Consider the following 115,343-nt stretch of genomic DNA (forward strand, 5'->3'; position numbering starts at 1 on the left):
GCGCCGCCTGCGCCGCCCGCGCCCACGGTAATGTTCAGCCCCGCTGACAGATTCACGGCAGGCCAACACGCCCACATCACGCCACCGGCGCCGCCGCCGCCGCCGCCATGCCGAGCCGTGCCAGAGGCTCCCGCCAGACCGGCCCCGCCCCCGCCGCCTGCGCCGACGCAGACCGCCTCAACCCAGCGCGCCCACGACGGCGGCGTCCAGCTTCCAGAGGTCGTCAATACCGTCGTCTCGCGCCGCGTCGCGCCCTGGCTGAACCAGGCGCGACCGGTGTGCCGGTCAACCCTCAGCGCCTCATGCCAGGCCCCGCCGTCGGGACTGACCTTCAGCCGCAGGTCGTCGTCGCCGACCAGACCCAGCTCGGCCCGCCCGCCCCAGCCGCTCTGGAACAGCAGGGACAGGACGTCGCCCGCCGCCTGTTTGTTGAAGGTGAAGCGCAGATCGCCGTCGCCGCCGCTCTCGCTCTCCAGCGCGGTCCACAGCGCCTTGTTGGCCCGCACGGCGACGACGTTCGTCGCGTCCGCCGTGGCGTTCACGCCCAGGCGGGTGATCTGCTGGATCTCCTGCGGCAGGCCGAAGGACAGGGGCGTCCAGACGCCTTCGCGGCGGACCAGCATCTCCTCGCTATCCAGCACCACGGCCAGCAGGCCGTCCGGCGCCGGAACCGGCAGCCAGCCGCTCCGCTCATGTCGCAGCAGACTGCCCGCCGGGAAGGCCGCCCACTCATCGCCCGTCGCTTCTTCCGGCAGGATGTAGAGCGCCCCCTCGGCCGGATCGACGGGCTGATCGCTGACCGTGCGGCTGACCACGGCGGTTTGGATCAGGGCGTCCAGACGGGTCAGGGCCTCGTTCAGGGTCACGTGTTTCTGCAGCTGTCCCGCCGCCAGATAAGGCAGGCCCAGCCGCGCGCTGGCGTCGTCGTTCATGGCGGTCTCCAAAGGTTGAGACCGCAGTCTGCTCAGGCGACGAGCACCGGCGCGTCGATCCGCTCCAACCTGCGCCAAAGCCGGGAATTTTCAGGGATTGGCGGCGTCGAACGCGCTATCGACACGCGCCGCGCCAGCGCATTCGGCCGCATGAGGCCACGCTCGACAGGCCCGGCGCCGGCGCGCTAACCGACGCTTCCGCCCATTTTCACCAAAGGTCGCAGCATGACCCTGACCCAGGCCCTGATGCGGCTGGCCGCCCTGGCCCTGCTGGCGCCCTCCGGCCTTGTCGCCGTCTCGGCCCTCAGCCGCATCGGCCACCGCCTGCCTGACCTGCTGACCCAGTTCACCGCGCCCGCCCTGGTCGCGACCGTCGTGCTGTGCGGCCTCTTCCTGCTGCTTCGTCTGTGGGACATGGCGGCGCTGGGCGCGGGCGTGGCGGGACTGCTGCTTCTGGCCGTCTGGCCACAATGGGCGCCTGAAAGGGGTCGCGCGGCAGGGACAGAAACCCTGACCATCTATTCCGCCAATCTGTGGGCCCGAAATCAGGATGTGGCGGCCATCGCCCGCTCCATCGAACAGGCCGACGCCGATGTGGTCATGCTGATCGAGCTGGGCGACGCCCCGGCCGCGCAACTGGACACGATCCTGCGCGCCTATCCGCACCGGGTCAGCACTCCGCGCAAGGACCGGCCCAGCGGCGCCGCTCGTTCGGTGATCGCCTCGCGCCTGCCGCTCCATCGGGTGCGCGACGCCGACGGTCAGGGCCTGGCCGCCCTGGTCGCCCAGGCCGAGACGTCGCTGGGGCCGGTCAGCCTGATCGCCGTCCACATGACGCGGCCCTGGCCCTTCCAGCACCCCTACGGCCAGATCAGTCAGGCGCAGCGGCTGGCCGGACTGCGCGCCGGGCTGGAGGGTCCGGTCGTCGTGGCGGGCGACTTCAACAGCGTCTCCAGCGGCCGCATCGGCCGTCAGATCAAGAGCGAAACCGGCCTGATCCCCGCCCCCGCGCGGCCCGGCACCTGGCCCTCGGCCCTGCCCGCCTTCCTCGGCATCACCATCGACCACGTCTGGCGCTCGCCCGATCTGGCGCTGGTCGGGCGACGACTGGGCCAGAAGACGGGCTCAGACCACCGCCCGGTGATCGTGCGCCTCAGCCGGGCCGAACCATAAGGGCCTTCAGCCGCGCCTCGTGTCCGTGGTCGGGGAAGTCGTCGGCGATCCAGCCGTCTTCAAAGGCCTTGAGCAGCCGCCCCGTCTCCGGCCCCGGCTGCAAGCCCAGCCGCGCCAGATCCTTGCCTCCGACCGGCAGCTTCGGCGGCGTCCAAGCCGCCGCCAGCGCCAGCAGACGCTGCGCCACCCCGGCGTCCGCGCCCGACGCCCAGGCGCGATAAAGCCGATCCTCCACCGCCTGACGCCCGGCGTGCCAGATAGCGGCGCGCGTCTCGGCCTCGCTCATCGCCGGGTCGATCCGTTCCGCGACGGCCTCGCCCAGCCGGTCCCGCTGGGCGTTCGACAGCCGAAGCTTCAGCGCCGCCGCGCGCACGGCCTCCGCTTCATCCGGCAACAGCGCCGACAGGCGCAGCACCGGGTCCGCGCTGATCCCGACCATCGCCTCGAACAGCGTCAGACTTTCCGGCTGCGGCGCCACCCGCCCCAGCACGCCCGCCTGATCCATCAAACGCACCGCCGCGCGCGGATCAGGCGCGGCCAGCAATTTGAGCAGCTCTTTCGACACCCGCTCGGCCGACAGCTGCTCCACGCCCTCGGCCAAGGCCGCGCAGGCTTCCACCGCCGCGGCATCCGGCGCGCCGCGCCCATACCAGGCGAAGAAACGATAGAAGCGCAGGATGCGCAGGTAGTCCTCGCGGATGCGCTGTTCCGGCTCGCCGACAAAGACGATCCGTCCGGCCAGGGCGTCCTCATACCCCGCGCCGGTCGGGTCGAGGATCAACCCGTCCGCATCGGCATAGAGGGCGTTCAGGCGGAAATCCCGCCGCGCCGCATCCTCGGCCCAGTCGTCGGTGAATGCGACCGTGGCGCGCCGCCCGTCGGTCGACACATCCCGGCGCAGGGTGGTGATCTCGAACGGCTGGCGTTCCGATATCGCCGTCACCGTGCCGTGCTCCATGCCGGTCGGCACGCTCTTCAGGCCCGCCGCCCTCAGCGCCTTCACCACCGCCTCGGGCGTCAGGACAGTGGCGATATCCACGTCGTCAATAGGCGCGCCCAGCACGGCGTTGCGCACGCAGCCGCCGACGAAGCGGGCGCAATCCGCCCCGCCCGCCGCCGCCAGTGCCGCCATCACCGCCTGTGTCGCGCTGGCCGTCAGCCAGTCCTGGCTCTCAAGGACACGGCTCATTCGACGCTCTCGGTCGCATCGGCCTCGGCGGCCTGCTGCGGCGCAGCTTCTTCGCCGTACAGCCGGTTGAACAGCCCCTTCAGAATGCCCGCCGTCGCGCCCCAGATGTAGCGCTCGCGATAGGGCATGGCCCAGAACCAGCGGCGCGGCCCGTTCTCCTGATCATAATAGTCGCGTCGATGGTTCACCGGGTCCATCAGGAAGTCCCATGGCGCCTCGAACACCTCGGCCACCTCGGCGGGCGACGGGGTGACGACCGGCGGCGCCGTCAGCCAGCCCACCACCGGCGTCACCAAAAAACCGGTGCCCGTCTCATAGGGATCGCCCAGCCCCAGAGGTTGGACCACGGCGGGGTCCAGCGCGATCTCCTCCCACGCCTCGCGCAGAGCGGCGTCCAGCGCCGTCTCGCCAGGATCCAGCCGCCCGCCCGCAAAGGCGATCTGCCCCGTATGGCTGGCCAGACTGTCGGACCGGCGGGTCAAAAGGACGCTGGGACCATCCTCACGCCCGATGATGGGAATCAGCACCGCCGCGGGTCTCAACTTGGCCTTCGGGCGGCTGTAGTCGGGGTTCAGGTCATAGTCGGACCGCACCGCCACACGCTCCGGCGACCATGCGGACACAGGATCCAGCCGCTGTTGCAGGCGCGCCTTCAAGCTGTTGCACGTCAAAGCCCCGCCCCTTCCGGCCCCAGCGGAAACGTCACCCCGCCTGACCGCACGGCCAGACGTCCGTCCGCCTCCTGCGCCCGTTCGACCAGCTCATAGAAGACCGGCCGCGCAATCCGCGCCCACAGGTCGCCCCGCACATGGACGCGCGGCGCAGGCTCGCCGGTCGCCGGGTCGGTCTCGACGACGATGGCGTGGTCGGGCCCGGCGACAGCTTCATCGCCCTGATCCGTGGTGAAGACCAGGGCGTCGTCCTCCGCACGCACCGCCACGGCGCGGAACGGCAGATCCTCGACCGTGATCTTCAGCTTCTCGACCGGCGTGACCAGATGATAGCCGTCCGGGTCTTTCCTCAGCACCGTCGAGAACAGCCTCACCAGCTCCGCCCGCCCGATGGGCGAGCCTTCATGCATCCACACGCCGTCGGCGCGGATCAGGATGTCGATCTCGCCGCAATGTTCGGGATGCCACAGATGCACGGGCGGCAGACCTCGGCCCGGCGCTTGTCGCGCAGCCTCGGCCACGCCTGTCAGACCCGAGGATGTCGGTGGGTTCGTCATATCCGAACTATGGGATGCGTCGCCTCGCAAAGGAAGGCTGCGCCCGGCTCAAGCGTCGGGTCGAACCGCTCCGAACGGCGCCGCTGCGGTGAAGGGCAGCCACATCACCCGCCGCTGATCCACCGGCCCCGGCAGCACGGCGTCCGGCGCAGGCACGAACCCGAAACGCGAGAAATAGGGCGGATCGCCGACCAGCAGGACGCCGTCCAGCCCCAGCGCCTTCGCCTCTGCGATACAGGCCCGCACCAGTTCGCCGCCCAGTCCGGTGCTGCGGCTGGCCCTGTCCACGGCGATGGGGCCCAGAAAGACCGACCGCGCCTCGCCTGTCAGGATCGACCACAGCCGCACCGACCCGATCAGACGCTCACCTTCATACAGACAGAACCCAGCCGCCAGCGGCGACCGCTCGCGCAGACGCTCGGCCGTCTTGGCGAAGCGACCGGGGCCGAAGGCGGCGATGACCAGGGCGTCGACCGCGGCGGCGTCCTCGGGCGTTTCACGCACGATTCCGCCTACGAAATGCGGGTCGTTTTCAGGGGCGGAGGCAGGCGCGGCGTTCATGCGCGGCCCGTAGTCCCCCTCGCCCCTCGAATCAATCGCGATTTCGCGACATCAGCCCAGTTTGGAGAAGTCCGGCGCCCGTTTCTGGCTGAAGGCCATGAAAGCCTCCATCGCCTCGGGGCTGCGCATCTGCGCGCCGAAGGCCTGGGCTTCCAGCTGCATCACGGCCCACAGCGCCTCGGCGTCGCGCATCAGGGCCTTGGTCTTGCGGATGGAGTTGGGCGCGCGCGCCGCCAGCTTGGCCGCCAGATCCGCCGCCGTCGCCTCGACCTGATCGGCCGGAACCGCGCGGTTGGCCAGACCCCAGGCCAGGGCCGTCCTGCCGTCGATCGCCTCGCCCAGGGCGAACAGTTCAAACGCCCGCTGATGGCCGAGAACGCGCGGCAGCAGCAGCGACGACGCCGCCTCCGGCGCCAGCGCCAGATTGACGAAGGGCACGGACAGCAGGGCGTCCTCGGCCACCACCACCATGTCGCAGTGCAGCAGCAGCGTCAGCCCGATGCCCACCGCCCGGCCGCGCACCGCCGCGACGGCGGGCTTATCCAGGTCCGCCAGCGCCTTCAGAAAGCGAAACACCCCCATCTCGACCAGGTCGCCGGGCGTCTGGCCCAGGGCGATGAAGTCGGCGATGTCGTTGCCCGCCGAGAAAGAATCCCCTTCGCTGCGGAACAGGATGACGCGCACGGCGTCGTCGGCCTTCGCCTGCTCCGTCGCGTCGGCCAGGGCCGCATACATGGCCTGGGTGATCGCGTTCTTCTTGTCCGCGCGGTCGAAGACGACCGTCAGGACGCCGCCTTCCAGATGGGTCCGGATATGTTCGCTCATTGGCCTGTCTCCAAAAGGCTCCACCAGTCCACGCCGCCTTCCTCCCGCGCGCGGCGGGCCCGTCCCTGGCGTTCAAGATAGTTGAGGTGCGCCAGCGCCTCGCCGGTCGCCATTCCCAGCACCGCGTCGCCGACCGGGCGGGCGAACAGGGCGCCGAACACGTCCACGGCGCGGCACGGCGTGCGCAGCGTCTTCTCCAACCGTTTCAGCGCCACCTCATGCCCGCGCATCAGCGCCTCCAGCCGCAAGGTCACGCCGTAGAACGGCTCCCCATGCGACGGCAGCACCAGCAGATCGCCCGGCAGCCGCTCCTTCAGCGCCGCCAGCGACCGCAGCCAGTCGCCCAGCGGATCGGCCTGCGGCTCCGTCGGCCAGATCGAGATGTTGGAGGAAATGCGCGGCAGTATCTGATCGCCCGCGATGAAGACGCCGTCCTTCTCGCGCCACAGACAGACGTGTTCGGGGCTGTGCCCCTCGCCGACCATCACGCGCCAATCATCGCCGCCGACGCTCAGGACATCGCCGTCCTGCACCCGACGATAGTCGCGCGGAAAATCCTGAACCATGCGGCCGAAGCCGCCGTAGCCGTCGCGCCAGCGCGCCAGCTGTTCATCCGACCAGCCCGCCGCACGATAGAAGGCCTCGGCCCCCGCCGGCGGTCCCAGAGTCTCGTCGCCGATCAGCATCCGCGCCGTCACATACTCCGTCCGTGACATCAGGAGCGGCGCGTCGAACCGTTCGCACAACCAACCCGCCAAGCCGATGTGATCCGGGTGCATGTGGGTGCAGATGACGCGCGTGACCGACCGCCCGCCCAGCACGCCCGCCAGCGCCTTGGCCCAGCCTTCGCGCGATACATCCGTCGCCAGTCCGGCGTCGACGACGGCCCAGCCCTCGCCGTCTTCGATGGCGTAGAGGTTGATGTGGTTCAGCGCCATCGGCAGCGGCAGCCGCAACCACAGCACGCCGGGCGCAACCGCTATGGCTTCGCCCGTGAGGGGTTCCGCCGGGAACGGGTAGGTCAGGCCGCGCTCCGAGCGAGAGCGAGACAAGGTGTCTCCGTCCGCCAAGGTCCGTCTCCAATCAAAACTGTCATGCAGGTTAAGCGGATCACGATGCGATCGTCCAGCGCCAAGGACGCACTTGCGCTTGACCGCAACGAAAGACGCCGCCAAGGCTTCATCTTCCCAAAGATGAGGCCAGGAGCAGTTTTGTGACCTTCACCCCCCGCAGCCGCAAGGTCGGCGTGGCCGCCGCCCTGGCGCTCATGACCCTCACGCCTTCTCTCGCTCACGCACAAACCTTTACCCAGACCACACCCGGCGAAGCCGCGCCGCTTGGCCCTGGCGGCAACGAGCAGGATCCTCTGAATGACCAGCGCGCCGGCGAACGCTCGCCAACGGGCCGCCTGGCGCGTCGTCAACGTCAGCCCCGCGCCCCTCAGCCGCCCAGCGCCGAGGAAATTCAGGCCGCCGCCCAAGGCGTGCTGACCGCCACCAACACCAACTGTCAGATCACCGAATCTGTCCTGCTGGGCCAGTCAGCGAACAAGGAGGCGCTGTATGAAGTCGCCTGCGCGTCCGGTCCCGGCTACCTGCTGCTAACCTCGACGCCGCCCCAGGCCACAGACTGCATGGTGCTGGCTTATTCGGCCGAACAGGCCCGCGCGCGTGATCCGGAAGCCGATGTCGGCTCGCAGTGCAGCCTGCCCGCCAACAACAACACCATGGCCGTCATCACCGCCTTCGCCAAGGAGGCGGGCCTCGCCTGCACCGTCGACGAAGGCTCGATCATCGGAGCCAAGCCTGGCGGCGCCGTCGTCTATGAAGTCGGCTGCGCCGGCGTCGAAGGCGCCCAGATCAACAAGGCCGCCTCGGGTTGGGAAGTCGCGTCCTGCATGGAGTTGGTCTCGGCCAACGCCTCGTGCCGCTTCACCACGCCGGCCGAGCAGGTCGCCACGCTGAAGGGCTGGCTGGCTGGTTCCGAAGCCGCCGCCTGCGACATCAGCCAGGCCCGCTACATGGGCAAGAACGCCAACGGCTCCTTCTATGAAGCCGCCTGCAACGGCGCCGACGGCGTCATCGTCCGCTTCGACACGGCCAAGGCCGTGCAGCAGGTCTACCCCTGCGCCACCGCCCAGCAGATCGGCGGCGGCTGCAAGCTGACGACCACGGCTCCGGCCGCCGCGCCGAACAGCTGATCCTCAGTTCAGGCTGAAAATCAGACGCCGCCGGAGCGATCCGGCGGCGTCTTTGTTTTGCGCCGCCCTCTTCCCGAACGCAGCGGCTCACCTTAGCCTTGCGTCCCATGCGCATCGCCACCTGGAACGTGAACTCGGTCAACGCCCGCCTGCCCACGGTGCTGGAGTGGATTCAGGCCGCCAACCCCGACGTCGCCTGCTTCCAGGAGATCAAGTGCGTGGACGAGAAGTTCCCGCGCGAGGCCTTCGAAGACCTGGGCTACAACGTCGAGACGCACGGCCAGAAGAGCTACAACGGCGTCGCCCTGCTGTCGAAATACCCGCTGTCGGACGTGCGGCGCGGCCTGCCCGGCGACGACGGCGACGAACAGGCCCGCTATCTGGAGGCCCTGATCGAGGCCCCCCGCCCGATCCGCGTCGCCTCCATCTACCTGCCCAACGGCAATCCGCTCGGCACGGAAAAGTTCGCCTATAAGCTGGCCTGGTTCCAACGGCTTCAGAACCACGCACGCGAACTGCTGGCTCTGGAAGAGCCGCTGGCCCTGTGCGGCGACTACAACGTCATCCCCGAGGCCGAGGACGCCAAGAACCCCGCCGCCTGGGCCGAAGACGCCCTGTTCCAGCCGGAAAGCCGCGAGGCCTTCCGCGCGCTGAAATGGCTGGGCCTGGCCGATTCCCACGAACTGGGCCGTGAGCCCGCCGGAACCTTCACCTTCTGGGACTATCAGGCTGGCGCCTGGCAGAGGAACCACGGCATCCGCATAGACTTCGCCCTGCTGTCGCCTCACGCCGCCGATCGCTTCCGCGCCATCGAAACGCACCGCGAGGCCCGCGACATGGACAAGCCCAGCGATCACGTTCCCGTCGTGGTCGATCTGGACCTGGAGGCCTGATCCATGGGCGAGACGTTCAGGGCCATTCTGCTGATCGCCCTGATCGCCGCCTTCCTGACCACCGGCGTCCTGCTGTTTTCCTGGTGGATGGAGTCCGAGCGGCGACTGCGGCGGGCGATGAAGAAGGCGCTGGGCGCCCCGGCCGACACCCTGGCCCTGTCCGCCCATGAAGGCCGCGCCGCCGGACTGGACCTTGAAGGCGGCCAGTTGGCGGTCCTGTGGAATCGCGGCGCGATGGGCCTCGTCTACGCCTTCGAGGAAGTGCTGGGGGCCGAGATCATCGTCGACGGCCACGTCGTCGCCCGCGTCCTGCGCGGCCAGCACCGCAAGGAGATCGACCTCGACGCGCCCGACGCCGAACTGGTCGTGCTGCGCTTGATCTTCAGCGATCCGCACAACGCCGAGTTCGAGCTGGCCCTGTGGAACGGATCGCGCACCGCCCCCGCCTCCGAGGCCGAGACCGCCACCGGAACCCGCTCTCCGGGGGAGGGCCTGCGACTGGGGCGCCGCTGGTTGTCGCACGTCGAAGCCTTGATGCAACGCTGATCGCCCTTCACGGCTTGAGTCAGGGCGGCTAGAAGCCCCCGTTCCTGTTCTTCGCTTCTTTCTTCAGGAGCCCCCGTGGCCCGCCTTTTCGACGCCTACATCATCGCCAACTGGACCGCCGCCGAGGGCAAGAAGCTGGGCGAGCAGACCCTGTGGGTCGGCGTCGCCAAGCGCGACGTGCGCTTCCGCCTGTACGCCGAGACGCACAACGTCGCCACGCGCGCCGAGGGCGAGAAGCTGATCGCCGACCTGCTGACCGAGCACCGCAAGCGCGGCGACCGCGTGCTGGTGGGCTTCGACTTCGATTTCGGCTTCCCGGCCGGAACCGCCGCGCGGCTGAAGCTGGACGGCCGTCCGTGGGACGCCATGGGCAAATTCCTGGCCGCCAACATCGTCGACAAGGCCGATAATTCGAACAACCGCTATCAGGTCGCGGCCAAGATGAACCGCCTGATGACGGACGAACCCTGGCCGTTCTGGGGCGCGCCCGCCAGCCAGGCTCAGCGCTGGCTGACCACGACCAAGCCCCCGGAAGGCGCCGGCGCCGACATCCCCGAGTTCCGCGCCACCGAACTGGCCGCGCGCAAGGACAAGCTGCCGCCCAAGAGCGTCTGGCAGATGCACGGCGCGGGCGCCATCGGCGGCCTGACGCTGGTCGGCGTGCCCATGCTGCGCCGCCTGCTGGATGCGCTGGGCGCCTCGGCCGCCGTCTGGCCCTTCGGCACCGGCTGGCGCGAACTGACTGAGGCCGACATCGAGCCGCTGTCGGCCGTCATCGTCGAAGTCTGGCCCCTGATGTTCGAGGCCAAGCGCGGCGTCAGCGCCGAAGGCGTTAAAGAATACAAGACCCAGGCCCAGGTCCGCGCCGCCGCCGAAGCCTTCGCCCGCATGGACGACGCGGGGGATCTGCAGAAGGCGTTCGCACCGCCTGCAAGTGCTGACGACGCGCTGATCGCCCAGGTTGAGGGCGAAGAAGGCTGGATTCTGGGAGTCTGATCTTTTCCTTCCCCCCTTGAGGGAGAAGATGGGCGCCGGAGGCGCTCGAATGAGGGGTGTCAGCGCATCGGTCGTGAAAGCCGTGCTGACGCCCGATCATCGAATTTCGAGAAGACGGATTCGACACCCCTCATCCGTCAGGCTCCGCCTGGCAGCTTCTCCCTCAAGGGGGGAAGGAAGAGGTCAGCCGATCAGCACCCGCGCCGCCGCCCGCGCTTCATCGGTGATCTCGGCGCCGGACAGCATCCGCGCGATCTCTTCCTGACGCGGGCCTTCCTCCAGAACGTCGATGGAGGTCCGCGTATGGCCCTCCACGTCCGCCTTGCGGACCTTCCAGTGAGCGTGGCCGCGCGCTGCGACCTGCGGGCTGTGGGTCACGACCAGCACCTGCGCCCCGCGCGACAGGCGTTGCAGGCGCCCGCCGACGGCCTCGGCCACGGCGCCGCCGACGCCCTGATCCACCTCGTCGAAGATCATGACCGGCTGGCGCTGGTCCTCGCGGCTGGCCAGCGCCGCCTTCATCGCCAGCGCGAAACGCGCCAGCTCCCCGCCCGACGCCACCGTGTCCAGTGGCCCGAAGGCGGTTCCAGCGTTGGTCGCCACCTCGAACCGCACCGTCTCGACGCCCAGCGGACCGCGACGCCCTTCGACCGGCTCCAGCGTCACGCGGAAGCGGGCGCGCTCCAGCTTCAACGGGCCAAGTTCGTCCATGACGGCGGCGACCAGCCGGTCCCCCGCCGCCTCGCGCGCCGAGGTCAGCAGCATGGCCGCCACGTCATAGGCTTCCATCGCCACGGCGACGTCGCGGCGGGCCTTGGTCAGCGCCTCTTCGCCGTCCTCGATCAGGCGCAGCTGTTCGCGCAGACGCAGTCGTAGCCCCGGCAACGCGTCAACCGTCGTGTTCAGCTTACGGGCGGCGGCGCGCAGGGCGAACAGCCGCTCCTCCGCCTTGTCCAGGCGGCCCGGCTCGAAATCGAAGGCGTCCGCCGCGGCGTCGACACAGGCCACCGCTTCGGTCGCCTCGACCAGGGCGCGGTCCACCGCCTCGGCGGCCAGAGCCAGTTTGACGATGATGGGGTTATCGCCCTCTGCGCCCGCCTGCACCGCCCGCTGGCGCGCATGCTCCACCGCGCGCAGGGCCGAGGCCAGGCGCTGGCTCAGCTTGTCGCCGCCCAGCAGATTGCGCGCATCGGCCAGATCGGCCACCGCCTTCTCCGCCGCGCCCAGGATGGCGCGTTCGCCCGCCAGTTCCGTCTCTTCGTCCGGCTTGGGATCCAGAGCGTCTAGATCGGCCAGATTCTGCGCGATTTCCTCGGCCTTGGCCGCCGCTTCGGCGGCCGAGGCTTCCAGATCATCCAGATGGGCCTGCGCCGCCTTCAGACGCTCGGCCGCCCCCGCTACGCCCGCCAATTGCGGATGCAGCCCGCCGTAGTTGTCCAGCAGCGCCCGGTGCGTCTTCCAGTCCAGCAGGCCGACGGTTTCATGCTGGCCGTGCACCTCGACCAGCAGGGCGCCGATCTCGCGCAGGGCCGTCACCCCGGCGGGCTGATCGTTGACATAGGCGCGGCTGCGGCCGTCGGCCGACACGACGCGACGCAGGATCAGCTCTTCGCCCGGCGCGACCTCGAAGCCGCGTTCGGACAACAGGGCGATCAGCGCCTCATCATCAGGCGCGGTGAAGACGGCCGTGGCCGAGGCCTGCTTGGCGCCGTTCCGCACCAGTCCGGCGTCGGAACGCGCGCCCAGCGCCAGACCCAGCGCGTCGAGGATGATGGACTTGCCCGCCCCCGTCTCGCCGGTCAGCACGGTCAGACCGTCCTCGACCTCCAGGTCAAGGGCGTCGACGAGGACGACGTCGCGGATCGAGAGGGTGGTTAGCATGGGCGATCTGATTCGATGTTTCGCCGCATCCTAGCCGGAAACAGAACAGGAACGCAGCGCCTTAATCACGCCGCGTCACTGCCCTGCGACCGGATCAGGCGCCGCCGGGGATCAGGCGTTGCAGCCAGGATTCGCGCTTGCCTTCAGGCTGAACCGTCGGGTTCTCGCCGCGCTCGCGCAGCAGGGCGAAGGCCTCGGCGTACCAGGGGCTGCCCGGATAGTTGTGGCCCAGGACGGCGGCGTTGCGGGTCGCCTCCTCCGTCAGACCCAGGCTCAGATTGACCTCAACCAGACGATAAAGGGCCTCAGGCGTGTGCGAGGTGCGCTGGAAGTCGGGGTTGTTGATGACGGCCTTGTAGCGGTTCAACGCGCCCAGCGGCTGGTTGGCGCGCTGGTAATAACGGCCGACGGTCATTTCTTTGCCGGCCAGCTGGTCGTTGACCATGTCGATCTTGACCCGCGCATCGGTGGCGTAGGACGAACCGGGATAGCGACGCACCACATCTCGCAGACCCGCCAGGGCGGCCTCGGCGTAGCCCTGGTCCCGGCCCACGTCGACGATCTGCTCGAAGTTGCAGACAGCCTTCATGTAGAAGGCGTAGCTGGCCGACGGATTGCCGGGGAACAAGGCGATGAAGCGGTCAGCCGCCGCGATCGCGTCCTGATAGTTGTTGTTCTGATAATAGGCGTAGACCTGCATCAGGATCGCCCGACGCGCCCATTCCGAATAGGGGTGCTGACGCTCCACCTCCTGGAAGTAGTCGACGGCGTCCATCCAGCGCTTGGATTGCAGGCGCTGATAGCCAGTGTTGTAGAGGGCTTCGACCGGACGCTCCTCATAGGCCAGCTTCTGGCGCGGTTTGTTGCCGGCGCAGGCGGAAAGCGACAGGGCCGCGACGGCGACCGTCAACAGGGTCAGGCCGGTACGAGACTTCGAAGCGAGCAAGGGCGACCTCATCAAGATGCCTTCGGGACGCGGACACGCGACACGCGCCCTCGTTAGCAGGATGCGTCCTCTATAACAGCGCCCGCGCCCAAGCCAATCGGCTGAAATCGAAGATCCGACCGGAACACGGCTGGACGCCGCACCGTTCGCCGCCTAGAGAGCGCGTCCAGAAACGCATCCGCGACTATTGGCGGAGCGATGACGGCGAAAGGATGACCGGTCAATGAAGCTGCTCGCAGGCAATTCGAACCGGAGCTTGGCCCAGGCCATCGCTGCCCACCTGGACATGCCGCTGACCAAGGCCCAGGTGAAGCGTTTCGCGGACAATGAGGTGTTCGCCGTCGTCGAGGAGAACGTGCGCGGCGAGGATGTCTTCATCATCCAGTCGACCTCGTATCCGGCCAACGACAATCTGATGGAGCTGCTGATCATGACCGACGCGCTGGTGCGCGCCTCGGCCAAGCGGATCACGGCCGTCATGCCCTACTTCGGCTACGCCCGTCAGGACCGTAAGACCGGCGGCCGTACGCCGATCTCGGCCAAGCTGGTCGCCAATCTGATCACCCGCGCCGGCGCCGACCGCGTCCTGACCATGGACCTGCACGCCGGTCAGATTCAGGGCTTCTTCGACATCCCGACCGATAATCTGGTGGCGACGCCCGTCCTGGCCCAGGACATCAAGGACAACTATCCGAAGGGCGACGACCTGATGATCGTCTCGCCGGACGTCGGCGGCGTGGTGCGCGCCCGCTCGCTGGCCAGCCGCCTGAATGCGGACCTCGCCATCGTCGACAAGCGCCGTCCCAAGGCGGGCGAGAGCGAAGTCATGAACATCATCGGCGACGTCGAAGGCCGCCGCTGCATCCTGTTCGACGACATCGTCGATTCGGGCGGCACCCTGGTGAACGCCGCCAAGGCGCTGATCGATCGCGGCGCAACCGAGGTCTCGGCCTACATCAGCCACGGCGTCCTGTCGGGGCCGGCGGTCGACCGCGTCGCCAACGGCCCGCTGAAGGAGCTGGTGATCACCGACTCCATCGAACAACCTGACGAAGTTTTGAACTGCTCGAAGATCCGTCGCGTACCCGTGGCTCCGCTGATGGGCGAGGCGATTCGGCGCATCGCCAACGAAGAGTCGGTCTCAAAGCTGTTCGATTAAGGTTCGGCTAACCATTCCCTCCGCGATATAAGGGCTTGTAGTTCGGTAGGCGCCTCGCGCCTCCGACGCCCGTCCAAGTGCGTATCGCTTAAAAGCAAGGGAAGATCGCCGATGCCCCAGGCCTTCTTGCGTCGCGGCCTCTCCGTCGCCGCTGTCGCCGCCGCCGCCGTCCTGGCCAGCTGTTCGACGCCTGAGCCGGAAGCGCCGCCCCCTGCGCCGCCCCCGCCGCCGCCCCCTGCCCTGGCGCTGAACCAGAGCGTGGCCGAGGCCGCCTCGGTCTATGTCGCCTTCGTGCGCGAAGTCGGGTCGATCCAGGCCGGCTTCCCTGACGCCGAATCCATCCAGGCCGCCGTCCGCAAGGGCGCCGCCGTCGAGGCCGGCCAGCTGTCGCGCGGCATGATCGCCTACGGCGCCATCCTGGCTCTGCAGTCGCCTGAATACGTCGCCGGCGTGCGCCAGTTCGCCTCCGACCCGGCCCAGCGTCAGCAGATGGTGTCGCGAATCGTCGCCGACCCGGCCTACGCCGCCACCCTGCCCGGCGCGGAAGCCGCCGCCGGCCTGATCGCCAGCACCATGGGCCAGGACGCGGCGACCATGACCGCCATCGCCGAGGCGGTGGAGACGGACGCCTACACCATCCAGGGACGCAGCGACCCGCGCCGCCGCTGGGCCACCCAGCCCGTCGCCGACCGCAACGGCCGCCTGGAAGGCGCCAAATCCCTGTCGGCCGTGCCGCGTCTGCCCTCGGCCGAGGACAGCGCCCGTCTTTTCGCCGCCGCCCACAGCGGCTCTGGCCTGAACCTGACCGCCGCCCAGCGCGGCGCGCCCTTCACGCCCGCCATCGTCAACTCCCTGGCCATCGCGGCCCTGGCGGCTCTGGGCGCGGCGGGCGAGGACGCCAAGGCGAACACCGACGCCCTGACGACCGAATCGAACAATGAGTTCTGCCTCAACATGTCGAAGTTGATGCTGTTCCAGTGCCTTGCGGCGGCCAAGCCGAACTATGAGGACATCTTCTGCGCCGGCCGTCACGTCGTTCGCGACCTGGCCCAGTGCACCTCGCAGTATACGGGGCCGATGCCGACCATCACCGTCGCCGTGCCGCCTGCAGGCGCGCCCACGCCAATGGCCCAGGCGCAGAACCAGTCTTCACCGACCGCATCTCCGCACGGCTGAGGCTGATTATCGCTGTGGGCTGAGCCGGGGCGGTTGCGTCCTCCCCGTGTTCCGTGTAATAGCCCGCGCTCTTGAATTCGAAGGGTTCATGACCCCGCCGCGCGGGACACGGTTCTGCGCAGGCGTTTACTTGTATTGAAGGCGAGCCCGATGGCTGAGATCATTCTGAACGTTGATGTCCGCGAGAACGTGGGCACCGGCGGCGCCCGCGCCGCGCGCCGCGAAGGCGCCGTCCCCGGCGTGCTGTACGGCGGCGACAAGGCCCCGGTGGCCATCTCCGTGAACGAGCGTGAGTTCCGCAAGTCGCTGTACACCGGCAAGCTGATCGGTCACCTGGTGACCCTGAAGTACGGCAAGGAAACCCAGCCGGTCATCGCCAAGGACATCCAGTTCGATCCGGTCACCGACCGTCCGCTGCACTTCGACCTGATGCGCGTCGGCGCCAAGGAAGAGATCAAGATCGAAATCCCGGTCGCCTTCGTCAACGCCGACGAAGCCCCCTACACCCGTCAGGGCGGCATGCTGGAAGTGGTTCGCCACACGGTCGAGATCATGGTCCGCGCCGACCGTATCCCGGCTGAACTGGTCGTCGACCTGAAGGGCCGCGAGATCGGCGAGAACATCCGCATCTCGGACATCCAATTGCCGGAAGGCGCTGCGCCGACCATCACCGACCGCGACTTCATGATCGCTGCGATCAAGAACTCGGCCGCCGCTCAGTCGGACGCCGGCGACACCACCGCCGAAGGCGAAGCCGAAGAAGCCTGATCGGCTTTCTGCCTCTGAAAGATACAGCCCCGCCCGGTTCGCCTGGCGGGGCTTTTCTTTGCCCCAAGCACGAGGCATGAGGATCGCATGATCATCATCGCCGGCCTGGGCAATCCCGGCCCCAAATACGAAAAGAACCGTCACAACATCGGCTTCATGGCCGTGGACGAAATCGCCGACCGCTGGCGCTTCGGCCCGTCACGCGCCAAGTTCCAGTCGATCGTCGCCGACGGCGAGGTCGAGGGGACCAAGGTTCTGCTGATGAAGCCCCAGACCTATATGAACGAGAGCGGCCGCGCCGTGGGCGAGGCGGCGCGCTTCTACAAGGTGAAGCCCGAACACATCATCGTCTTCCACGACGAGATCGATCTGGCACCCGGCCGCTTCCGCATGAAGAAGGGCGGCGGCGCAGCAGGCCAGAACGGGATCCGCAGCCTGATCAGCCACCTGGGCGCCGACTTCCGCCGCGCCCGCATGGGCATCGGCCACCCCGGCGAGCCCCAGTTGGTTCACGCCCACGTCCTGGGCGACTTCCACAAGGCGGATAAGCCCTGGCTGGACGCCCTGCTGCAGGCTTGCGCCGACGCCCTGCCCTTCGCCGTGGCGGGGGACGACGAACGCTATCAGGGCGAAGTGATGCGTCTGGCCCCAGCGCCGAAGTTCAGCCCCCGGCAGGCGGCGAAGGGGGAGTAACGCAACGCCTCTCCCTCCCCTTCATGGGGAGGGTGGTCGCGCAGCGACCGGGTGGGGAGGGGCTGGTGATCCGCCGTCAGCGCCCGGCTAGCCTTGCCCCCACCCGACTTCGGCCTAACGGCCTCAGCCACCCTCCCCATGAAGGGGAGGGAGAATCACAGCCTTAATCCGTCGTCGTCCAAGCGGCCTTCAGCGTCACTGCGCCGTTGGCGGGCACGTTCAGCGTCCAGACCGGATAGCCGGTGTCGTCCACCCGACTGCGCACCGACTGGCTGCGGATACGGAAACCGCGCTGCATAGCGGCCGAGGCGACCAGCTCGACCGTCACCGGCTCGGAGCGCGCATTGGTGACGGTGGTTTCGACCTCGGTGCGTTCGGTCGTGACGGCGCCGCGCGTCGAACTGCCGGACTTCACCAGCCGCGTCTGCACCCGCACGTCCGGCGATTCGCCGAAGGCCAACCGCACCGGCAGCCCCACGCCCTTGTCCTCGAACCGGTCCTGACCAGCCAGCAACACGCCGCCCGCGCCGTCCGGCTGCATCACCGCCACCGAGCCGCCCGGCAGAGCCACGCCCAGTCCGGCGCGCTCTTCATTGCGCAGTTTCATGACGATGGCTGTGGGTTGCGATTCGTCGTCCGGGTTCAGCACTCCGCCACGATAGACCCGCTCATAGGCCACACCCTCGCGCTCCAGAAAGCGCACCTGCTTGGTCTGCCGCGCCGCGACCGTCGTGGGCTCAGGCAGGGTGTAGATCTTGTAGTCGCCCAGTTCGCCCTGCCGAGCGACACGGTTGCCCGTGACGACGATGTCATCCATCGCCTCCTTGGCCATCATCCTCATAGCGGGCGCGGGCGGGGGCGGAGGCGGCGGGGGCACCATAACCGGAGGACCATGATATTCGGCGAACTGCCCTGAACCGAACGTCGTCGTCCCTTGCGGCCAGCACTGATTCTGCTGATAGCGGACCAACGGCTCGACCGGCGTGGTGCCTGCGTCCTTCCTCAGCGTGCCCGCCACCACCTGAACCGGGGCGTCGGGGAATCCCGTGCCGCCGAAGTTGGCCAGCGTCACCCAGCCGGTCAGGTCCAGCGTCCCATCCGTCGGGTTAAGCCGCGCGACATAGTCGGCCGACCATTGCAGCCCCGTGGTCAGATAGGCCAGCGTCACCGTGTGCCGTCCCGCCCGCTCTGCCCGCGTGCGCACCGACAGGGTCGGCTGGTCGCCCAGCCCCTCGGGGATGCGGTCAAACACGACCCGCTCGGTCTGGCCCGAGCAGTCCAGCGCCTCGAACCGGCCGTCGATCTCCAACACAGTGCCTTGAGCGCCCGCACGGATGACCGCGGCCTTCTCGACCTGTTCGCCGGTCGCCGGATTGGTGCGGACGACGCGCACCACCTCGCCGACGGATTTCTCCATCAGGCTGGCGGGCGACAGCAGGTCGAAGTCGGCGTTGCGCTCGACCACATGGGCGGGCAGGCCCTCCAGCACCGCGCTCTGCGGCACGACGCCCGTAGCCAGCCCCCGAAAACGGATGATCCCCTCGCCCGCCGGAAGATCGACCGTGCGCGTCTCCACGATCAGGGCCAGCCCCTGGCGATCCAGCCGGCTCCACGGCTGGCGGGACTGTTCCATCAGGGCGACCGTATCGACCGGCTGGTCGCGATAGATCACCACCGTCGCCCCGTCAGGACGCGCGGACACGCTTTCCGTCTGCGCCCAGGCCGTGGGCGCCAAAAGGCTCAGCGCAGTGGTGATCGCCAGAAGGCGGCGCATGACGTCAACCGCCCGTGGTGATGGTCGCGGTCAGCTTGGTCTCGCCGTTGGCGGGCACGGGCACGCGCCAGACGACGGTGCGGGCGTCGCGCATCTCGCCCGTGATGCTCTGGTCCGCCAGTTCGGTGTCGCGGCCCAGACCGCGCTGGCGCACCTCGACCGTCACCGGCTCGGGCCGAGCGTTGCGGACGGTGTATTCCATCGCATAACGGGTGCGGAAATAGTCGACCAGGCGCTTCGAAACCCGCTCGGACGACACCAATCGCGGTTGCACCGTCACGTCAAAGGCGTCGCCCGTCGTCACCACGATCTCGGACCCGGCGGGCGAGTGGTCGACCTGACTTTCGCCAATGAAGCGCGGCTCGCCCGCCTCATCCTTCACATAGACGCGGATCACGCCCGCCGGCAGGGCGCGCGCCGCGTCGCCCGACCCATTGGCGAAGATGACCCCGACCTCGGCCGCGATCGGCTCTTCGGCGCTGTAGAAGCCGTCGACCACCCGCAGATAGCGCTTGGTCGCGGGCACGCCCGCCGCATCGATCAGGCCGACCTGCTTGGTCTGGTTGTTGGCGACCGTGACGGCCTCGGGCAGCGGATAGACATAGACGTCGGCCAGCGCCCCCTCGCCGCCCGACTGGGTTCCATTGCCGCGCGTATTGGACACACGGACCGGCGGACGCGGATTATAGCCCCCCTGATTGATCAGATTGACGTCGCCCGCCACCACCCGCGTCTGAGCGTTGCTGAAGGTCGCGCCTGAGTTGTTGGTCAGCGTCACCCAGCCGGTCAGGTCCAGCTTGCCCGCCTTCTCGTCGAAACGGGCGACATAGTCCGCCTTCCACGTCAGGCCGCTGGTCAGATAGGACAGAGTCGTCTCACGGCGACCAGCCCCCTCTGCGTCCAGGGTGACGCTGAGCGTCGGGCGCGGGCGCAGGTTCTGCGGCACCCGGTCGAAGATGACGCGCGTTGGCACGCCGTCGTCGCGCAGCACCTCGATGCGGTCGCCGATCTGCAGCACCACGCCCTGATTCGCCGCCAGCACGCGCGCGCGCTCGGTCGACTGGGCGCCCGATCCGGGGTTGGTGCGAACAATGCCGATCTCATTGCCGACAGCGCTTTCCATCAGCTTGCCCGGCGTCAGCAGGTCATAGTCGAAGTTCTGCTCGACCACCGACAGGCCGCGCCCGGACAGGCCCACCGTCTCGGGCCGGATGCTGGCGGAAACGCCCGGAAACTCCTGACGCGAGCGCCCGGCGGGCACGTTCAGGTTCCGCACGTCCTCCACCAGGGCGATGTTCTGGTTGTAGACCGTCAGGGAGACGCGATCGGGACCGCCCGGCCCCTCCTCCACCTGTTGCGCGGCCGCAGGCGCGGCGAATAGCAGGGCGAGAGCGAAGGGTCCGATGGCGCGGATCATGCGTGTCCTCGATGACTGTCCAAGCGTCACGCTGCACTGCGAAGGCGGTCTTGTCGAGGCCGCGCGCGACGCCGCGTCGCCCCTCGCCGGTCTAGCTTCCCCGTCTGGGAAGGTTTAAGCCCTGCCTCGTGACCCGCTCTCAGGCAGAAAACTGGTCGACCTGGCGCTCGCTGGCCTTCCTGGCCGCGACGTTCGCCATCGTGATCGGAAGCCTGATGCCCTTCGCGGCGCTGGCGGCCTCCACGCCCGGCCAGCCCATCGTCATCTGCTCGGCCGATGGTCCCCAGACCATCCAGTCCGGCGGCGTCGACGGCCCGATCAAGGCCGAGATGGGCGCTAAATGCGCCGCCTGCGTCATGCCGTTGCTGGCCGCCCTGCCCGCGCCCGCCGCGCCGGAACCAGCGCCGGTCGTGCGCCTGACGCAGGCCGTCGTCTACGCCCCCTTCATCGTCAGCCCCCCGCCACCGGCCCGCGCTCCGCCGCGCCCGCCGTCGCGCGCCCCGCCTCACGCCTGAAAACCAGACCCATCGACGCCGCGCGCCTGCTTGAAGGCCTGCGCGGCCGCACATCTGTTTTCAGGATACGAATTCCATGTCTCTCAAGACCGCTGCGGCGCCGTGCGCCCTGCTCATCGGCGCCTGCTTGGCGCCGTCCCTCGCCCATGCCTACGACCTGTCGGAGGCTGACAGCCCCACCGTCGTCGACAGCATCATCGTCACCGGCCGCCGCAACGCCGAAGACCCGACCGTCGTGGCCGAGGCCCGCGACCGTCTCAGCCGCACGCCCGGCGCCGTCGCCGTGGTGTCGGCCGAAAGCTATTCCGACCGCTTCGTCCAGGGCTTTTCCGACACCCTGCGCAACGTCCCCGGCGTACTGGCGCAGAAACGGTTCGGCGAGGAAAGCCGCCTCTCCATCCGCGGCTCGGGCATCGCCCAGGGCTTCCACCAGCGCGGCGTCCTGTTCGCCCAGGACGGCGTGCCCTTCGCCGACGCTGACGGCTTTTCCGACTTCCAGAGCGTCGATTCCCTCAGCGCCCGCTATGTCGAGGTGTGGAAGGGCGCCAACACCCTGCGCTTCGGCGGGGCGCAACTAGGCGGGGCCATCAACCTCGTCACCCCGACCGGCCGCACCGCCCGCCAGCGCGCCCTGATGCAGATCGAGGGCGGCAGTTACGGCTTCGTGCGCGCACACGGCGCCGTCGCCGAGACCTATGGCGACTGGGACGTCTACGCCGCCGCCACGGCCATGCAGGGCGACGGCTGGCGCGACCACAGCAAACAGTCGCAAGGCCGCCTGACCGTCAACGCGGGCCGTTCCTTCGGCGAGGACCGCGAGGTGCGCCTGATCGCCCAGGCCGCCGACATCAAGCAGGACATGCCCGGCGCCCTGACGCTGGACGATGCGCTGAACACGCCGCGCAAGGCCTCAAACAGCGCCCTGTCCGGCGATCAGGCCCGCGACCTGACGGTCAAGCGGCTGACGCTCCAGTCCCGCTGGCGCTTCAATGAATCCACCCTGTTCGAGGGCGCCGTCTGGGGCTGGGAGAAGTCACTCTATCACCCGATCTTCCAGGTAATGGAACAGGACAGCGCCACGCGCGGCGCCTTCGCCCGCATCGACTGGACCGGCCAGATCGGCGGCCTGCGCGCCGACGCCTTCTACGGCTTCTCGTGGCGCGAGGGAGAGGTCGAGGCTCTGCGCTATGTGAACCTGGCGGGTCAGCGCGACGCCAAGACCGCCGATGCGCGTCAGGACGCCTCCGGCCTGGACGTCTTCGCCGAGGGGCGGCTGTTCATCACCGACCAACTGGCCCTGGTCGCGGGCGGCTCATGGGGGCGCGCCACGCGCGATTATCTGGACCGCATGACCCCGGCCAACAATGCCAGCCGCGACTATGAGTGGTTCTCGCCGCGCATGGGCCTGTTGTGGGAAGCCGAGAACGGCGCTCAGGTCTTCGCCAACCTGACCCGCTCGGTCGAGCCGCCGACCTTCGGCGCCCTGGTGCAGGCGCCGCTGACCGGCTTCACCCCGGTCGAGGTTCAGGACGCCAGGACCGGCGAGATCGGCACGCGCGGCCGTCATGGCCCTCTGGCCTGGGATCTGGTCGCCTATCGCAGCCGGATCGAGGGCGAGATGCTGAACTTCATCACCGGCCCCGACATTCCCGCCGCCACCTTCAACGCCAAAAAGACCATCCATCAGGGCATCGAGGCCAGCCTGGACTGGACCCTGCCGGTCGAACTGGCGGACGGGTCGCTGATGCTGCGTCAGGTCTATAACTGGAGCGACTTCCGCTTCGATGGCAACGTCCTCTGGGGCGACAACCGCCTGCCGGTCGTGCCCGAGCACCAGTACCGGGCCGAACTGACCTGGCGCCACCCGACGGGCGTCTTCGTCACCCCGTCGGTCGAGTGGCGGATGTCCAGCCCCTACGTCGACTACGCCAATACCATGAAGGCGCCGGACTACGCCGTGTTGGGGCTGACGGGCGGCTTCAGCATCAACGCCAGAACCTCGGTCTACATCGACGCGCGCAACCTGACCGACAAGCGGTACGTCGGCGAGTTCTCGGCCGTGACCGACGCCAGCAAGGCGCAAACCGGCGTCTTCTACCCCGGCGAGGGCCGTTCGCTCTTCGTCGGCCTGCGGCTGGCCTACTGATGACCGCCCCTCTCAACCACAAGGCGCCGGACGTGATGTCCGGCGCCTATCGGGCCGTCTGGCGCTGGCACTTCTACGCTGGGGTGCTGGTGATGCCGTTCCTGATGCTGCTGACGCTGACGGGCGGCCTCTATCTGTTCAAGGACGAGATCGACCACGCCGTCTATCGCTCCATGATCGAGGTTCCGGCCAGCGCCCAGCAAGCCGACCCCGATCAGTGGCTGGCCGCCGCCGCCCGCGCGGGCGAAGGCCGGGCGGCGAACGTACTGGTCCCTGACCGCGCGGATCAGGCCATGCGCGTCCGCGTCGACCGGCTCGACGGCGCCCAGCGCACCGTCTTCGTCGATCCACACACGGCCAAGGTCACCGGCGTGACCGCCTATGGCGGCGTGACCGAGACGATCAAGAAGCTGCACTCCCTCAGCCTGTTCGGCGGTCCCATCGGGACAGCGCTGAACATTCTGGTCGAGATCGTCGCGGGCTGGGCCGTCATCCTGTGCGCCACCGGCCTCTATCTGTGGTGGCCCCGCCGCCGCGCCGGCGCCGTACTGAAGCCCAGCGAGACCGACGCCAGCCGCCGCCCCTTCTGGCGCGATGTCCACGCCCTGACCGGCTTCTATGTCGGCGGGGTGATCATCTTCCTCGCGGTCACCGGGATGCCGTGGTCGGCCGTCTGGGGCGATCAGTTCATGGGCGTCATGCGCGGCACGGGACTCGGCCGCCCCCCCGCGCCCGCCGCCGCCAGCCCCTGGAGCCACGCCAAGCCCCACGACGCCCCGGCGGGCGTGGGCTGGACGCTGGAGGACGCCGTCCTGCCCGCTCATAGCAACGAGCATGGGCATGACCACGCGGCCCCCAACCTGAACCGCGTGCTTCAAACCGCGCGCGAACAGGGCCTGCCCCGTCCCTTCACCGTCAGCATCCCGCAGTCGTCCGATCTGGCCTGGACCGTCGCCCGCCAGACCCGCAAGGCCGAGGACGCCCGCAGCCTTTATGTCGACGGCGCCAGCGGGGCGGTGAAGGCCGACCTGCGCTGGAGCCAGTTCGGCGTCATGGCCAAGGGCTTTGAATGGGGCATCGCCGTCCACCAAGGGATGCAATACGGCTGGATCAACCGCATCGCCATGCTGATCGGCTGCATCGCCGTCTGGCTGCTGGCGATCAGCGGTCTGGTCATGTGGTGGAAGCGCCGCCCGCCCAGCCTGTCGCGCCGCCGCTCGGGCGCTCCGACGGCGCCGCCCGGCCCGCGCGCAAGAATCGCCGTGCTGTGCATCGTCATCCCCCTGTCCATCCTCTATCCCTTGACGGGACTGAGCCTCGTGGCCGCCTTGCAGCTCGACCGAGCGGTGCGTGCGTTCACCGGTTCCAAGCCCGTCGCAGCCTCTTGATAAGGAGCTTCAACATGAAACGTCTGTTCGCCCTGACCGCCCTGTCGGCCGCCGCCCTCACCCTCGCCGCCTGCGGCCAGCCCGCCGAGAAGTCGGCCGAAGTCGCCAAGGACGCCACGGTCGCGCCCGGCACGGTCCAGGTCGCCGACGCCTGGTGCCGCCCCACGCCCAACGGCGCCAAGGCCGGGGGCTGCTATCTGACCCTGACGGCAGGCTCCGACGACCGTCTGGTCAGCGTCTCGACCGCCCTGGCCCAGTCGGCCGAGGTGCATGAGATGAAGATGGAGAACGAGGTCATGAGCATGGGCCACCTAGCCGACGGTCTGCCCCTGCCTGCCGGAACCCCGGTCGAGCTGAAGCCCGGCGGCAACCACATCATGCTGATGGGCCTGCGCGATCCGCTGGTCGACGGCGGCGTCGCCTCCTTCACCCTGACGTTCGAAAAGGCCGGCCCCATCGGCGTCCACGCGGCCGTCAAGCAGCCGCCGGTGGTGGATTCCGAAGAGTAGGAAGCTCTCTTGACGGCGCGAGCCTGACAAACCGGCCCGAACCGGCTAAAGGCTCGCGCTCACGAGGAATACCATGGCCCTGAAAGTCGCGATCGTCGGCCTGCCCAACGTCGGCAAGTCCACCCTGTTCAACGCCCTGACCAAGACGGCGGCGGCCCAAGCGGCCAACTATCCGTTCTGCACCATCGAGCCGAACACCGGCGACGTGGCCGTACCGGAACCGCGCCTGAACACCCTGGCCAGCATCGCCGGGTCCAAGGAGATCATCCCCTCGCGGATCACCTTCGTGGACATCGCCGGTCTGGTGCGCGGCGCGTCCAAGGGCGAAGGCCTGGGCAACCAGTTCCTGGCCAACATCCGCGACTGCGACGCCATCGCCTTCGTCGCCCGCTGCTTCGTCGATGACGACATCACCCACGTCGAGAACCGCATCGACCCCATCTCGGACCTCGAGATCATCGAGACCGAGCTGATGCTGGCCGACCTCGAGAGCCTGGAGCGCCGCCGCGTCCAGATCGAGAAGCGCGCCAAGGGCGGCGACAAGGAATCCCAGTTGAACCTCAAGCTGATCGACGCCGCGCTCGAGAAGCTGCGCGACGGCAAGCCCGCGCGACTGGCCGAGGTGTCCAAGGAGGACAAGAAGGCCTGGGACATGCTGCAGTTGCTGACCGCCCTGCCCGCCCTCTACGTCGCCAACGTCGAGGAAGGCTCGGCCGACAAGGGCAATGAGCTGTCCGATTTGGTCGCCAAACGCGCCGCCGAGGACAACGCCAACTCAGTGGTCATCTCGGCCCAGATCGAGTCGGAAATCGCCGTCCTGGACGACGAGGAGCAAAAGGAGTTCCTAGAGACCCTGGGCCTGGAAGAGCCCGGCCTGAACCGCCTGATCCGCGAGGCCTACAAGCTGCTGGGCCTGCAGACCTACTTCACCGTCGGCCCCAAGGAAGCGCGCGCCTGGACCATCCCCGTCGGCGCCACCGCGCCGCAGGCGGCGGGCGTGATCCACACCGACTTCGAAAAGGGCTTCATCCGCGGCGAAACCATCGCGTTTGACGACTATGTCGCGCTGAAGGGCGAAGCGGGCGCCAAGGAAGCGGGCAAGATGCGCGCCGAAGGCAAGGCCTACGTCGTCAAGGACGGAGATGTGATGCATTTCCTGTTCAACAACTAGGGCACTTCCTCAGGGCGGTTAGAAAATCTGACCGCCCTGATAGAATTACTGGAATTCCATACCCTTGCAGGTATCGCCAAAGCCCTGGATGAATCAGCCCGACTGACGCTGAAAATTCTCCAGGGACGCCATGAAGTTCGATACCCTCGCCGTGCATGCGGGCTATTCGCCGGACCCGACCACCAAGTCGGTCGCCGTGCCCATCTATCAGACTATCAGTTACGCCTTTGACGACACCCAGCACGGGGCGGACCTGTTCGATCTGAAGGTGGCGGGCAATATCTACACCCGCATCATGAACCCGACGTCCGACGTGCTGGAGCAGCGCATCGCGGCGCTGGAGGGCGGCATTGCGGCGCTGACCGTGGCCTCGGGCATGGCGGCGATCACCTATGCGATCCTGACCATCGCCGAGGCGGGCGACAACATCATCGCCACTTCGACCCTGTATGGCGGCACCTACAACCTGTTCGCCCACACCCTGCCCCAGTACGGCGTCACGGTGCGCTTCATCGACGCCGCCGACTCGGCCTCCATCGCCGCCAACACGGATGAGCGCACCAAGGCGGTCTTCTGCGAATCCATCGGCAACCCGCTGGGCAATGTCGTGGACTTCGGCGCCCTGGCCGACGCGGCCCACGCGCAAGGATTGCCGCTGATCGTCGACAACACCGTGCCGACCCCCTACCTGACCCGCCCGATCGAACACGGCGCGGACATCGTCATCCACTCCCTGACCAAATACATCGGCGGCCACGGCACCAGCATCGGCGGCGCCGTCGTGGACAGCGGCAAGTTTCCGTGGGCCGAGCACAAGGCGCGCTTCCGCCGCCTGAACGAGCCGGAAGTCAGCTATCACGGCGTCGTCTACACCGAGGCGCTTGGCCCGGCGGCCTTCATCGGCCGGGTGCGGACGGTTCTTCTGCGCAACACCGGCGCGGCCATTTCGCCGTTCAACAGCTTCCTGATCCTGCAGGGACTTGAAACGCTGGCCCTGCGCATGGACCGCCACGTCGAGAACGCGACCGCCGTCGCCCAACGGCTGAAGGCCCACCCCAAGGTGGAATGGGTCAACTACGCCGGGCTGGAAGATCACCCGTCCAACCCGCTGATCAAGAAGTATTTCGGCGGCAAGGCCTCGGGCCTGCTGACCTTCGGCGTGAAGGGCGGCCGCGAGGCTGGCGCCCGCTTCCAGGACGCGGTGAAGATCTTCACCCGCCTGGTCAACATCGGCGACGCCAAGTCGCTGGTCTGCCACCCGGCCTCGACCACCCACCGCCAACTGTCGTCGGACGAACTGAAGAAGGCGGGCGTCACCGAAGACACCGTGCGCCTGTCGGTCGGCATCGAACACATCGACGACCTGATCGCCGATCTAGACCAGGCGCTGGCCGCCGTCTGATTTAACGACCTGTCCCAGCCAGGCGCCGCCGACGCGGCGCTTGGCTGTCGACTCCGCCGATCCGGCTCACTACGGTCCCGCCATCGAATTCTCCGAGGGGTGAGACTGTATGCGTATTTCATCTTCCGTCGCCGTCCTGGCGTTCGCCGCGGCCCTGGCCGGCGGCGGCGCCGCTCAGGCCCAAACCGCTCAGGCCCAGACCGCGCCCGCCTTCGACGCCGCGCGCATTTCCGAGGACATCCGCGTCCTGTCGGACGACAGCTTCGAGGGGCGCGGCATCGCCACCCCGGCCGAGCAGAAGGTCATCGACTACCTGAGCCGCCAGTATGCGGCCGCCGGCTTCGCGCCGGGCGGCGAGAACGGCGGCTGGACCCAGGCCGTGGGCCTGAACCGCTTCACCGTCTCGAACGTCTCGGGCCAACTCAAGCTGGGCGACTGGAGCCAGTCGCTGACGCAGGGCCAGGAAGTCACAATGACGACCCGCCTGCCCAGCAACGGCGTCGACCTGAAGGACGCGCCTCTGGTCTTCGTCGGCTACGGCATCAGCGCGCCCGAGCGTCAGTGGAACGACTTCAAGACCGACGTGCGCGGCAAGGTCATCGTTGTCCTGGTCAATGACGCCGACTTCGAAGATCCGTCACTGAACACCTTCGGCGGCGAGGCCATGACCTATTACGGCCGCTGGACCTACAAGTTCGAGGAAGCCGCACGTCAGGGCGCGGCGGGCGTGCTGATCGTCCACGAAACCAAGCCGGCCTCCTATGGCTGGACCACCGTCGCCAACTCCTGGGGCGTGCCGCAGTTCGACATCGTGCGCGCCGATCCGTCGGCCGAGCGCGTGGCGATGGAAGGCTGGATCCAGCGCGATCTGGCCGTCGACCTGTTCCGCCGTGCGGGCCTCGACTTCGAGCAGGAGAAGATCAAGGCGCGCAGCCGCGACTTCCAGCCCGTCGAACTGACCGGCGCGACCCTCGACGCCCGCATGGACGTGAAGTCCGAGCGCATCGTCACCCACAACGTCGTGGCCAAGCTGGAGGGCTCGACCCACCCGGACGAGACCATCCTCTACACCGGCCACTGGGACCACATCGGCATGGGCGAGCCGGACGACAACGGCGACCGCATCTTCAACGGCGCCATCGACAACGCCTCGGGCACGGCGGCCCTGCTGGAGATGGCGCGCCAATGGTCGGCCGGACCGCGGCCTGAGCGCACCATCGTCATGATCAGCTTCACCGGCGAGGAAAGCGGCCTGCTGGGTTCGGAATTCTACGCCGCAAACCCGCTGTATCCGGTGGAGAAGACCGTCGGCGGCTTCAACATCGACTCGGCCGCCGTCTTCGGTCGGATGAACAAGCTGGGCGTGACCGGCTACGGCCATTCGGAACTGGACGAGCCAGTGATCGCGGCGGCGGCGGCGCAGGGACGCGGCTTCGTCGGCGACGCCGGCGCCGCGGCGGGCATCTACTTCCGCTCCGACCACTTCCCGCTCGCCAAGAAGGGCGTGCCGATGGCCTATCTGTCCTCGACGGGCGAGTTCGTCGATGCCCCGATCGAGCCGCGCCTGGCGCGCGCCGCCGACTATCGCGCCAACCGCTATCACCAGGCGGCTGACGAGTGGGAGGCCGATTGGGACTATTCGGGCATGCTTCAGGATCTGGATGTCATGTTCAAGGTCGGTCAGGATCTGGCCAACAGCCGCACATGGCCGGAATGGAAGTCCGGCTCGGAGTTCGGCCCGGAACGCGCCAAGAGCGCCGCTCAGCGCCGCTGATCCGGCCCTTCGGTCGAACATGACGAAAATGTAAGGGGCGGCCTCGCAAGGGGCCGCCCTAAGACTATGGGAAACGACCTCGTGGGAAAGGTCGAAGGAAACGCCATGCACCATCGCTTCATTCGCGGCGTCGCCGCTGCCGCGCTGATCCTTGTCGCGGGCGCCGCCTCGGCCCAGGACTTCTCGGCTCAGCGCCTATCCGACGACATCCGCGTCATCAGCGCCGACGACTTCCAGGGCCGCTACCCCGGCACGGAGGGCGAGAAGAAGACGCTGGACTGGCTGCAGGCCCAGTATGAGGCGATGGGGCTGGAGCCCGGCGGCCCGAACGGCCAATGGCTGCAGGTCATCGATCTGAAGCGCCTGACGCCCAGGGGCGAGCCTGCCCTGGCCTGGAGCGGCGCCACGTCCGACGGACGCGCCCTGACGGCCGGGACCGACTTCACCCTGCGCGCCATGAACGACGCGGCCAGGGGCCAGGTGATCGACGCCCCCGTCGTCTTCGCCGGTTACGGCATCCATGCGCCTGAACGGGGCTGGGACGACTACGGCGATCTGGACGTGACCGGGGCGGTCGTCCTGGTCGTGGCGGGCGAGCCGGACGGCGAACTGTTCAACGGCCCCTACGCCACCACCTACCAGTCCGCCGCCTACAAGGCCGACGAGGCCAAGCGGCGCGGCGCCCTGGCCGTTCTGACGGTCGTCGACGGCGACGCCGGCGCCGCCGCCTGGCGACGCGAGACCTCAGGCGCTGACCGCACCCGCACCCTGACGCCCGGCTCGGCCGAACTGACCCTCAGCGGCGCCGTCAACCGCGAGGTCGCCGCCGAAATGGGCGTGGACCTGGCGTCGCTGAAGCCCCGTCTCGAGACCGGCGACTTCCGCGCCTTCGCGCTGGAGACGCGGATCACGGCCTCAGCCGAGGAATCGGTCGAAATCCTGCGCACCCACAATCTGCTGGCGCGCATCACCGGAACAGAACGCCCGAACGAGGTCGTCATCTACTCCGCCCACTGGGACCATGTCGGCGTCAATGAACACGCAGCGGGCGACGACAAGGTGTTCAACGGCGCCTGGGACAACGCCTCGGGCACCATCGGCGTGGTCGAGATGGCGCGCCAGCTGAAGGCCGCCCCGACGCCGAAGCGCACCCTCGTCTTCGCCCATATGGCGGCCGAGGAAATGGGCCTGCTGGGCGCCTACGCCTATGTCGCCGATCCGGTCTATCCGCTGGAGACCACGGTGGCCGACATCAACATCGACATGCTGCCCCTCAGCGGCCCGACTCGCGACGTGCCCATCTTCGGCAAGGGCCAGAACAGCCTCGAGGACGACCTTCAGGCCCTGGCCGAACAGGAGGGCCGCTACGTCTCGGACGACGGCCAGCCGGAGCAGAATTTCTACTACCGCTCCGACCACTTCCCCTTCGCCCGCGCAGGCGTGCCGGCTTTGATGCCCTGGCACGGGGTGGATTGGGTCGAGGGCGGCCGCGAGGCGGGCCTGCCGGCCTGGAAGGCCAAGTTCGGCGCCGACTATCACCGTCCGAGCGACGAGTGGTCGGCCGACTGGGATCTGCGCTCGGCGGTCGAGAACCTGACCCTGCTCTATCGCCTGGGCCTGGACCTGGCCAACGGCGACGAATGGCCGAGCTGGAAGCCGACCTCCGAGTTCGGCCAGGTCCGCGACCGCAGCGCGGCGGCCCGGCGTTGACGCATCAAAAGGCAAGGGCGGCAACGCCCTCGCCCGCCCGCACGTTGAGGCGGAAATGAAGCGCCCTTCGCCTCTCTTCTTCATCGTGCTGGCGACCCTGCTGGCGGCCTGCGACCCTCCGGGACAGGTCAACCCGCCCACGGAGCCCGCCCAACCCATACAGGGGCCGGGAACCTCGGCGCCTCCGCCCCAGCGCCCGCCGGGGATGGAGCCCTTGCTGCGCGGCGCCGGCGCGACCAGCTTCGTCGGCCGATGGGCCGCCGCGGCCGGCGCCTGCGCGCAGCCAGACGATGAGGCCGCGCTCGAGATCACCACCACCGATCTGCACGGGCGCGGACTGCTCTGCGTGATCGAAACCATCAATGAGCGCGGTCAAGGCTACGACGCCCTCCTCTCCTGCCAGACGGCCGCCGGCCAGGCCGAACGCGCCGCCCGCTTCGAAGCCACCGACGACGCCCTGCGCCTGATCTGGCTGGATCGGCCCAATGAGCAGCCCCAGCGCCTGATCCGCTGCACCACCCTGGCGCGCTGACGGCACAGGACGCCGCCCACGAAAAAACCCGCCGGATCGCTCCGGCGGGTCGTTTCGTCTGCGAGGAGAAAGCGCCTTAGTGGGCGACGCCCTTCCAGATGCGGCGATAGCTGGCGTAGGTCACGCCCGCGAAGGCCAGCAGGAAGATGATGACGCCGAAACCCATCTGCTTGCGCTCGACCATCTTCGGCTCGGACGTCCAGGCGATGAAGGCCGCGACGTCCTTCGACATCTGGTCCACGGTCGCCTCGGTGCCGTCGTCATAGGTGACCTGACCGGCGGTCAGCGGCGCCGGCATGGCGATGAAGCCGCCCGGCGGCACATGGCCCTTGCCTTCCCAGAACGGGGTCATGTCGCCCGCCATATAGGGGTTGTAGTGCTGGCCCGGCGCCATCTTCAGGCCCGCCGGCGGGGTCGAATAGCCCGACAGCAGCGAATAGATGTAGTTGGCGCCGTCGTGGCGGGCCTTGGCCATGACCGACAGGTCCGGCGGCATGGCGCCGCCGTTGGCCGCAGCGGCCGCCGTCGGGTTCGGATAGGGGTTGGGGAAGCGGTCCGCCGTGGTGGCGTCGCGACGCAGGTCTTCACCCGTTTCCGAGTCGATGTCGGCGACCTGGATCTCCTTGGCCAGAGCCTTCACGACCGGGTTGTCGTTCGGGTTCGGATACTTCGGATTCCAGAACGGCCCGTGCTTGTCGCCCAGGTTGCGGAAGTGCACCAGATCCATGCCGTGGCACGAGGCGCAGACTTCACGATAGACCTTGTAGCCGCGCTGCAGCTGGCCCTGGTCGAAGGTGCCGAACGGACCGGCGAAGCTGAAGCCGCCGTCGCGCGGATGCTTGGCGCCTCCGGCGGCCATCGCCGGAGCGGCGATGGCGACCAGGCCGACAGCGGCCGTCACGGAGACGAGGATCTTGCGGAAGGACACGGTCTTTTTCTCGTTGTTCATCATCGCGCTCAGGCCTTCTCGGCTGCGGTCGACGGGAGCACGGGCTCCGAGATCGTCGCCGGGATCGGCAGCGGCTTCTCACGCAGGCCGATGAGAGGCATCAGCACCAGGAAGAAGACGAAGTAGTAGGCGGTGAACAGGCGGGTCAGCCACAGGTAGGAGTTCAGCTGGCCGTCGATCAGGTTGAAGCTGGGCATGCCCGGCACGACCGGCGCGTCCGGCAGCTGCGCGCCGCACCAGCCCAGGCCGAAGCAGACGAACAGGAAGATGATGAAGAAGGTCTTCATCGTCGGGCGGTAGCGCATGGAGCGCACCTTGGACGTATCCAGCCACGGCAGGACGAACAGCACGCCGATCGCGGCGAACATGGCCACCACGCCGCCGAACTTGTCGGGGATGGCGCGCAGGATCGCGTAGAAGGGCAGCATGTACCACTCAGGCACGATGTGCGCCGGGGTCTGCAGCGGGTTGGCCGGAATGTAGTTGTCGGCGTGGCCCAGGGCGCCCGGGTTGTAGAAGACGAACACCGCGAACAGGATCAGGAACAGGATGATCGCAAAGCCGTCCTTGACCGTGAAGTACGGGTGGAAGGGCAGCGTGTCCTTGGCCTGACGGTCCTTCGGGATCAGGATGCCGACCGGGTTGTTCTGACCGGCGGCGTGCAGGGCCCACAGGTGCAGCACCACGCAGCCGGCGATGACGAACGGCAGCAGGTAGTGCAGCGAGAAGAAGCGGTTCAGCGTCGCGTTATCGATCGCCGGGCCGCCGCGCAGCCAGACCAGGATCGGCTCGCCGACGACCGGAATGGCGCCGATCAGGTTGGTGATGACCTCAGCGCCCCAGAAGGACATCTGGCCCCACGGCAGGACGTAGCCGAGGAAGGCGGTGGCGATCATCAGGAAGAAGATGACGCAGCCGACGATCCAGATCATCTCGCGCGGCGCCTTGTAGGAGCCGTAGTACAGGCCCCGCAGCATGTGCAGATAGACGGCGATGAAGAACATCGACGCGCCGTTGGCGTGCACATAACGGATCAGCCAGCCGCCGTTCACGTCGCGCATGATGCGCTCGACCGAGGCGAAGGCCATGTCGACGTGCGGGGTGTAGTGCATGGCGAGGACGATGCCGGTGATGATCTGGGTCATCAGGCAGATCGCCAGGATGCCGCCGAAGGTCCACCAGTAGTTCAGGTTCTTCGGGGTCGGCAGGTTCGCATAGTCCATGCCGAAACGGATGATCGGCAGGCGGGTGTCCATCCACCGCTCAACAGCGGTCTTCGGGACGTAGGTGGATTCGTGATCGCTCATGGTTCCTCTGTCCGTCCTCAGCCGATCTTCACGCGGGTGTCGGACACGTATTCGTAGTTCGGCACGATCAGGTTCAGCGGCGCCGGTCCCTTACGGATGCGGCCCGAGGCGTCGTAGTGCGAACCGTGGCACGGGCAGAACCAGCCGCCGTATTCACCGGCGTTGAAGGTCGGCACGCAGCCCAGGTGGGTGCACGAACCGATGACGACGAGATATTTCTCGTGGCCTTCCTTGGTGCGCTCGGCGTCGGTCTGCGGCGGGCTGCCCACGGCGCCCTCGTCGATGACCTTGGTCAGTTCGGCCGGGGTGCGATAGCGCACGAAGACCGGCTTGCCCTGCCACTTGATGACGACCTGCTGGCCTTCCTGAACCTTGGTCAGATCGAATTCGATCGACGCCAGGGCCAGGGTGTCGGCCGCCGGGTTCATCTGGTTGATCAGGGGCCACGCCACCATCACGCCGGCGCCGGCCGCAGCCGCGCCCGCCGCAATGTGGATGAAGTCGCGGCGAGTGGCGTCGCCACCCCCGTGTTGGCCGTCAGGCCCGTCAGCATTCACGACCGATTCGGCCACGCGTTTCACCTCTGCATCGCCGGTCGCCCGCCCCTGGAAGGAACGTCAACCGAATGGAACCCTATCATGCGACGGCAAACCCCTGCCCGTCCGGCCTTGGTTTCGGCTGTTCCTGACAAGTCGCAAAAGCGATTTGCGAAACAGTCGCAACAAAAGCCGCGACAAGGCCCCGCCCCGCGCGTATGAGGGCCTTAGAATGCGTCTCGCCCTTTTTCAACCTGACATCCCCCATAATGTCGGCGCCTGCATCCGTCTGAGCGCCTGTTTCGGCGTGGAATTGCACGTCATCGAGCCCACCAGCTTCAATTTCGACGATCGTGCGATGAAGCGCGCGGCGCTGGATTACGGCCCGCTGTCCCATATGACGCGCCATGCGGACTGGGGCGCTTTCCAACGCGACCGGGCGCCGGGACGGCTGGTGCTGTTCACCACGCGCGCGGCCGAACCTCTGACGGATTTCGTTTTTCGGCCGGATGACGTTCTGTTGTTCGGCAAGGAAAGCGCCGGTTCGCCCGATTACGTCCATGCGGCGGCGGATGCGCGAATCTACATCCCCATCCGCCCGGAGACCCGCTCGCTGAACCTGTCGGTCAGCGCCGGAATCGGCCTGCATGAGGCGTTGCGTCAGATGAACAAACTGCCGACGCGTTGAGCGATTAACTAAAGCCGTTCAGTTCACGCCAACCCGCACATGCATAACGTCGATCCGCAATAGCGGAGACCATGATGCAATCCCTGTGGCTTGAGCTTACCACGCCGGACCAACTGCCTTTATTGTTGGCGTTCACCCTTCTCGCAGGTTTTCTGATCGGGTTGAGCGCGGCTGACGCCACGAAACGCCGCGGGCGGCGCCGAACCAAACCGTCGACGACCGCAGTCAAGGTCGTTCCCACGCCTCGAAATCCCGCCACAGATCAGCTGGCGACAGTCATGAAGGCTGAGTTTTACGCCAAACGACTGATGTCGCGACAGGAAGCGCGCGTCTTCTACGCCTTGGAGCGCGGCTTGGCCAAGCACCCGCTCGGTTGGCGCGTCATGGCCCAAGTCTCGCTCGGTGAGGTTCTGGGTTCCACGGATACGAACGCATTTCAGGCCGTGAACAGCAAGCGGGTCGACATGCTGATCATCGCCCGGGACGGTCTGCCCATCGCCGCGGTCGAATACCAGGGCTCAGGCCACTATCAAGGCACGGCGGCCGCCCGCGACGCCGTGAAACGTGAAGCCCTCCGACGCGCCGGGATCGAATTCCTAGAAATTCGTTCCGGGCATGCTCCCGAAGAACTGGCCTTCGAAATCGACCGGCTCGTCCGGCGCAGAACGCCTGCCGACGAGCCGGCCTGATCGCCTTGTCCTAGCCTGAACCTTACTCCGGCGCGCCGTCGTTCGGCAGTTTGGCCAGGCTCGGCCGCTCGGCGCTCTTCGAGGCCGCCACGCGCTCGACCGCGCGCATGACGCGCAGCAGATTCTCGCCCGAGATCTTGCGGATGTCGGCCTCGCTCCAGCCGCGGCGCATCAGTTCGGCCAGCAGGCGCGGATAGCCGTCCACGCCCTCCAGGCCGACCGGCAGGCTGTCCACCCCGTCATAGTCGCCGCCCAGGCCGACGTGGTCGATCCCCGCCACGTCGCGGACGTGCTGGATGTGGGCGATGACGTCCTCCATCGTCGCCTTGGGCGCCGGATTGGCGGCGTTCCAGGCGTCCATGCCCGCCTTGACCGCAGCGGGATCGCCGGGATTGAGGGCCGTCAGCCGCGTCATCTCCGCGCCGCGCGCGGCGCCCGAAGCCCGTACGGCCTCGCTGACGAAGCCCGGCACGAAGGTCACCATGACGATGCCGCCGTTGCCCGCCATCTGGCGCAGCACGGCGTCGGGCACGTTGCGCGGATGGGCCGTCACCGCCCGCGCCGAAGAGTGGGAGAAGATCACCGGCGCCTCGGACACGCGAATGGCGTCGACCATGGTGGCCTCGGACACGTGGCTGAGATCGACCATCATGCCCAGACGGTTCATCTCGCGGACCACGTCTTCGCCAAAGGCGTTCAGACCGTTCCACTTGGGCGCGTCCGTGCCGCTGTCGGCCCAGGTCGTGCTCTTGGAGTGGGTCAGCGTCATGTAGCGCGCGCCCGAATCGTAGAACTCGCGCAGCAGGCCTAGGGAGTCGTCGATCGAATAGCCGCCCTCCATGCCGATCAGGCTGGCGATCTTGCCCGCGCGATGGATGCGGACCAGGTCGTCGGCCGTGGTGGCGATCTCGAAGGTCTCGGGATGGGCGGCGACGATGCGCTTCACCGTGTCGATCTGCTCGAAGGTGGCTTTCGCGGCGTCGACCGGCGCCATGCTGGCGGGGACATAGACCGACCAGAACTGACCGCCCACGCCCCCGGCGCGCAGACGCGGAATATCCGTGTGCAGGCGTGTCGAGGTCGACAGATTCGCATTCAGATCAACGCTGTACGGGTCATTGCCGAAGCCCTGACGCAAGACCCACGGCAGGTCGTTGTGCCCGTCGATCAGGGGCGTGCGCTTCAGAATCTGCATAACGCGCGCCTCTTGCGGCTGAGACGTTTGAGCCAGAACCGGTCCGGCCAGAACGGCGACGGAAGCGGCGGCCAGCAGGCTTGCGCGCAAAGCAATGCGGATCATGATTTCCCCTCTGAACTACGGACCCGCCCGGTCGCCCCACGGCGCCGCTTTGCGGGCGCCGCACGCTGGCACATGCGCGCCGTCGAGGGAACCGTCCGTAGGCATCGTTTGCGCCGCGCCTTGTGATCTGGATCAAGGCCCCCTCGCCCGCGCTGCGGCATCAGGCTCGCATCCGAGCAACCCGCCGGACTGTTCAGAAAGGCCGCGTCATGGTTGAAGCCCTCATGATCCAAGCTGACCCCGCCCTGATGATTGAGCGCCGCGAGCGCGCCCGCGTCTGGTTCGAAACCCTGCGCGACAAGATCCACGCCGGTTTCGAGGCGCTGGAAGACGCCGCCCCCGCCGAACTGTTCGCCGGAGAGCCCGGCCGCTTCGTCCGCACGCCCTGGGACCGCAAGGAAGGCGGCGGCGGCGTCATGGGCATGATGAGCGGCCGCCTGTTTGAAAAGGTCGGCGTCCACTGCTCGACCGTCCACGGAACCTTCCCCGCCGACTACGCCAAGAATGTGCCGGGCGCCGAGGAAGACCCGCGCTTCTACGCCACCGGCATCAGCCTGATCTGCCATCCGGTCAGCCCGCGCGTGCCTGCCGTCCACATGAACACTCGCCTGATCTCGACGACCAAGACCTGGTTCGGCGGCGGCGGCGACCTGACGCCCGTGCTGGATGCGGACCGCCGCGACGACCACCCGGACACCGTGGATTTCCACGCCGCCATGAAGGGTGCCTGCGACGCCTTCGACCCGTCCTGGCACGCCAAATACAAGCAGTGGTGCGACGAGTATTTCTTCCTGCCCCACCGCAATGAACCGCGCGGCACCGGCGGCGTCTTCTACGACCACCACGACAGCGGCGACTGGGAGCGCGACTTCGCCTTCACCCAGGCGGTCGGCGAGGCCTTCCTCAAGGTCTATTGCGACATCGTCGCCCGCCGGATGCACGAGCCCTGGACCGAGGCCGAGCGCGAGGAGCAACTGATCCGTCGCGGCCGCTACGTCGAGTTCAACCTGCTCTACGACCGCGGCACCATGTTCGGGCTGAAGACCGGCGGCAACGTCGAGTCGATCCTCAGCTCCATGCCTCCCGTGGTGAAGTGGCCATAGAGCGACGGCTCAAGCCGAAACCCGATCGTGCGTCCGGTCCAGGGCCTCTGCGACGGCCCTGGTCAGACCCGCCACGCTGAGCGGTTTGGTCAGATGGCCGTCGGCGCCCGCGCGACGGCTGGCCTCGACATGTTCGCTCATGGCGTTCGCGGTCAGCATCAGGATCGGCGTCGGCTCGGCGCCCGAGCGGCGCTCATGCGCGCGCATCTCCGCCGTCGCGGTCAACCCGTCCATGACCGGCATCTGCATATCCATCAGCACCAGGTCGAATCCTCCCTCGCGGAAGGCGGCCAGGGCCTGAGCCCCGTCCTCGACAGTCGTCAGTTCGACGCCCAGCGGTTCGAGCATGACCTCGACCACCTTGCGGTTGGCCGGATGATCGTCGGCCAGCAGCACGCGCGGCGCGCCTGAGCGATCCGCACGCGGCAGGGCGACAGGCGGAACAGGCGCCGCTTCAAGCTCATCCTCCGCGCCCTCGACCGGCGGCAACGGCAGATCGAACCAGAAGCGCGCGCCGCCCTGCGGCGGAGACTCGCAGTCCAGCTCGCCGCCCATCAGCCGCACCAGATCATCCGAAATGGCCAGCCCCAGGCCGCTGCCGCCGAACTGACGGGTGATCGAACCGTCCTCCTGCTGGAAGCGATGAAAGATGCGCGACTTGAACTCGACGTCGAAGCCGATGCCCGTATCCGTGACCGTGAAGCGCACGCGTTCCCCTTCGCCCTGCACGGCCTCCAGCGTCACCGCGCCTTCCTGGGTGAACTTCAACGCATTGCTGATGAGATTGGTCAGCACCTGACGCAGCCGCACCGCATCACCGATGACCCGACGGGGCAAGGTCGGATCATAGTCCAGCCGCAGCTCCACGCCCTTGCCCAGAGCCAGCGGCGCCCACAGGACAGCCACATCGCGCGTCACCTGCTCCAGATCGAAGGGCGTCGAGTCGATCGCCACCTGGCCTGCCTCGATACGAGCGACGTCCAGAATGTCCGACAGCAACCGCTCCAGAGTGGCCCCCGACGAACGGATGATGTCGACCAGTTCGCGATCCCGCTCCGGCAGATCACGCGTCGTCAGAACCTCGGCCATGGCCACCACCCCGTTCAGGGGCGTGCGGATCTCATGGCTCATATTGGCCAGAAACTCGCTCTTGGCGCGGTTCGCCGCCTCGGCGTGAAGCTGCGCCTTTTTCAGGCGCCGCGACTGTCGCCTCTGCCACAGCAGCACCAGCAGCACCGACAGGACGAAAACCAGGCTGATGGCCAGAATCCAGTTCTGCCCCCGGATCACCGCCTGCTGCAGCTGGGTGTTGGCGCGCGCGGTCTCGAGCTGACGACGCCGCTCGGCCAACTGCTGCTGCATGTCGCCCGTCACCTGATGAATGCCCGCGCTGAAGCGGCGGGACAGGTGCAGGTCGCGCTCGCGCTGATACTCGCGCAAGATCTCGAACGCTTCGCGCGGCCGGCCTGAGCCGAAGAGCAGCTCAGCCTCAAGCAGACGTTCGGTCGGATCGACCGCCCCTTCCGGCGCCAGTTCGCGCAGGCGCTCCAGATCGCGACGCGCGCCCGCCAGATCGCCCAGCCGCGCCCGCGCCACGCCGCGCGCCGGCAGAATGTCCAGCGCCAGAAAGGCCTTGCCGTCTATCAGGGCTTCGTGCGGAGCCAGACAGTCCAGCACCCCGCGCGAATCCCGTCGTGCATCGGCCACGGCTGCGCATAGAGCGGCGTCATAGGCGCTGAGGCTTTCCAGATTGGCGCGCTGGCTTAAGCGGTGGTGCGCCGCGTAATAGAGTTCTGCGTTCGGCAAATCCCCGACCTGAATCGCCATACGCGCCAGATTATAGAGGCTGTCGAAATCAGGGCGCGGGTATTCAGGGTTGGAATCGTCGATCTCAAAACGACGAAAGGCGGCGGCGGCGCCCGCCACGTCGCTGAGCTTCATCAAGCCCATGCCCGTCATTTCCCACACGCCGGCGCGAGCGGTGGCGGCATAGGGGTCGTGAGCCGGAATCTCCGCCTCGACCGTCTTCAGCAGGCGCAGGCCTTCGCCCACCCGATCCTGGTCCATCAGCGCCAGGGCGCTCAGCCGGGCCGCATGGGCCATGACGAACCAGTCGCGCGTGGTGCGGGCCGTATGCGCCATCTCATCCTCAACCGACAGGTCGCCCTTGTCGTAGAGGATGGTCAGTGCGTTCAGTCGCGCAATGGCCAGGTAGCGCTGGTCGTTCTGGGCGCGCGCCTGCGTCTCAAGGCGCTTGTTCCAAATGGCCGCCCGCTCGAAATCGCCCTGGTTCAGAACCGTCCAGGCGACATGATACAGCCGGTTCAGCCCCTCGCGGTCACGGCGTTTCATCGCCTCCAGGCCGAAAGCTTCCAGCGCCGCGAAATCCGTACGGGAGGCGCGCTGTTCGACCGCGCGCGCCAGTTCGGCGCTCTGCACCGCCTTGGCCATGGCGGGCTCGGCGACCGCCATAATGGCGACCGCCATCAAGGGCGCGCGAACAAAGGTCTTGAGGCGTATGGAAGACATCCTCGCGACCCTAGTCCTGCGAAAGTTGCCTAAGACTTAGCGCCGTTCGACGACACGCGCCACGCCATGACCGCCCTTCAGGCCGACACGCCTAGATAGGCGCGGATCCAGTCGGCCAGGACGGCGCGGTCGTTCGGCTCGGCCAGGGTGGCGTGGGCCTGATCGACCAGGGCGTCGTCGATACGTCCCCGCCGCCCCTCGGTCAGGCGCGCGGCGAAGGCCGGATCGAACTCGGGGTGGCACTGGAAGCTGATGGCGTCCTGCCCCCAGGCCAGGCCCGCATAGGGCGTGAACGCGCTGGAGATCAGCACCCGCGCATCGGCGGGCGCGGCCACGACCTGATCCTGGTGCGACACCGGAATGGCGATGGTCGCCGCCGTCGGCGTCATCCAGGCCTCATCGCTCAGCACGTCATAGCGGTGCAGGCCGACGCCCCACCCCTTGTCGGACTTCTCGACCCGGCCGCCGAAGGCGTGGGCCAGGATCTGGTGGCCGAAGCACACGCCCACCAGCCGCGTCTTGCCCCGCGCCTCGCGCAGCCAGGCGGACAGCGGCTCGATCCAAGGCAGGTCTTCATAGACGCCCGCCGCCGATCCGGTGACGATCGTCCCGGCGAAGGCCGATGGATCCTCGGGGAGTTCCCCCGCCTGAACATCGAAGCGATGGGTGGTCGCGCCTTCGCCCAGCATGGCGCGGAACTGGGCGGTGTAGTCGCCGAACGCCTCGGCCAGATGAGCGGGCGGACGGCCGGTTTCGAGGATAGCGATGGCGGTCATGAAATCCACTTGATCGACGGCGGTGAAGGAAGCCTTAGCGGCCGGATTGCGGTAGAAGAAAGAACAAAGCAATGAGACGAACCGCCCATGCCTTCTTCCGCCGACGCCCCGGCCGATGCGCCGCTTGAAGACCTGGTCGTCCTGATCAATGTCTTCAAGTGCAATGCGCCCCATCAGGATGAACTGATGGAGCGTCTGGCGGATCTGGTGCGTATTCAGACCGCCCTGCCCGGCTTCGTCTCGGCCACCCTGCATCGCGGATTGAACGGTCGCGTGGCGGCCAATCACGCCGTCTGGGCCGACGCCGACGCCTGGAAGGCCATGACCCGCCATCCTCGGATCGTCGCGGCCATGGGGCCGATCCTGGCCATCGCGACCTTCGAGCCGCACCTCTATGAGCCGGGCGAGGTCATCCAGCCCTAGCCCGCGCGCCAGACCTCGGCTCGGCCGCCCGCATCGCCCAGCGCCTGGACCGTCCAGCCGCAGATTTCAGCCGCCGCCGCCTCTGCGCCCGAGGGAGCGTTGACCACCGTCATGGCGCAGCCGTTCATCTTCATCGGATTGTTCAGCGGACGCAGCCGCGCCTCGGCCACCAGCACCCGCGACAGCCCCGCCTGCTCCAGCCGCCGGATGAAGCCGTCAAAGGTCTCCAGATCCTTCAGCGGCGTCCAGATCGCCACGCAGGCCGTCGGATCGGCGCGCAACACCGCCGCCGCCGTCTCGGCGGAGCGGACATAGTCGTCGGGCCGCTCGAACGGCGGATCGATCAGCACCAGCGGCGCCTTCAGCCCCCGCGCCGCACGCACCGCCTCCTCATAGCCGTCGCCCGCCTGCCCCACAGCGTTGGGCCAGGCCGCCAGCGCCTCGCGCAACAGAGCCTCGACCGGCGGATTCAGCTCGAAGCCGCGATAGGAATCCTCAGCCCGCAAAGCCCGCGCCGTCAGCACCGGCGAGCCGGGATAGAACCGCACCCCGCCCTGCAGGTTCAGCGCCGCAACTTCGGCCGCCAGGGCCTCGATCAGCGGCGGCCGCGCCTCGGCGGTCATCAGCCGCGCCACCCCGGCCTCAGCCTCGCGCGAGCGGACGGCGTCGCCCGACAGGTCGTAGAGGCCCGCCCCCGCATGGGTGTCCAGAACCGCGACGGGTCCACGCGCCTGCCGCTCCTTCAACAGCCACAGCACCAGGGCGTGCTTGACCAGATCGGCGAAGTTTCCGGCGTGAAAGCTGTGACGGTAATTCATGCCCGCTCGTCTCTCGCGGCGAGCGCGGGGTCAAGCCCGCATCACCAGCGCTCTGATACGAAAAAGCCCCCTGCCTTGCGGTCAGGGGGCCTTGGTCTCGCTTCAGATTTCGATCAGTCGGCCCAGTTCAGGACGACCTTGCCCGACTTGCCCGACTTCATGGCCTCGAAGCCCGCCTCGAAGTCCTGATACGGCATCTGGTGGGTGATCAGCGGCGTCAGGTCCAGACCGGCCTTCAGCAGGCCCAGCATCTTGCGCCAGGTGGTGAACATCTCACGCCCATAGACGCCCTTGATGGTCAGGGCCTTCAGGATGATCGCGCCCCAGTCGGTCTCCATCGGCTTGGACGGAATGCCCAGCAGGGCCATGCCGCCGCCCATGATCAGGGTGTCGACGCACTGCTTGAAGGCGACGGGCGAGCCCGACATCTCCAGCGCCACATCGAAGCCGACCTTCAGGCCCAGCTCGTGCATGACGTCGCGCAGGTCTTCCTTGGTGGTGTTCACCGTGCGCACGCCCGGCGCGACCTTCTGCGCAAGTTCCAGGCGGAAGTCATTGATATCAGTCAGAACCACGGTGCGGGCGCCCGCGTGACGCGCCACGGCGGCGGCCATCATGCCGATGGGGCCGGCGCCCGTGACCAGCACGTCCTCGCCCAGCAGGTCGAACTGCTGCGCCGTGTGCACGGCGTTGCCGAACGGGTCCAGGATCGAGCCGATCTCATAGGGCACGTCGTCCGGCAGCTCGATGACGTTAAAGGCCGGGGCCACCACATATTCGGCGAAGGCGCCCTGGCGGTTCACGCCGATGCCGCGCGTGTCGGGGTCCAGATGGAAGTGACCGGCGCGGGCCGCTTCGGAGTTCAGGTCGATGACGTGCCCCTCGGCCGAGACGCGCTGGCCGACCTTCAGGCGACGGTCCACGTCCTTGCCGATGGCGACGATCTCGCCGGCGAACTCGTGCCCGGTGATCATCGGCACGGGCACGTTCTTCTGGGACCACTCGTCCCAGTTCCAGATGTGGATGTCGGTGCCGCAGACGGCGGTGCGGTGCACCTTGATCAGCACGTCCTCATCGCCCGCGACGGGAATGGGGGCGTCGATCAGCTCCAGCCCTTCAGCCGGTTTCGTCTTGGCCAGGGCCTTCATCATGTCAGCCATGTCGTTTCCTCAAACGCTTATTTAATTCCGGCACGGCCGGTCGCCCGGCCATGACGATGCAGGCGAACGCCTATTTGATGACGCCCAGTTCCTTGCCCGCCTGGGTGAAGGCGGCGACGGCGGCGTCGATCTGCTCGAAGGTGTGGGCCGCAGACATCTGGGTGCGGATGCGGGCCTGGCCGCGCGGCACCACGGGGAAGCTGAACCCGATGACGTAGACGCCCAGCTCCAGAAGACGCGCCGCCATGTCCTGCGCCAGCTTGGCGTCGCCCAGCATGACCGGAATGATCGGATGCTCGCCCGGCAGCAGGTCGAAGCCCGCTTCGGCCATGGCTGAACGGAACCGCGCCGCGTTGGCGAACAGCTGGGCGCGCAGCTTGTCGCCCTCCTCGCCCGCGGCGATGCGGATGGCCTCCAGCGACGAACCGCAGACGGCCGGCGCCAGGGCGTTGGAGAACAGATAGGGCCGCGCCCGCTGCTTCAGCAGTTCCACCACGCTCGACCGGGCGCAGATGAAGCCGCCCATGGCGCCGCCCAGGGCCTTGCCGAAGGTGCCGGTGACGAAGTCGACCTCGACGCCGCAATGCGCAAACGAGCCCTTGCCCTTGTCGCCCAGAAAACCGGTCGCGTGGCAGTCGTCGACCATGATCAGGGCCTGATACTGGTCGGCCAGGGCGCGGATCTGGTCGATCTTGCCGATGTAGCCGTCCATCGAGAAGGCGCCGTCGGTGGCGATGATGATGTTGCGGGCCCCGGCGGCGCGCGCCTCTTTCAGCTTGGCCTCGAGATCGGCCATGTCCGAGTTGGCGAAACGGTAACGCTGGGCCTTCGACAGGCGCACGCCGTCGATGATCGAGGCGTGGTTCAGGCTGTCCGAGACGATGGCGTCCTCGGCCCCGAACAGCGGCTCGAAGATGCCGCCGTTGGCGTCGAAGGCGGCGGCGAACAGGATGGCGTCCTCAAAGCCGAGGTAGTCGGCGATCGCGCGCTCCAGCTCCTTGTGGATCTCCAGCGTGCCGCAGATGAAGCGGACCGAAGCCGTGCCTGCGCCCCACTTCTGCTGCGCCTTGATCCCGGCCTGGGTGACGCGCTCGTCGCCCGCAAGGCCCAGATAGTTGTTGGCGCAGAAGTTCAGCACGTCGCGGCCGTTGACCGAGATCACCGGCCCCTGACGCGAGGCGATGACGCGCTCGGGCTTGGTCAGCCCCTGGGCGTGGATGTCAGCCAGTTCGGCGGAGACGCGGTCGTAGAAGGCCTGGTTCGTATCTTGGGTCATGTTTGCTCCGCTACGCTGGATTCGGGCAGGTTTGAACCCCTAGTTTGCGGGCGCCGAAACAGGCTGAGCCGAGGCGTCGGCGACGGGCCGCAGGGGACTGACCTCAACCTGCCGGCCGCAGGGGGTAAAGGCCAGCGGCAGGGCGATCGCCGTCGCGGCGCCCGGCACCGTCACGCGCACCGTCTTGGCCGAAGGACAGGTCGTCTCGCCCTTGTCCTCATGCGGGACGACAGTCCAGGCCAGGTCGAACCAGGCGGCCTGCTGCGGGCGGATTTCCACCGGCGCCGGCGCGCGCCCTTGGGCGAGATAGCTCCCCGGCGCCTGAACCGCGCGAACGCCCGTCATCAGCTTTCCTTCGCCGTCCAGCAGGCTGACGGACGGATAGCCCGTCACGGTGCAGGCGTCAGGCCCGGTGTTCCGCAGCGCCAGGGTGGTGAGGCGATGACCCATGCCCGCGTCGCCGCCCTCCACCGCCAGGCGCAGGTTCTCGGCGGCGCACGGCGCGCCCGACGGCGGCGGCGCCACGGCGGCGACCGGGCGGCTGCAACGCTCGATGATGGCGCCGCCCGCCTGATCCTCCGCCCCCCCGGTCTGGCCGATGCGGCTCAGCGTGCCGCTCTCCAGTTCGCCTCGGCTGGCCGTATGCCACTCCAGCCCCTGCCCCGCGTACCGGGCGCCGCTGGCTGCAACGACGTTGGTCAGAGCGTAGTCCTTTCCTTCGTAGGAGACGTGTGCGGTCTGGGCGTCGGGATAGGCGACGACGACCGTCTTGCCGCTTTCGCAGGCATAGCCGACGGCGGCTGCGCTCTGGTCCGTCGGCGCCTCAATCGGCGAGGTCGGCTCGGCCGGCTTCTCCCGAGAACATCCGGCGGCCAGCAGCCCCAATCCGGCGGTGAGGGCGATGGTCTGGAACGTGGCGGATCTGGTCATGGCAGCCCCCTTGGTGCGGCGACCCTGCTGCAACGTCGAGGGCTTGTGAAGGCTCCGCCCCAGCAAATCGTCAGGGAGCGGTTGCGTAATGATATACTATAACATATCAAGCCTCCCATCATTGTAACGGGGATGCGTGACATGCGATTTCGGACCTTCCTGCTGACCGCCGCGGGGGCGGCGGCGCTGACCAACCTGGGCGCCGCGGCCCCCACTTTCGCCGAAGACGTCGTGCAGCGTCAGTCGCAGGGCGACCCGCACGATCATACGCCCCGCGCTGCCGAGGCCTATGAGGTGGACGAGGTGGTGGTGCGCGCCCTGCCCCTGGGCCGCGCGGGCGACGACGTCGGTTCGCACGTCGCCCTACTGAGCGGCGATGATCTGGTCCATCGGCGCCAATCGACCCTGGGCGACACCCTGAACAGCATTCCCGGCGTCAACTCCGACACCTTCGGCGGCGGCGCCAGCCGCCCGGTGGTGCGCGGCCAGACCTCGCCCCGCGTCAAGGTGCTGAGCGAGGGCGCGGGCCTGATGGACGCCTCCGAGGTCTCGCCCGACCACGCCGTATCCGGCGAACCCCTGCTGCTGGAGGGCGTCGAGATCCTGCGCGGCCCGGCGGCCCTGCTCTACGGCGGCGGCGCCATCGGCGGGGCCGTCAACCTGCTGGACAAGAAGATCCCGACCCGCGTCCCGGCGAACGGCGGCGAGGGTGTGGCCGAATACCGTCGCGGCTCGGTCGATGACGAGGAAGCGGGCGTTGTCGGCCTGACGGTCGGCGCCGGAAACTTCGCCCTCCGCGTCGAGGCGGCGGCGCGCAAGTCGGACGACTACAAGGTTCCCGGCTGGGACGAGCCGCGCCTGGACGGCTCCTACAACGAGACCTCTACGGCAACGCTCGGCGCCTCCTGGATCGGGTCGCGCGGCTATCTGGGCGCGGCCTATACCGAACAGACCAGCCGCTACGGCCTGGCCGGTCACAGCCATGAATATGAAGGCTGCCACCCGCACGGCGACCACCTGCACTGCGGCGGCGGCCACGATCACGGCCACGATGACGATCATGGCCACGGCGACGACGATCACGGGCACGAGCATGAAGGCGATCACGACCACGCCGCCCCCGAGGTCCGCCTGAAGAGCCGCCGCGTCGACCTGCGCGGCGAACTGCGCGACCCGCTGCCGGGCATCGAGAACGTGCGCCTGCGCGCCGGCTACACCGACTATGAGCATAGCGAGCTCGAGGAAGGCGTCGTCTCGACCACCTTCACCAACAAGGGCTACGACGGCCGCATCGAGGCCCAGCACCGCGAGATCGCGGGCTTCCGCGGCGTGGTCGGCCTGCAACTGAGCAAGAGCGACTTCGCCGCCGTCGGCGAGGAAAGCTTCCTGGCCCCCAGCACGACCAAGAACACCGGCCTGTTCGTGATGGAGGAATACGAGATCGGCCTGTGGCACCTGGAAGGCGCCCTGCGTCAGGAATGGCAGGAAACCTCGGCCATCGGCCTGCCGGATACCGAGCACAAGCCCTTCTCCATCTCGGGCGCGGCGGTGTGGCACTTCACCCCCGGCTGGTCCGGCGCCGTATCGCTGTCGCGTTCGCAGCGCGCCCCCTCGGCCCAGGAGCTGTACGCCGACGGCGTCCACCTGGCGACCAACACCTATGAGATCGGCGACTCCAGCCTGGACGTCGAGACGGCCAATTCGATCGAGCTGACCCTGCGCAAGACCGAGGGCGCCCTGACCGGCTCGGTCAGCGCCTATCACTACGTCTATGACGACTACATCTTCGCCCGGACCCTGGATCAGCATGAAGACTTCCGCCTGATCCGTTACAGCCAGGCCGACGCCGCCTTCACCGGCATCGAGGGCGAACTGACGCAACAGTTCACCCCGTGGCTGTCGGGCACGGTGTTCGGCGATTACGTCCAGGGCGAGCTGAAGGGCGACGGCGGGAACCTGCCCCGCATCCCGGCGGCGCGGGCGGGCGTGCGCCTGGCCGCCTTCCAGGGACCGTGGTCCGGCGATGTGGAGTACAGCCGCACCTTCAAACAGACCGACATCGCCGCCTTCGAGACCGAGACGCCCGGCTACGACATGGTCAACGCCACCGTGGCCTATGACGTCGATCTGGGGCCGGTGCGCTCGCAGATCTTCCTGCGCGGGACCAATCTGCTGGACGAGACGGCGTTCAACCACGCCTCCTTCCTGGCCGAGACCGCCCCCCTGCGCGGCCGCAACCTGACGGTGGGCGTGCGCGCCCGCTTCTAGGGTTTTTTCGCTATTGCAAAAAACGAGGGGCGGGATCCGACGGATTCCGCCCCTTCGTCCGTTGGAGTCTTGTCGGTTCGGACAGGACTAAGCCCCGCATTACAGGAGTTTAATCCGGGAGAGCGAATGCGTCGCCCTTCGGCGCACATCGTTCTTTAATCGAGTCGATGCGATCGACGGGACAGGGCGTCGGTCGCGAGCGTGCCTGTTTTCCGGTTGCCTTTAGGACTCGACATGTCGCCAGTCGCCTTGCTGTTCGCCCTCGCCTCCCTGTCCCCTGCCGACACGGCGGCGCCCGCCGCCCCGCCGCAATCCACGCCCGCCCAGACCGCGACCCCTGTCCCGCAGGAAGAGCTGGACGACGGCGCCTATGACCTAGGCACGCTGGAGACCGTCACCACCGCCCGGCGCGGCGCGGCCCTGGGCGACTATGAGCCCGAACTGACCCTCGACGAGGAGCAGATCAAAGCCTACGGCGCCAGCAGCATCGAGGAGCTGATGACCCTGCTGGAGCCGGTGACGCGCAGCTCGCGCGGCGGCTCGCCGGTCTTCCTGGTCAACGGACGGCGCATCTCGGGCTTTCGCGAGATTCGCGGCATCCCGCCCGAGGCCATCGAACGCACCGAGATCCTGCCCGAGGAAACCGCCCTGTCCTACGGCTACAGCGCCGACCAGCGGGTCGTGAACTTCGTGCTGAAAGCCGACTTCCGCTCCGTCACCATGCAGGCCACCGCCCGCCGTCCCGACCAGGGCGGCCGCACCATGACCGACCTGGAAAGCAACATCCTGCGCATCTCGGGCAAGCAGCGCTGGACGCTGGACCTGGAATACGAACGCGACACCCCCCTGTTCGAGACCGAGCGCAACATCACCCGCGAGGGCGTTCCCTACGACCTGATGGGCAATGTCACTGCGCCGGGCGGCGGCGAGATCGACCCCGCCATGTCGGCCCTGCTGGGCCAGAGCGTGACGACCGCCTCGGTCGGGGCGGACGCGGCTGGCGGCGCCAGCCTGTCCGACTTCGGCGTCGGGCCGCGCACCGACGACCTGACCGCCTATCGCACCTTGTCGCCCAAGCGCGAGAACAGCTCCATCTCCGGCTCCCTGGTACGCGACCTGAACCAGACCATGTCGATGACGCTCAGCGGCGAACTGGAGGATACATCCAGCTTCTCCTACCTGGGCCTGCCGGGCCTCAGCCTGGCTCTGCCCTCGGCCAGCCCCTATTCGCCCTTCGCCGGCGACGTGCTTCTGCATCGCTATATCGACGCGCCCGGCGCGCTGGGACGGCAGACGGACACCCTGTCGGGCCAGCTGGGCTTCCTGGTCGACGGCTATCTGGGCGACTGGCGCTGGACGGTGAACGGCGGCTACGACCGCACCGAAACCAAGACCCGCACCGGCCGGGGCCTCAACGACGACGCCCTGCAGGCGGGCGTGACGGCGGGGACCATCGACCCGTTCGGCGACCTGGGCCAGTTGCCGGCCAATCCGTTCGATACCGCGCGTTCCGTCTCCAGCAAGACCAGCATCGAGGGCGTCATCAACGGCACGGCCTGGGAAGGCCCGGCCGGCTCGCTGACCTCGACCTTCAAGGTCGGCTTCGACAGCCAGTCGCTGGACGCCAAGAACCTGCGCTTCTCCGAGGAACAGCAGGTCAGCGTCTTCTCCGAACGCTCCTTGTCGCGCGATCGCACCAGCGCCTCGGGCAACTTCAACCTGCCCATCGCCAGCCGGGACCGCGAGGTGCTGGGCGCATTGGGCGACCTGTCGGCCAATCTGAACCTGGCCTATGAAGACCTGTCCGATTTCGGCGGCCTGTCAGCCTATACGGTCGGGCTGAACTGGTCGCCGTGGGAGCCGGTCAACTTCACCGCCAGCTGGGCCGACGAACAGAAGGCCCCGTCGATGTCGCAACTGAACGACCCGACGATCTCGACCCCGAACGTGCCCGTCTATGATTTCGCCACCGGCCAGTCGGTCAACATCGTCCGCATCGAGGGCGGCAATCCCAACCTGTCCGAGGAGACCAAGCGAGTCCTGAAGTTCGGCGTCAACCTGACCCCGCTGAAGGACAAGGATCTGCGCTTCACGGCCAACTACACCCGGACCGAGACGGAAGGCTCCATCGCCTCCTTCCCGACCATTACGCCCGAACTGGAAGCCGCCCTGCCCGAGCGCTTCACGCGCGATCTGGACGGCAATCTGGTGTCGATCGACGCCCGGCCCTTGAACTTCCAGAAGGCCGAGCAGCAGGAAATCCGCTGGGGCCTCAACTTCTCGACCGCCTTCGGCAAGCCGGACCCGGCGGCTATGGCCCGCATGAACGCACGCAGCGGCGGCGGCGCGCCGACCGTCATGCGTGTCGAGGGCGGCACGCCTCCGGGAGGCCACAGCGCGAGCGGCGCGCCCTCTGGCGGCGGAATGCGGATGCAGTCTGGCGGCGGACGCGGTCGGGGCGGCGGCATGATGCCGGGCCAAGGGCGCTTCAACATCTCGCTGTATCACACCTATCGCATCCAGGATGAGATCACGATCCGCGACGGCCTGCCGGTGCTCGACCTGCTGGACGGCGCCGCCATCGGCGCGCGCGGCGGCCAGTCCCGCAACGAGGTCCAGCTGCAGATGGGCGCCTTCAAGAGCGGCATGGGCGGCTTCCTGAACGCCAACTGGAAGGAATCCACCCGCATCAACGGCGGCGCCTCGCCCGACGACGACCTGAGCTTCTCGGACCTGACGACGGTGAACCTGAACCTGTTCGCCGACCTGTCGTCGAGGGAGAGCCTGGTGTCGCGTTACCCGTGGCTGAAGGGCGCCCGCGTCAGCGTCGGCGTCGAGAACATCTTCGACCAGCGCCTAAAAGTCCGCGACGGCCTGGGCGAGACGCCGCTGTCCTATCAGCCCGACTACCTCGACCCGCTGGGCCGCACGTTCCGCATCAGCCTGCGGAAGATCTTGTACTGATCAATGAAAAGGCCCGGTCTCACGACCGGGCCTTTGTCTTTTAGTGATCGCCTTTCGGCGTCTCCATAAGTTCGATCAGCACCCCGCCCATCTCCTTGGGATGCAGGAAGACCACCGGCGTCCCATGCGCGCCGATGCGGGGCTCCCCCGTGCCCAGAATGGTCACGCCCTTGGCGCGCATGTCGGCAATGGCGGCGTGGATATCAGCCACCTCGAAGCAGACATGGTGCTGTCCGCCCTTGGGGTTCTTGGCCAGGAAGCCGGTGATCGGGCTGGTCTCGTCGAACGGCTCGATCAGTTCGATCTGGGCCGTCGGCGTGTCGATGAAGCAGACCTTCACCCCCTGCGCGGGCAGGTCGAAAGGCTCGCCGATCTTCGTCGCGCCCAGCACGTCGCGATACAGTTTGATCGACTCGGCGATGGAGGGCGTGGCGACGCCGACGTGGTTCAGATTGCCGATCACTTCTTCGTCTCCACAGGCGCCGGCTGCGCATAGCCCAGGCGCTGGTTCAGCTTCTCGATCAGGTCCACGGCCGTCTCGGCGATGACTGAGCCGGGCGGATAGACGGCCGCCGCCCCCATATCGATCAGAGGCTGCACGTCCGACGGCGGAATGACGCCGCCGACCACGATCATGATGTCCTCGCGCCCCAGCTTGGCCAGCTCAGCCTTCAGCTCGGGCACCAGCGTCAGGTGCCCCGCCGCCAGCGACGAGGCGCCGACCGCATGGACGTTCTTCTCGACCGCATCCTTGGCCGCCTCGGCGGGCGTCTGGAACAGCGAACCGGCCGTCACGTCGAAGCCGATGTCGCCGTATCCGGTGGCGACGACCTTTTGACCCCGGTCATGGCCGTCCTGACCCAGCTTGGCGATCAGGATGCGCGGCGGGCCGCCGTCGTTCTCGACGAAGGCGGCGACCATTTCACGGGCGCGGGCGACCTTGGGATCGTTGCCCGCCTCCTTGGCGTAAACGCCCGAAACCGTCTTCACCGTGGCGATGTGGCGGCCGAAGGCGGCCTCCAGCGCGTCGGAGATCTCGCCCACGGTGGCCTTGGCGCGAGCCGCCCGCACGGCCAGCTCCATCAGGTTCTCATTGCCGCGCGCACCCTCGGTCAGGGCGCCGAGCGCGGCTTGCGTCGCCGCCTCGTCGCGCTCGGCCTTCAGGCGTTGCAGCTTCTCGATCTGGCGGGCGCGCACCTCGGCGTTGTCGACCTTCAGCATCGGAATGTCGTCGACCACGGGGTTCAGATATTTGTTCACCCCCACGACCGTCTGCTGGCCGGTGTCGATGCGGGCCTGCGTCTTGGCGGCGGACTCTTCGATGCGCAGCTTGGGAATGCCCGCCTCGATGGCCTTGGCCATGCCGCCGTAGGCCTCGACCTCCTCCATCAGGGCGCGGGCCTTGGTCGCCAGCTCCTGAGTCAGGCGCTCGACGTAGAAGCTGCCGCCCCACGGGTCGATGACGCGCGTCAGACCCGTCTCGGCCTGCGCCAGAATCTGGGTGTTCCGCGCGATCCGGGCCGAGAAGTCGGTCGGCAGAGCCAGGGCCTCGTCCAGGGCGTTGGTGTGCAGGCTCTGCGTCTGGCCGCCCGCCGCCGCCATGCACTCGACCATGGTGCGCGGCACATTGTTGAACACGTCCTGCGCCGCCAGCGACCAGCCCGAGGTCTGGCAGTGGGTCCGCAAGGACAGGGACTTGGGATTGACGCCGCCTTCGCGCTTCACCGCCTCGGCCCACAGCAGGCGGCCGGCGCGCATCTTGGCCACCTCCATGAAGTAGTTCATGCCGATGGCCCAGAAGAAGCTGAGGCGCGGCGCGAAACGGTCGATCTCCATGCCCGCCGCCTTGCCTGCGCGCAGGTATTCGATGCCGTCCGACAGGGTGTAGGCCAGCTCGATGTCCGCCGAAGCCCCCGCCTCCTGCATGTGATAGCCGGAGATGGAGATGGAGTTGAACTTGGGCGTTTCCTTCGCCGTCCACTCGAAGATGTCGGCGATGATCCGCATCGAGGGCGCGGGCGGATAGATGTAGGTGTTGCGGACCATGAACTCCTTCAGAATGTCGTTCTGAATGGTCCCGGTCAGCTTGGCGTGGTCGACGCCTTGCTCCTCGCCCGCCACGACGTAGAGGGCCAGGATCGGCAGCACCGCCCCGTTCATGGTCATGGACACCGACATCTGGTCCAGGGGAATGCCGTCGAACAGGGTCCGCATATCCAGAATGCTGTCGATGGCCACGCCCGCCATCCCGACGTCGCCCTTCACCCGCGGGTGGTCGCTGTCATAGCCCCGGTGGGTGGCCAGGTCGAAGGCGACCGACAGGCCCTTCTGGCCGGCGGCCAGGTTGCGGCGATAGAAGGCGTTGGACTCCTCGGCGGTCGAGAAGCCCGCATACTGGCGGATCGTCCACGGCGCGCCCGCATACATGGTCGGATACGGCCCGCGCACGAAGGGGGCGAAGCCCGGCAGGCCGTGGATGAAGTCCAGCCCGTCCAGCGCATCCGGCCCATAGGCGGTCTCGACCGTCAGCCCCTCGGGCGTGGTCCACGGCGCGCGCTCAGGCCCGGCGCCGGTCGCGCCCAGATCGAGGGCGACCTTGGAGAAATCAGGAAAGCTCATTGGGCGGCCTCCTCGAAGGCGGCGGCGAAGCGCACAGGCGCCAGGGCCTCGAACGTTCCGACAGCGGCAGGCGCAGCAGGCGCAGGAGTCACTGGCGCAGGCCGCACGTCCGGGTCGACGAATTTGGTGACGCCGACGATCTGGGCGGCCCCGTCCTTGAAGGCTTTTTCGGCCATGTCGCGAGCGCGGGCGATGCGGGGCTGGATCACACCGCCTTCCAGACAGGCGACCACGCCGCCTTCGGCCTCATAGACTTGGAACTCGGACCAGGCGGCCTCGGCCAGTTCGCGGGTGCGGGCGTCCAGATACCAGGAGCCGCTGGCCGGATCGTCGACGCGGCCAAGGTTGGACTCCTCCATCAGGATCAGTTGGGTGTTGCGCGCCTGACGTTTGGCGAAGTCGTCCGGCAATCCCGCCGCGCGGGTGAAGCCGTCCAGAACCACCGCATCGGCCCCGCCCACGGCCCCGGCGAACCCAGCCGCCGTCAGACGCAGCATGTTCGGCCACGGATCGCGCGCCGACAGCATCCGCCGCGACGAGCGCGCCTCGATGATCGCCGGAACCTCGGCGCCGAACGCCTTGGAGACGCTGGCCCAAATCAGGCGCAGCGCACGGATCTTGGCCAGAGAGTCGAAATATGCCTGATCGACGGCCACGCCCAGAACCACGCCCTTCAGCGCCGCCTCGGCCGTCAGGCCCGCCGCCACGGCCGCCTTCACATAGGCCACAGCGGACGACGCGGCGAAGGCCAGTTCCTGCGCGATGGAGCCGCCCGCCTCATGCGCCACGCGGCCCGACGCCATGAACAGCGTCGCCTCGGGATAGGTCGCGGCATGGGTCGCCGCCGCCTTGGCCGTCTCGGCCATGAGGACTGCAAAATCGACCGGCGACCCGCCCGCTTCGGCATAGGCCGAGATCGGATCAAGGTGGAAGGCCAGCTTGGCGCGGGGCGAACCCTTGGCGACCGCCGACAGGGCCTCGGCCGCCTTCACCCCCTCAAACCCAGCGTCCAGCGCCACCGGCGCCAGCTCCAGCGCCACCCCGTCCAGCGCGCGCGCCAGCGTCGCAGCGTCCGCCGCCACCGGCCCAGCGATCAGGACGGAGGCCGCCCCGTTCTCCAGATCGGTCAGGACGGCGCGGTTCAGGCCTTCCGCGTCCTCGCCCTCGTTCAGCGCCCGCACGTCCCAGGCTCGGCCTTCGGAATCCGAGGGCCGGGGCGCGAACACCGGCTCGCCGCCGTTCGCCGCCCCATATAGCGGCTTCGTCGCCAGATGGTCCGCATCCAGATGGATGAGGCTCTCCAGCGGACGCTCCTTTAGCGCCTTGATAGCGGCTTCACGCCACTCCAGCGGCGTCCGGACGGCGAACTCGGTCATTTACTCGAACTCCACCAGCACGTCGTCGGCGGCGACCGGGTCGCCGGCCTTGGCCTTGACCGCCTTCACCTTGCCGTCGCGCTCGGCCTTGAGGATGTTTTGCATCTTCATCGCCTCGATGATGGCCACGGTCTCGCCGGACTTGACCTCCTGGCCCTCGACCACGGGGATGTCGACCACCAGACCCGGCATCGGCGACAGCACCAGCTTGGAGGTGTCGGCCGCCTGCTTCTCGGGCAGCAGGGCGTAGAGGTGCGCCACGTCGGGACGCAGCACGCGCACCCGCGCCTTGGCCGCGCGGTGGCGGATGTCGAAGCCGTCGGCGGCGCGCTTCACCTCGGCGGTGAAGGCGTCGTCGTCCAGCACAGCCTTGAACAGCGACAGCCCCGGGCGCCAGTCGATCTCGGACAGGGAGACCTCTTCGCCATCAATGGCGACGATCAGGTCTTCGGCCTCGTCATAGCCGACCTCGACCTCATGGGCCGTCTTGTCGACCAGCACGGTCCAGTCGGTGCGCTCGCTGGGGTCGCCGTCCTGTTCGGCGATGACCTCGTTCATGGCCACAGCCGAGGAGATCAGGATCTTCACCTGCTCCGGCGTTGGCGCCAAGCCGTGGAAGCCCTCGGGGAACTCGTCCTTGATGTAACTGGTCGCCAGTTGGCCGGACTGGAAGCGTTCCTGATCCATGACGGCGGCCAGGAAGGGCACATTGTGGCCCAGCCCCGACAGATGGGTGTCCTCCAGCGCGCGGGCCATGCCGCGCACGGCGTCCTCGCGCGTCTCGCCCCAGGCGCACAGCTTGGCGATCATGGGATCGTAGAACATGCTGATCTCGTCGCCCTCGCGTACGCCGGAATCGTTGCGGACCGTATAGTCGCCCTGATCGCCCTCTTCCGGCTGCTCATAGCGCACCAGACGGCCGATCGACGGCAAGAAGCCGCGATAGGGGTCTTCGGCGTAGATGCGGCTCTCGATGGCCCAGCCGTTGATCGACAGGTCGTCCTGCTTCAGCGCCAGTTGCTCGCCCCAGGCCGAGCGGATCATCTGCTCGACCAGATCGACGCCGGTGATCAGCTCCGTCACCGGATGCTCGACCTGCAGACGGGTGTTCATCTCCAGGAAGAAGAACGACTTGTCCTGACCGGCGACGAACTCGACTGTGCCCGCCGAGTCATAGTTCACCGCCTTGGCCAGGGCGACGGCCTGCGCGCCCATGGCGGCGCGGGTCGCCTCGTCCAGCAGGGGCGACGGCGCCTCCTCGATGACCTTCTGGTTGCGGCGCTGGATCGAGCATTCACGCTCGAACAGGTGGATGACGTTGCCGTGCTTGTCGCCCAGCACCTGAATCTCGATGTGGCGCGGGTCGACGATGAACTTTTCCAGGAAGACGCGGTCGTCGCCGAAGGCGTTCAGCGCCTCAGCCTTCACGGCGGCGAAACCCTCGGCCATGTCGTCGTCCGAATGGGCGACGCGGATGCCCTTGCCCCCGCCCCCGGCCGAGGCCTTGATCATCACCGGATAGCCGATCTCACGCGCGATCTTCACCGCCTCGTCCGGCGTTTCGATCAGGCCCATGTGGCCCGGCACGGTCGAGACGCCCGCCTCGGCGGCGAACTTCTTGGACGTGATCTTGTCGCCCATGGCGTCGATCGCCTCGGGGTTCGGCCCGATGAAGGCGATGCCCTCGGCCTTCAACCGCCGCGCAAACCCGGCGTTCTCCGACAGGAAGCCGAAGCCGGGGTGCACGGCCTGCGCCCCCGTCTGCTTCACGGCGTCCACGATCTTGTCCTGGATCAGATAGGACTGGGCGGCGGGCGACGGGCCGATGTGAACCGTCTCGTCCGCCATCTCGCAGGCCAGCGACCCGGCGTCGGCGTCGGAGTAGACGACCACCGTCTTGATGCCCATGCGGCGGCAGGTCTTGATAACGCGAACAGCAATTTCGCCGCGGTTGGCGATCAGAATTTTATCGAACATTTCTGGGCCTTACAGCGGTATGTTGTCGTGCTTCTTCCAGGGATTTTCCTGGGTCTTGTTCTTCAACGTCTTCAGCGCCTTGATCAGGCGACGGCGGGTGCCGTGGGGCATGATGACGTCGTCGATGTAGCCGAGCCCGGCCGCCACGAAGGGGTTGGCGAAGCGTTCCTTGTATTCGGCCTCGCGCGCCGCCAGGGCCTCGGGGTCGCCAGCCTCCTTGCGGAAGATGATCTCGACCGCGCCCTTGGCGCCCATGACTGCGATCTCGGCGGTGGGCCAGGCGTAGTTGACGTCGCCGCGCAGGTGCTTGGAGCTCATGACGTCATAGGCGCCGCCATAGGCCTTGCGCGTGATGACCGTCAGCTTGGGCACCGTGGCCTCGGCATAGGCGAACAGCAGCTTGGCGCCGTGCTTGATCAGGGCGCCATATTCCTGCTTCGTGCCCGGCATGAAGCCCGGCACGTCGACGAACGTCACCAGCGGGATGTGGAAGGCATCGCAGAAGCGCACGAAGCGTGCGGCCTTGCGGCTGCTATCGATATCCAGCACCCCCGCCAGGGTCTGGGGCTGATTGCCGACGATGCCGACCGGCTGGCCGTCCAGACGGCCGAAACCGCAGATGATGTTCTTTGCGAAGTCGGCGCCGATCTCGAAGAAGTCGGCCTCGTCGACCGTCTTCAGGATCAGTTCCTTCATGTCATAGGGCTGGTTCGGATTGGCCGGTACCAGGGTATCCAGCGAGGCCTCGTCGCGATTCGGCTCGTCATAGGTTTCGCGGACTGGCGGCGTCTCGCGGTTCGACAGCGGCAGGAAGCCGATCAGGCGGCGCACCTCCGACAGGGCCTCCAGATCGTTCTCGAAGGCGCCGTCGGCGACCCCCGACTTGCCCGCATGGACGCGGGCGCCGCCCAGGTCTTCGTGGCTGACGACCTCGTTGGTGACGGTCTTCACCACGTCGGGGCCGGTCACATACATGTAGGAGGTGTCCTTCACCATGAAGATGAAGTCGGTGATGGCGGGCGAATAGACGTCGCCCCCCGCGCACGGTCCCATGATGACCGAAATCTGCGGAATGACGCCGGAGGCCAGCGTGTTCTGCAGGAAGATGTCGGCGTAACCGGCCAGCGATTCCACCCCTTCCTGAATGCGCGCGCCGCCCGCGTCGAACAGGCCGATGATCGGCGCGCCCGCCGTCAGGGCCATCTTCTGGATCTTGACGATCTTGGCCGCATGGGCGCCCGACAGCGAGCCGCCGAACACGGTGAAGTCTTTCGAGAAGACATAGACCAGACGGCCGTTGATGGTGCCGCGTCCGGTGACGACGCCGTCGCCGGGGATACGCTGCTCGGCCATGCCGAAGTCGTGGCTGCGGTGCTCCACGAACATGTCGGTCTCTTCGAAGGAACCTTCATCCAGCAGGACGCCGATACGTTCGCGGGCGGTCAGCTTGCCCTTGGCGTGCTGGCTGGCGATACGCTTCTCGCCCCCGCCCAGCTTGGCGGCGGCGCGACGGCGCTCGAGTTCCTCGAGGATGGCCTGGCTCATGGTTGGAGCGACTCCCTGACTTCGTTCAGGGTCCAACAAGCCGCTTCATCGCAGAAAGGCAATCGCAACTTTGCAAAACCTGCGTAAGTGCGTAACCCTGCCAAGGCGGACAGGCGTTTTTGCAAAGTTGCAATGCCCAACAACCATGGCTGAAAAACTCTATCTCGGAACCAAGGTCCGCAAGCTGCGCGAGACACGCGGCTGGACGCTGGAGCAGTGCGCCGGACGGATGGCGCTGTCGCCGTCCTATCTGTCGCAGATCGAGACGAACCAGCGCCCGGCCACGGCCCGGGTGCTGATCGCCCTGACGCGCGCCTTCGACGTGGACGCCAGCCTGTTCGATCTGGACGGCGACGCCCGCCTGATCGCCGACCTGCGCGAGGCGACCACCGACGTCGCGGGCCACGCCGAGGCGCCCACGGCGGGCGAGTTGAAGCAAGCGGCCATGAACGCCCCCCGGCTGGCGCGGCAATTCCTAGCCCTGCACCAGGATTATCGCCGTCTGGACGAGCGGCTGAAGACGCTGAACGAGACGCTAGGCCGCGACGAACACGCCGCCCACGCCGCCCCCGCCCTGCCCTATGAGGCGGTGCGCGACTTCTTCCACTATCGCGACAACTACATCGACGCCCTGGACCGGGCGGCGGAGGATCTGGCCGCGCGGCTGAACCTAGGCGACGGCGTCCACCCAGAGCGTGAGTTGGAGGCCGCCCTCAACGACCTGTGCGGCGTGCGGGTCGCCACGGGACAGGGGCGCGGCGCCATGCGGCGCTTCGATCCCGGCGCGCGCATCCTCTACGTCGACGCCAGCCTGCCCGGCGCGACCCGCGCCTTCCAGATGGCGCATCAGCTGGTTCGCTTGCGGTTCGAGGATCTGATCGAGCACGAACTGGACCGCGCCGCCTTCGACATTCCCGCCGCGCGCGACGTGTGCCGGGTCGGTCTGGCCAACTATGCGGCGGGGGCGCTGCTGCTGCCCTATCGCGCCTTTCTGGAGGCGGCGCGGGAGCTGCGTCACGACGTTGACCGCCTGCGCAACCGTTTCCACGTCAGCTTTGAACAGGCCTGCCACCGGCTATCGACGCTACAGCGGCCCGGCTGGCGCGGTGTGCCCTTCTACTTCGCGCGGGTCGACATGGCCGGGAACATCACCAAGCGGCACAGCGCGACGCGCTTCCAGTTCGCCCGCTTCGGCGGCGCCTGCCCGCTGTGGAACGTCCATGAGGCGTTCAGCGCCCCGGACCGCATTCTGGTCAATCTGTCGGAGATGCCGGACGGCGCCCGCTACGTCTGCATCGCCAAGAGCGTGTCCAAGCCGGGCGGATCGTTCCTGGAGCCGGACCGACGCTATGCGCTGGGACTGGGGTGCGAGATCGAGCATGCGGCGCAGTTGGTCTATGCCGACGGTCTGGACCTGAACGGCCCGCCGACGCGCATGGGGGTGAACTGCCGCATCTGCGAACGGACGGACTGCACCCAGCGGGCGTTCCCGCCGATCGACCGGACGCTGGCCGTGCCGGAGAACGAGCGGGGGGTGATCCCCTATACGCTCACCTAATCCTTCTCCCGATGGGAGAAGGCGCCCCGAAGGGGCGGATGAGGGTTCCCGGCCAAAGTCGGCGCAAGCCGCCGCAAAACGGCTGACTTCGGAACCCTCACCCTTTCGCCTTCGCGGATCGCTACGCTCTCCGAGGCTCAGGCCCTCTCCCATCGGGAGAGGGTCAGGATCAGCCCATCGTCGGGATGACGAAGCTGGAATCCGCGTGCTCCAGATCGCTATCGGGCCAGCGGGCCGTCACGGTCTTGGTCTTGGTCCAGAAGCGGACGCCTTCCATGCCGTGCTGGTTGATGTCGCCGAAGGCCGAACGCTTCCAGCCGCCGAACGAGTGATAAGCCACCGGCACCGGGATCGGCACATTGATGCCGACCATGCCGACGTTGACGCGGGCGGCGAAGTCGCGGGCCGCGCGGCCGTTCTGGGTGAAGATGGCGACGCCGTTGCCGTACTGGTGCTTGCTCGGCAGGCTCAGCGCCTCCTCGAAGCTGGCGGCGCGCATGATCTGCAGCACCGGGCCGAAGATCTCTTCCTTGTAAGATTCCATCTCGGGCTTGACGTGGTCGAACAGCGACGGGCCGATGAAGAAGCCCTTCTCGTGGCCCTGCAGGCTGAACTCGCGGCCGTCGACGACCAGTTCGGCGCCTTCTTCCACGCCCTTGTTGATCCAGCCCAGAACCTTGTCCTTGTGGGTCTGGGTGACGACGGGGCCGTAGTGGGCCTCGGCGTCGGTCGAGACGCCGACGCGCAGGTTCGGGATTTCCGAGACCAGACGCTCGCGCAGTTCATCGGCGGTGCGTTGACCGACCGGCACCACGACCGGCAGGGCCATGCAGCGCTCGCCGGCCGAGCCGTAGGCCGCGCCGGTCAGATCCTTGATGACCTGATCCATGTCGGCGTCGGGCAGGACGATGCCGTGGTTCTTGGCGCCGCCCATGGCCTGAACGCGCTTGCCGTGGGCCGCGCCCTTCTGGAACACATAGTGGGCGATGTCCGACGAGCCGACGAAGCTGACGGCGTGGATCAGCGGGTGTTCGAGGATGGAGTCGACCGCCACCTTGTCGCCGTGGACGACGTTCAGCACGCCCTTGGGCGCGCCCGCCTCCATCATCAGTTCGCCCAGACGCACCGGCAGGGACGGATCACGCTCGGACGGCTTCAGGATGAAGGTGTTGCCCGCAGCGATGGCCACGCCGAACATCCACATCGGGATCATGCCCGGGAAGTTGAACGGAGTGATGCCCGCCACCACGCCCAGCGGCTGGCGCATGGAATAGACGTCGATGCCCGGACCGGCGCCATAGGTGTATTCGCCCTTCGAGGCGTGCGGGATGCCGCAGGCGAACTCGATCACTTCCAGGCCGCGCTGGATGTCGCCCCTGGAGTCGGCGATGACCTTGCCGTGCTCGCTGGACAGCAGTTCAGCCAGTTCGTTCATGTTCGCCTCGACCAGGCGCTTGAACTCGAACATGACGCGGGCGCGGCGCTGCGGGTTGGTCGAGGACCAGCCTTCGAAGGCGGCCTGCGCCGACTGGACCGCGCGATCCAGTTCCGACGGCGTCGCCAGTTGGACGCGGGCCTGAACCTCGCCGGTGTTGGGGTTGAAGACGTCGCCGAAGCGGCCCGACGCCCCATCAAAAGCCGCACCGTCGATGAAGTGGCGAATATCGCGCATTGAACGTCTCTCCCGATGATTATGGTTCTTCGTGAGCCTGCCCTAGCAGAGCGGGCCGGTCAGGCCCATTGCAATCTTGCAGGTGATGATGTGCATATCTGCATATGTTCGACTGGGATGATCTGAGGGTGTTTCTGGCCGCCGCGCGCGCCGGGTCGCTGGCCACGGCGGCGCAGCGGCTGGGCGTCGATGCGGCCACGGTCGGACGGCGCGTGGCGCGGCTGGAGACGGCGCTGAAGTCCACCCTGCTGGTGCGCTCGGCCGCCGGGCTGCACCTGACGGCCACCGGCGCGCAGTTGCTGGAACGGGCGCTGGACGCCGAAAGCGCGATGGAGGCCGCCGGACGCGTCACACAGCCCGACCTGATCGCGGGCGCCGTGCGGATCAGCGCCTCGGAAGGCTTCGGCGGGGCGGTGCTGGCCCCCGCCCTGCCCGGCCTGCTGGCGGCGCATCCAGGTCTGAACGTCGAACTGGCGGCCAGCTCCGGCTTCCTGTCGCCCAGCCGCCGCGAGGTGGACATGGCCATCACCCTCAGCCCCGCCGACAGCCCGCGTCTGATCGTCGAGCCGCTGACCACCTATCAGCTGGCGCTCTACGCCGCGCCGGAATACCTGGAACGCCACGGCGCGCCCGACACCATCGACGACCTGAACCGCGTCGACATGGTCGGATACGTCGACGACCTGATCTATGCGCCCGAGTTGCATTATCTGGACGAGATCCGCCCGCACCTGCGTCCGCGCCTGGCTTCATCCTCCATCCGCGCCCAACGGGACATGGTGGCGGCGGGCGGCGGCATCGGCGTCCTGCCCTGCTTTCTGGCGGAGGGGCTGACGCGCGTTCTGGCGGACTCCGTGCTGATCGAGCGGCGCTTCTGGCTCAGCACCCACCGCGAGGTCCACGGCACGGCGCGGCTGAAAACGGTCCGGCGCTGGATCAAGGCCCTGTGTCAGGATCAGGTCCGCCGCCTCGCCCCCTTGCCCGCGACCGCGCCGAGACGCGCCGAGGGGTGACTATATTTTACATTTTACATTGCTCTAAAGCCGAGCATCCGGGGCTATGACTCCAGCGTTCTCCTCGGAGCTGCGTAACCAGTATGAAGATCGCGATATTAGATGACGATCCCGTCCAGTTGGAGTTCGTCTCCGAGGTCGTCCAGGACGCCGGGTATCGCGCCACGCTGTTTTCGCGCGGTCAGGCGCTGATCTCCGCCCTGCGCAAGGACACCTTCGACATGCTGATCGTCGACTGGAATCTGCCGGACCGTTCGGGCCTGGAGGTGCTGGCCTGGGCGCGCACCAATCTGAAGCCCGCCCCGCCCATGCTGCTGGTCACCAGCCGCGCCGAGGATGAAGACGTGGTCGCAGGCCTGGACGCCGGGGCAGACGACTACCTGCCCAAGCCCCTGTCCAAGCCCGTGCTGGCGGCGCGGATCAACGCCCTGATCCGTCGCGCCTACGCCCAACCGACGACGCCGGGCGTCGAGGTCTATGACGGCCTGTCCTTCAACGAGTCCGCCGCGTCCGTGACCCGCGACGGCCAGCCTGTCGCCCTGACGGCCAAGGAATACGCCCTGGCGCTGCTGCTGTTCCGCAACCTGCACCGGGCGCTGTCGCGGACCTATATTCTGGAGACGGTCTGGGGCAATGAGCCGGACCTGAACAGCCGTTCGCTGGACATGCACATCTCGCGCATCCGCAACAAGCTGGAGTTGCGACCCGAGCGAGGCTTCCGCCTGACCCCCATTTACAGCTACGGATACCGCCTTGAGCGCGTCGCGGGGGACGAACCCGGCCAGGACGCCTGAATAAGGACGCAGGTGGCGGAATGAAGACGGATTGGTCTGCGGCTCTGGCGGTTGCGGCGATGCTGGCCGCAGGAAGCGCCGCCGCACAGACTTCGGCCGCCCCGCCTGCGCCCCGGACGGCGTCTTCCGCCGCCGTCGAGACCCTCGACTATGTGGTCCGCCCCGGCGACACCCTGATCGACCTGGCGACCGCCTATATGAACCGGCCGCTCGACTATCGCCGGGTCCAGCGCGAGAATCGGGTCGCCAATCCGCGCCGCCTGACCATCGGCCGCACGCTGGCCCTGCCGGTCGATCTGCTGCGCGCCGACCCGGACGAGGCGCGCATCGCCGGCTTCCGCGGCGCCGCGACCCTGAACCAGGACGGCCGCTCCGCCGCCCCCGCGCCCGGCCAGACCGTGCGCGAAGGCGCCGTTCTCAGCACCGGCGCCAACGCCTTCGTCCGCCTGGCCCTGTCCGACGGCAGCCATGTGGTCGTGCCCTCCAACAGCCGCGTGCGGGTCAGCCGCCTGCGCCGCTACGCCATCAACGGCGCCGTCGATCACGCCCTGACGGTCGAGGCGGGCCGCGCCGAGTCGCGCGTCACGCCCCGGCGCCGCCCCGGCGGCTTCGCCATCCGCACCCCGGTCTCGGTCTCGGCCGTGCGCGGCACCGACTTCCGCGTCTCCTTCGACGATGACGCCGACCGCTCGAGCACCGAGGTTCTGGAAGGCGCCGTCGCCATCGCCTCGGGCGACGCCAAAGCCCTGGCCGGCGCCGATCAGGGCGTCAGCGCCGCCGCCGGCGCGGTGCGCCTGCTTCCTCTTCTGCCAGCGCCCGCCCTGGTTCGCCCCGACGCGCCGCAGACCCAGGCCCAGGTCGCCTTCGACATCCAGCCTCTGCCCGGCGCCGAACGCTATCGCGGCCGCGTCGCCCAGGACGCCGGCATGATCGAGGCCTTCGCCGAGGCCGACAGCGCGCCCGGCGGCCCCCTGGTCTTCGGCGAGATGGAGGAAGGCGCCTTCTTCCTGCGTCTAACCGCCCTGTCGCCCGAGGGGCTGGAGGGCAAGCCCACCACCTACAGCTTCATCCGCGCCCGCAACGGCGTCGGCGGTCTGGCCTCGGCCCTGGACCAGCGCGACCGCCGCCGCTTCTACCGCTTCCGCTGGGAGGCCGAGGGCGTCGGCGCGGCGACCTTCCGCTTCCAGCTGTGGCGCGAGGCCGAGGACGGAACGGTCGACGGCCCCCTGCTGGTCGACCAGCCTGGCCTGACCGACGAGGCCTTCACCCTCAGCGACCTGCCGCCGGGCGTCTACAGCTGGCGGGTGCAGGGCGCGCGCCATCGCTTCGGCCGCCTGCTGGAAGCCTGGTCCGAGCCGCAACAGCTCCGCATCGGACGATAGCGCCGTGCCCGCGCCCGCAGGGCCGAAAGGCGGCTGGAGAGGCTGGCTCGGCGCCCGCCTGACCGGCCGTCGCGCCCTGGTCGAATGGGGGCTGGTGGCGACGCTGTCCGCCCTGCTGGTCGGCTGGATGGCGCTGACGCCCGCCGCCGACGGCGCCGACCACCTGATCTATGACGCCCTGATGCGGGCTGAGGCGGGACCGGCCGACGAAGATATCGTCATTATCGCCATCGACGACCGCAGCCTGGAAGCCCTAGGCCAATGGCCCTGGCCGCGCGACCTGCACGCCCGGCTGATCGACCGCCTGACCCAGGCGGGCGCGGGGCCTGTCGCCTACGACGTCCTGTTCACCGAAGCCTCTCCGCAGGACGACGCCCTTGCCGCCGCCCTGGCCCGCAACGGCCAGGTCCGCCTGCCCGTGGTGCTGGACGCCCCCGGCCTGAACGGCGCCGCCTATCGCGAAGACGCCCCCGCGCCCGGCCTGACCGAGGCGGCGGCGGGCCTGGGCCACGTCAACCTGACGGTCGACGACGACGGAGCCGTGCGCCGCCTGCCCCTCTATCTTCAGGCGGGCGAGCGGACCTGGCCGCATCTGATCGTCCCCCTGGCCGCCGCCAAGGGCGCCGTTCCCGCGCCGCCCGCGCCACATGACAGCGGCGACCTATTCGCCGCCTCGCCGGAAGCCCTGATCTATCGCGGCCCGCCCGGCGCCTTCCGCACCCTGTCCTTCGCCGACGTGCTAAGCGACGAGACGCCCGCCGCCTTCCTGAAGGACAGGCTGGTGCTGGTCGGAGCGACGGCGCCGGGCCTGGGCGACCGCTACGCCACCCCGGCCACGCCGCACGGCGAACTGCGTCCCGGCGTCGAGGTGCAGGCCGCCCTGCTCCAGACCCTGATCGAGGGCGGCGGACCGCGCAGCCTGTCGCCCGCCTGGGTGCTGATCCTGTCCCTGCTGCCGCTCGGCCTGCTGGTCGCCGGCTTCCTGGTGCTGCGCCCGGCCGCCAACATGGCCCTGGGCGCCGGGCTGATCGTCGTGACGTTGATCGCGGCCGCGACCGCCTTCCTGGCGGGCGGCCTGTGGTTCCCGCCCTCGGCCGCCGTGGCTGGCTTGGCCCTGGCCTATCCCCTGTGGAGTTGGCGTCGCCTGGCCGCCGCCTCGGCCTATATGCAGAGCGAGGTCGAGGCCTTCGAGCGCGACGGCGTGCGCCTGATCGGTCGCGCCCAGGGCGGCGACGTGGTGGCCCGGCAGGTGGACGCCCTACGCGCCGCCGTACGTCAGGTGCGCGATCTGGAGCGCTTCATCTCCGACGCCCTGCGAAGCCTGCCCGACGCCACGGTCGTCGCCGACCCTCACGCCCGCATCATCCTGTCCAACGACCGGGCCGAGGCCCTGTTCGGCGACCGACTGAGGGACGACGCCGACCTGCCCCTGCTGTTCCAGTCCCTGGGCGAACCGGCCTGGCGCCGCTTCCTCGATCCCGAGGGCGATCCCGGCGACATCACCACGCCCGACGGCCGCATCCTGAAGGCCGCCGCCGCCCTGCTGACCGACGCCGAAGGCCATCCGGTCGGCCATATCGTGCGCTTCGCCGACATGACCCGCTTCCGCGCCGCCGAGCGCCAGCGCGCCGAAGCCCTGCAACTGCTCAGCCACGACATGCGCGCGCCCCAGGTGTCGATCCTGACCCTGCTGGACGGCCCCGCGCCGCGGCTGGACCCCATGGTCGAGCGCCGCATCGCCGACTACGCCCGCCAGACCCTCGACCTCGCCGAAGGCTATGTCCAACTGGCCCGCGCCGAGAGCCAACCCTATCGCTCAGAGCTGCTGGACCTGGGCCAGATCGCCATGGACGCCGCCGACATCCTGTGGCCCCAGGCGTCGAAGAAGGGCGTTCGCATCCTGACGCCAGACGGCGACGAAGAGTTCCTGGTCCAGGGCGACCCCGCCCTGTTGCGCCGCCTGACCACCAACCTTCTCGACAACGCCCTGAAATACGGCCCGGCGGGCGGCGTCATCCAGGTCAGCCTGACCGGGGCAGAGGAAGACGGCCGCCCGGTCTGCGTCCTCAGCGTCAGCGATCAGGGACCGGGCCTGTCTGAAGAGGCCGCGCGTCGCCTGTTCCAGGCCTTCGGACACGGCGGCGCCGATCATCGCGGGGCGGGTCTGGGCCTCGCCTTCGTCCGCACCGTCGCCGAACGCCACGGCGGAACCATCCGCCACCAGCCCGGCTCGCCCGGCGCGACCTTCGTCCTGACCCTGCCCAGGATCACGGAAGAGGAATGAAGCTGCAGGCGGTCGGCCCTAGTCCGTCGCGTCCAACTGCGCCACCGCCGCCTCGGCCAGCAGGCCCGGCGCGGTTTCGGCCTGACGCCGTCCCAGGATCGCCACCGCCGAGGCGCGATAGGCCCCCGCCTCATTCCCCGGCCCGGTCAGGATCAACGTCAGGCTGTGCGTCTGGCGGCCCTGGCTCCACCATTGCGGCAGGCGCGGCGCGTCGGTCCACTCGCCCTGGCGCGCATCGACGTCGGTGAAGACGCCGGTCTTCTGCGGCCGCACCGCATAGGCCGTCTCGACGCGCCAGGCGGCCTTGTCATCCACCTCGCGCCAACCGCGCGCAGTCAGCGCCCGACGCACGGCTTCGGTCGCCGCACGGTCGGCCTCGGTCGGCTCTTCGGTCTCCAGCAGGCGATAGGCGGTCACGTTCGCGGGTACGGCCGCAGACACCTGCGTCTCGACGCGCGGCGCAGAAGCGCAGCCCGCCAGGACGGCCGCGCTGACCAGGGGAAGAGCCAGACGAGTGATCATGGCTGCGATACCTGCCCCGCCGCGCCCTCCAAGTCCACAACGGACGATTCCAACGGGGCCGAAAAGCGCGCCGGCCTAACCCCCGGACGCCAGCGCGCCCGTCACGCCCAGCGTCCCATCCGGGCTCTCGACCACGCCCAGCTCCTCGATGCGCGCCCCGCCCTGCTCCAGCGCCGCCAGCCAGCCGAAGGCCTGGGCCGTGGTCACACGATCCAGCCGAAAGCCCAGCCGCCCGCCCTCGGACATGCCCAGCGTCGGCTGCACCCCCGCCGCCGTCGCGGTGGAGGCGATCAGAGCCTGCAGATCGACCGCCTCAGCCGGTCGCGCGCCGCGCTGGATCACGGCCGTCTCGACCTGCGCCAGTCGCCGCTCGGCGGCGACGCGGGCGCGCGCCTGATCGGCCTGCCAGCCGTCCAGCGGCCGCACCACACCCAGCCAGCCGACGACGCCCAGCACCAGCGCCCCCATGACCGCCAGCATTCGCCGCTCGCGCAGCGACCGGCCGTCCCACCAGGCGGCGACGGAAGAGAACAGGGCCTTCATCGGGCGCCTCCGATCGTGAGCGTGCTGACCATGCGCCCGCCTTCCTCGGCCGAGGTTTCATCGACCACCGCCAGACCGGCCTCGGCCAGATCGGCGCGCACGGCGTCCAGATCATTGAACGTCGGATGGGCCAGAGTGACGCGCAGCCCATCGCCGCCCAGGGTCGCGTCGTCCAGTTCGGCGCCCGGCACGCGCTCGACGGCGGCGAAGACGGCGGCCATCGCCCGCGCGGTCCCGCCCGGCGGCGGCCCGGCGTCGAGGCGGCGCAGAGCCTCCGCCGCCGGATCGTCCGCCGTCGCCAGCTCAGGATAGAGCTTCACCGCCCCCGCCCGAGCGCCCGCCTCGGCGCGATCGGCCGCCGCGCGGTCGCGCAACCCTTCGGCCGCCATCAGGATCAGGGGCGAGACCAACAGCGCCGCCGCCAGACCCGCCGCTAGCCGCCAACCCTTGGCCGCCTGCCCTCGCTCACGCCGGTCGTGGACCTGCAACAGATCGACCGGCGCCGCCATCGCCCCCGCCGCCAGGGCCGTGTCCAAAGTCTCGCCTTCCAGCCAGGTCAAAGAACGCCCGGCCGCAACCGCCTCCGCCAGATCCGGCTGAACCGTCACGGCGAACGCCGGGCCGCGCAGCGCCACGTCAGCCCCCACCTGTGCGGCGCTCAGCGTCTCCGCCTCCAGCGGCGCGGGCAGGCACAGATTGTCCGGCACGACGGCCTCGGGCCTGATGTCGAACGTCTCCATCCAGCGCAGCCAGGCCTGCAACAGCTTGGCCGAAACCGCCGCCGTCAATCGCGGCCCGCCGTCGACCGGCGCAACGCCCAGAGCCACGTCCAGCCCCTCGACCTCGCCCGCCGCCTGATCGCGCAAGGCCCAGCGCGCGGCGGCGCGGGCCTGCGCCATATTGCCCGGCGGCAGGTCCAGCCAGCGCGTCATGACGTCGGCGCCCGGCGCCACGGCGATGGTGCGCATCGACGGCGGCGCTTCGGCCTGATGCGGGTCCAACTCGCCGCGTCCGACGACACAGCCCTCGCGATCGACCAGCAGGAAACGCGCCGCCAGGGTCGCGTGGGTCGGGATGAACAGGATGCGGGCGTGGCTCATTCTTCCATGCTCATTCTTCAGGCGTCCAGCGACGGATGACGGTGCGCGCCGCGCCGTCGGGCGCGACGTGGATCAGGGCGGTGCGGACGGCGCGGGCGTCGCCGTGTTCGATCTCGACCCGCAGGTCGAAATAACGGGTGGCCAGGGTGATCTGGCCCTTGGCCTCTTCGTCGACGACCACGCCGGACAGGGCGGGTTGAGCCCAGAAGGCGTCGGGGCTGCTCCAGCCGGTCGCCGGGCGCGCGGCGATGGCCGCCTTGGCCGTGTTCAGCCCCACCACGCCCCGGCTGATCGCGACCAGCAGCACAGCGTCCTGCGGCTCCAGCGTATTCACATTCAGGGGCGACAGCCGCGCCTCGGGCAAGGCGCACAGATAGGGCCTCAGACGGCGATAGAGGGCTTCGTCCACTCCCGAGACCGCGCGCAACTCGCTGACCTCGGCCAGCATGACCCCGCCGGTGCGATAGGGCGTCGGGCGGCTGGCGTAGGCGGCGTCCTCCGCCCCCTGCGGCGAAACCTCGTCGTCGCCGTCCATCCAGTCGGTCAGGGCCGCCGCGACCGCTGCCATCCGCCCACGCGGCACGCCCAGCGCGGCGCCGAGCGCGATAAACTGCGCCGCTCCTTCGGGCCGCGCCATCAGATCCTCGCCCTGCCCCAGCACCAGACTGTTCAGGTTGAAGCAGGACTGGCCGTCGCGGATCACCGCCCGCCCCTCGCCCTCTTCCAGCGGCAGGGCGAAGACGCGGCCGTTCCACTGCGGCTGAAGCGGCGTGCGCGCAGGATCGGCGCGGACCAGATCGGACAGCCGCCGCCGCGCCAGCGCCTCGCCCCCCGCCGCAAAGCCTTGCGCCTGCGCCTGGCGTTCGGCGTTGGTGGTGCGACGCACCGAAAAGCGCACATCGTCCAGCAGCACCACGCACAGCGCCGCCATCACCGCCACCAGCAGCAGGACGGTCAGCAGGGCCATGCCCCGACGATCGCGCGCGCCGGGCTTCATGCGGCCGCGACCAGAAACAGCTGCTCGACCGGGCCGAAACCGTCCAGCGTCAGCGTCACCCGCACGGCATCCGGCAGGGGCCGGTCGCTGCTGGCGGAAAAGGCGGGCGCCTCGGACCCGTTCTGAATGAAGGCGACGCGGGCGTCCTTCACCCCGCGATACAGCACCTGCGGCGGCCCGGCCCGCGCGCCATCCAGATAGGGCGCCACGCGGCGCTCCAGCCGATCCTCGACCAGCCGGTATTCGACCCGCTGGATCGAGGCGCGCGGCGCGCCGTCCGGATTGCTCCAGCCGCTGCGGGCCAGCACCAGCAGCGGATCGCCCGGCGACTGCGGCCCCATGATCGCCTGCGGCGCCGGCCGCCCCGTCGGCCCGCGCACCCGCCGCCCCGTCGCTTGCGCCAGATCGGCGCGCAGCAGCGCGCGCGTGCGTTGCAGCGCCGCCACCCGGTCAGCGTTGGCCTTCACCGCAAACCGATTGTCGATCGACTGTCCCAGCACCAGCGCGCCCGCCCCCGCCAGCAGGGCGAAGACCAGCAGGGCGATCATCACCTCGACGAGAGTGAACCCGGCTCTTTTTCTTCCGCTATCGCTCGCCGCGCGGCGGCTCGCCGCTTGAGCGTGTTGGCGCCACGCCTTCATGCGCCCGCCGCCCGGAACAGCACGCGCTCGGCGGCCTGTTCCTCATCGGCGAAGACGCGCACGTCGATGCGGCCGACGCCGGGCATGTCGGTCGCGCTGACCACCCGCACCCAACGCCATTCGCGCCCGCCCAGCGACTCTTGCCCCGACGTGCTGCCGCTGGGCAGGTCGCGCGCGATCATCGCCTCGGCGGCCACATTGTCAGCGACGACGCCGCCCAGCGTCCGCGTCTCGACCCGCGCCGCCGAGCGGGTGCTCTCGCCCGACAGGTTCAACAGCGCCATCGCCGCCAGACCGAATACGGCCAGAGCGACAAGGCATTCGATCAAGGTGAAGCCGACCCTCAAAGCCCTCCCCCTCGATGGGGGAGGGTTGGGTGGGGGTGAAGGCAGGGCTTTGGAAGTCGAGGCGCGGAGACGTCTCCGCGTCTCCTGCCCCCTTCCCCTCAAGGTCGCGTCCACACCCCCATCCCCGCCCCTTCCCCCATCGAGGGGGAAGGGAGAAACTGCTCTATTCATGGATCGTCACCTCGCCCGCCCCGTCGATGGCGACGGTGACGGCCTGACCCTCGCGTTCCAGCCGCACGCTGGCGGCCTCGGTGCCGCCGGTGGGGTCGAACACGGCGCGCGCAGGCGCGGCGACGGCGGCGCCCTCGCCCCATGCCTTGGGCGCCAGCACGCCGGTCAAAGGCGTCCAGACGTCGCCGTCGAAGCTCTCGAAACCATAGCCTGCCGCGTCGGCGCGAAGGGCCACAGGACGATTGGTCATCACCGCCTCCTCGCGAGCCAGCGTCAGGCGCGCGGCGAACCGTTCGGCCTCAACCGCCAACGTCGGACGCGGGTCCGGCATGGACAGCAGCACCGCCCCCGCCGCCACGCCGATGATGGCGATGACCACCATTAACTCGACAAGGGTGAAGCCCATTCTTGGTGCGCTACCGCGCGCGCCTCGGGCGCGCACTGCTTGAGCCCGGTCAGCCCTGCCAGTTGCCGATGTCGGCGTCATTCCCCTCGCCCCCTTCCTGGCCGTCGGCGCCGAAGGACCAGATGTCGAACTGGCCGCCATGGGCGCTGCGACGACGATACTGATAGGGATTGCCCCACGGGTCTTCCGGCAGGCGGCGGACATAGCCGCCCTGGCGATAGCGTTCCGGCCGCGCCAGATCGGCGGGCGGCGCCGTCAGCGCCTTCAGACCCTGCTGGTCCGTCGGGAAGGTCAGGTTGTCGAGGCGATAGGTCTCTACCGCCTGCTCCAGCACCGAGATGTCGGCCCGCGCCTTGCCGACCATGGCCTTGTCCTGACTGGGCAGGACATTGATCGCCACCACCGTCGCCAGAAGCCCGATAATGACGATCACGACCATCAGTTCGACAAGGGTGAAACCCTGACGTTTCTGACGTTTCTGACGTTTATCCTGAGTATCTTCGCTGCGCATGGAAGGTCTCCTCACCCCAAAGCCAGGGTGTTGATCTGAAGGATGGGGAGCAGGATCGACAGCACGATCACGGCGACGATCCCGCCCATGACCACGATGATCGCCGGCTCCAGCAGGCTGAGCATCACGGCGGTGAAGTTGGAGAATTCGCGCTCCAGATAGTCGGCCGCGCGCTCCAGCATGGGCTCCAGCCGACCGCTGCTTTCGCCCGACGCGGTCATGTAGACAAGAATGGGCGGGAACACCTCAGCGCGGCGCATGGCGGCCGACAGCCCCCCGCCCTCGCGCACGGCCTCGGCCATCTGTTCGGTGGCGCGACGCAGGGCGCGATTGGAGACGGTGCGGGCTGTGATGGTCAGCCCCTCCAGCACCGGCAGGCCCGCCGCGATCATGGTCGACAGGGTGCGGGCCATGCGCGCCCCGTGCAGGTCGCGCGTCAGCCGCCCGACCAGAGGCAGCCTCAGCACCCAGGCGTCCAGCCTCAGCCGCACCGCCTCGCGCCGCCGCGCGATCAGCCCCGCCGCGACCACGGCGGCGAGGATCAGCGCCATCAGCCAGCCCCAGTCGCGCATCAGGTCCGACAGGCCGATCACCAGCCGCGTCAGCAGCGGCAGGGTCTGGCCCATGCTGTCGAACTGATCGACCACCTTGGGCACGATATAGGTCATCATGGCGACGATGACGCCCAGCGCCACCACCGCCAGCACGCACGGATAGACCAGCGCCGTCAGCACCTTGCCGCGCACCACCTCGTCCCTCTCCAGCCCGTCGGCCAGGCGTTCGAGAATGGGCTGCAGCGCGCCCGACTGCTCGCCCGCCGCCGTCATGGCGCGATACAGCGGCGGAAAGGCTGCGCCCTGCTGGCCCATGGCGTCGGACAGGCGCCGCCCCTCGATCACCCCGGCGTGGACGCCTTCCAGCACCCGGCGCACGTTGGGCCGGTCCGCCTGAAGCATCAGGTTGCGCAGCGCCTCCTCCAGCGGAGAGACGGAGATCAAAGTCGCCAACTGCCGCGTCGTCAGCGCCAGCGCCTTGGGCGACAGCCGCCCGGCTTTACCGGCCTTCGCCGACGTCGCGACCACGCCAGAGCGACCGGGCGAAAGCTGCAACGGCGCCAACTGACGCTTCGCCAGCGCCTTGCGCGCGGCGGCCTCGTCGACGGCGCTCAGCGAGCCCCTGACCGTCCGCCCGGCCGCATCGGCGGCGATGTAGTCGAAGGCCGCCATCAAGCCGCGACCTCTTCGGCGGCGGTTTCCTGACGCGCGACGCGCAGCGCCTCCTCGACCGAGGTGACGCCTTCCAGCACCAGCGCCCGCGCCCGGTCGGCCAGCGTCCCGCCGCGCGCGAAGGCGGCGTCGAACACCGCATCCTCGTCCGCGCCCGAGGCGATCAGGCGTCGCACCTTCTCGTCCACCGTCAGCGTCTCATAGAGGCCGATGCGCCCGACATAGCCGGTCGAGCCGCAGCCCGCGCAACCGTGCGGCCGCCAGACGCGCACGCCTTCTTCGGCACCGATCAGCCGCGCCGTCGCCCTGTCCGCCGTCTCCTCGATCCGGCAGTGTGGGCACAGGCGCCGCACCAGCCGCTGCGCCACCACCAGCCGCAGAGTCGAGGCCAGCAGGAAGGGCTCGACCCCCATGTCGCGCAGCCGCGTCACAGCTCCGGCCGCGTCATTGGTGTGAACCGTCGACAGCACCAGATGGCCGGTCAGCGACGCCTGAACGGCGATGGCCGCCGTCTCCGTGTCGCGAATCTCGCCGACCATGACCACGTCCGGGTCTTGCCGCAGGATGGCGCGCAGACCGGCGGCGAAGGTCATGCCGACCTTGGGGTTCACCTGCGTCTGGCCCACGCCCTCAATGGCGTATTCGACTGGATCTTCCACCGTCAGGATGTTGCGCGATCCGTCATTCAGCAGCGCCAGCCCGGCATAGAGGCTGGTCGTCTTGCCCGAACCGGTCGGCCCGGTGACCAGGATGATGCCATTCGGCTCGGCCAGCGCATGGCGGAAGGCCTCCAGCGCCACCGGGTCCATGCCCAGCCGGTCCAGCGTCAGCCCGGCCTGATCCTTGTCCAGAATCCGCAGCACCACCCGCTCGCCCGCCCGCGACGGCAGGGTCGAGACGCGCACGTCCAGCGACTTGCCGCCCAGCGTCAGGGGGATGCGCCCGTCCTGGGGCTTGCGCTTCTCGGCGATGTCGAGCCGCGCCATGACCTTGATGCGCGACACCAGCAGCGGCGCCACGCGCGGGTTCAGGCTCAACGCCTCGCGCAGCACCCCGTCCACCCGCATCCGCACCAGCAGCCGCGTCTCATAGCTTTCCAGATGCACGTCCGAGGCGCCGATGCGGGCGGCCTCGGCGATGACGCCGTTGATCAGGCGGATGACCGGCGCATCGTCCGTAGCGTCCAGCAGGTCCGCCGCCGCCGGAATATCGTCCACCAGACTGTCCAGCCCCACCGGCAGGGACAGGTCGTCGCCGTCGGCGGCCGTCAGTTGCTCGCCCGCATAGACCTCTGACAGCTTGCGATCGAAGGCGGCGGCGCTCAGCGGCGTCGCCTCCAGCGGACGGCCCAGCGCGCGGCGCGCCTCGACCAGGGCCAGAGGATCGGCCCCCTCGCGCACCCCCACCGCCATCACCTCGCCCGCCGCCAGCAGCAGGACGCCGTGGGTCTTGGCGAAGCCGTAGGGCAGACGCGGATCGACGACGGTGATCACCGGGCGGCTCCCGATACCGGCGGCAACGGCTGGGCCGAAACGGGCGCCACGGGGGCGATGACCAGCGGTTCGCCTGCTGCGGGGGCCGCAGGCGGCTGGGCCTGCATATAGTCGCGCAGCAGGGCGTCCAGGCTAGGCTCGCGATCCGGTTGAACCCGCTGCTGCTCGCCGCGCATATAGCCCCAGCGATCCGCCGCCAGCCCCTGCGCATCCGCCGTGGTGCGCAGGATGGTCGGGCGCAGGAAGACCATCAGATTGGTCCGTCCCCGCTCGCGGCTGGTCGAGCGGAACAGCACGCCGACGCCTGGAATGTCGCCCAGGCCGGGCACCTTGCTGGTCTCCAGCCGGTCGTTCTGATCCAGCAGGCCGCCCGCCACGGCGATGTCGCCGTCGTCGACCACCAGCGTCGTCTCCAGCTCACGCTTGTCCAGGATCAGGTCATTGGCGCCGCTGGTCAGCAGGCCGTTGATGCTCGACACCTCCTGCCGCAGGGTCAGGGTGATGGAGCCGCCGGCGTTGATCTGGGGCCGCACCGTCAGGCGCACCCCGATGTCCTTGCGCTCGGTCGTGGTGAAGGGATTGGAGTTGCCGTCCAGAATGGTCTGGCCGGTTGTGATCGGCACCTCCTGCCCGACCAGGAAAGTCGCCTCTTCATTGTCCAGCGTCATGATCGACGGGGTCTGCAACAGGTTGGAGCCCGCGTCCGTCTTGGCCGCATTGATGATGAAGCCGAACAGGCCGTCGCCCCATTTGCCGCCCGCCCCGCCGACGAAGCCGTTGGCGCCCAGCAGGCTGTTCAGAGCCAGGTTCTGCAGCCGTTCGCGCAGGGGATCGTCCTTGTCGAGCTGACCCGCCGCCGCCCCGCCCGCGATGGGAACCAGCGGCGCCGCGCGGTCGGAATAGTTGGTCAGGCCAACGCCCTGCTCGCCCGCCATCAGCCACTGGACGCCCAGATCGCGCACGGCCTTGTCGCTCAGCTCGACGACGATGGCCTCAATCAGCACCTGCTGACGGCGCACGTCCAACTGGCGGATCACCTCGGTCAGGGTGCGCTGCAGGTCCGCCGGGCCGGAGATGACCAGGGCGTTGGCGCCGGGGAAACGGGCGATAGTGGCGCGCTGGCCGGTCGCGGTCACGGTGGTCGATCCGATCGGCCCGCTGTCGGCCTCGCCCGTCGTGGTCAGCCCGCCCTGCCCCATCCCGCTGGTCGTCTGGTTCGCCCCGGCGCGGGCCGTGCGCAGGCGTGGGGATGAGGTCGCCGCAGCATCCGCAGGCTGGCCGACGATCTGTTGCAGGACGGGCAGCAACTGCTCGGCGTCGGCGTGCTCCAGAAAGACGACGTTGACGTCCTGACTGGCTCGCGCCCGGCCGTCCAGATCGGCGATCAGGCCGCGCACCCGCGACAACGCCTGGCCATCCCCGCGCAGCACCAGGGCGTTGGAGCTTTCGACCGGGGTGATCGTCACCAGGCCGGGCCCGCCGGGGCCGCCCGTCACCTGTTGCAGCACGCCCGCGATCTCGCGCGCCGAGGCGTTCTCCAGCGCCACCACCTCATAGGCCGAACGGTCCACGTCGATGCGGCCGACCAGCGCCCGGATACGCGCCAGATTGTCGGCGAAGTCGGCCACCACCACGCTGTTGGCGCCGGGATTAGCCAGCACCTGCCCCTGCGCCCCGACCAGAGGCCGGATCGTCTCGGCGGCCGAGGCGGCGTCGATGTGGCGAAGGGTGAAGACCTCGGTCGAGAACCGCTCGGCGCCGACCGTGGCCGGGCCCTGCGCCGCGCCCTGCGCCGGGCTGATGCGATAGGCGCCGGACGACGTCGGCGTCACCACCAGGCCGTTGGCCCGCAGCGTCGACAGGAAGACCTCGAACAGCTGGGCGCGGGTCAGGGGACGCGGGCTGGACACCGTCACCGTGCCCGTCACCGCCGGATCGACGATGAAGGTGCGCCCCGTCGTGCGCGCCACATCCTGCACGAAGGCGCGGATGTCGGCGTTCTGGACGTTCAGCGTCTGACGCGCCTCCTGGGCCATCACCGGCGCGGCGGCCAGCGGCTGGACCGCCAGGACAGCGGCCAGAACGCCGGTGAGCAGAGAGCGACTGCGAGCCTTCATGGGCGCGTCCTTACGGTGGTGGAGCGGACCTGACCGTCGCGCTCGAACTGGATCTGGGCCGAGGGAGCGTCGGCCAGTTGCCCGCGCATTGCGGCGACCGCCTGCGGGCTGTTCAGGGCCGTGCCGTTGACCGACAGAATGACGTCGCCTGAGCGAAGGCCTGCGTTGCGCAGCTCGCCCCCGTCGCCCGAGGCGGAAACGGTCAGGCCGTTGATTCCCAGGCCCTGAAGGCGCGGCCGCAGACCCGCCTGGGCGATCAGACGTTGAGGATCGACCACCGCGCCTTCAGCCGAAGCGGGTTCGGGCGCAGTCACGGCGGGTTGCGCCGCCGCTACAGGCGCAACGGGCGCGACGCCCGAGGCCATGTCGGGAAAGTCGAGACGGAAAGGCGCGCCGCCGCGCGACAGCATGACGTGGTCGGGGGCGACGGCGCTCAGGGTCAGCCCCGGCTCCACCTCCTCGCCCGCACCGACCGAAACCTGGCGTCCGTCCGCCAGGCCGATGATGGCCGAGCCGCCGCCCGCGCCGTCCGCGCGCACGCCGAACAGGCTCAGACCGCCGCCGTCCGACGGCTCCGCCTCGGCCCCGCCCCCGCCGTTACGGAAGAAGGCGTCGAAGCGCGACAGCACGCCCAGATCGACCGCCGGCAGAGGCCGCGCCTGCGTTGCTTGCGGCGTCGGAGCCGCGAACAGCCAGACCAGCCGCCCGGCCTGCACCAGAAGAAGCAGGATCAACGCCGCCTCGACCACGCGCCGCAACGGCGGACGACGAAGGGACAGGCTCTCCTTGCCCCACGAAACGGCGCTCAGTTTGCGAAGGCCAGCGAGCAAGGAAGACATCCCCCACGGCCTCTCGCGGCCGCAACGACTCCCTAGGCGGATGCTCCGTACCCGGCTCGCTCCGAACCATGACAGCGCCGAGAAGTTGTCACGACAGATGCGGCGGGTTCGGATCGAATGATGCGAAACATTCACGCTCTCCCGATGGGAGAGGGATAAAAAAAGCCGGGAGGCCGCTAGACCTCCCGGCTCAAATGTCAGGGCGCGGTATGCGCTTAGAAGCGCGCCGTCAGACTGACCGAGGCGCTCTGGCCCAGATCGTACTGGTTGACCCGGATCTTGTTGCCCTTCTCCTGATACTCGTCGAAGTCCGTGCCGAGCAGGTTGCGCAGTTCCAGGGCGAAGCCCAGGTCGCGCCCCTTCACGGTGAAGTCCTTGCGATAGACGAAGTCGAGGAAGACGCCCGGATCCTGAATGTAATCCGGCGCCCGCGCTTCACCCACGCTCGACCCGCGGGCCGTGATCCGCTCCGAGACGTAGTTCACGATAAAGGTCGCCTGCGAACGGGCCGTGTCGTCTTCCCAGCCCATCTGCAGGTTGGCGACATGCTCCGACTGGCCCTGCATCCGGCTGCCGTCCTGAAGGAAGAAACGAGCCGGTTCAGGACGTCCGCCGCCGCCCAGCGTGATGACGGTGTCATCCTCGCCGACCGAAACCTCGGAGTCCGACCAGGTGTAGTTGGCCTGCACCAGCCAGCGCTTGTTGGAAACGAAGGCCGCCTGATCCGGGAACTCGAAATACTTCTTCACCTCGGCCTCGAGACCCATGACGGTCGCTTCCGGCGCATTCAGGAAGGTCTGCTGACGCTGGTTGCCGACATCGACGATCATCGCTTCGACCGGCTTGTCGAGCTTCTTGTAGAAGACGCCCGCCGTGACGAACTGCTGGCGGCCGAAATACCATTCCCAGCGCGCGTCCAAGTTCAGAATCTCCGTATCTGTCAGATACGGATTGCCGATGAAGATGCGGTCGCTTTCCGGGTCGGTATAGGCCTGGGGCGCCAGTTCGCGGAACTGCGGACGACCGATGGTCTTGGACACGCCGAACCGCAGTTGCTGATCCTCGGTGAAGTTCCAGGTCGCCGTAAAGGAAGGCAGCCAATACTGCTCTTCGATCTCCGTGGCTTCATAGGATGCAGCGCCGCCGAACAGGTCGCGCGGGGTCACGCTCTGCTGGCCGTCCTCGAAGCGAACGCCGAAGGTGGTGCGCACGGTCGGCACGAACTCGGCGTCGACCATGGCGTAGACGGCGTTGACCTTGAGGTCGGCATCGTAGGCGTTGGCGCCGTTCGAGCCGGCGATCTCGCGCAGCTGAAGGGTCCACGGATTTATGTTGAAGTCCGAGAACAGATAGTCGATCCGCGCGCGGCGCTGACTGTCGGTCAGGCCGTTGACGGCCTCGAACTGCAGGTCGTGACGCTCGGCGGTGCGGGTGTTGTCCAGGGTCGAGGCGCCGACGCTGATGGTCGCCTCGCGGCCCGCCGCCATCGGCAGCTTATAGGCCAGGTCCACGCCGCCGGACCAGATTTCGTCGTCCAGCTCGCTGAACGAGATCTGGTTGCCCTGGACGTTGTGGATGAAGCGGTCCTGAGCGTCGACGCCGTATTGGAAGCGGGATTCGTAGGGAGCGTCGCGCGAGGTCTTCGCGTAGGCCGCCCGCCAGTCCAGCTTCCACTCGCCGTCGGCGCCGAAGTAATGCTCGCCCGCCAGTTGACTGGTGAACAGCTGACGCACGAACCACTCGGTGTAGTCATTGCGGATCACGCTGTCGCCGGCGTCGTAGTCGGGGCCGGTGGAGGTGCGGGCGCGCTTGGTCGTGGTGCGGACGTAGAGGTTGGTCCACTTGACGTCGTGGTCGTCGGTGGTCAGCGACAGCCCGCCGAGGAAATTCAGGCGCACGTCATTCTGGTTGGACTCGACGTTCTTGGGCGAGATCGGCGTCAGGACGTCGCCGTCGGCTCTGGCGTCTTCCTGGATCGCCTGGCGGGCGCGCCAGGAGTTGTCGTAGCCCGCAACGGCGATAACGCCCAGATCGCCGATCTCGGTCGGGGTGCGGAAGCCGCCCGCCAGCTCCAGGCTGCCGTCGACCGGCGTCTGCTGACGCTGCATCAGGCGCAGCGGCGCATTGACCATGGAGCGGCCCATGGCCTGAAGCTGGGCCGCCGAGAAGTTGGCCATGTTGATCTGCTTGCCCGTGCGGAAAGCGTGGGCGATCGGTCCCGGAACCTTGCGCGTCTCGTCGTCGAAGCCGGTCCAGTCGGTGTCCGAGCCGTAATAGACCAGGTTGTCGCGACCCGTCGTCTCGGTGTTGCCGCCGACGCCCGCCTTGAACGTCAGGAAGGGCTCAGCCGGGGCGTCCACGGTGCGCAGGTCGATGACCCCGCCGCCGAACTCGCCCGGATAGTTGGGGGAATAGGACTTCTGAACCGTCACGCCCGCCAGGACGCTGGAAGGGAACAGGTCCAGCGGCACCACGCGCTGCAGCGGCTCGGGGCTGGGCAGCGGCGAGCCGTTCAGCAGGGCCGAGGAATAGCGCTCGCCCAGACCGCGCACATAGACGAAGCGGCCTTCGACGATCGACAGGCCGGTCACGCGTGTCAGGGCGGCGGCGGCGGTGGAGTCGCCGGTGCGTTGCAGGTCTTCCGACGTCAGGAAAGCGGCCACCTCGGCGCTCTGACGGTTCGGCTGCGGGATGTTGCGGCCCAGGACGACGATGTCGCCCAGCTGGGTGGCCGGGGTCTGCGACACCTGATCCGGGCTTTCCGGATCGGCGGACAGTTCATTGTTCAGGGCCACGGCGGCGACGGGAGCCGTCGCCTGGGCGAGCGCGAGGCTGGGCGCGCCGAAAGCGGCGACCAGGGCGCTGCTGGCCAGCAGCAGCCCGTTACGGGTCAGGGTCTTGTTCTTCATGTTCGGCTGCCTTGCGTAGGTCGAGAGAGGCTGGACGCTCAAAGGGTCGGCGGCGGCCCTTTCGGACCGCCGCCTCGCCAGAGGGTTCATCAGCACTTCGCGTTGGCGGTCAGGCCGCAGGTCCAGCCCTGCCACCAGGTGTCCGAAGCGTTCTTCACGGCGCCGATGTAGTCGGTGTCGGTGAAGGCCGCGTGGACGCTCGAGGCCTTGACCGGGGTCACGGCGGTTTCGTTCGCGCCGTTGATGAAGGTCAGAACCTGGTTGGTGATGCTCACGCCCGCGGTCGGGGCGGTCAGGGTCGAAGTTCCCTTGGCCGTGTTGTTCGTACCGGCCGTGAAGATCGGCTCCGAAAGACCGGCGTTGCTCGGACGATACGAAACGCCGCAGGACATGAAGACCGAGTTGAACACCGGGTTCACGCTGGCCGTGTCGTTGTCGGCGATGTCCAGGCAGCCGGCCAGCGAACCGGCGGCGCTGGTGAAGACCGAGTTGACGACGGTCGCCTTCGTGCCCGTGTCGAAGTGGGCGACGGTATGGGCGTCGGTCGGCGAGTTGCGGCCCACCATCGTCCAGTTGGCGATCTTGGGCTGCGAGTTGTATCGCTGGGCCAGCGGCACGTCCTTCGGCGCGGCCGAGAATTCGAAGCCGGCCGAACGGCTGGTCGAGTTCGGAGCGCGCTGGGTCACGATGCCGAACTGGGCGCCGCCGCGCCAGCCGGTGTCGGTGTCGAAGGCGTCGTCGTCGGCGCCGTTGATGACGATGCGCTTCAGGTTGACGTTGCCGCCGAAGATTTCGATGCCGTCGTCCGACGAGTTGTAGGACTGGACGTACTCGATGGTCGTGCCCGCGCCGACGCCGGCCAGCGTCAGTGCCTGCAGTTCGTTGCCGGTCGATATCTCAAAGCCCGAGTAACGGATCTGGACGTAGCGCAGACGGCCCGAGTTGTCGTTGACGTTGCCGCCGCCGTAGAAGGCGTTGGTGCCTTCCACCTGGCCGGTGCAGGTGACCGGGGCTGTCAGTTGGCAGTTGGCCTGGGGCGCGCGACCGGCGATGACGATGCCGCCCCACTGGCCTTGCGAAGTCTCCGTCGTCGTACCTTCGACGTTCTGACGGCTGGTGAAGACGATCGGCTGCGAGGCCGTGCCTTCGGCGTAGATCTGCGAGCCGCGGTTGACCAGCAGGTAGTCGCCGCCGCCCGAGGCGAAGATGGTCACGCCGGCTTCGACCGTCAGGATGCCCTGCGTGCCCGTGCTGGCAGAGGCGTCGACGCCGCCGTCGGTGCCGACGGCCGTGCGGCCCGAGATGGAGTAGATGGTGCCGGCGCGCAGCGGCACGGTCAGCGAACCGTTGATCTGCTGCGGCAACTGGCAGTTGCGCAGCGTGCCGTTGGCCATGGTGCCGACGTTGGCGAAGCCGGCCGGGCAGTCAGCCGCGGCCTGGCCGTTGCCGCCATTGCCGTTCCCATTGCCGTTGCCGTTGCCGTTCCCATTGCCGAAGTCGCCTTCGCCGGGCGAGGCCACCTCGGCGGAGCCGCCGCAGGCCGCCAGGGCGAGCGCGCTGGCCGCCACGGCGAGCATGGTCTTGAAGCTGCTGTTCATCGTCATCCACCGGTCTGGTCAAAAGATGCGACAGTGGGCGGCCTGTCCGTCACGGACGGCCCTGCTTCCCTCCTGCCTCGGCGGCATGGATAGCGACTGCGGTTTCCGAAGCTTGCGCGCTTCAATGACGGATCGGCTTAGGTTTCTTGCCGTTTTATCGCCGCTTGAGTGACAAAATGTCCGGTAACGGAGATGTCGCCTCGCCCTCCCGCGCCTCAAAGCCGCGGCCGAGGTCCGTGTGACGCTTGTATCCAGGACGCGTCTGGCGCAACACAGCGCGCCGGTCTTCCCGCCGGTCCCGACACACAAGAAGACGAGACACCGAATGGGCGGCTGGAACGTGCGTAAGCGCATCACTGTCAACGCGCAGGAACGCAGCCTGACCCGCAGTCTCAGCTGGCCGCACCTGATGGCCATGGGCGTGGGCGCCATCGTCGGCACCGGCATCCTGACCCTGATCGGCATCGGCGCGGACAAGGCCGGTCCGGCCGTCCTGCTGTCCTTCCTGATCGCGGGTTTCGTCTGCGCCTGCGCCGCCCTGGCCTATGCCGAAATGGCCTCGACCATCCCCGCCTCGGGCAGCGCCTACACTTACAACTACGTGGTCCTGGGCGAGGTCGTCGCCTGGATCATCGGCTGGAGCCTAATCCTGGAGTACAGCCTGGTGGTCAGCGCCGTAGCCGTCAGTTGGTCCGGCTATGCGGCGCCCCTGCTGCACGACTGGCTGGGCCTGCCCATGGCCTTGATGCAGGGACCGCACGCGGGCGGCGTCGCCAACGTCCCGGCCCTGTTCATCATCCTGATCATCGCCGGAATGCTGATCATCGGCACCCGCAAGAGCGCCACGCTGAACCTGGCCCTGGTGGTCGTGAAGCTGTCGGCCCTGGTGCTGTTCGTCTGGTTCGCCCTGCCCCACTTCAACGCCGCCAATCTGGAGCCGTTCAATCCCTACGGCTTCGGCCGCGCCATGGGCGAGGACGGGGTCGAGCGCGGCATCATGGCCGCCGCGGCCATCATCTTCTCGGCCTTCTACGGCTTCGACGCCATCGCCACGGCGGCCGAGGAAACCCGCAATCCCAAGCGCGACCTGGCCATTGGCATCATCGGCTCCATGCTGGTCTGCGCGGCCATCTACACCGTCATCGCCACGGCGGCCCTGGGCGCCGCGCCCTTCACCCTGTTCGCCAACAGCCCCGAGCCGCTGGCCCTGATCCTGCGCGAGATCGGCCAGCCGGGCGCCGCCCACTTCCTAGCCGTGACGGCGGTGCTGACCCTGCCGACCGTCATCCTGGCCTTCTTCTACGGCCAGAGCCGCATCTTCTTCGTCATGGCGCGCGACGGCCTGCTGCCGCGCGGCCTGTCGCAACTGTCGGCCAAGGGCGCGCCCCTGCGCATCACCGCCTTCACCACCGCCGTCGTCGGGACCATCGCCCTGTTCTTCCCCCTGGGCGAGATCGTCGCCCTGGCCAACGCGGGGACGCTGGTGGCCTTCAGCTCCGTGGCGCTGTGCATGTTGATCCTGCGCCGTCGCTCACCCGACCTGCCGCGCGGCTTCCGCACGCCGCTGGCCTGGGTCATCGGCCCCATCGCCATCGCCGGCTGCCTGTATCTGCTGGCCAGCCTGCCGCAGAAAACGCAAGCGTGGTTCCTGATCTGGAACGTGATCGGCGTCGGCGCCTATCTGCTCTACGGCCGTCGCTTCAGCGTCGCCCGCCGCGAGGCCAAGGAAGCCGAACAGGCCGCCGCCGACTGATACCTATAGAGGGGGCGCTGCAACCGGCGCCCCCGCTAATCCGCAACCGGCCCAAGCGGCCCTCGGCGCCGCCTGCTATCCAGACGCCTCGCCCCGATGGCCGGATGGCGGAGCGGTTACGCGGCGGAGTGCATATCCGTCCAGCCTGGTTCGATTCCAGGTCCGGCCTCCATCGGCGCGCCCTGCCGTTCAGGAGCCGTTCCATGCACCGTCTCGCCCCCTCGATCGACGCCGTGGAATGGGTGAACACGCCCGCGCCGGTGCGTCTGGAAGACCTGCGCAGCAAGGTCGTCTGCATCGCCTTTCTGCAACGCCTCTGTCCCGGCTGCTCTCACTACGCCCTGCCGCAGGCCCGGCGCGTGGCCGAGACCTTCACCTCCGGCGAGGTCGCCGTCCTGGGCGTCCACAGCGTGTTCGAGCATCACGACCAGCAGTCGGACCGCGCGGGCCTGACCAAATGGCTGGCCGATCACGGCTGCCGTTTCCCCGTCGCCGTCGACGCGCCCTCAACCGACACCACCGCGCCGCGCACCATGACCGCCTTCAATCTTCAGGGCACGCCCAGTCTGGTGCTGGTCGACCGGCTGGGCCGGATGCGGATGCGCCGTTTCGGCCCCGTCTCGGACATGATGCTGGGCGCCGAGATCATGGCCCTGCTGCTGGAACCCGCAACCCCCGCGTGAAAAGCCGTCCGCGCCTGCTTGCCCGAGCGTCAAACGCTCATTTTATTGAGCGCCCAGAACACAAAATCAGTGACTTAGGCCAAAACCATAAAGGGCTTGGCGTCTGATCCGTTATCGTGCCCACTATCCTGGACGGCGAACCAGAGGGGGATCGCCCTCACAGTGAGCCTAACGACATGGTCGCGCCCTTCCCCACGGATAAGGTTTTCATCGGCGGCGTCTGGCGCCCCGCAGGCGCCCCCAACGCGACCCTGCCGATCGAGAACCCGTCGACGGGTCAGGTCATGGGCCGGCTTGCCGCCGGAACCACCGCAGACGTGGACGCCGCCGTCCGCGCCGCGCGCGCCGCCTTCGAAGGCGACTGGGGCCGCCTGTCGGCCGTCGAGCGCGGCCGCATCCTGGCCCGCATGGGCCGCGAGGTCGAAGCCCGCATCGACCTGCTGGCCGAACTGGAAGCGCTGGACGTCGGCAAGCCGCTGAAGCAGGCCCGCAACGACGTGATCGCCCTGGCCCGCTACCTCGAATTCTACGCGGGCGCGGCGGACAAGCTGCACGGCGAGACCATTCCTTTCCAGGACAGCTACACCGTCTACACCCTGCGCGAGCCGCATGGGGTGACGGGGCACATCATCCCCTGGAACTATCCGATGCAGATCATCGGCCGCTCGGTCGTGGCGGCCCTGTGCGTCGGCAACGCCGTGGTGCTGAAGCCCGCAGAGCAGGCGTCGCTGACAGCGCTGGCCTTCGCCCATATCGCCGCCGACTGCGGTCTGCCTGCGGGCGCATTGAACGTCGTGACCGGCACAGGCGCCGAGGCGGGCGCGGCGCTGGCCGCCCATCCGGGCATCAACCACCTGTCCTTCACCGGCTCGACCGGGGTGGGCGTCGCCATCCAGCAGGCGGCGGCGGTCAACGCCGTGCCGGTGACGCTGGAGCTGGGCGGTAAGTCGCCCCAGCTGGTCTTCGACGACGCCGATCTGGACAAGGCCCTGCCCTTCCTCGTCAACGCAGGCGTCCAGAACGCAGGCCAGACCTGCTCGGCCGGATCGCGCGTCCTGGTCCAGCGCGGCGTCTATGACGAAGTCGTGCGCCGCATGGCCGAACGCTTCGCCGCCCTGACCGTCGGCCCCGCGATGGATGACCGCGACGTCGGTCCGCTGGTGTCGAAGAAACAGCAGGCCATGGTCGAGAGCTTCATCGACAAAGGCCGCGCCGACGGCCTGATCGTCGCGCAGGCGACGCTGACCGACCTGCCGTCCGGCGGCGCTTATGTCGCCCCGACCCTGTTCGCCAACGTCGCGCCCGATCACCCGCTGGCGCAGCAGGAAATTTTCGGCCCCGCCGTCGTCGTCATCCCATTCGACACGGAAGACGACGCCGTCGCCATCGCCAACGGCACCGATTACGGCCTGGTCGCAGGCGTCTGGACCGCCGACGGCGGACGACAGATGCGGCTGGCGAAACGACTGCGGGCCGGACAGGTCTTCATCAACAACTACGGCGCGGCGGGCGGGGTCGAACTGCCCTTCGGCGGCGTCGGCAGGTCGGGCCACGGTCGCGAAAAGGGGTTCGAGGCGCTCTACGCCTTCACCGCCCTGAAGACCGTCGCGGCCCATCACGGATAGCAGGGAGTAGGCGTCTTGGGGGAGAACAGATCAAAGCGGCTGGAGGGCAAGCGAGCGATCGTCACGGGCGGAGCCTCCGGCTTCGGCGCCGGCATCGCGCGCCGCTTCGCCGAGGAAGGCGCCCGCGTCATCGTCGCCGACCTGAACGAGGATGCCGCCCGCGCCCTGGCCGCTGAACTGGGCGACGCCGATCTGGGCGTGAAGGTCGACGTCTCTAGCGCCGCCGATGTGGCCGCCCTGGCCGAAGCCGCGAACCGTCTGCTGGGCGGCGTCGACATCGTGGTCAACAACGCGGGCGTCGGCCACACGCCCCAGCCGCTGGACGAACTGTCGGACGACGCCTTCGACCGCATCGCCAGCGTCAACATGCGCTCCATCTATCTGATGTCGAAGGCCTTCGTGCCGGCCATGAAGGCGCAAGAGTCCGGCGCCATCCTCAACATCGCTTCGACCGGCGGGGTCAGCCCTCGCCCCAATCTGACCTGGTACAACGCCTCCAAGGGCTGGGTCATCACGGCCACCCGCGCTATGGCGGTCGAACTGGCGCCCTTCCAGGTGCGAGTGAACGCGCTGAACCCGGTGGCGGGGGACACCCCCCTGCTGAAGACCTTCATGGGCTCCGACACGCCCGAGGTCCGCGCCAGGTTCCTGGCCTCCATCCCCATCGGCCGCTTCTCGACGCCCGAGGACATGGGCGCCGCCGCCGCCTTCCTGTGCTCGGACGACGCCTCGATGATCACCGGCGTGGCCATGGAGGTCGACGGTGGCCGCTGCATCTGACCGTGTGTTCAAGCTTCTGGTCCTGCCGGGCGATGGCATCGGGCCCGAGATCATCCGCGAGACCCTGCGCGTCGTCGACTGGGCCCGGAACGCCGGGCTGCGGATTGAACTGAGCGAGGGATTGGCGGGCGGCGCCAGCATCGACATCGTGGGCGCGCCCATCGCCGAAGACGTGGTCGAGCAGGCTTTGGCCTCCGACGCCGTCCTGTTCGGCGCCGTCGGCGGGCCGAAGTGGGACCACCTGCCCCGCGCCCAGCGCCCCGAGATGGGCATACTGCGCCTGCGTCAGGCGCTGGACCTCTACGCCAACCTGCGGCCCGCCGTCTGTTTCGACGCGCTGCTGGACGCCTCGGCGCTGAAGCCCGAGCTGATCCGGGGCCTCGACATCCTGATCGTGCGCGAAGCCACGGCGGGCGTCTATTTCAGCCTGCCGCGCGCCAATGAGGTCGACGCCAACGGCCAGCGCCGCGCCTATGACACCCAGGCCTATACCGAGGCCGAGATCGCCCGCGTCTGCCGCACGGCCTTCGAACTGGCCCGCACCCGCCAGCGCCGCGTCTGCTCGGTGGACAAGGCCAATGTCATGGAGACCGGCGCCCTGTGGCGGGCCGTCGCCACTGAGGTCGCCGCCGACTATCCCGACGTGGAGCTGTCGCACATGTACGCCGACAACTGCGCCATGCAGTTGGTCCGGCGGCCGGACCAGTTCGACGTCATCGTCACCGACAACCTGTTCGGCGACATCCTGTCGGACGCGGCGGCGGCCCTGACCGGGTCGCTGGGCCTGCTGCCCTCCGCCTCACTGTCCGGGCTTGGACAAGGCGGGCATAGTCGCGGTCTGTATGAGCCGATCCACGGCTCTGCACCTGATATCGCGGGCCAGGGCGTCGCCAACCCCATCGCGACCATCCTGTCCTTCGCCCTGTGCCTGCGCTGGTCATTCGACCGCGCCGATCTGGCCGACAGGCTGGAGCGCGCCGTGCGGCAGGTCGTGTCCAGCGGCGTGCGCACTCCCGACATCGCGGAAGCCGGGGTCGCCCCCGTCTCCACCATCCAAATGACCGACGCGGTTCTGGCCGCGCTGGACGCCCAGTTCGCGTGAGGATCAACCGATGAGCGCCCCTACCTTGCAGACCGTCATGGACCTGATCGACGGCCGCACCGACGAACTGGTCGCCCTGACCCAGGATCTGATCCGCTTCCCCACCATCAACCCGCCGGGGGAGGCCTATCGCCCCTGCGCCGAATACATCGGCGAGCGGCTGAAGAAGCGCGGCTTCACCGTCGAATATGTGCGCGGCGAAGGCTCGCCGGGCGACAGCGACCAGTATCCGCGCACCAACGTCATCGCCCGCTGGACCGGCAGCGAACCCGGCCCTTGCGTCCACTTCAACAGCCACATCGACGTGGTCGAGGTCGGCGCCGGCTGGACCGTCGATCCCTTCGGCGGCGAGGTGAAGGACGGCAAAGTCTACGGCCGCGGCGCCTGCGACATGAAGGGAGGCCTGGCCGCCTCCATCATCGCGGTCGAGGCCCTGATCGATTCCGGACTGCCCCTGCCCGGCGCGCTGGAGATCTCCGGCACGGTGGACGAGGAATCCGGCGGCTACGGCGGCGTCGCCTATCTGGCCGAGCGCGGCTGGTTCTCGGAACCGCGCGTCAACCACGTCATCATCCCCGAGCCGCTGAACGTGGACCGGGTCTGCATCGGCCACCGCGGCGTCTGGTGGGCCGAGATCGAGACCAAGGGCCGCATCGCCCACGGCTCCATGCCCTTCCTGGGCGACTCCGCCATCCGCCACATGGGCGCGGTGATGGAAGAGTTCGAATCCAAGCTCTATCCCGCCATGGCCGCCCGCCATTCCGACATGCCGGTGGTGCCCGAAGGCGCGCGCCAGTCGACCATGAACATCAACTCCATCCACGGCGGCCAGGCCGAGGGCTTCGACGGCCTGCCCGCGCCCTGCGTCGCCGATTCCAGCCGCATGGTCATCGACCGCCGCTTCCTGATCGAGGAGACGCTGGAGGAGGTGAAGGGCGAGGTGAAGGCCATCCTCGACGGGCTGGCGGCCCAGCGTCACGGCTTCCGCTATGAGATGCGCGACCTGTTCCAGGTAGCGCCCAGCATGGCCGACCGCGACGGCCCGGTGGCCAGCACGACCGCCGCCGCCATCGAGACGGTGCTGGGCAAGAAGGCCCAGTTCGTCTGCTCGCCAGGCACCTATGACCAGAAGCACATCGACCGCATCGGCAAGCTAAAGGACTGCATCGCCTACGGCCCCGGCGTGCTCGATCTGGCGCACCAGCCGGACGAATGGGTGGGCATCGACGACATGACCAACTCAGCCAAGGTCATGGCTAGGGCGGCCTATGATCTGCTGACCCGCAAGCGGAGCTGATAGGATGGCGCGTGGCGACATGGAAGAAGAGAACATCATCGGCCCGCGCCTGCGCGCCCTTCGGGATCGCCTGGGCCTGTCGCAGCGCGCCCTGGCGCGCAAAGCCGGCGTGCCGTCCAGCACCGTCAGCCTGGTCGAGAGCGGCCGCACCAGCCCCTCCGTCGGCTCGCTGAAACGCCTGCTGGACGCGGCGGGCATATCGCTGGGCGACTTCTTCAGCTCGGAGTTCGAGACCCCGACCAAATACTTCTATCGCCACGACGAACTGACCGACATTTCGCGCGGCGAAGTCTCCTACCGTCAGCTGGGCTCCAGCCAGGATTCCAGCTTGCAGATCCTGTACGAGACCTATCAGCCCGGCTCGGACAGCGGCCGGGTCATGCTGTCCCACGAGGGAGAGGAAGGCGGCATGATCATCTCCGGCCGTCTGGAAGTCACCGTCGACGGCCAGTCGCGGGTGCTGAAGGCGGGCGAAGGCTATCTGTTTCCCAGCGTCCTGCCGCACCGCTTCCGCAACATCGGCGACGCGCCTTGCGTGGTCATCAGCGCCTGCACGCCGCCGACCTTCTAACGGCGCCGCTGCGAATGATCAGTATTCCGATCATTGGATTATTTTATCCTTACGCGACAGGAAGATAGGCACCCAAAGAAACAGTCTTGCTCCAAATCGACCCAAGGCAGCTACTGATTGCCGAGGGAAGAGAGATTTCCGTCGCCGACAGAGCAGCCGCACAAATGTGCTGCATTGCACAAAACGTCGACTACGGAGATAGTTCGGCGACCGGGCAGTCCCGGCCGCGACGGCTGAACGCGGCCATAGACCGCGACGGCCTCATGGGGAGGAAGACGATGAATCGTCTGATGGTCAGCGTTTCCGCCGGGGCCTTGTTCGCCCTGTCCGCCACCTCCGTCGCCGCGCAGCGCGCGCTCGACGAGCCGGCCGCCACCACGGTCGACGAGGTCATCGTCACCGCCCAGCGCCGTGAACAGGCGGCCCAGGACGTAGGCATCGCCCTCAGCGTCCTCAGCGGTGAAAGCCTGACGCAGCAGGGCGTCACCAACGTCAACCAGCTTCAGAACGCCACCCCCAACCTGGAGGTCGAACCGGCCTTCGGCGGCGGCGCGGCCCAGTTCCGCATGCGCGGCGTCGGCTTTCAGGACTACGCCTCCAACAACTCGCCCACCGTCGGCGTCTATGTGAACGAGGTCGCCTATCCGGTCCCCGTCATGACGCAGGGACTGATCTTCGACATCTACCGGGTCGAGGTGCTGCGCGGGCCGCAAGGCACCCTCTACGGCCGCAACACCACCGGCGGCGCCATCAGCTTCGTCACCAAGCGCCCGACCGAAGACCTGTCCGCCGGGCTGATGACTGAATGGGGCAGCCACAACCTGTTCCGGGGCGAGGTCTATGTCTCCGGTCCGCTGGCCGAAACCCTGCGTGGCCGTCTGGCCGTCTCGACTGAGCAAGGCGGCGCCTGGCAGCGAAACCGCGACACGGGCGAAAGCCTGGGCGACGCCGATCGCACCGGCGCCCGCGCCCTGCTGGAATGGACGCCCAATGAAACCTTCACGGCCCTGCTCGACATCCACGGCGGCGTCGACAAGTCCGAGAACCAGGGCCTGTATCTGATCAGTGACCTGCACACCCGCCTGGGGACCGGCCCAGTCATTCCCGCCGACAAGGACCGCTCCAAGACCGGCTGGGGCCTGTCTCAACGCTTCGCCAACGCCATCGGCCGTGATGTGAACGCCAAGCCGGGCCGGGACAACTCATCCTGGGGCTCCTCGCTGAACGCCAATCTGGCGCTCAAGGGCATGAACCTGTCCAGCATCACCAGCTATGAGACCCTGGACCGCAGCGAATACGGCGACTGGGATTCCAGCGCCTCGGTCGAGGCCGACACCTTCTTCGGCAGCGACGTGAAGGTTCTGTCGCAGGAACTGCGTCTGGCCTCGGACAACGACAGCTCCCTGACCTGGGTGGCCGGGTTCTACTATTCGAAACAGGATCTCAACGAGCGCTACTTCTCGGACTTCATCGACATCTACAATACCTACGCCCAGGTCACCTATGACCAGAAGGTCGAGTCCTGGAGCCTGTTCGGTCAGGCCGAATACGCCTTCTCCGAGCGGTGGAAGGCCATTCTGGGCCTGCGCTACGAAGAAGAAACGCGCGAGCTTGAAGGCTTCGGCTCGGCCTTCGGCGGCGCCACCGCCCTGCCCCCGACCAGCGTCGACACCAAGATGACCCCGCTGACCGGCAAGGCGGCGCTGGAGTTCAAGCCCGTCGACAACGTCCTGCTCTACGGCTCGGCCAGCCGGGGCGCCAAGTCGGGCGGCTTCACCACCTACAACACCGGCGACAGCAGCGGCATCGAACCCTTCGATCCGGAAATCCTCTGGGCCTATGAGTTGGGCTTCAAGGCCGACCCGTCGCGCGCGGTCCAGATCAACGGCGCGGCCTATTATTACGACTACAACGGCCAGCAGGTGCTGTCGGCTGTCTGCGGCGCCAACGGGCCGGTCGGCCGCTTCACCAACGCTGACTCCAAGATTTACGGCGCGGAACTCGAAGGCGTCTTCCGCCCTGCCGCCAGCCTGCGCATCAGCCAGAACCTCAGCTACAAGAAGGGCGAGTACACCGACTTCACCGACCTGGATATCGGCGCCTGCCAGCAGACGCCGCGCGCCACCGTCTACATCGACAAGTCGGGCCAGAAGATCCCCTTCCCCGCCTGGTCCTACGGCGGATCGGTCAGCTACGACTGGACCGTCGGCGGCTTCGCCGTCACGGCCGAAGCCAACTACAGCTATCGCGACGAATACCCGTCCTGGCTGGGCCAGAAATACGATGTCGAGGCCTATTGGCTGGCCAACGCCAGCGTCACCATCGGCCCCGAGGACGCCGCCTGGTCCGTGGCCTTCTGGGCGCGGAACCTGTTCGATCAGGACTACGACCTGACCCGCAACTTCTTCACCAGCGCCGACATCGCCCAACCCGGAACGCCGCGCACCATCGGCGCGCGGCTGACCCTGCGCTACTGATCGATCACCCCGCTCAGTAAATCGAGCATGCAGGTAAAATATCCTTTTTTATCTGCATGTTGCGCCCGACAAGTAACAGTCTTCCCTTTCGACGCGGTTCGTCCGCTACTGGCGAAAGACAGAGGATGACCGCATGACCGCTGCAAGCGCCGGCAAGGCCGCCAACGACCTTGATCCATTCTGGATGCCGTTCACGGCGAACCGCGCCTTCAAGGCGCAGCCTCGCCTGTTCGCCTCGGCCAGGGACATGCACTACTTCACGCCGGACGGCCGGGCGGTGCTGGACGGCACCGCCGGCCTGTGGTGCGTCAACGCCGGTCACGCCCGCCGGCCGATCGTGGAGGCGATCCAGCGTCAGGCCGAGATTCTGGACTACGCCCCGACCTTCCAGCTGGGCCACCCGCTGGCGTTCGAGCTGGCCTCGCGTCTGGGCATGCTGCTGCCCGGCGACCTGAACCACGTCTTCTTCGCCGGTTCGGGGTCCGAGGCGGTCGACACCGCCCTGAAGATCGCCCTCGCCTATCAATCGGCCAAAGGGTTTGAGAACCGCACCCGTCTGATCGGCCGCCAGAAGGGCTATCACGGCGTCGGCTTCGGCGGCATTTCCGTGGGCGGGCTGGAGAACAACAGGCGCGGCTTCCCCACCCTGCCCGGCGTCGACCATCTGTCGCACACGCTGAACCTGGACGAGGCCGCCTTCACGCGCGGCCAGCCCGCCTGGGGCCTGCATCTGGCCGATGAGCTGGAGGCCCTGATCGAGACCCACGGCGCCGAGACCATCGCCGCCGTCATCGTCGAGCCCATGTCCGGCTCGGCCGGGGTGATCGTGCCGCCGCTCGGCTATCTGGAGCGCCTGCGCGAGATCACGGCGCAGCACGACATCCTGCTGATCTTCGACGAGGTCATCACCGGCTTCGGCCGCCTAGGCGCCCTGACGGCGGCCGAGGCCCTGGGCGTCACGCCCGACCTGATGACCTGCGCCAAGGGGCTGACCAACGGCGCCGTGCCGATGGGCGCCGTCGGCGTCAGCAGCGCCGTCTACCAGGCGGTGGTCGAGAGCGCCGCCGGACCGGGCATCGAGTTCTTCCACGGCTACACCTATTCCGGCCACCCGCTGGCGGCGGCGGCCGGTCTGGCGACGCTCGACGTCTATGAGAGCGAAGGTCTGTTCCAGCGCGCGATTGAACTGACGCCCTACTGGCAGGACGCCGTGCACAGTCTGAGGGGGCTGCGCCACGTCATCGACATCCGCGATCTGGGTCTGGTTGCCGGGATCGAGCTGGAGCCGCGTCCCGGCGCGCCCGGCGCCCGCGCGACCGAGGTCTTCCACCGGGCGTTCGACGAAGGGCTGCTGATCCGGGTGACGGCGGATGTCATCGCCCTGTCGCCCCCGCTGATTATCAGCCGGGAACAGATCGACGAACTGATCGGCCGCCTGTCAGGGATCATAGAAAAAACACCCTGATCAGGGGTGTCGAGGAGGGGGAATAGAATGAGAAAACACCTACTGGCGTCGTCGGTCAGCCTGCTGACCCTGGCCGCCTTCTCCAACGCGAACGCTCAGAGCGACGCCCGATCGGGGGATCAGGCCACGCGCGTCGACGAGATCATCGTCACCGCCCAGCGCCGCGAGCAGGCCAGTCAGGACGTGGGCGTCTCGCTCAGCGTCATCGGCGGCGAACAACTGGACGAGAAGGGCATATCGGTCGTCAACGACCTGGAAAACGCCGTCCCCAACATGGAGGTCGACAGCCAGTTCGGCGGCGGCCAGCCCCAGTTCCGCATCCGCGGCATCGGCGCGCGCGAATACTCCTCGAACAACGCCTCGACGGTCGGCATCTACGTCGATGAAGTGGCCCATCCCTATACGGTGACGACCCAGGGCGCCCTGTTCGACGTGGCGCGCATGGAAGTCCTGCGCGGCCCGCAAGGCACCCTCTACGGCCGCAACACCACAGGCGGCGCCGTCAACATCATCACCAATGCGCCCACGGCCGACTTCCGCGCCGGCTTCAACGCCGAGTACGGCACGTTCGATCGCTTCAAGGTCGAGGGCTATGTCTCGGGTCAGATCGCGCCCAACCTGCTGGGCCGCCTGGCCGCCGTCACCGAACAGGGCGGCGCCTGGCAATACCACCGCGACACCGGCGAAAAGCTGGGCGACCTCGACAAGACCGCCATCCGCGGCCGCCTGACCTGGGACGCCAGCGAGGCCGTCACCGTCGACCTGGCCGCCACCTATTCGATCGACAAGTCGGACGGCCGCGGCTTCCGCCTGCTGGGGCCGTACACGGTCGCCGACGGCAGCATCACCTACCCGAAAGACACGGCCTGGCGGATTACCGGGTGGGGCATTTCGCAACGTCTGGCCGATGTGGCCGGCGTCTCGACCGACGCGAAGCCGTTCCGCGACAATGACGGCTTCGATATCAACGCGCGCATCAAGGCGAATCTCGGCTGGGCGGACTTGTCCTCGATCACCGCCTATCAGACCTTCTCCCGGAAGGAATACAACGACTGGGACGGCACGCGATTCCAAGAGTCGGATGTCTATTTTTACAATGACATCAATGTCTTTGCTCAAGAGTTTCGCCTGAGCTCGACCAGCGACGGCCCGCTGCAATGGATGGTCGGCGCCCACTATGCCGATGAGAGCATCGACGGCGGCTTCTATACCGAGTTCCGGGGCTCCCCTTCGACCAACTACCAGTCCAGCCTAGTCAACACGGCCTATGACCAGAGCGTTACCGCCTTCGGGCTGTTCACGCACAACTCCTATCAAGTCACGGACCGCCTGAACCTGATCCTAGGCCTGCGCTGGGAAAAGGAAGAGCGGGAACTGACGAGCCGCGGCACCTTCACGGCCCCGGCCCTGCCGCCGCCGCCCGAGACATTTGACACCACGATGGAGGAAATCACCGGTCGGGCTGGACTGGAGTACACGCTCACGGACGACGCCCTGTTCTACGCCAGCGTGGCGCGCGGCGTGAAGTCGGGCGGTTTCACCACCTACAACTCTCCGAACTCCCAGGCAGCTCGTCCCTTCAAGCCCGAAATCGTCATCGCTTATGAGACTGGGATCAAGTCGGACTTGTTCGATCGTCGCCTGCGTCTGAACGGCGCCCTGTTCTACTACGACTACAAAGATCAGCAGGTTCAGGGGATCGAGTTCGACCGCACCGCAGGCCGCCTCGGCAAAATCACCAATGTGCCGAAGTCACACATCTGGGGCGGCGAAGTGGAACTGGTCTGGGCTCCGATCAATGGCCTGACCATTACCCAGAACCTCGGCTACAAGACGGGCAAGTACGACGAATATTTCGCGGTCGACAGCGCCGCGACCGTCGCCGCCAACCCGCCCAATGGCCCCTGGGACATCATCATCTCGAACGACCGCTCCGGCGAGCGCCTGTCCTTCCCCAAGATGAACTACGGCGGCTCGGTCGCCTATGACTGGGAAGCGGCCGGGTGGGATCTGCGCGCCGAGACGAACTACAACTATCGGGACGAGCTGTATTCCGTCAGTTCCTCATCGATCATCGACGCCTACTGGCTGTGGAACGCCAACTTCAGCGTCAGCCCGGCCGGCGCCAACTGGCGCGCGGGCCTGTGGGTGCGGAACATGTTCAACACCTACTACGAAGAGACCCGCAACGGTTTCAACGGCTCGGCGCGTCCGACCACCTCGCCCAGCCAGGGCCGCACCTACGGCGTGCGCCTGTCGGTGGACTTCTAAGGCTTCCTCCCGAGTGAGGCGGGCCGGTTCCGGCCGGTCCGCCTTGCGCCTTTTCCTGATGGTATGATGGCTTACTCCGCTTCCCGCCTTGATCGCCGCACCCTGCTGACGGGTCTGGTCGTCGCGCCCGCCGTGCTGAGTTTCGGCCGGGCGCAGGCGGGCGGCGCCTATCTGTTCCCGCTGGGCGTCGCCAGCGGCGATCCCGCGCCGGACGGCTTCGTCATCTGGACCCGGCTGGCCGCCGATCCCTTGGCCGCCGACGGTCTGGGCGGCCTCGACGCCGCCATTCCCGTGCGCTGGGAAGTGGCCGCCGACGACCAGTTCCGCCGCGTCGTCGCCGCCGGCAACGCGACCGCCGCCCGCGACGCCGCCCACAGCCTGCACGTCGAGGTCGCGGGCCTCAGCCCCCATCGCCCCTACTGGTACCGCTTCACCGCCCAGGGCCAGCAGAGCCCGACCGGCCGCGCCCTGACCACCCCTGCCCCGAACGCCGGCGCCGACCGGCTGCGCCTCGCCGTCGCCTCCTGCTCGCACTGGGAGCGCGGCTATTTCAGCGCCTACGGCCACATGGCCGACGAACAGCCGGACCTGACCCTGTTCCTGGGCGACTACATCTATGAATACAGCCTGGGGCCGGACCGCGCCGACCAGGTGGTGCGCCCCTACAACCTTGAGGAAGCGACATCGCTGGCGGGCTATCGCAACCGCTACGCCCTGCACCGCACCGACGCCGACCTACAGCGTCTGCACGCCGCCGCCCCCTGCCTCGCCGTCTGGGACGACCACGAGGTTCAGGACGACTATTCCGGCGTCTGGTCCAAGGTTTCGGGCGTTGCGCCCAATGACTTCCTGCAACGCCGCGCCGCCGCCTATCAGGCCTTCTACGAAGCCATGCCGATCCGCCGCGCGCGCCTGAGCGCCGCCCTGCAGATGCCGATCTATCGCCGCATCCGCTATGGCAAGCTGGCCGAGTTCTTCATGCTGGACGGCCGCCAATACCGCTCGAAACAGCCGTGCAGCGACGGCGCCAACGGCGGCAAGGGCCAGATCGTCACCGACGCGACCTGCACCGACCGGCTGGACCCGTCGCGCACCTTCCTCGGCTTCGAGCAGGAGCGTTGGCTGTACGACGGCCTGGCCCGCGCCGAGGCGCGCTGGAACATCCTGGGCCAGAATCTGGTGATGGCGGGCCTGCGTCTGGCCCGCAGCCCGGCCGAGGAAAACCGCTACTGGACCGACACCTGGGACGGCTTCCCCGCCGCTCGCGACCGGCTGACCTCGGCCCTGTCGGAACTGAAGCCGTCCAACCCCGTCGTCCTCAGCGGCGACTACCATTCCTTCTGGACCAATGACGTGAAACTGGACAGCCGCGACCCGTCGTCGGCCACCGTGGCGACCGAGTTCGTCGGCACCTCCATCACCTCGACCGGCCCCAGCTACGACGGGCTGATGGCCGTCATGCCCAATAATCCGCAGGTGAAGTTCTTCGACAGCCGCCCGCGCGGCTATATGTCGATCGACGTGCGCCCCGACCGCATGGATACGCGCTATCAGGTCATCAGCGACGTGCGCGATCCCAAGGCCAGCCTGTCGACCCTGAAATCCTGGACCGTTGAATCGGGCCGCCCCGGCGCCGTCGCCGCATGATCCTGTCTACCCGGAGTTTTCCCATGACCACCTCGCGCCGCTCTTCCCTCATCGCGATGAGCCTGGCTCTCGCGCTCGGCGGAGCGTTGAGCGGATGCGCCGGAGCCGTGTCGACACAGACGGCGGCGTCTGCGCCCGTGACCTTCTGGGAGGGCTTCCGCGATCACCCGCACGGCTATCTGACCGCCGAGAATACGCCCAACGCCGCCAACTTCCTGCCGCCGCCGCCCGCCGAAGGCTCGCTGCGCGAACAGGCCGACATCACCGCCTATCGCGCCATGCGGTCGCTGGAAGGCTCCGAACGCTGGGCCATCGCCCGCGCCGACAATGAGATCGAGACGCCCGGCGCCCCACGCGCCTTCGACTGCGCCCTCGGCTTCAAGTTCGAGCCGGAACAGATGCCGACCCTGACGCTGTTGATGGGCAAGATGCTGGGCGATCTGGAGATGATCCAGACCCCGGCCAAGAAGGGCTATTTCCGCAAGCGCCCCTTCGTGGTCGAGCCCCTGCCGACCTGCATCGCGCCCGAGACCTGGCTGGCGGCCAGCGGCTCCTATCCGTCGGGCCACTCGGCGCTGGGCTGGGCCTGGGCGCTGGTGCTGGCCGAACTGGCGCCCGACCGCGCCGACGCCATCCTGCGACGCGGCCTGGCCTATGGCGAAAGCCGCGCAGTGTGCGGCGTCCACTATCCCAGCGACGTCGAGGCGGGCCGCATCGTCGGCGCGACCATCGTCACCCGGCTGAAGGCCGATCCGGCGTTCCAAGCCGACTTCGCCCGCGCGAAAGAGGAGTTCGAGGCCGCCCGCGCCGCCGCGACCGAAAGCACCGCCGCCTGCCCCGCCTCGCTGGCGCGCCAGCCGTGGTGAGGCGCGCTTAATCCATGGCGTGAAAGCAAATCCATGACGTAGGCTGACGAAGATCGGCCACGTCGCAAGGGGGAGATCGAGGGAAGGTGACGAAGACAGGGGCGACACGCGTCGCGACAGCATCCCGACGGCGCGGCCGGAACGGCGGGCTTCGGTCCGGCCTGATCACGCTCGTGCTGTCGCTGGCCCTGTGCCTCGTCGGGGGCCTGACCGCGCCGCAGGTTCAGGCGCAAGCGCCGCGCGACCGTCTGGTGCTGGGCCTGCCGCTGGAGCCGCCGAACCTTGATCCGACCTCGGGCGCGGCGGCGGCGGTGGATGAAGTCGTCTACGCCAACGTCTTCGAGGGCCTGACCAAGCTGACCCAGAACGGCGCGGTCGCCCCGTCGCTGGCCGAGTCGTGGGAAGCCGCGCCCGACGGCCTGACCTGGACCTTCCATCTGCGGCGCGGCGTCACCTTCTCGGACGGCTCGCCGTTCGACGCATCAGTGGCGAAGTTCTCCCTGGACCGCATCACGGCCGAAGGCTCGACCAACGCCCAGAAGGCCCTGTTCGCGCCGATCCAGAGCGTCGAGGTCGTCGATCCGGCGACCATCCGCATCCGCCTGTCGCGGCCGATGGCGACCCTGCCCTATGTTCTGGCCTGGGGCGACGCGGTGATGGTTTCGCCGAGGAGCGCGGCCACCAACGCCGTTACGCCCGTCGGCACCGGCCCGTTCAAGCTGCAGGGCTGGCAGCGCGGCAGCCAGCTGACCCTGATCCGCCGCGACGGCTACTGGGGTCCGGCGCCCCGTCTGAACACCGTCGTCTTCCGCTTCATCAGCGACCCGACCGCCGCCTTCGCCGCCGTCAGCGCGGGCGACGTGGACGCCTTCCCCAACTACCCCGCGCCCGAGAACGTGGCCCAGTTCCAGCGCGACCCGCGCTTCCGCGTCGTCGTCGGCGCTTCCGAAGGCAAGGTCATTCTGGGGATCAACAACACCAAGGCGCCCTTCAACGACGTGCGGGTGCGCCGCGCCCTGTCCTACGCCATCGACCGCGAGGCCCTGATCCAGGGGGCCATGTTCGGCTTCGGCCAGCCCATCGGCAGCCATTATTCGCGTCAGGCGCCGGGCTATGTCGACCTGACCGGCCTCTATCCGCACGATCCGGCCAAGGCGCGCGCCCTGCTGGCCGAGGCGGGCTATCCCAACGGCATCGACGTGACCCTGCGCCTGCCGCCCCGCCCCTACGCCCGGCGCAGCGGCGAGGTTCTGATTTCGCAGCTGGCGCAGGCGGGCATCCGCGCCAGGATCGAGAATCTGGAATGGGCCCAGTGGCTGGATCAGGTGTTCAAGCGCCGCCAGTTCGATCTGACCATCGTCGAACACGTCGAGCCGATGGATTACGACATCTACGGCCGAAAGGACTACTATTTCGGCTACGACAGCCCCGCCTTCGACGCCCTTCTGGCTCAAGTCAACGCCGCCCCCGACGAGCCGACACGCAACCGCCTGCTGGGCGACCTGCAACGCCGCATCGCCGATGACGCGGTCAACGGCTTCCTGTTCCAGTCGTCACGCATCGGCGTGTGGAAGGCAGACTTGAACGGCCTGTGGATCAACGGCCCCATCGCCGCCAACGACGTCACCGGCGCCTACTGGACGGGCGCTGGCGCAGCAGGCGCCGCGACTGCCGAGCGCACGGGCGGCGGCCTGCCCTGGAGCTGGATCAGCCTGATCGCGGGCGCCGGCCTGCTGGCCTTCGTCGCCTGGCGCTTCGGCGCGGCCTGGCTGCTGAAGAAGCTGGGCGGCCACGCCCTGACGTTGGCGGCCGCGACCGTGGTCATCTTCCTGCTGCTGCAGGTCGTGCCCGGCGATCCGGCCAGCTATATGATGGGACTGAACGCCAGCCCAGAATCCATCGCCGCCCTGCGCCAGCAGATGGGCCTCGAAGGCTCGGGCCTTGAGCGCTACTTCGCCTGGCTCGGCGACCTGCTGACCGGAAAGTTCGGGACTAGCTACACCTATCAGGTGCCGGTCGGCGGCCTGATCGCCGAACGTCTGGCCGTGTCCGCGCCGCTGGCGCTGATGGCCACCGTCCTGTCGCTGATCGTCGCCCTGCCCATCGGCGTCACCGCCGCCAGCCGCCGGGGAACCGCCGTCGATACCGGCCTGATCGGCGTGACACAGGTCGGCGTCGCCCTGCCCAACTTCTGGATCGCCATGCTGCTGATCCTGTTGTTCTCGGTGAACCTGGGCTGGTTCTCGGCGGGCGGCTTCCCCGGCTGGAGCAGCGGCTTCTGGCCCGCCTTCAAGGCCCTGATCCTCCCCGCCGTGGCGCTGGCCGCGCCGCAGGCCGCCATTCTGGCCCGCGTGCTGAGAACCGCCCTGCTGGACACCATGAACGAGGACTATGTCCGCACCGCCCGCGCCAAGGGCCTGTCGGTCAATCAGGCCCTGTGGCGACACGCCCTGAGGAACGCCTGGATCCCGGTCCTGACCATCCTTGGCCTGCAATTCCCCTTCCTGCTGGCGGGCGGCATCATCATCGAGAACGTCTTCTCCCTGCCCGGCCTCGGCCGACTGGTCTTCCAGGCCATCACCCAGCGCGACCTGATCGTGGTGCAGAGCGTGGTGGTGGTTCTGGTCTTCGCCGTGGTCCTGGTCAGCTTCCTGATCGACCTGGCCTATCTGTTCGCCGATCCGCGCCTGAGGGGACGCCGCGCATGACCGACGCCCCCGCCATCACCGCCCCCGCCAAACCCCGCGTGCGCTGGCCCCTATCGCTGATCGTCGGCGCCACGCTGACCGCAATAGTGCTGGCCACCGCCCTGCTGGCGTTGGCCTGGACGCCCTACGACGTCGAGGCGGTGGACATCGCCGCCAAGCTGACCGCCCCCTCCGCAGCCCACTGGATGGGCACGGACCACTTCGGCCGCGACGTGCTGTCGATGATCATGGCGGGGGCGCAGAACTCCCTCGTCGTGGCCTTCGTCGCCGTCGGCATCGGCGTCGCAATCGGCACGCCTCTGGGCCTGACCGCAGCGGCGCGCGGCGGCTGGGTCGACGAACTGGTCATGCGCGGCAACGACCTGATCTTCGCCTTCCCCGCCCTGCTGCTGGCCGTGATGATCACCGCCGTCATGGGGCCGGGGGCGATCAACGCCGTCATCGCCATCGGCGTCTTCAACATCCCCGTCTTCACCCGCGTCGCGCGCGGCGCGGCGCAAGGGCTGTGGACCCGCGAATACGTTCTGGCCGCCCGCACGGCGGGCAAGTCGAAGACACTGATCTCGCTCCAGCACATCCTGCCCAATCTGATGAGCCTGCTGGTCGTGCAGTCCGCCATCCAGTTCGCCGTCGGCATCGTCGCCGAGGCGGGCCTGTCCTACGTCGGCCTGGGAGCCCAGCCGCCCGCGCCCAGCTGGGGCCGGATGCTGGCCGAGGCCCAGACCATGATCGGCTTCGCGCCATGGCTGGCCATCATGCCGGGCCTCGCCATCTTCGTGACCGTGCTGGGCCTCAGCCTGACCGGCGACGGACTGCGCGACCTGTTCGACCCGCGCGTGCGGCGGGAGCGTTGACCATGACCGTCCTCGATATCCGCGACCTCAGCCTGTCGATCAGCCAGACGCCGATCCTGAAGAACGTCAGCCTTTCCGTCGCCCCCAGCGAAATCCTCGGCCTTGTCGGCGAGAGCGGCTCGGGCAAGTCCATGACCTCGCTGGCCGTGCTGGGCCTGACGCCGCCGCGCGCGACCCTGACCGGCGAGATCCGCCTGAACGGCCAGCTCGTCTCGAACGCCCCCGACGCCGTGATGCAACAGGTGCGCGGCCGCGACGTGGGCATCATCTTTCAGGAGCCGATGACGGCCCTGAACCCCGTCATGACCATCGGCGATCAGGTCGCCGAGACGGTGCGCCTGCACAAGAAGACCTCGCGCAAGGAAGCCCTCGCCGTCGCCCGTTCCGTGCTGGACCGGGTCGGCCTGCCCGCCGAGCGCTTCCCCCTGACCCGCTATCCGCACGAACTGTCTGGCGGCCAGAGACAGCGTGTCGCCATCGCCATCGCCATCGCCCTGACGCCCAAGCTGCTGATCGCGGACGAGGCGACGACGGCGCTGGACGTGACCACCCAGGCCCAGGTGCTGGACCTGCTGAAGCGGCTGGTGCGCGAGGACGGCATGGGCCTGATCCTCATCACCCACGATCTCGCCGTCGTGGCCGAAACCGCCGACCGTCTGGCGGTGATGAAGGACGGCGAACTGGTCGAGGAAGCGCCGGTGGCGCGCATCCGCACCGGCATGGCCCACCCCTATTCCCAACGCCTGCTGGCCAACGCCACCCACGCGCCGACGCGCCTCAGCGTCCCGCAGGCCGACGCCGCCCCCGTGCTTCAGGTCGAGGGACTGGTGCGCGAATACGGCGGCGCGCCCGTCCTGTTCGGCAAGTCGAAAGCCTTCCGCGCCGTCGATCAGGTCAGCCTGTCGATCGCGCCGGGCGAGAGCGTCGGCCTCGTCGGCGAAAGCGGCTGCGGCAAGTCCACCCTGCTGCGCGCCATCCTCGCGCTGGAGACGCCGCAGGCGGGCCGCGTCCGGGTCAAGGGCTGCGACATCACCGCCGCGCGCGGCGCGGCGCTGAAGGCCATCCGCCGCGACATCCAGGTGGTGTTCCAGGACCCCTACGGCAGCTTCGACCCGCGCTGGAAGGTCAGCGATCTGGTGGCCGAGAACTTCCACCTGCTGGACGCCAAGCCGTCGCCCGCAGAGGCCCGCCGCCGCGTCGATGAAATGCTGGAGCGCGTGGGCCTGAACAGCGCCGCGGCCGACCGCTATCCGCACGAGTTCTCGGGCGGCCAGCGCCAGCGCATCGCCATCGCCCGCGCCCTGATCACCGAGCCCTCGGTCATCTGTCTGGACGAGGCGGTGTCGGCGCTGGACGTTTCGGTGCGGGCGCAGGTGCTGGACCTGCTGGCCGATCTGTCGGACCGGCTCGGCCTTTCCTACCTCTTCGTCACCCACGACCTCAGCGTCGTGCGCACGGTGACGGATCGCCTCTTGGTCATGCAGGCCGGAAAGATCGTCGAACAGGGCCACACCGCCGCCGTCTTCGCCGCCCCTTCGCACCCCTATACGCAGAAACTTCTGGCGGCGACGCCGGATCTGGTCCGCAATCACGCTCTGGAAAAGGAAACCGCCGGATGAACCGCAGAACCGTCCTCGGCTCAGCCCTGATCGGCGCCGCCGCCACAGCCGCCGGCGCCGCGAGCGCCAAACCGGCCGCCCAGAGCGCCGCCCGAGCGTCGGGTCGCACCGGGCCGCTGAACCTCATCACCGACGTCGAGGGCATCAAGGTCGGCCAGGCGCACGACGCGGGCGTCCGCACCGGCGTCACCGTCATCCTGGCCGAAAAGCCCGCCACAGCCGCCGTGGATGTGCGTGGCGGCGGCCCCGCCGGGCGCGAGACCGACGTGCTGCGCCCCGAAAACCTGGTGCAGGAGGTGGACGCCATCATCCTATCGGGCGGGTCGGTCTATGGTCTCGGCTCGGCCGACAGCGTCGCCGCCTGGATGGGCATGCGCGGGCGCGGCTACGGCATGGGCGGGGCGCCGGGCGTGCCCCCTTCGCCTATCATCCCGACCGCCTGTCTCTACGACCTGGCCAACGGCGGGAACAAGGCGTGGGAGATGGAGCCCCCCTATCGCCGCCTGTCGGTTCAGGCGCTGGAGGCCGCGAGCGACCGCTTCGACCTCGGCACTGCCGGCGCGGGTTATGGCGCAGAAGCCGGCGCGCTGAAGGGCGGCATCGGCTCGGCCTCAGCGGTCATGGCCTCGGGCTGGACGGTCGGCGCCATCGTGGCGGTCAACAGCGTCGGCTCGGTCGTGGCGCCGGGCGGCAAGAACTTCTGGGCCGCCCCCTATGAGATCGGCGACGAGTTCGGCGGCCTCGGCTCGTCGGGCCTTCACGCCTCGGCCGAGGACTGGGGCCTGTCCAAGTTCCGGCCCCAGCCGCGCGAGAACACCACTATCGCCTGCATCGCCACCGACGTGGCCCTGACGCGGGTCGAGCTTCAGCGCGTGGCCATCATGGCGCAGGACGGCATGGCGCGCGCCATACGCCCGGCCCACGCGCCGTTCGACGGCGACACCCTGTTCAGCCTGTCCACCGGTAAGAAGGTCATCGGTGACCCGGCCCTGCGTCAGGTCGCGGTCGCCCAGCTCGGCAATGTCGCCGCCGACGTCCTGGCCCGCGCGGTGGCGCGCGGCGTCTATCACGCGACCAACTATGAGGGCGTCACCGGCAAGACCTGGCGGGAGATGTAACCCTCTCCGGTTGGGGGAGGGCTTGAGCCTCCAAGAGCCGGAGGCGATTGGCTAAGGCGAAAGGGTGAGAGTTCGTGGTTGAAGTCGGCGTAAGCCGTGGCAATCCCGCCAAGCAACGGCTCACGCCGACGGACAGGACAAGCCCCTCACCCTTTCGCGCAAGAACGACGGCTACGCCGCCGTGCGCTCAAGCCCTCTCCCGCCGGGAGAGGGTTGGCCTTTAGTCGGGATCAGATGGGCGCGCCGGGCGGCACCGCCTGCGCCACCGGAAGGGTCGCGCTCAACGCCTTCAGCCCCTCGACCGGCCCGGTCAGGGCTTCCGCCAGATAGGCGCACTGGGCCGTCTCCAGCCGGTCGCCGCGGCAGCGCTTCAACTGCTCGCCAAACCGCCGCGCGCTGTCGCGAACAGCCCCCTGCGCCGTCGAGGACAGGTCCTTGCCCTGAATCAGCGCAGCCAGATGGGCGGCGTAGCGAGCGCGGGCCACGCGACGCAACTCGGCCTGACGCGGGTTCAGCGTCGCGCCCGGACCGACGGCGACCGCCACCCGGTCCAGCGTCTCGACCAGACCCAGTTGACCCGGATCACGGCGCTCCTGCTCGACCAGACGGTTCAGCCGTTCGGGCGCCAGCAGGGTCTCGAACACCACCTCAGTCGCCGAGGCCGCCGCCGAGGACGGGTCGAACACGGCGTCCGTCTTGCTCTCGAACAGTTCGATCTGCATCTGGCGATCCGGCGTACCCGACTGCACCGACGACAGCAGGTCGATGACCCGGTCCGGCATATCCAGCACCTCGGGCGACAGGGCCTGCATCAGGGCCTCCAGCGCGCCGCGCTGGCGGTCGGCGGGGATGGCGTCGGCGCGTTCATGCCCGTCGCCCTTGACCGCATAGGCATAGTCGACGCCGCCGACCAGACGCCCCACCGCCGTGGTCTGATAGCGGTGATACAGATAGATGGGCACGATCACGCGGCGCAGGTCCGCCGCCGCCGCTCCGTCCGGCAGATTGTCCAGACCGAAGCGCGACAGGGCGATGCGGCGCACGGCCAGAGTATTGGCGAACTCGGCCGTCGGGTCCTCGCCGTTGTCCCACATGGCGCCATAGGCCTGAAGACTACCCAGCGGCCGGGTGTCGCCATCCGACACAGAGCGATAGCCCCGGCCTTGCGCCTGCGCCGCCAGCGCCGCACGGCGCGCCTGCGGGTCCTGCCCCGGCGCATCGCCGTACAGCCAGTCGACGACAAAGCGATCCCAGGCGCCGACCCCAGTCGTATAGGCCTGGCTGAAGTCCAGCCGCTCGCCATCGGCGATGACCCACGGCGCCGGGTAATCCATCACCGAGGCGCGCCCCTCATAGGTCGAGGCGGCGAAGTTGTGCGCGATGCCCAGGGCGTGTCCGATCTCGTGCGCCGACAGATGGCGCAGGCGGTGATAGGCCAGACGGTCCGGGTCGTCCTCGGCGCCCGTTCCGGCGCGCGCGGCGCCGACCAGCCCCTCGATGATCATCTTGTCCTGACGGTCGCGCAGCGAGCCCAGCTGCACCACGCCGCGCACGATCTCGCCGGTGCGGGGGTCGTTGACGCTGGTGCCGGTCGACCAGCCGCGCGTCTCGCGGTGGACCCATGAAATGATGTTGTAGCGGGCATCCATCGGATGGGCGCCCTCGGGCAGCAGCTCGACGCGGAAGGCGTTCAGATAGCCCGCCTGTTCAAAGGCCTGCGCCCACCAGTTGCCGCCCTCGATCAGGGCTTCGCGGATAGCGGGCGGGGCGGCGCGATCGACGTAGAAGACGATGGACTTCTTCACCGTCGAGCGCGCGGCGGACGGATCCGTCTTCTCTAGCCGGAAACGGCGGGCCAGCCGACTGACCACCGGCTGATCCAGGTCGGCGGCGAAATCCGTCACCGTCACCTGAGCCGAGGTGCCCGACCGAGGATCATGCAGCACAGGCAGGAAGCCCTCGTCCGGTAGTCGGATGAACGAATGGCGCACCGCCAGGGTGACGGAACGGGTTTCCGGCGAAACGCGCGACAACTCGCCGCCCGGCTCGTCGCTTGTGAAGGTCTGGACCGTCTGGAACTCGACATTGTCGGGGAAGACCAGGGTCTGGGCCGTATCGACGTAGCCGAGGCTGGCGGCCGGCTTGAACGTCCCCAGCCGCGCACGCTTCAGACGGGAAACCACATTGACCGCGTCGCGCTCGAGAAAGCCCGAAAGGTCCACCGTGACCGAACCGTCGACCCCGGCGTCCGTCGCCTCAGCCGACCAGACGACCGGCGAGACGAAGGAGGCGGCGACGGCGTTGACCTGATCCGGGTCGGCGTCCACGGCGCGGAAGCGGTGGTTCTCGAAGGCGGCGAAGACCCGGTTCCCGACCTTGCGGAAGACCACGACCTGCGTCTGCCCCAGACCTGAACGATCCAGCCCCGCTCCGTCCATGCCCAGGCCCGCCGACAGACCCGGCTGATACAGATAACGGCCCAGAACCCCGTCCGCGTCCGGCGCGGGCAGGCGCACCGAGACCTTGCCCTTGTCGCTGTCCTGTCGCACGCCGAACAGGCCGTCCCGCCAGGCGGCCGACGCCGCCGCCGAGGCGGGCGCGGACTGCGCCGCGACGGGAGCCGCCGCTCCAGCCAGAACCAGACCCGCGGCGCCCGCCAGCAGAACCTTGCGCAACATCGGCTTCCCCCTCCGATTGATTCAACAGCGGTCGTTCAGACCATCGAACGGCCGAAACAGCAAGCGGCGGTTCAGCGTACGCCCAGGGCCAGAGCATCCGGACGCCGAGTGTCGGCCGCGCCCAGGAAACGGTCGCCATCAACCATGATGGACTGGGTGCTCCCCATGGTCATCGACGGACGCACGGCGTGCCCCCGCTCGCGCAGCAGGCGCTCGACGTCGGGCGAGAAGCCGCCTTCCAGCTCCAGAGGGCTGTCCCCGGCGCCCTGGTTCAGGCGCGGGCGCATGGCCGCCTCGGCCACATTGAGCCGGTGGTCGATGACGTTGGAGATCAGCTGCACCATAGTGGCGATGATGTAGCCGCCGCCCGGCGTGCCCGTGACCAGCCAGGGCTTGTCGTCCTCGAACACGATCATCGGCGTGATGGTCGAGCCCAGACGCTTGCCCGGCGCGGGCGAGTTCGGCTGGCCTTCGGAGCCCCAGTAGAAGTTGTCCATGTGGTTGTTCAGCAGGATGCCCGTCCCCGCCGGGGCGACGTGCGCGCCGTAGGAGTTGGACAGGGTGTAGGTGTTCGACACCGCATTGCCGAAAGCGTCCGCGACCGAATAGTGGGTCGTGTCCTGGCTCTCATAGGGGTAGGGGTTGCCCTCGGGGATGTCGGCCGCCTTCAGCGTCCTGTCCGGCGAGATCAGCCGGACCCGTTCGGCGGCGAATTCCTTGCTGGCCAGGCCGTGCGCCGGGGTGGTCCACTGCGGCGCGCCGCCGATCAGGCGACGGTCCGACGAGGTGATCTTCATCGCCTCGGAGATCAGATGCAGGCTGTCGACGCTGCCCCACCCCATCGACCGCAGATCGAAATGCTCCAGCAGGTTCAGCGCCTGGGCGACGCTCACGCCCGAAGCTGTCGGCGGCATATAGGCGATGCGGTGGTCGCGATAGCTGCCCCAGATCGGCTCTGACACGTCGGCGCGATAGGCGGCCATGTCGGCCATGGTGATGACGCCGCCGCCCGCCTGGACGCCCGCCACGATCTGACGCGCCAGCTCGCCCTTGTAGAACTCGTCCGCCCCGCCGCGCGCCACCTTGCGCAGGCTCTCGGCCAACAGAGGCTGGCGGAAGATCTCGCCCGCGCGATAGGGGGTTCCGTCCGCCTTCAGATAGGCTTCGCGCGCGCCCGGATCGGTCGCCAGCACCCGCGCCCGGCCCGCCGTGGCGTCGGCCTCGCCGTCCGACAGGACATAGCCTTCCTCGGCCAGCTTGATCGCCGGCGCGACCAGATCGGCCCAGGGCATGGAGCCGAAGCGCGCGTGCGCCTCCCACATGCCCATGACCGTGCCCGGCACCGAGACGTTGATGAAGCCCGACGGCTTGGAGCGGTCGAACCGGCCGCTGTCGTCCAGCAGCAGGTCCGGCGTCGTCGCCGCCGGCGCCGTGCCGTAGTAGTTGATTGCGATGGTCTGGGCCGGCCGCTCGGCCGTGGCCGCCATATGGACGATCATGTAGCCGCTGCCGCCGATGTTGCCCGCACGCGGCAGGGTCACGGCCTCGGCGAAAGCCACGGCGACGGCCGAATCCACCGCATTGCCGCCCTGACGCAGGATTTCGACGCCCACGCGGGTCGCCGGGTCGCTCTGGCTGACCACCATTCCGCCGCGCCCCACCACGGGACTGTGAATCTGGCCGTAGTTGACGATGTCGCCGCCGCTGCCCGCGGCGGGTCGGACCTGGGCCGCCGCCTCCTGAGCCAAGACAGGCCCCGCCAGCAGCATCAGGGCTGCCGCAGAAACCGCCGTCGCCGACTTCATCAAACCGATACGCATACAAAACCCCGCCACAAATTCCGTCCCACCGCAGCGGTTACAATCCCCCGCCGCCCCAACAAGACAGAACATATTGCCAATAGGCTCTGCGATAGCATTGCGGAAAACAGCAGTTCAAGGGCGGTCGCCTGCGATTATTGCGCTCATTATCTTGAATATCGGCAATATTTATCCCGAAAAGGTTGACGCGCCCTTCTATGGCCGCTTCAAGTCCGAACCGAGGCGGAATCTCCGTTCTGCGCCCAATTTCGATCCGTCGATGCGGCGAACGAAGGTCACGCCTTTTCACAACAGATAACGGTCAGAGGCCTCGTTAAAGCGCCGACCATAGGGGATGCCCAGTCTAATGAGTTCAGTATTCACGCGTCGCAACATGAGAACGGCCCTGCTGGCCACGACCGCCCTGTTCGGCGCGACGACCGCCGTCGCCCAGGAGGCTGGTCAGGAGACGGGTGACGAGATCACCCAGCTCGAAGAGATCGTCGTCGTCGGCTCGCAGATCAAAGGCGCCAAGGTGACGGCCGCCCTGCCCGTGACGGTTCTGGCCGAGGAAGACATCATCGCCGCTGCGCCGGTTTCGGGCGATGACCTGTTCCGCTCCATCCCCCAGATGGGCGATGTGACCTTCAACTCGTCCTACCAGCCGAACACCTCGAACTCGGCGCGCGGCGACACCGGCTCGGTCAACCTGCGCAGCCTGGGCATCGGCAACACCCTGGTGCTGCTGAACGGCCGCCGCGTGGTAGGCCACCCGACGTCGCAGGCCAACGAACACCTCGTTCCGGTCCTGACCTACAACACCAACGCCATTCCGGTTTCGGGCCTGAAGCGCCTTGAAGTCCTGCGTGACGGCGCCGCCGCCATCTACGGCGCCGACGCCGTGGCCGGCGTGGTCAACACCGTCCTGCGCGACGACATGAACAGTTGGACCATGTCGGCCCAGCACGGCGGCGCCGAAGGCACAGGCATGCGCGAGACCAATCTGTCGGTCTACGGCGGCAAGGACTTTCTGGACGGCCGCGCCAACCTGTCGCTGTTCTTCAACTATGATCACCGCAGCGAGCTGAACACGCTGGATCAGGACTACACGTCCAGCAACGACAAGCGCGGCCTGTTCGCCGGAACTGGATTTGAAGACCACACCAGCCTGAACGGCACTTCGCAACTGGCGCCCTGGGGCCGCTTCACGGTGCGCAACGCCAACGGCTCCGCCGGCCAGGGCTTCACGATCGTCCCGCAGGGTCACGCCAGCTGCGTCACGCCGACCCAGGAGGGCGTGTGCCTCGCCAATGGCACGAACCTGCCTGCCGACCTGAACGCAGACACGGCCCGAATGGGTCTGTCGGTCATGCCGGAAGTGGACCGCTTCAACGTCTTCACCACCGGCCGCTATCAGATCAACGACGCCGTGGAGGCGTTCGGCGAACTGGGCTTCTACCACGCCAAATCGCAGGCCTACCAAGAGCCGATCGCGACCGCTTCGGGCGTCAGCTTCATCATTCCGGGCTCGAACTACTACAATCCGATCGCCGGCGATCCGAACATCACCCTCACCGGCTACCGCTTCTCGGACATGGGTCCGATCAGCGTGGAAGTCACCAACAAGCAGTTCCGCATCCTCGGCGGCGTGCGCGGCGAGTGGAACGGCTGGAACTGGGAATCGGCCCTGATGTGGTCGGAAGCCTCGGCCAAGGACGTCTCGGACAACATCTCGGCGACCCGCCTTCAGGAATGGGCCGCCAAGTCCACGCCCGACGCCTACAACTTCTTCAACGGCGGCACGATCGGCAATGTACAGGTCGGCGACGGCTCCCCGTCGAACCAGGCGGCGCTGGACGCCATCCGCGTCGACATGGTCCGCAAGACCAAGACTGAACTGGGCCTGTGGGACTTCAAGATCTCGCGCCCGGACATCTATCAGCTGCCGGCCGGTCCGGTCGGCGTCGCGGCCGGCGTCGAACTGCGCACCGAGACCCAGCACGACGACCGCGACGATCGCGTCGACGGCACGATCCGCTACACCAACCTGGCCGGCGTCAAATCCTCCGACCTGATCAACCAGTCGGAAAACCCGGACACCTACGGCGAGCGTGACGTCTTCTCGGCCTATGTCGAAATCGCCGCCCCCCTGGTGTCCCCGGAAATGGGCGTTCCGCTCGTCCACAACCTCGAAATCCAACTGGCCGGCCGTTTCGAGGAATATTCGGACTTCGGCTCCGTCACCAAGCCGAAGATCGCCGGCGCCTGGGACATCGTCGACGGCTTCCGCGTCCGCGCCTCGTGGGCCGAGGGCTTCCGCGCCCCGAACCTGGAACAGATCAACGCCACCCAGATCACCCGCTCGAACCAGTCGGTGGACTGGGTCTACTGCGAAGCCCTGAACCGTCAGGGCGCGCTGGCCAACGGCCTGCGCGACTGCGGCGCCTCGATGGCCTCCAGGGTCGCTCAGCCGTGGCGCGCGGACTTCAATCAGAACCACGCCCGCAAGTCGACGCAGGAACGCCGCGCAGGCAATCCGGACCTGCAGCCGGAAGAGTCGGAAACCTTCTCGGTCGGCCTGGTCATCCAGCCGCGCTTCATCCCGGCCGAACTGGGCGACTTCACCATCACCGCCGACTGGTGGCAGGTCGAACAGACCGGCATGGTCGGCCTGTTCCGCGGTCAGAACGCCCTGACGCTGGACTATCTGCTGCGCAAGAACGGCTCGTACAATCCGAACGTGGTGCGCGGCGACGCCTCCGCCGCTGACGGCCGCATCTTCGCCGGCACCGGCCTGGAGGCTGCGGGCGAGGTTCTCTACATCACCGACGCCTACACCAACCAGCAGCCGCAGACGGTTGAAGGGCTGGATCTGGGCGTGATGTGGCGCCTGCGCGGCACCCAATATGGCGACTTCAGCGCCAACCTGAACGTCTCGCACCTGCTGAAGTACTATCTGGACATGTCGCCGGACACGCAGAAGCTGTCGGACGCCGTCGCTTCGGGCGAGTTGGACTCCAACATCTGGGTGTCCGGCTCGATGGGCGACATGATCGCCGATCTGGGCCGCCCCGAATGGAAGTGGTCGCTGTCGGCCACCTGGAACAAGGACGCCTGGACCGTCGGCGCCTTCACCCAGTACATTTCGTCGCTGTACGACGACAGCATCACCAACTCGGCGGGCGACTACTGGACGGTGGATTCCACCCTCACCGCCAATCTGTACGCCGAATACGAGTTCGGAGCCGATCGCTTCGGCGGCATGCTGTCCGGCACGGCTGTGCGCGTCGGCGTCCGCAACATCACCGACGAGCAGCCCCCGCTGTCCGCCGACGGCTATGTCGGAACGGTGTATCAGCCCTACGGCCGCTACTGGTACGCCAGCGTCCGCAAGGCCTTCTGATCGGCCTGACCTAGACAAGGGGGCGGAAGGCGGCGACGCCTTCCGCCCTTCTCTTTTGAACACGAGGGAGATCCCCCGAGATGAAACCCGTATCCCTGCGCGCCCTGGCCCTGGCCGCCGCCCTCGCCGCGCCGCTGTCGGGCCTGCCCGCCCACGCCGCTGAGCTGTCGGCTCAGGACAAGCAGAGCCTGCTCGCCACCGTCGACCGCAACCAGGCCGCCCTCGACCACGCCGCGCTCGAAATCTGGAAGTTCGCCGAGCTGGGCTATCAGGAGACCCAGAGTTCGGCCCTGCTGCAGGGCCAGCTGCGCGACGCCGGCTTCACCGTCACGCCCGGCATCGCCAATGAGCCGACCGCCTTCCTGGCCAGCTTCAAGAACGGTTCCGGTCCGGTCATCGCGGTCCTAGCCGAATACGACGCCCTGCCCGGCCTGTCGCAGACCCTCAGCCCGATCCAGGAATCCGCGGGCGGCCATGCGGGCCACGGCTGCGGCCACAACCTGTTCGGCGCCGCCTCGATTCACGCCGCCATCGCCGTGAAGGACTGGATGGTCGCCAACAATATCAAGGGCGAGCTGCGCGTCTACGGCACGCCCGCCGAGGAAGGCGGCTCGGGCAAAGTCTACATGGTCCGCGACGGCCTGTTCGACGACGTGGACGTGTCGCTGCACTGGCACCCCGGCAATGTGAACTCGGCCCGCCAGGGCGACACCATGGCCAACGTCTCGGGCAAGTTCCGCTTCTACGGCACGGCGTCCCACGCCGCCGCCGCGCCGGACAAGGGCCGCTCGGCCCTAGATGGCGTCGAGGCCATGAACGCCATGGTCAACCTGATGCGCGAGCATGTGCCCGACCGCACGCGCATCCATTACGCCATCACCGACGGCGGCAAGGCGCCGAACGTCGTCCCGGCCTACGCCGAAGCCTATTACTACGTCCGTCACAACAACCCGGAGATCGTCCGCGACGTGCTGGAGCGGGTGAAGCTGGCCGCCGACGGCGCGGCGCTCGGCACCGGCACCCGCGTCGAATTCGAGGCCATCGGCGGCGTCTACTCCATGCTGCCTAACGAGGCCCTGATGCGCGTCATGGACCGCAACCTGCGCCATGTCGGCGGCATCACCTGGACGGCCGAGGAAACCGCCCTGGCGTCGGAAATCCAGAAGACCCTGACCACCAAGCCCGACCTGGCCTCCGTCGGCCAGATCGAGGACGCCGTGATCGGGGGCGACTTCGGCGGCTCGACCGATGTCTCGGACGTGTCCTGGGTCACGCCGACGGTCGGCCTGTCGACGGCGACCTTCGTGCCGGGGTCGGCCGGTCACTCGTGGCAGAACGTGGTGGCGGCAGGCTCGACCATCGGCCTGAAGGGCGCCCATCTGGCGGCCAAGACCCTGGCCCTGACCACCGCCGAACTGTTCCAGAGCCCCGAGACGATCCAGGCCGCCAAGGCCGAATTCGAGCGCCGCCGCGGCCCTGACTTCCAATACCGCGCCCTGCTGGGCGACCGCGCCCCGGCGCTGAACTACCGCCACTAAGACCGCCGCGCCCCTTCTCCCCTTGTGGGAGAAGGATCGACATCGCCTATCGGACCGCTGCAATCCCGGTAAAACACGGCGATTGCGCGTGGCTTACCGCGATCAGCCCGCCGCCTCCCGTCCGTCCGCCATCATGAGCGCTCCACCGACAGCGCGGAGCGATTTCAGACGATTCAGACGAATTGGACTCTGTTTTTTCGGCGGGGCCGATCAGGCCTCTGCGCGTGAC

At 68.3% G+C, this 115,343-nt stretch carries 91 protein-coding genes and 1 tRNA gene (1 of these 92 only partly in view); 48 read left to right on the forward strand and 44 right to left on the reverse strand.

Annotation, left to right across the window (positions count from 1 at the left end; all coding sequences use genetic code 11):
- Window positions 1-932: DUF2793 domain-containing protein (locus tag B3D50_RS05855; protein WP_286950063.1), on the reverse strand; the 932-nt coding region annotated here is incomplete at its 3' end.
- A gap of 225 nt (window positions 933-1,157) precedes the next feature.
- On the opposite strand from B3D50_RS05855, the gene B3D50_RS05860 reads away from it, so the two are divergent.
- Entirely contained in the window at window positions 1,158-2,105 is a 948-nt protein-coding gene (locus tag B3D50_RS05860; protein WP_286950064.1) for an endonuclease/exonuclease/phosphatase family protein, read from the forward strand.
- Here B3D50_RS05860 and B3D50_RS05865 read toward each other — a convergent pair.
- Genes B3D50_RS05865 through B3D50_RS05890 form a run of 6 tightly spaced genes read right to left on the reverse strand, consistent with a single transcriptional unit; the run spans window position 2,086 to window position 6,960 of the window.
- Entirely contained in the window at window positions 2,086-3,294 is a 1,209-nt protein-coding gene (locus tag B3D50_RS05865) for a CCA tRNA nucleotidyltransferase (protein WP_286950065.1), read from the reverse strand. The genes B3D50_RS05860 and B3D50_RS05865 overlap by 20 nt on opposite strands.
- Window positions 3,291-3,965 carry an NUDIX hydrolase gene (locus tag B3D50_RS05870; protein ID WP_286950066.1) on the reverse strand — a complete coding sequence of 225 codons (675 nt, stop codon included), beginning with the start codon at window positions 3,963-3,965 and terminating at the stop codon, window positions 3,291-3,293. Before B3D50_RS05870 ends, B3D50_RS05865 begins: the two co-directional genes overlap by 4 nt.
- Window positions 3,962-4,522 carry a DUF1285 domain-containing protein gene (locus tag B3D50_RS05875; RefSeq protein ID WP_286950067.1) on the reverse strand — a complete coding sequence of 187 codons (561 nt, stop codon included), beginning with the start codon at window positions 4,520-4,522 and terminating at the stop codon, window positions 3,962-3,964. Before B3D50_RS05875 ends, B3D50_RS05870 begins: the two co-directional genes overlap by 4 nt.
- Before the next feature lie 48 nt (window positions 4,523-4,570).
- A complete protein-coding gene (locus B3D50_RS05880) occupies window positions 4,571-5,083 on the reverse strand; it encodes a GNAT family N-acetyltransferase (protein ID WP_286950069.1) in 513 nt (170 codons plus the stop codon).
- Between the two features lie 51 nt (window positions 5,084-5,134).
- Window positions 5,135-5,908, reverse strand: coding sequence for an enoyl-CoA hydratase (locus tag B3D50_RS05885; RefSeq protein ID WP_128116179.1), 774 nt, complete (start codon window positions 5,906-5,908; stop codon window positions 5,135-5,137).
- Window positions 5,905-6,960 (reverse strand): MBL fold metallo-hydrolase, encoded by a 1,056-nt coding sequence (locus B3D50_RS05890; protein ID WP_286950071.1) that lies wholly within the window; start codon window positions 6,958-6,960, stop codon window positions 5,905-5,907. Before B3D50_RS05890 ends, B3D50_RS05885 begins: the two co-directional genes overlap by 4 nt.
- Window positions 6,961-7,121: 161 nt before the next feature.
- On the opposite strand from B3D50_RS05890, the gene B3D50_RS05895 reads away from it, so the two are divergent.
- From B3D50_RS05895 to B3D50_RS05910, 4 genes are all read left to right on the forward strand, one after another.
- Complete coding sequence (locus B3D50_RS05895) at window positions 7,122-8,108, forward strand: hypothetical protein (RefSeq protein WP_286950072.1); 987 nt, start codon at window positions 7,122-7,124, stop codon at window positions 8,106-8,108.
- Between the two features lie 107 nt (window positions 8,109-8,215).
- A complete protein-coding gene (locus tag B3D50_RS05900; protein WP_269299853.1) occupies window positions 8,216-9,001 on the forward strand; it encodes an exodeoxyribonuclease III in 786 nt (261 codons plus the stop codon).
- A 3-nt stretch (window positions 9,002-9,004) separates the two neighbouring features.
- Entirely contained in the window at window positions 9,005-9,547 is a 543-nt protein-coding gene (locus B3D50_RS05905) for a hypothetical protein (RefSeq protein ID WP_286950074.1), read from the forward strand.
- Window positions 9,548-9,622: 75 nt separating this feature from the next.
- Window positions 9,623-10,543 carry a cobalamin biosynthesis protein CbiG gene (locus B3D50_RS05910; RefSeq protein WP_286950075.1) on the forward strand — a complete coding sequence of 307 codons (921 nt, stop codon included), beginning with the start codon at window positions 9,623-9,625 and terminating at the stop codon, window positions 10,541-10,543.
- Between the two features lie 183 nt (window positions 10,544-10,726).
- Here B3D50_RS05910 and recN read toward each other — a convergent pair whose 3' ends face one another.
- Together recN and B3D50_RS05920 are read right to left on the reverse strand one after the other, a co-directional pair.
- A complete protein-coding gene (recN, locus tag B3D50_RS05915; protein WP_286950077.1) occupies window positions 10,727-12,424 on the reverse strand; it encodes a DNA repair protein RecN in 1,698 nt (565 codons plus the stop codon).
- Between the two features lie 94 nt (window positions 12,425-12,518).
- The gene (locus B3D50_RS05920; protein WP_003165550.1) at window positions 12,519-13,382 is read right to left on the reverse strand and encodes an outer membrane protein assembly factor BamD; all 864 of its coding nucleotides are present in this window, start codon (window positions 13,380-13,382) and stop codon (window positions 12,519-12,521) included.
- Window positions 13,383-13,593: 211 nt separating this feature from the next.
- Here B3D50_RS05920 and B3D50_RS05925 point away from each other — a divergent pair, with 211 nt between their 5' ends.
- The 4 genes from B3D50_RS05925 to pth all read left to right on the forward strand — a co-directional run bounded on the left by B3D50_RS05925 (window position 13,594) and on the right by pth (window position 17,166).
- The gene (locus B3D50_RS05925; protein ID WP_003165551.1) at window positions 13,594-14,529 is read left to right on the forward strand and encodes a ribose-phosphate pyrophosphokinase; all 936 of its coding nucleotides are present in this window, start codon (window positions 13,594-13,596) and stop codon (window positions 14,527-14,529) included.
- Window positions 14,530-14,640: 111 nt separating this feature from the next.
- Window positions 14,641-15,705: a hypothetical protein gene (locus tag B3D50_RS05930; protein WP_269299798.1), complete on the forward strand. Its 1,065-nt coding sequence runs from the start codon at window positions 14,641-14,643 to the stop codon at window positions 15,703-15,705.
- A gap of 150 nt (window positions 15,706-15,855) precedes the next feature.
- Complete coding sequence (locus tag B3D50_RS05935; protein ID WP_269299796.1) at window positions 15,856-16,473, forward strand: 50S ribosomal protein L25/general stress protein Ctc; 618 nt, start codon at window positions 15,856-15,858, stop codon at window positions 16,471-16,473.
- Between the two features lie 87 nt (window positions 16,474-16,560).
- Window positions 16,561-17,166 carry an aminoacyl-tRNA hydrolase gene (gene pth / locus B3D50_RS05940; protein ID WP_269299794.1) on the forward strand — a complete coding sequence of 202 codons (606 nt, stop codon included), beginning with the start codon at window positions 16,561-16,563 and terminating at the stop codon, window positions 17,164-17,166.
- 163 nt (window positions 17,167-17,329) lie between these two features.
- On the opposite strand, the gene B3D50_RS05945 is transcribed toward pth, so the two are convergent.
- On the reverse strand, window positions 17,330-18,940 hold the full coding sequence (locus tag B3D50_RS05945; protein ID WP_286950083.1) for a DUF4139 domain-containing protein: 1,611 nt from the start codon (window positions 18,938-18,940) through the stop codon (window positions 17,330-17,332).
- Between the two features lie 4 nt (window positions 18,941-18,944).
- On the reverse strand, window positions 18,945-20,357 hold the full coding sequence (locus B3D50_RS05950) for a DUF4139 domain-containing protein (protein WP_286950084.1): 1,413 nt from the start codon (window positions 20,355-20,357) through the stop codon (window positions 18,945-18,947).
- A gap of 128 nt (window positions 20,358-20,485) precedes the next feature.
- On the opposite strand from B3D50_RS05950, the gene B3D50_RS05955 reads away from it, so the two are divergent.
- The 9 genes from B3D50_RS05955 (at window position 20,486) to B3D50_RS05995 (ending at window position 31,504) form a co-directional block, all read left to right on the forward strand.
- The gene (locus B3D50_RS05955; RefSeq protein WP_269299788.1) at window positions 20,486-20,872 is read left to right on the forward strand and encodes a DUF2946 family protein; all 387 of its coding nucleotides are present in this window, start codon (window positions 20,486-20,488) and stop codon (window positions 20,870-20,872) included.
- Between the two features lie 76 nt (window positions 20,873-20,948).
- A complete protein-coding gene (locus B3D50_RS05960) occupies window positions 20,949-23,018 on the forward strand; it encodes a TonB-dependent receptor family protein (RefSeq protein WP_286950085.1) in 2,070 nt (689 codons plus the stop codon).
- Window positions 23,018-24,406: a PepSY-associated TM helix domain-containing protein gene (locus B3D50_RS05965; protein WP_286950086.1), complete on the forward strand. Its 1,389-nt coding sequence runs from the start codon at window positions 23,018-23,020 to the stop codon at window positions 24,404-24,406. The genes B3D50_RS05960 and B3D50_RS05965 overlap by 1 nt, the downstream gene beginning before the upstream one ends.
- Window positions 24,407-24,420: 14 nt before the next feature.
- The gene (locus B3D50_RS05970; protein WP_286950087.1) at window positions 24,421-24,915 is read left to right on the forward strand and encodes a copper chaperone PCu(A)C; all 495 of its coding nucleotides are present in this window, start codon (window positions 24,421-24,423) and stop codon (window positions 24,913-24,915) included.
- A 73-nt stretch (window positions 24,916-24,988) separates the two neighbouring features.
- A complete protein-coding gene (gene ychF / locus B3D50_RS05975) occupies window positions 24,989-26,086 on the forward strand; it encodes a redox-regulated ATPase YchF (protein ID WP_286950088.1) in 1,098 nt (365 codons plus the stop codon).
- Between the two features lie 130 nt (window positions 26,087-26,216).
- Window positions 26,217-27,488: an O-acetylhomoserine aminocarboxypropyltransferase/cysteine synthase family protein gene (locus B3D50_RS05980; RefSeq protein WP_286950089.1), complete on the forward strand. Its 1,272-nt coding sequence runs from the start codon at window positions 26,217-26,219 to the stop codon at window positions 27,486-27,488.
- A gap of 109 nt (window positions 27,489-27,597) precedes the next feature.
- Window positions 27,598-29,262, forward strand: a complete 1,665-nt coding sequence (locus B3D50_RS05985) for a M28 family metallopeptidase (protein ID WP_286950091.1) — start codon at window positions 27,598-27,600, stop codon at window positions 29,260-29,262.
- Window positions 29,263-29,367: 105 nt separating this feature from the next.
- The gene (locus tag B3D50_RS05990) at window positions 29,368-30,972 is read left to right on the forward strand and encodes a M28 family peptidase (RefSeq protein ID WP_286950094.1); all 1,605 of its coding nucleotides are present in this window, start codon (window positions 29,368-29,370) and stop codon (window positions 30,970-30,972) included.
- A gap of 55 nt (window positions 30,973-31,027) precedes the next feature.
- Complete coding sequence (locus tag B3D50_RS05995; RefSeq protein ID WP_286950097.1) at window positions 31,028-31,504, forward strand: hypothetical protein; 477 nt, start codon at window positions 31,028-31,030, stop codon at window positions 31,502-31,504.
- A 76-nt stretch (window positions 31,505-31,580) separates the two neighbouring features.
- Here the strand turns inward: B3D50_RS05995 and B3D50_RS06000 are convergent, their stop codons facing one another.
- Genes B3D50_RS06000 through petA form a run of 3 tightly spaced genes read right to left on the reverse strand, consistent with a single transcriptional unit; the run spans window position 31,581 to window position 34,332 of the window.
- Window positions 31,581-32,456 carry a cytochrome c1 gene (locus tag B3D50_RS06000; RefSeq protein ID WP_286950099.1) on the reverse strand — a complete coding sequence of 292 codons (876 nt, stop codon included), beginning with the start codon at window positions 32,454-32,456 and terminating at the stop codon, window positions 31,581-31,583.
- A 5-nt stretch (window positions 32,457-32,461) separates the two neighbouring features.
- Complete coding sequence (locus B3D50_RS06005) at window positions 32,462-33,760, reverse strand: cytochrome b (protein WP_003165565.1); 1,299 nt, start codon at window positions 33,758-33,760, stop codon at window positions 32,462-32,464.
- 17 nt (window positions 33,761-33,777) lie between these two features.
- Entirely contained in the window at window positions 33,778-34,332 is a 555-nt protein-coding gene (gene petA, locus B3D50_RS06010) for a ubiquinol-cytochrome c reductase iron-sulfur subunit (RefSeq protein ID WP_040345735.1), read from the reverse strand.
- A gap of 196 nt (window positions 34,333-34,528) precedes the next feature.
- Here petA and B3D50_RS06015 point away from each other — a divergent pair, with 196 nt between their 5' ends.
- The gene (locus B3D50_RS06015; RefSeq protein ID WP_286950102.1) at window positions 34,529-34,984 is read left to right on the forward strand and encodes a tRNA (cytidine(34)-2'-O)-methyltransferase; all 456 of its coding nucleotides are present in this window, start codon (window positions 34,529-34,531) and stop codon (window positions 34,982-34,984) included.
- A gap of 71 nt (window positions 34,985-35,055) precedes the next feature.
- Window positions 35,056-35,673, forward strand: a complete 618-nt coding sequence (locus tag B3D50_RS06020; protein ID WP_286950103.1) for a DUF2726 domain-containing protein — start codon at window positions 35,056-35,058, stop codon at window positions 35,671-35,673.
- Window positions 35,674-35,695: 22 nt separating this feature from the next.
- On the opposite strand, the gene B3D50_RS06025 is transcribed toward B3D50_RS06020, so the two are convergent.
- Entirely contained in the window at window positions 35,696-36,973 is a 1,278-nt protein-coding gene (locus B3D50_RS06025) for a dipeptidase (protein ID WP_286950106.1), read from the reverse strand.
- A gap of 248 nt (window positions 36,974-37,221) precedes the next feature.
- Between B3D50_RS06025 and hemF the strand changes: the two genes are divergently transcribed.
- The gene (hemF, locus tag B3D50_RS06030; protein WP_376782535.1) at window positions 37,222-38,076 is read left to right on the forward strand and encodes an oxygen-dependent coproporphyrinogen oxidase; all 855 of its coding nucleotides are present in this window, start codon (window positions 37,222-37,224) and stop codon (window positions 38,074-38,076) included.
- 9 nt (window positions 38,077-38,085) lie between these two features.
- On the opposite strand, the gene B3D50_RS06035 is transcribed toward hemF, so the two are convergent.
- Window positions 38,086-40,563 carry a hybrid sensor histidine kinase/response regulator gene (locus tag B3D50_RS06035; RefSeq protein WP_286950110.1) on the reverse strand — a complete coding sequence of 826 codons (2,478 nt, stop codon included), beginning with the start codon at window positions 40,561-40,563 and terminating at the stop codon, window positions 38,086-38,088.
- Between the two features lie 119 nt (window positions 40,564-40,682).
- Window positions 40,683-41,381: a type 1 glutamine amidotransferase gene (locus tag B3D50_RS06040; RefSeq protein ID WP_040346849.1), complete on the reverse strand. Its 699-nt coding sequence runs from the start codon at window positions 41,379-41,381 to the stop codon at window positions 40,683-40,685.
- An 87-nt stretch (window positions 41,382-41,468) separates the two neighbouring features.
- Between B3D50_RS06040 and B3D50_RS06045 the strand changes: the two genes are divergently transcribed.
- Window positions 41,469-41,804 carry an antibiotic biosynthesis monooxygenase family protein gene (locus B3D50_RS06045; protein ID WP_269299679.1) on the forward strand — a complete coding sequence of 112 codons (336 nt, stop codon included), beginning with the start codon at window positions 41,469-41,471 and terminating at the stop codon, window positions 41,802-41,804.
- Here B3D50_RS06045 and rlmJ read toward each other — a convergent pair.
- From rlmJ to B3D50_RS06065, 4 genes are all read right to left on the reverse strand, one after another.
- Window positions 41,801-42,622, reverse strand: a complete 822-nt coding sequence (gene rlmJ / locus B3D50_RS06050) for a 23S rRNA (adenine(2030)-N(6))-methyltransferase RlmJ (RefSeq protein ID WP_286950112.1) — start codon at window positions 42,620-42,622, stop codon at window positions 41,801-41,803. The two genes, B3D50_RS06045 and rlmJ, sit on opposite strands and share 4 nt — an antisense overlap.
- A gap of 113 nt (window positions 42,623-42,735) precedes the next feature.
- Window positions 42,736-43,770 (reverse strand): L-threonine 3-dehydrogenase, encoded by a 1,035-nt coding sequence (tdh, locus tag B3D50_RS06055; RefSeq protein ID WP_198478765.1) that lies wholly within the window; start codon window positions 43,768-43,770, stop codon window positions 42,736-42,738.
- 82 nt (window positions 43,771-43,852) lie between these two features.
- Complete coding sequence (locus B3D50_RS06060; protein ID WP_286950113.1) at window positions 43,853-45,058, reverse strand: glycine C-acetyltransferase; 1,206 nt, start codon at window positions 45,056-45,058, stop codon at window positions 43,853-43,855.
- 39 nt (window positions 45,059-45,097) lie between these two features.
- A complete protein-coding gene (locus tag B3D50_RS06065) occupies window positions 45,098-45,988 on the reverse strand; it encodes a DUF4232 domain-containing protein (RefSeq protein ID WP_286950115.1) in 891 nt (296 codons plus the stop codon).
- Window positions 45,989-46,129: 141 nt separating this feature from the next.
- Between B3D50_RS06065 and B3D50_RS06070 the strand changes: the two genes are divergently transcribed.
- Both B3D50_RS06070 and B3D50_RS06075 read left to right on the forward strand, forming a co-directional pair.
- Window positions 46,130-48,256, forward strand: coding sequence for a TonB-dependent receptor domain-containing protein (locus B3D50_RS06070; RefSeq protein ID WP_286950116.1), 2,127 nt, complete (start codon window positions 46,130-46,132; stop codon window positions 48,254-48,256).
- Window positions 48,257-48,490: 234 nt separating this feature from the next.
- Window positions 48,491-51,220: a TonB-dependent receptor gene (locus tag B3D50_RS06075; RefSeq protein WP_286950118.1), complete on the forward strand. Its 2,730-nt coding sequence runs from the start codon at window positions 48,491-48,493 to the stop codon at window positions 51,218-51,220.
- Window positions 51,221-51,260: 40 nt separating this feature from the next.
- Here B3D50_RS06075 and mce read toward each other — a convergent pair whose 3' ends face one another.
- From mce to B3D50_RS06100, 5 genes are read right to left on the reverse strand one after another with little or no spacing between them, the layout of a single operon-like run.
- Window positions 51,261-51,683, reverse strand: a complete 423-nt coding sequence (gene mce, locus B3D50_RS06080; RefSeq protein WP_286950119.1) for a methylmalonyl-CoA epimerase — start codon at window positions 51,681-51,683, stop codon at window positions 51,261-51,263.
- Window positions 51,680-53,839, reverse strand: coding sequence for a methylmalonyl-CoA mutase (scpA, locus tag B3D50_RS06085; RefSeq protein ID WP_286950121.1), 2,160 nt, complete (start codon window positions 53,837-53,839; stop codon window positions 51,680-51,682). The genes mce and scpA overlap by 4 nt, the downstream gene beginning before the upstream one ends.
- Window positions 53,836-55,215 carry a methylmalonyl-CoA mutase family protein gene (locus B3D50_RS06090; RefSeq protein WP_286950123.1) on the reverse strand — a complete coding sequence of 460 codons (1,380 nt, stop codon included), beginning with the start codon at window positions 55,213-55,215 and terminating at the stop codon, window positions 53,836-53,838. Before B3D50_RS06090 ends, scpA begins: the two co-directional genes overlap by 4 nt.
- The gene (locus tag B3D50_RS06095) at window positions 55,216-57,192 is read right to left on the reverse strand and encodes an acetyl-CoA carboxylase biotin carboxylase subunit (protein ID WP_286950125.1); all 1,977 of its coding nucleotides are present in this window, start codon (window positions 57,190-57,192) and stop codon (window positions 55,216-55,218) included.
- Between the two features lie 9 nt (window positions 57,193-57,201).
- Window positions 57,202-58,737, reverse strand: coding sequence for an acyl-CoA carboxylase subunit beta (locus tag B3D50_RS06100; RefSeq protein ID WP_286950127.1), 1,536 nt, complete (start codon window positions 58,735-58,737; stop codon window positions 57,202-57,204).
- A 145-nt stretch (window positions 58,738-58,882) separates the two neighbouring features.
- Between B3D50_RS06100 and B3D50_RS06105 the strand changes: the two genes are divergently transcribed.
- Entirely contained in the window at window positions 58,883-60,295 is a 1,413-nt protein-coding gene (locus B3D50_RS06105) for a short-chain fatty acyl-CoA regulator family protein (RefSeq protein ID WP_286950129.1), read from the forward strand.
- 169 nt (window positions 60,296-60,464) lie between these two features.
- Here the strand turns inward: B3D50_RS06105 and B3D50_RS06110 are convergent, their stop codons facing one another.
- Window positions 60,465-61,967, reverse strand: a complete 1,503-nt coding sequence (locus tag B3D50_RS06110; protein ID WP_286950131.1) for a CoA-acylating methylmalonate-semialdehyde dehydrogenase — start codon at window positions 61,965-61,967, stop codon at window positions 60,465-60,467.
- A 104-nt stretch (window positions 61,968-62,071) separates the two neighbouring features.
- On the opposite strand from B3D50_RS06110, the gene B3D50_RS06115 reads away from it, so the two are divergent.
- From B3D50_RS06115 to B3D50_RS06130, 4 genes are all read left to right on the forward strand, one after another.
- Complete coding sequence (locus B3D50_RS06115; RefSeq protein WP_286950133.1) at window positions 62,072-62,980, forward strand: LysR family transcriptional regulator; 909 nt, start codon at window positions 62,072-62,074, stop codon at window positions 62,978-62,980.
- Window positions 62,981-63,063: 83 nt separating this feature from the next.
- A complete protein-coding gene (locus B3D50_RS06120; protein ID WP_286950135.1) occupies window positions 63,064-63,774 on the forward strand; it encodes a response regulator transcription factor in 711 nt (236 codons plus the stop codon).
- A 20-nt stretch (window positions 63,775-63,794) separates the two neighbouring features.
- A complete protein-coding gene (locus tag B3D50_RS06125; protein ID WP_286950137.1) occupies window positions 63,795-65,156 on the forward strand; it encodes a FecR domain-containing protein in 1,362 nt (453 codons plus the stop codon).
- A gap of 4 nt (window positions 65,157-65,160) precedes the next feature.
- Window positions 65,161-67,440, forward strand: a complete 2,280-nt coding sequence (locus B3D50_RS06130; RefSeq protein WP_286950139.1) for a CHASE2 domain-containing protein — start codon at window positions 65,161-65,163, stop codon at window positions 67,438-67,440.
- 18 nt (window positions 67,441-67,458) lie between these two features.
- Here the strand turns inward: B3D50_RS06130 and B3D50_RS06135 are convergent, their stop codons facing one another.
- From B3D50_RS06135 to B3D50_RS06200, 14 genes are all read right to left on the reverse strand, one after another.
- Entirely contained in the window at window positions 67,459-67,962 is a 504-nt protein-coding gene (locus tag B3D50_RS06135; RefSeq protein ID WP_286950140.1) for a hypothetical protein, read from the reverse strand.
- A 75-nt stretch (window positions 67,963-68,037) separates the two neighbouring features.
- On the reverse strand, window positions 68,038-68,505 hold the full coding sequence (gene gspM, locus B3D50_RS06140; protein ID WP_286950141.1) for a type II secretion system protein GspM: 468 nt from the start codon (window positions 68,503-68,505) through the stop codon (window positions 68,038-68,040).
- Window positions 68,502-69,605, reverse strand: a complete 1,104-nt coding sequence (gene gspL / locus B3D50_RS06145; RefSeq protein WP_286950144.1) for a type II secretion system protein GspL — start codon at window positions 69,603-69,605, stop codon at window positions 68,502-68,504. Before gspL ends, gspM begins: the two co-directional genes overlap by 4 nt.
- 10 nt (window positions 69,606-69,615) lie before the next feature.
- Window positions 69,616-70,602, reverse strand: coding sequence for a type II secretion system minor pseudopilin GspK (gspK, locus tag B3D50_RS06150; RefSeq protein WP_286950145.1), 987 nt, complete (start codon window positions 70,600-70,602; stop codon window positions 69,616-69,618).
- Window positions 70,599-71,243, reverse strand: a complete 645-nt coding sequence (gene gspJ, locus B3D50_RS06155; protein ID WP_286950147.1) for a type II secretion system minor pseudopilin GspJ — start codon at window positions 71,241-71,243, stop codon at window positions 70,599-70,601. Before gspJ ends, gspK begins: the two co-directional genes overlap by 4 nt.
- Window positions 71,240-71,590 carry a type II secretion system minor pseudopilin GspI gene (gene gspI, locus B3D50_RS06160; RefSeq protein ID WP_286950149.1) on the reverse strand — a complete coding sequence of 117 codons (351 nt, stop codon included), beginning with the start codon at window positions 71,588-71,590 and terminating at the stop codon, window positions 71,240-71,242. The genes gspJ and gspI overlap by 4 nt, the downstream gene beginning before the upstream one ends.
- Before the next feature lie 163 nt (window positions 71,591-71,753).
- Entirely contained in the window at window positions 71,754-72,167 is a 414-nt protein-coding gene (locus B3D50_RS06165) for a GspH/FimT family pseudopilin (protein ID WP_286950150.1), read from the reverse strand.
- 49 nt (window positions 72,168-72,216) lie between these two features.
- Window positions 72,217-72,678, reverse strand: a complete 462-nt coding sequence (gene gspG / locus B3D50_RS06170) for a type II secretion system major pseudopilin GspG (protein ID WP_286950152.1) — start codon at window positions 72,676-72,678, stop codon at window positions 72,217-72,219.
- An 11-nt stretch (window positions 72,679-72,689) separates the two neighbouring features.
- A complete protein-coding gene (gene gspF / locus B3D50_RS06175; protein WP_286950154.1) occupies window positions 72,690-73,904 on the reverse strand; it encodes a type II secretion system inner membrane protein GspF in 1,215 nt (404 codons plus the stop codon).
- A complete protein-coding gene (gene gspE / locus B3D50_RS06180; protein WP_286950157.1) occupies window positions 73,904-75,397 on the reverse strand; it encodes a type II secretion system ATPase GspE in 1,494 nt (497 codons plus the stop codon). Before gspE ends, gspF begins: the two co-directional genes overlap by 1 nt.
- Entirely contained in the window at window positions 75,394-77,514 is a 2,121-nt protein-coding gene (gene gspD / locus B3D50_RS06185; RefSeq protein WP_286950159.1) for a type II secretion system secretin GspD, read from the reverse strand. The genes gspE and gspD overlap by 4 nt, the downstream gene beginning before the upstream one ends.
- Window positions 77,511-78,353: a type II secretion system protein N gene (locus tag B3D50_RS06190; RefSeq protein WP_286950161.1), complete on the reverse strand. Its 843-nt coding sequence runs from the start codon at window positions 78,351-78,353 to the stop codon at window positions 77,511-77,513. Before B3D50_RS06190 ends, gspD begins: the two co-directional genes overlap by 4 nt.
- Window positions 78,354-78,568: 215 nt before the next feature.
- Window positions 78,569-81,262, reverse strand: coding sequence for a TonB-dependent receptor domain-containing protein (locus B3D50_RS06195; RefSeq protein ID WP_286950163.1), 2,694 nt, complete (start codon window positions 81,260-81,262; stop codon window positions 78,569-78,571).
- A gap of 89 nt (window positions 81,263-81,351) precedes the next feature.
- Window positions 81,352-82,866, reverse strand: coding sequence for a hypothetical protein (locus tag B3D50_RS06200; RefSeq protein WP_286950165.1), 1,515 nt, complete (start codon window positions 82,864-82,866; stop codon window positions 81,352-81,354).
- Window positions 82,867-83,185: 319 nt separating this feature from the next.
- On the opposite strand from B3D50_RS06200, the gene B3D50_RS06205 reads away from it, so the two are divergent.
- The 17 genes from B3D50_RS06205 to B3D50_RS06285 all read left to right on the forward strand — a co-directional run bounded on the left by B3D50_RS06205 (window position 83,186) and on the right by B3D50_RS06285 (window position 105,696).
- Window positions 83,186-84,613 carry an amino acid permease gene (locus B3D50_RS06205; protein ID WP_286950167.1) on the forward strand — a complete coding sequence of 476 codons (1,428 nt, stop codon included), beginning with the start codon at window positions 83,186-83,188 and terminating at the stop codon, window positions 84,611-84,613.
- Between the two features lie 98 nt (window positions 84,614-84,711).
- Window positions 84,712-84,785 (forward strand) — tRNA-Cys (locus tag B3D50_RS06210).
- Between the two features lie 31 nt (window positions 84,786-84,816).
- Window positions 84,817-85,296, forward strand: coding sequence for a redoxin domain-containing protein (locus B3D50_RS06215; RefSeq protein ID WP_286950170.1), 480 nt, complete (start codon window positions 84,817-84,819; stop codon window positions 85,294-85,296).
- 176 nt (window positions 85,297-85,472) lie between these two features.
- Entirely contained in the window at window positions 85,473-86,921 is a 1,449-nt protein-coding gene (locus B3D50_RS06220; protein ID WP_286950171.1) for an aldehyde dehydrogenase family protein, read from the forward strand.
- A 15-nt stretch (window positions 86,922-86,936) separates the two neighbouring features.
- Complete coding sequence (locus B3D50_RS06225) at window positions 86,937-87,701, forward strand: glucose 1-dehydrogenase (protein ID WP_286950173.1); 765 nt, start codon at window positions 86,937-86,939, stop codon at window positions 87,699-87,701.
- A 4-nt stretch (window positions 87,702-87,705) separates the two neighbouring features.
- Window positions 87,706-88,803, forward strand: coding sequence for a 3-isopropylmalate dehydrogenase (gene leuB / locus B3D50_RS06230; protein ID WP_286950435.1), 1,098 nt, complete (start codon window positions 87,706-87,708; stop codon window positions 88,801-88,803).
- A gap of 10 nt (window positions 88,804-88,813) precedes the next feature.
- Window positions 88,814-90,100 (forward strand): acetylornithine deacetylase/succinyl-diaminopimelate desuccinylase family protein, encoded by a 1,287-nt coding sequence (locus tag B3D50_RS06235; RefSeq protein ID WP_286950175.1) that lies wholly within the window; start codon window positions 88,814-88,816, stop codon window positions 90,098-90,100.
- Window positions 90,101-90,104: 4 nt separating this feature from the next.
- Complete coding sequence (locus B3D50_RS06240; RefSeq protein WP_125900103.1) at window positions 90,105-90,671, forward strand: cupin domain-containing protein; 567 nt, start codon at window positions 90,105-90,107, stop codon at window positions 90,669-90,671.
- Between the two features lie 278 nt (window positions 90,672-90,949).
- Window positions 90,950-93,148, forward strand: a complete 2,199-nt coding sequence (locus tag B3D50_RS06245) for a TonB-dependent receptor (RefSeq protein ID WP_286950178.1) — start codon at window positions 90,950-90,952, stop codon at window positions 93,146-93,148.
- Between the two features lie 133 nt (window positions 93,149-93,281).
- Entirely contained in the window at window positions 93,282-94,613 is a 1,332-nt protein-coding gene (locus tag B3D50_RS06250) for an aspartate aminotransferase family protein (RefSeq protein WP_286950180.1), read from the forward strand.
- 27 nt (window positions 94,614-94,640) lie between these two features.
- Window positions 94,641-96,884, forward strand: coding sequence for a TonB-dependent receptor (locus B3D50_RS06255; protein WP_286950184.1), 2,244 nt, complete (start codon window positions 94,641-94,643; stop codon window positions 96,882-96,884).
- 66 nt (window positions 96,885-96,950) lie between these two features.
- Window positions 96,951-98,531 carry an alkaline phosphatase D family protein gene (locus B3D50_RS06260; RefSeq protein ID WP_286950186.1) on the forward strand — a complete coding sequence of 527 codons (1,581 nt, stop codon included), beginning with the start codon at window positions 96,951-96,953 and terminating at the stop codon, window positions 98,529-98,531.
- Between the two features lie 23 nt (window positions 98,532-98,554).
- A complete protein-coding gene (locus B3D50_RS06265) occupies window positions 98,555-99,397 on the forward strand; it encodes an acid phosphatase (RefSeq protein WP_286950188.1) in 843 nt (280 codons plus the stop codon).
- A gap of 173 nt (window positions 99,398-99,570) precedes the next feature.
- On the forward strand, window positions 99,571-102,105 hold the full coding sequence (locus tag B3D50_RS06270) for an ABC transporter substrate-binding protein (protein WP_286950191.1): 2,535 nt from the start codon (window positions 99,571-99,573) through the stop codon (window positions 102,103-102,105).
- On the forward strand, window positions 102,102-102,959 hold the full coding sequence (locus tag B3D50_RS06275) for an ABC transporter permease (protein WP_286950193.1): 858 nt from the start codon (window positions 102,102-102,104) through the stop codon (window positions 102,957-102,959). The genes B3D50_RS06270 and B3D50_RS06275 overlap by 4 nt, the downstream gene beginning before the upstream one ends.
- A gap of 2 nt (window positions 102,960-102,961) precedes the next feature.
- On the forward strand, window positions 102,962-104,578 hold the full coding sequence (locus B3D50_RS06280; RefSeq protein WP_286950195.1) for an ABC transporter ATP-binding protein: 1,617 nt from the start codon (window positions 102,962-102,964) through the stop codon (window positions 104,576-104,578).
- Window positions 104,575-105,696 carry a P1 family peptidase gene (locus B3D50_RS06285; protein ID WP_286950197.1) on the forward strand — a complete coding sequence of 374 codons (1,122 nt, stop codon included), beginning with the start codon at window positions 104,575-104,577 and terminating at the stop codon, window positions 105,694-105,696. The genes B3D50_RS06280 and B3D50_RS06285 overlap by 4 nt, the downstream gene beginning before the upstream one ends.
- 230 nt (window positions 105,697-105,926) lie before the next feature.
- Here B3D50_RS06285 and B3D50_RS06290 read toward each other — a convergent pair whose 3' ends face one another.
- Together B3D50_RS06290 and ggt are read right to left on the reverse strand one after the other, a co-directional pair.
- Window positions 105,927-108,374, reverse strand: coding sequence for a zinc-dependent metalloprotease (locus B3D50_RS06290; RefSeq protein WP_286950199.1), 2,448 nt, complete (start codon window positions 108,372-108,374; stop codon window positions 105,927-105,929).
- A 71-nt stretch (window positions 108,375-108,445) separates the two neighbouring features.
- Window positions 108,446-110,194, reverse strand: a complete 1,749-nt coding sequence (gene ggt, locus B3D50_RS06295; protein ID WP_286950201.1) for a gamma-glutamyltransferase — start codon at window positions 110,192-110,194, stop codon at window positions 108,446-108,448.
- A 346-nt stretch (window positions 110,195-110,540) separates the two neighbouring features.
- Here ggt and B3D50_RS06300 point away from each other — a divergent pair, with 346 nt between their 5' ends.
- Window positions 110,541-113,576: a TonB-dependent receptor plug domain-containing protein gene (locus B3D50_RS06300; RefSeq protein WP_409516097.1), complete on the forward strand. Its 3,036-nt coding sequence runs from the start codon at window positions 110,541-110,543 to the stop codon at window positions 113,574-113,576.
- Between the two features lie 80 nt (window positions 113,577-113,656).
- Window positions 113,657-115,114 carry an amidohydrolase gene (locus B3D50_RS06305; protein WP_286950205.1) on the forward strand — a complete coding sequence of 486 codons (1,458 nt, stop codon included), beginning with the start codon at window positions 113,657-113,659 and terminating at the stop codon, window positions 115,112-115,114.
- A 210-nt stretch (window positions 115,115-115,324) separates the two neighbouring features.
- Here B3D50_RS06305 and B3D50_RS06310 read toward each other — a convergent pair whose 3' ends face one another.
- On the reverse strand, window positions 115,325-115,343 hold the final stretch of the coding sequence (locus B3D50_RS06310) for a low affinity iron permease family protein (protein ID WP_269299577.1). 395 nt of this gene lie beyond the right edge of the window; 19 of the gene's 414 nt are visible here — the last part of the coding sequence; its start codon lies off the right edge, out of view; the stop codon is at window positions 115,325-115,327.

The sequence above is a fragment of the Brevundimonas sp. UBA7507 genome (assembly GCF_002478355.1).
In the GTDB taxonomy this organism is placed as follows: domain Bacteria; phylum Pseudomonadota; class Alphaproteobacteria; order Caulobacterales; family Caulobacteraceae; genus Brevundimonas; species Brevundimonas diminuta_D.

Coding starts and splice junctions, on each gene's coding strand:
- B3D50_RS05860 (WP_286950064.1), top strand. CDS start 1,158: ATGACCCTGACCCAGGCCCTGATGCGGCTGGCCGCCCTGGCCCTGCTG.
- B3D50_RS05865 (WP_286950065.1), bottom strand. CDS start 3,294: ATGAGCCGTGTCCTTGAGAGCCAGGACTGGCTGACGGCCAGCGCGACA.
- B3D50_RS05875 (WP_286950067.1), bottom strand. CDS start 4,522: ATGACGAACCCACCGACATCCTCGGGTCTGACAGGCGTGGCCGAGGCT.
- B3D50_RS05880 (WP_286950069.1), bottom strand. CDS start 5,083: ATGAACGCCGCGCCTGCCTCCGCCCCTGAAAACGACCCGCATTTCGTA.
- B3D50_RS05885 (WP_128116179.1), bottom strand. CDS start 5,908: ATGAGCGAACATATCCGGACCCATCTGGAAGGCGGCGTCCTGACGGTC.
- B3D50_RS05900 (WP_269299853.1), top strand. CDS start 8,216: ATGCGCATCGCCACCTGGAACGTGAACTCGGTCAACGCCCGCCTGCCC.
- B3D50_RS05905 (WP_286950074.1), top strand. CDS start 9,005: ATGGGCGAGACGTTCAGGGCCATTCTGCTGATCGCCCTGATCGCCGCC.
- recN (WP_286950077.1), bottom strand. CDS start 12,424: ATGCTAACCACCCTCTCGATCCGCGACGTCGTCCTCGTCGACGCCCTT.
- B3D50_RS05920 (WP_003165550.1), bottom strand. CDS start 13,382: ATGAGGTCGCCCTTGCTCGCTTCGAAGTCTCGTACCGGCCTGACCCTG.
- B3D50_RS05925 (WP_003165551.1), top strand. CDS start 13,594: ATGAAGCTGCTCGCAGGCAATTCGAACCGGAGCTTGGCCCAGGCCATC.
- B3D50_RS05930 (WP_269299798.1), top strand. CDS start 14,641: ATGCCCCAGGCCTTCTTGCGTCGCGGCCTCTCCGTCGCCGCTGTCGCC.
- B3D50_RS05935 (WP_269299796.1), top strand. CDS start 15,856: ATGGCTGAGATCATTCTGAACGTTGATGTCCGCGAGAACGTGGGCACC.
- pth (WP_269299794.1), top strand. CDS start 16,561: ATGATCATCATCGCCGGCCTGGGCAATCCCGGCCCCAAATACGAAAAG.
- B3D50_RS05945 (WP_286950083.1), bottom strand. CDS start 18,940: ATGCGCCGCCTTCTGGCGATCACCACTGCGCTGAGCCTTTTGGCGCCC.
- B3D50_RS05950 (WP_286950084.1), bottom strand. CDS start 20,357: ATGATCCGCGCCATCGGACCCTTCGCTCTCGCCCTGCTATTCGCCGCG.
- B3D50_RS05960 (WP_286950085.1), top strand. CDS start 20,949: ATGTCTCTCAAGACCGCTGCGGCGCCGTGCGCCCTGCTCATCGGCGCC.
- B3D50_RS05965 (WP_286950086.1), top strand. CDS start 23,018: ATGACCGCCCCTCTCAACCACAAGGCGCCGGACGTGATGTCCGGCGCC.
- B3D50_RS05970 (WP_286950087.1), top strand. CDS start 24,421: ATGAAACGTCTGTTCGCCCTGACCGCCCTGTCGGCCGCCGCCCTCACC.
- ychF (WP_286950088.1), top strand. CDS start 24,989: ATGGCCCTGAAAGTCGCGATCGTCGGCCTGCCCAACGTCGGCAAGTCC.
- B3D50_RS05980 (WP_286950089.1), top strand. CDS start 26,217: ATGAAGTTCGATACCCTCGCCGTGCATGCGGGCTATTCGCCGGACCCG.
- B3D50_RS05985 (WP_286950091.1), top strand. CDS start 27,598: ATGCGTATTTCATCTTCCGTCGCCGTCCTGGCGTTCGCCGCGGCCCTG.
- B3D50_RS05990 (WP_286950094.1), top strand. CDS start 29,368: ATGCACCATCGCTTCATTCGCGGCGTCGCCGCTGCCGCGCTGATCCTT.
- B3D50_RS05995 (WP_286950097.1), top strand. CDS start 31,028: ATGAAGCGCCCTTCGCCTCTCTTCTTCATCGTGCTGGCGACCCTGCTG.
- B3D50_RS06000 (WP_286950099.1), bottom strand. CDS start 32,456: ATGATGAACAACGAGAAAAAGACCGTGTCCTTCCGCAAGATCCTCGTC.
- B3D50_RS06005 (WP_003165565.1), bottom strand. CDS start 33,760: ATGAGCGATCACGAATCCACCTACGTCCCGAAGACCGCTGTTGAGCGG.
- B3D50_RS06015 (WP_286950102.1), top strand. CDS start 34,529: ATGCGTCTCGCCCTTTTTCAACCTGACATCCCCCATAATGTCGGCGCC.
- B3D50_RS06020 (WP_286950103.1), top strand. CDS start 35,056: ATGATGCAATCCCTGTGGCTTGAGCTTACCACGCCGGACCAACTGCCT.
- B3D50_RS06025 (WP_286950106.1), bottom strand. CDS start 36,973: ATGATCCGCATTGCTTTGCGCGCAAGCCTGCTGGCCGCCGCTTCCGTC.
- hemF (WP_376782535.1), top strand. CDS start 37,222: ATGATTGAGCGCCGCGAGCGCGCCCGCGTCTGGTTCGAAACCCTGCGC.
- B3D50_RS06035 (WP_286950110.1), bottom strand. CDS start 40,563: ATGGCGGTCGCCATTATGGCGGTCGCCGAGCCCGCCATGGCCAAGGCG.
- B3D50_RS06040 (WP_040346849.1), bottom strand. CDS start 41,381: ATGACCGCCATCGCTATCCTCGAAACCGGCCGTCCGCCCGCTCATCTG.
- B3D50_RS06045 (WP_269299679.1), top strand. CDS start 41,469: ATGCCTTCTTCCGCCGACGCCCCGGCCGATGCGCCGCTTGAAGACCTG.
- rlmJ (WP_286950112.1), bottom strand. CDS start 42,622: ATGAATTACCGTCACAGCTTTCACGCCGGAAACTTCGCCGATCTGGTC.
- tdh (WP_198478765.1), bottom strand. CDS start 43,770: ATGAAGGCCCTGGCCAAGACGAAACCGGCTGAAGGGCTGGAGCTGATC.
- B3D50_RS06060 (WP_286950113.1), bottom strand. CDS start 45,058: ATGACCCAAGATACGAACCAGGCCTTCTACGACCGCGTCTCCGCCGAA.
- B3D50_RS06065 (WP_286950115.1), bottom strand. CDS start 45,988: ATGACCAGATCCGCCACGTTCCAGACCATCGCCCTCACCGCCGGATTG.
- B3D50_RS06070 (WP_286950116.1), top strand. CDS start 46,130: ATGCGATTTCGGACCTTCCTGCTGACCGCCGCGGGGGCGGCGGCGCTG.
- B3D50_RS06075 (WP_286950118.1), top strand. CDS start 48,491: ATGTCGCCAGTCGCCTTGCTGTTCGCCCTCGCCTCCCTGTCCCCTGCC.
- scpA (WP_286950121.1), bottom strand. CDS start 53,839: ATGAGCTTTCCTGATTTCTCCAAGGTCGCCCTCGATCTGGGCGCGACC.
- B3D50_RS06090 (WP_286950123.1), bottom strand. CDS start 55,215: ATGACCGAGTTCGCCGTCCGGACGCCGCTGGAGTGGCGTGAAGCCGCT.
- B3D50_RS06095 (WP_286950125.1), bottom strand. CDS start 57,192: ATGTTCGATAAAATTCTGATCGCCAACCGCGGCGAAATTGCTGTTCGC.
- B3D50_RS06100 (WP_286950127.1), bottom strand. CDS start 58,737: ATGAGCCAGGCCATCCTCGAGGAACTCGAGCGCCGTCGCGCCGCCGCC.
- B3D50_RS06105 (WP_286950129.1), top strand. CDS start 58,883: ATGGCTGAAAAACTCTATCTCGGAACCAAGGTCCGCAAGCTGCGCGAG.
- B3D50_RS06110 (WP_286950131.1), bottom strand. CDS start 61,967: ATGCGCGATATTCGCCACTTCATCGACGGTGCGGCTTTTGATGGGGCG.
- B3D50_RS06115 (WP_286950133.1), top strand. CDS start 62,072: ATGTTCGACTGGGATGATCTGAGGGTGTTTCTGGCCGCCGCGCGCGCC.
- B3D50_RS06120 (WP_286950135.1), top strand. CDS start 63,064: ATGAAGATCGCGATATTAGATGACGATCCCGTCCAGTTGGAGTTCGTC.
- B3D50_RS06125 (WP_286950137.1), top strand. CDS start 63,795: ATGAAGACGGATTGGTCTGCGGCTCTGGCGGTTGCGGCGATGCTGGCC.
- B3D50_RS06135 (WP_286950140.1), bottom strand. CDS start 67,962: ATGATCACTCGTCTGGCTCTTCCCCTGGTCAGCGCGGCCGTCCTGGCG.
- gspM (WP_286950141.1), bottom strand. CDS start 68,505: ATGAAGGCCCTGTTCTCTTCCGTCGCCGCCTGGTGGGACGGCCGGTCG.
- gspL (WP_286950144.1), bottom strand. CDS start 69,605: ATGAGCCACGCCCGCATCCTGTTCATCCCGACCCACGCGACCCTGGCG.
- gspK (WP_286950145.1), bottom strand. CDS start 70,602: ATGAAGCCCGGCGCGCGCGATCGTCGGGGCATGGCCCTGCTGACCGTC.
- gspJ (WP_286950147.1), bottom strand. CDS start 71,243: ATGAAGGCGTGGCGCCAACACGCTCAAGCGGCGAGCCGCCGCGCGGCG.
- B3D50_RS06165 (WP_286950150.1), bottom strand. CDS start 72,167: ATGGGCTTCACCCTTGTCGAGTTAATGGTGGTCATCGCCATCATCGGC.
- gspG (WP_286950152.1), bottom strand. CDS start 72,678: ATGCGCAGCGAAGATACTCAGGATAAACGTCAGAAACGTCAGAAACGT.
- gspF (WP_286950154.1), bottom strand. CDS start 73,904: ATGGCGGCCTTCGACTACATCGCCGCCGATGCGGCCGGGCGGACGGTC.
- gspD (WP_286950159.1), bottom strand. CDS start 77,514: ATGAAGGCTCGCAGTCGCTCTCTGCTCACCGGCGTTCTGGCCGCTGTC.
- B3D50_RS06190 (WP_286950161.1), bottom strand. CDS start 78,353: ATGTCTTCCTTGCTCGCTGGCCTTCGCAAACTGAGCGCCGTTTCGTGG.
- B3D50_RS06195 (WP_286950163.1), bottom strand. CDS start 81,262: ATGAAGAACAAGACCCTGACCCGTAACGGGCTGCTGCTGGCCAGCAGC.
- B3D50_RS06200 (WP_286950165.1), bottom strand. CDS start 82,866: ATGACGATGAACAGCAGCTTCAAGACCATGCTCGCCGTGGCGGCCAGC.
- B3D50_RS06205 (WP_286950167.1), top strand. CDS start 83,186: ATGGGCGGCTGGAACGTGCGTAAGCGCATCACTGTCAACGCGCAGGAA.
- B3D50_RS06215 (WP_286950170.1), top strand. CDS start 84,817: ATGCACCGTCTCGCCCCCTCGATCGACGCCGTGGAATGGGTGAACACG.
- B3D50_RS06220 (WP_286950171.1), top strand. CDS start 85,473: ATGGTCGCGCCCTTCCCCACGGATAAGGTTTTCATCGGCGGCGTCTGG.
- B3D50_RS06235 (WP_286950175.1), top strand. CDS start 88,814: ATGAGCGCCCCTACCTTGCAGACCGTCATGGACCTGATCGACGGCCGC.
- B3D50_RS06240 (WP_125900103.1), top strand. CDS start 90,105: ATGGCGCGTGGCGACATGGAAGAAGAGAACATCATCGGCCCGCGCCTG.
- B3D50_RS06245 (WP_286950178.1), top strand. CDS start 90,950: ATGAATCGTCTGATGGTCAGCGTTTCCGCCGGGGCCTTGTTCGCCCTG.
- B3D50_RS06250 (WP_286950180.1), top strand. CDS start 93,282: ATGACCGCTGCAAGCGCCGGCAAGGCCGCCAACGACCTTGATCCATTC.
- B3D50_RS06255 (WP_286950184.1), top strand. CDS start 94,641: ATGAGAAAACACCTACTGGCGTCGTCGGTCAGCCTGCTGACCCTGGCC.
- B3D50_RS06260 (WP_286950186.1), top strand. CDS start 96,951: ATGGCTTACTCCGCTTCCCGCCTTGATCGCCGCACCCTGCTGACGGGT.
- B3D50_RS06265 (WP_286950188.1), top strand. CDS start 98,555: ATGACCACCTCGCGCCGCTCTTCCCTCATCGCGATGAGCCTGGCTCTC.
- B3D50_RS06275 (WP_286950193.1), top strand. CDS start 102,102: ATGACCGACGCCCCCGCCATCACCGCCCCCGCCAAACCCCGCGTGCGC.
- B3D50_RS06280 (WP_286950195.1), top strand. CDS start 102,962: ATGACCGTCCTCGATATCCGCGACCTCAGCCTGTCGATCAGCCAGACG.
- B3D50_RS06285 (WP_286950197.1), top strand. CDS start 104,575: ATGAACCGCAGAACCGTCCTCGGCTCAGCCCTGATCGGCGCCGCCGCC.
- B3D50_RS06290 (WP_286950199.1), bottom strand. CDS start 108,374: ATGTTGCGCAAGGTTCTGCTGGCGGGCGCCGCGGGTCTGGTTCTGGCT.
- ggt (WP_286950201.1), bottom strand. CDS start 110,194: ATGCGTATCGGTTTGATGAAGTCGGCGACGGCGGTTTCTGCGGCAGCC.
- B3D50_RS06300 (WP_409516097.1), top strand. CDS start 110,541: ATGAGTTCAGTATTCACGCGTCGCAACATGAGAACGGCCCTGCTGGCC.
- B3D50_RS06305 (WP_286950205.1), top strand. CDS start 113,657: ATGAAACCCGTATCCCTGCGCGCCCTGGCCCTGGCCGCCGCCCTCGCC.